This is a genomic window from Adlercreutzia rubneri, from assembly GCF_009755265.1.
In the GTDB taxonomy this organism is placed as follows: domain Bacteria; phylum Actinomycetota; class Coriobacteriia; order Coriobacteriales; family Eggerthellaceae; genus Adlercreutzia; species Adlercreutzia rubneri.
This window is the reverse complement of the sequence record NZ_WPOO01000013.1, coordinates 1-90,292: the sequence shown is the minus strand read 5'-3', so window position 1 is coordinate 90,292 and position 90,292 is coordinate 1. Positions and strand designations below refer to the sequence as shown.

At 59.7% G+C, this 90,292-nt stretch carries 73 protein-coding genes; 22 read left to right on the top strand and 51 right to left on the bottom strand.

Annotated features, from left to right (window positions below):
- Nucleotides 1-663: 663 nt before the first annotated feature.
- A complete protein-coding gene (locus GO707_RS08345) occupies nt 664-1,545 on the bottom strand; it encodes a hypothetical protein (protein WP_157012771.1) in 882 nt (293 codons plus the stop codon).
- 264 nt (nt 1,546-1,809) lie between these two features.
- Nucleotides 1,810-2,319 carry a hypothetical protein gene (locus GO707_RS08340; protein WP_157012770.1) on the bottom strand — a complete coding sequence of 170 codons (510 nt, stop codon included), beginning with the start codon at nt 2,317-2,319 and terminating at the stop codon, nt 1,810-1,812.
- Between the two features lie 23 nt (nt 2,320-2,342).
- Here GO707_RS08340 and GO707_RS08335 point away from each other — a divergent pair, with 23 nt between their 5' ends.
- The 6 genes from GO707_RS08335 to GO707_RS12895 all read left to right on the top strand — a co-directional run bounded on the left by GO707_RS08335 (nt 2,343) and on the right by GO707_RS12895 (nt 7,178).
- Entirely contained in the window at nt 2,343-2,630 is a 288-nt protein-coding gene (locus GO707_RS08335) for a hypothetical protein (RefSeq protein ID WP_157012769.1), read from the top strand.
- Nucleotides 2,631-3,107: 477 nt separating this feature from the next.
- Nucleotides 3,108-3,743, top strand: a complete 636-nt coding sequence (locus GO707_RS08330; protein WP_198161054.1) for an acetyltransferase — start codon at nt 3,108-3,110, stop codon at nt 3,741-3,743.
- Nucleotides 3,740-4,771, top strand: coding sequence for an N-acetylneuraminate synthase (neuB, locus tag GO707_RS08325; RefSeq protein ID WP_237975117.1), 1,032 nt, complete (start codon nt 3,740-3,742; stop codon nt 4,769-4,771). Before GO707_RS08330 ends, neuB begins: the two co-directional genes overlap by 4 nt.
- Before the next feature lie 11 nt (nt 4,772-4,782).
- Complete coding sequence (locus GO707_RS08320) at nt 4,783-5,460, top strand: acylneuraminate cytidylyltransferase family protein (protein ID WP_157012767.1); 678 nt, start codon at nt 4,783-4,785, stop codon at nt 5,458-5,460.
- The gene (gene neuC / locus GO707_RS08315) at nt 5,450-6,643 is read left to right on the top strand and encodes a UDP-N-acetylglucosamine 2-epimerase (protein WP_157012766.1); all 1,194 of its coding nucleotides are present in this window, start codon (nt 5,450-5,452) and stop codon (nt 6,641-6,643) included. Before GO707_RS08320 ends, neuC begins: the two co-directional genes overlap by 11 nt.
- A gap of 31 nt (nt 6,644-6,674) precedes the next feature.
- Nucleotides 6,675-7,178: an LbetaH domain-containing protein gene (locus GO707_RS12895; protein ID WP_418655109.1), complete on the top strand. Its 504-nt coding sequence runs from the start codon at nt 6,675-6,677 to the stop codon at nt 7,176-7,178.
- A gap of 12 nt (nt 7,179-7,190) precedes the next feature.
- Here the strand turns inward: GO707_RS12895 and GO707_RS08305 are convergent, their stop codons facing one another.
- The 14 genes from GO707_RS08305 to GO707_RS08240 all read right to left on the bottom strand — a co-directional run bounded on the left by GO707_RS08305 (nt 7,191) and on the right by GO707_RS08240 (nt 23,928).
- Nucleotides 7,191-8,567, bottom strand: coding sequence for a lipopolysaccharide biosynthesis protein (locus tag GO707_RS08305; RefSeq protein WP_198161053.1), 1,377 nt, complete (start codon nt 8,565-8,567; stop codon nt 7,191-7,193).
- 127 nt (nt 8,568-8,694) lie between these two features.
- The gene (locus GO707_RS08300; protein WP_157012763.1) at nt 8,695-9,876 is read right to left on the bottom strand and encodes a hypothetical protein; all 1,182 of its coding nucleotides are present in this window, start codon (nt 9,874-9,876) and stop codon (nt 8,695-8,697) included.
- A complete protein-coding gene (locus GO707_RS08295; RefSeq protein WP_157012762.1) occupies nt 9,876-10,844 on the bottom strand; it encodes an ATP-grasp fold amidoligase family protein in 969 nt (322 codons plus the stop codon). Before GO707_RS08295 ends, GO707_RS08300 begins: the two co-directional genes overlap by 1 nt.
- Nucleotides 10,845-11,017: 173 nt before the next feature.
- Nucleotides 11,018-12,100, bottom strand: a complete 1,083-nt coding sequence (locus GO707_RS08290) for a hypothetical protein (protein ID WP_157012761.1) — start codon at nt 12,098-12,100, stop codon at nt 11,018-11,020.
- Between the two features lie 100 nt (nt 12,101-12,200).
- Entirely contained in the window at nt 12,201-13,349 is a 1,149-nt protein-coding gene (locus GO707_RS08285) for a DegT/DnrJ/EryC1/StrS family aminotransferase (RefSeq protein ID WP_157012760.1), read from the bottom strand.
- Nucleotides 13,349-13,918, bottom strand: coding sequence for an acyltransferase (locus tag GO707_RS12760; protein WP_302403766.1), 570 nt, complete (start codon nt 13,916-13,918; stop codon nt 13,349-13,351). The genes GO707_RS08285 and GO707_RS12760 overlap by 1 nt, the downstream gene beginning before the upstream one ends.
- Nucleotides 13,918-14,994 (bottom strand): Gfo/Idh/MocA family protein, encoded by a 1,077-nt coding sequence (locus tag GO707_RS08275; protein WP_157012759.1) that lies wholly within the window; start codon nt 14,992-14,994, stop codon nt 13,918-13,920. Before GO707_RS08275 ends, GO707_RS12760 begins: the two co-directional genes overlap by 1 nt.
- 44 nt (nt 14,995-15,038) lie before the next feature.
- The gene (locus tag GO707_RS08270) at nt 15,039-16,355 is read right to left on the bottom strand and encodes a nucleotide sugar dehydrogenase (protein WP_302403767.1); all 1,317 of its coding nucleotides are present in this window, start codon (nt 16,353-16,355) and stop codon (nt 15,039-15,041) included.
- Nucleotides 16,352-17,620 (bottom strand): glycosyltransferase family 4 protein, encoded by a 1,269-nt coding sequence (locus GO707_RS08265; protein ID WP_157012758.1) that lies wholly within the window; start codon nt 17,618-17,620, stop codon nt 16,352-16,354. The genes GO707_RS08270 and GO707_RS08265 overlap by 4 nt, the downstream gene beginning before the upstream one ends.
- Nucleotides 17,621-18,316, bottom strand: a complete 696-nt coding sequence (locus GO707_RS08260) for a sugar transferase (protein WP_198161052.1) — start codon at nt 18,314-18,316, stop codon at nt 17,621-17,623.
- Complete coding sequence (locus tag GO707_RS08255; RefSeq protein WP_198161051.1) at nt 18,313-19,527, bottom strand: DegT/DnrJ/EryC1/StrS family aminotransferase; 1,215 nt, start codon at nt 19,525-19,527, stop codon at nt 18,313-18,315. Before GO707_RS08255 ends, GO707_RS08260 begins: the two co-directional genes overlap by 4 nt.
- A gap of 15 nt (nt 19,528-19,542) precedes the next feature.
- Entirely contained in the window at nt 19,543-21,423 is a 1,881-nt protein-coding gene (locus GO707_RS08250; RefSeq protein ID WP_335878772.1) for a polysaccharide biosynthesis protein, read from the bottom strand.
- The gene (locus GO707_RS08245; protein WP_157012757.1) at nt 21,420-22,499 is read right to left on the bottom strand and encodes a hypothetical protein; all 1,080 of its coding nucleotides are present in this window, start codon (nt 22,497-22,499) and stop codon (nt 21,420-21,422) included. Before GO707_RS08245 ends, GO707_RS08250 begins: the two co-directional genes overlap by 4 nt.
- 190 nt (nt 22,500-22,689) lie before the next feature.
- Complete coding sequence (locus tag GO707_RS08240) at nt 22,690-23,928, bottom strand: O-antigen ligase family protein (protein ID WP_198161050.1); 1,239 nt, start codon at nt 23,926-23,928, stop codon at nt 22,690-22,692.
- Nucleotides 23,929-24,074: 146 nt separating this feature from the next.
- Between GO707_RS08240 and GO707_RS08235 the strand changes: the two genes are divergently transcribed.
- The 4 genes from GO707_RS08235 (at nt 24,075) to GO707_RS08220 (ending at nt 31,636) form a co-directional block, all read left to right on the top strand.
- Nucleotides 24,075-25,601 (top strand): MBOAT family O-acyltransferase, encoded by a 1,527-nt coding sequence (locus GO707_RS08235; RefSeq protein ID WP_157012755.1) that lies wholly within the window; start codon nt 24,075-24,077, stop codon nt 25,599-25,601.
- A 57-nt stretch (nt 25,602-25,658) separates the two neighbouring features.
- Nucleotides 25,659-26,864 (top strand): glycosyltransferase family 2 protein, encoded by a 1,206-nt coding sequence (locus GO707_RS08230; RefSeq protein ID WP_157012754.1) that lies wholly within the window; start codon nt 25,659-25,661, stop codon nt 26,862-26,864.
- A gap of 197 nt (nt 26,865-27,061) precedes the next feature.
- Nucleotides 27,062-28,210, top strand: coding sequence for a hypothetical protein (locus GO707_RS08225; protein WP_157012753.1), 1,149 nt, complete (start codon nt 27,062-27,064; stop codon nt 28,208-28,210).
- A gap of 105 nt (nt 28,211-28,315) precedes the next feature.
- A complete protein-coding gene (locus tag GO707_RS08220; RefSeq protein WP_157012752.1) occupies nt 28,316-31,636 on the top strand; it encodes a glycosyltransferase in 3,321 nt (1,106 codons plus the stop codon).
- Nucleotides 31,637-31,679: 43 nt separating this feature from the next.
- On the opposite strand, the gene GO707_RS08215 is transcribed toward GO707_RS08220, so the two are convergent.
- The 4 genes from GO707_RS08215 to GO707_RS08200 are packed head-to-tail and all read right to left on the bottom strand — an operon-like array spanning nt 31,680 to nt 36,510.
- Nucleotides 31,680-32,909 carry a glycosyltransferase family 2 protein gene (locus tag GO707_RS08215; RefSeq protein WP_157012751.1) on the bottom strand — a complete coding sequence of 410 codons (1,230 nt, stop codon included), beginning with the start codon at nt 32,907-32,909 and terminating at the stop codon, nt 31,680-31,682.
- A gap of 2 nt (nt 32,910-32,911) precedes the next feature.
- Nucleotides 32,912-33,961, bottom strand: coding sequence for an NAD-dependent epimerase/dehydratase family protein (locus GO707_RS08210; RefSeq protein WP_157012750.1), 1,050 nt, complete (start codon nt 33,959-33,961; stop codon nt 32,912-32,914).
- Between the two features lie 9 nt (nt 33,962-33,970).
- Nucleotides 33,971-34,687 (bottom strand): 2-C-methyl-D-erythritol 4-phosphate cytidylyltransferase, encoded by a 717-nt coding sequence (ispD, locus tag GO707_RS08205; RefSeq protein ID WP_157012749.1) that lies wholly within the window; start codon nt 34,685-34,687, stop codon nt 33,971-33,973.
- A 41-nt stretch (nt 34,688-34,728) separates the two neighbouring features.
- Nucleotides 34,729-36,510: a CDP-glycerol glycerophosphotransferase family protein gene (locus GO707_RS08200; RefSeq protein ID WP_157012748.1), complete on the bottom strand. Its 1,782-nt coding sequence runs from the start codon at nt 36,508-36,510 to the stop codon at nt 34,729-34,731.
- Nucleotides 36,511-36,611: 101 nt separating this feature from the next.
- On the opposite strand from GO707_RS08200, the gene GO707_RS08195 reads away from it, so the two are divergent.
- The 3 genes from GO707_RS08195 to GO707_RS08185 all read left to right on the top strand — a co-directional run bounded on the left by GO707_RS08195 (nt 36,612) and on the right by GO707_RS08185 (nt 41,910).
- On the top strand, nt 36,612-37,739 hold the full coding sequence (locus tag GO707_RS08195; RefSeq protein ID WP_198161048.1) for a CDP-glycerol glycerophosphotransferase family protein: 1,128 nt from the start codon (nt 36,612-36,614) through the stop codon (nt 37,737-37,739).
- A 68-nt stretch (nt 37,740-37,807) separates the two neighbouring features.
- Nucleotides 37,808-39,844 (top strand): DUF6541 family protein, encoded by a 2,037-nt coding sequence (locus tag GO707_RS08190; RefSeq protein WP_157012747.1) that lies wholly within the window; start codon nt 37,808-37,810, stop codon nt 39,842-39,844.
- Nucleotides 39,845-39,849: 5 nt separating this feature from the next.
- Nucleotides 39,850-41,910 carry a DUF6541 family protein gene (locus GO707_RS08185; protein WP_335878771.1) on the top strand — a complete coding sequence of 687 codons (2,061 nt, stop codon included), beginning with the start codon at nt 39,850-39,852 and terminating at the stop codon, nt 41,908-41,910.
- On the opposite strand, the gene GO707_RS08180 is transcribed toward GO707_RS08185, so the two are convergent.
- The 3 genes from GO707_RS08180 to GO707_RS08170 all read right to left on the bottom strand — a co-directional run bounded on the left by GO707_RS08180 (nt 41,904) and on the right by GO707_RS08170 (nt 44,462).
- On the bottom strand, nt 41,904-42,650 hold the full coding sequence (locus tag GO707_RS08180) for an ABC transporter ATP-binding protein (protein WP_157012745.1): 747 nt from the start codon (nt 42,648-42,650) through the stop codon (nt 41,904-41,906). The two genes, GO707_RS08185 and GO707_RS08180, sit on opposite strands and share 7 nt — an antisense overlap.
- The gene (locus GO707_RS08175; protein ID WP_157012744.1) at nt 42,640-43,458 is read right to left on the bottom strand and encodes an ABC transporter permease; all 819 of its coding nucleotides are present in this window, start codon (nt 43,456-43,458) and stop codon (nt 42,640-42,642) included. Before GO707_RS08175 ends, GO707_RS08180 begins: the two co-directional genes overlap by 11 nt.
- A gap of 272 nt (nt 43,459-43,730) precedes the next feature.
- Entirely contained in the window at nt 43,731-44,462 is a 732-nt protein-coding gene (locus GO707_RS08170; RefSeq protein WP_198161047.1) for an N-acetylmuramoyl-L-alanine amidase family protein, read from the bottom strand.
- 142 nt (nt 44,463-44,604) lie between these two features.
- Between GO707_RS08170 and GO707_RS08165 the strand changes: the two genes are divergently transcribed.
- Complete coding sequence (locus tag GO707_RS08165) at nt 44,605-44,754, top strand: SEC-C metal-binding domain-containing protein (protein WP_157012742.1); 150 nt, start codon at nt 44,605-44,607, stop codon at nt 44,752-44,754.
- Between the two features lie 15 nt (nt 44,755-44,769).
- Here the strand turns inward: GO707_RS08165 and GO707_RS08160 are convergent, their stop codons facing one another.
- The 5 genes from GO707_RS08160 to GO707_RS08140 all read right to left on the bottom strand — a co-directional run bounded on the left by GO707_RS08160 (nt 44,770) and on the right by GO707_RS08140 (nt 52,226).
- On the bottom strand, nt 44,770-45,915 hold the full coding sequence (locus tag GO707_RS08160; RefSeq protein ID WP_335878770.1) for a glycosyltransferase family 4 protein: 1,146 nt from the start codon (nt 45,913-45,915) through the stop codon (nt 44,770-44,772).
- Between the two features lie 16 nt (nt 45,916-45,931).
- Nucleotides 45,932-48,226, bottom strand: a complete 2,295-nt coding sequence (locus GO707_RS12600; RefSeq protein WP_157012740.1) for a glucosaminidase domain-containing protein — start codon at nt 48,224-48,226, stop codon at nt 45,932-45,934.
- Between the two features lie 301 nt (nt 48,227-48,527).
- Entirely contained in the window at nt 48,528-49,103 is a 576-nt protein-coding gene (locus tag GO707_RS08150; RefSeq protein WP_157012739.1) for a C40 family peptidase, read from the bottom strand.
- Between the two features lie 317 nt (nt 49,104-49,420).
- A complete protein-coding gene (gene ligA, locus GO707_RS08145) occupies nt 49,421-51,532 on the bottom strand; it encodes an NAD-dependent DNA ligase LigA (protein ID WP_157012738.1) in 2,112 nt (703 codons plus the stop codon).
- 157 nt (nt 51,533-51,689) lie between these two features.
- Nucleotides 51,690-52,226, bottom strand: coding sequence for an HdeD family acid-resistance protein (locus GO707_RS08140; RefSeq protein ID WP_157012737.1), 537 nt, complete (start codon nt 52,224-52,226; stop codon nt 51,690-51,692).
- 184 nt (nt 52,227-52,410) lie between these two features.
- On the opposite strand from GO707_RS08140, the gene GO707_RS08135 reads away from it, so the two are divergent.
- A complete protein-coding gene (locus GO707_RS08135; protein WP_157012736.1) occupies nt 52,411-53,406 on the top strand; it encodes an ADP-dependent NAD(P)H-hydrate dehydratase in 996 nt (331 codons plus the stop codon).
- A gap of 113 nt (nt 53,407-53,519) precedes the next feature.
- The gene (locus GO707_RS12755) at nt 53,520-56,093 is read left to right on the top strand and encodes a hybrid sensor histidine kinase/response regulator (RefSeq protein WP_114539872.1); all 2,574 of its coding nucleotides are present in this window, start codon (nt 53,520-53,522) and stop codon (nt 56,091-56,093) included.
- Between the two features lie 306 nt (nt 56,094-56,399).
- Here GO707_RS12755 and acpS read toward each other — a convergent pair whose 3' ends face one another.
- From acpS to GO707_RS08105, 5 genes are all read right to left on the bottom strand, one after another.
- Nucleotides 56,400-56,951 carry a holo-ACP synthase gene (gene acpS / locus GO707_RS08125; RefSeq protein ID WP_225885588.1) on the bottom strand — a complete coding sequence of 184 codons (552 nt, stop codon included), beginning with the start codon at nt 56,949-56,951 and terminating at the stop codon, nt 56,400-56,402.
- Between the two features lie 79 nt (nt 56,952-57,030).
- Nucleotides 57,031-58,878, bottom strand: a complete 1,848-nt coding sequence (gene glmS, locus GO707_RS08120) for a glutamine--fructose-6-phosphate transaminase (isomerizing) (protein ID WP_022739495.1) — start codon at nt 58,876-58,878, stop codon at nt 57,031-57,033.
- Nucleotides 58,879-59,137: 259 nt separating this feature from the next.
- Nucleotides 59,138-61,588: a phenylalanine--tRNA ligase subunit beta gene (gene pheT, locus GO707_RS08115; RefSeq protein WP_114539873.1), complete on the bottom strand. Its 2,451-nt coding sequence runs from the start codon at nt 61,586-61,588 to the stop codon at nt 59,138-59,140.
- 8 nt (nt 61,589-61,596) lie between these two features.
- Nucleotides 61,597-62,658 (bottom strand): phenylalanine--tRNA ligase subunit alpha, encoded by a 1,062-nt coding sequence (gene pheS / locus GO707_RS08110; RefSeq protein WP_114539874.1) that lies wholly within the window; start codon nt 62,656-62,658, stop codon nt 61,597-61,599.
- A 505-nt stretch (nt 62,659-63,163) separates the two neighbouring features.
- Complete coding sequence (locus tag GO707_RS08105) at nt 63,164-64,369, bottom strand: coiled-coil domain-containing protein (RefSeq protein WP_232325724.1); 1,206 nt, start codon at nt 64,367-64,369, stop codon at nt 63,164-63,166.
- Nucleotides 64,370-64,622: 253 nt separating this feature from the next.
- On the opposite strand from GO707_RS08105, the gene GO707_RS08100 reads away from it, so the two are divergent.
- Genes GO707_RS08100 through GO707_RS08090 form a run of 3 tightly spaced genes read left to right on the top strand, consistent with a single transcriptional unit; the run spans nt 64,623 to nt 66,988 of the window.
- Nucleotides 64,623-64,913 (top strand): hypothetical protein, encoded by a 291-nt coding sequence (locus tag GO707_RS08100; RefSeq protein WP_022739489.1) that lies wholly within the window; start codon nt 64,623-64,625, stop codon nt 64,911-64,913.
- Nucleotides 64,914-64,915: 2 nt separating this feature from the next.
- Nucleotides 64,916-65,362 carry a PIN domain-containing protein gene (locus GO707_RS08095; RefSeq protein ID WP_022739488.1) on the top strand — a complete coding sequence of 149 codons (447 nt, stop codon included), beginning with the start codon at nt 64,916-64,918 and terminating at the stop codon, nt 65,360-65,362.
- 9 nt (nt 65,363-65,371) lie between these two features.
- Nucleotides 65,372-66,988 carry a DNA repair protein RecN gene (locus tag GO707_RS08090; RefSeq protein ID WP_114539875.1) on the top strand — a complete coding sequence of 539 codons (1,617 nt, stop codon included), beginning with the start codon at nt 65,372-65,374 and terminating at the stop codon, nt 66,986-66,988.
- Nucleotides 66,989-67,164: 176 nt separating this feature from the next.
- On the opposite strand, the gene GO707_RS08085 is transcribed toward GO707_RS08090, so the two are convergent.
- Both GO707_RS08085 and uvrB read right to left on the bottom strand, forming a co-directional pair.
- A complete protein-coding gene (locus GO707_RS08085) occupies nt 67,165-68,808 on the bottom strand; it encodes a polysaccharide deacetylase family protein (RefSeq protein WP_114539876.1) in 1,644 nt (547 codons plus the stop codon).
- 215 nt (nt 68,809-69,023) lie between these two features.
- On the bottom strand, nt 69,024-71,141 hold the full coding sequence (gene uvrB, locus GO707_RS08080) for an excinuclease ABC subunit UvrB (protein WP_181869712.1): 2,118 nt from the start codon (nt 71,139-71,141) through the stop codon (nt 69,024-69,026).
- Nucleotides 71,142-71,334: 193 nt separating this feature from the next.
- On the opposite strand from uvrB, the gene GO707_RS08075 reads away from it, so the two are divergent.
- Nucleotides 71,335-72,360, top strand: coding sequence for a YeiH family protein (locus GO707_RS08075; RefSeq protein ID WP_114539878.1), 1,026 nt, complete (start codon nt 71,335-71,337; stop codon nt 72,358-72,360).
- A gap of 243 nt (nt 72,361-72,603) precedes the next feature.
- Here the strand turns inward: GO707_RS08075 and coaE are convergent, their stop codons facing one another.
- The 3 genes from coaE to GO707_RS08060 all read right to left on the bottom strand — a co-directional run bounded on the left by coaE (nt 72,604) and on the right by GO707_RS08060 (nt 76,229).
- Nucleotides 72,604-73,203: a dephospho-CoA kinase gene (coaE, locus tag GO707_RS08070; RefSeq protein WP_114539879.1), complete on the bottom strand. Its 600-nt coding sequence runs from the start codon at nt 73,201-73,203 to the stop codon at nt 72,604-72,606.
- A 141-nt stretch (nt 73,204-73,344) separates the two neighbouring features.
- Nucleotides 73,345-74,565 carry a 30S ribosomal protein S1 gene (gene rpsA / locus GO707_RS08065; RefSeq protein ID WP_157012735.1) on the bottom strand — a complete coding sequence of 407 codons (1,221 nt, stop codon included), beginning with the start codon at nt 74,563-74,565 and terminating at the stop codon, nt 73,345-73,347.
- 263 nt (nt 74,566-74,828) lie between these two features.
- A complete protein-coding gene (locus tag GO707_RS08060) occupies nt 74,829-76,229 on the bottom strand; it encodes an ATP-binding protein (protein WP_198161046.1) in 1,401 nt (466 codons plus the stop codon).
- A gap of 210 nt (nt 76,230-76,439) precedes the next feature.
- On the opposite strand from GO707_RS08060, the gene GO707_RS08055 reads away from it, so the two are divergent.
- Nucleotides 76,440-77,486, top strand: a complete 1,047-nt coding sequence (locus GO707_RS08055; protein WP_114539882.1) for an inorganic phosphate transporter — start codon at nt 76,440-76,442, stop codon at nt 77,484-77,486.
- A gap of 54 nt (nt 77,487-77,540) precedes the next feature.
- Here GO707_RS08055 and GO707_RS08050 read toward each other — a convergent pair whose 3' ends face one another.
- The 3 genes from GO707_RS08050 to GO707_RS08040 are packed head-to-tail and all read right to left on the bottom strand — an operon-like array spanning nt 77,541 to nt 79,550.
- Nucleotides 77,541-77,801 carry a TIGR03905 family TSCPD domain-containing protein gene (locus GO707_RS08050; protein WP_114539883.1) on the bottom strand — a complete coding sequence of 87 codons (261 nt, stop codon included), beginning with the start codon at nt 77,799-77,801 and terminating at the stop codon, nt 77,541-77,543.
- Between the two features lie 51 nt (nt 77,802-77,852).
- Entirely contained in the window at nt 77,853-78,191 is a 339-nt protein-coding gene (locus tag GO707_RS08045; RefSeq protein WP_114539884.1) for a P-II family nitrogen regulator, read from the bottom strand.
- 33 nt (nt 78,192-78,224) lie between these two features.
- Entirely contained in the window at nt 78,225-79,550 is a 1,326-nt protein-coding gene (locus GO707_RS08040) for an ammonium transporter (RefSeq protein WP_114539885.1), read from the bottom strand.
- 499 nt (nt 79,551-80,049) lie between these two features.
- On the opposite strand from GO707_RS08040, the gene GO707_RS08035 reads away from it, so the two are divergent.
- A complete protein-coding gene (locus tag GO707_RS08035; RefSeq protein ID WP_227070055.1) occupies nt 80,050-80,715 on the top strand; it encodes a GNAT family N-acetyltransferase in 666 nt (221 codons plus the stop codon).
- A 93-nt stretch (nt 80,716-80,808) separates the two neighbouring features.
- Here GO707_RS08035 and GO707_RS08030 read toward each other — a convergent pair whose 3' ends face one another.
- From GO707_RS08030 to GO707_RS12375, 10 genes are all read right to left on the bottom strand, one after another.
- Nucleotides 80,809-81,234 (bottom strand): PIN domain-containing protein, encoded by a 426-nt coding sequence (locus tag GO707_RS08030; RefSeq protein WP_114539886.1) that lies wholly within the window; start codon nt 81,232-81,234, stop codon nt 80,809-80,811.
- Nucleotides 81,227-81,508: a hypothetical protein gene (locus tag GO707_RS08025; protein WP_114549065.1), complete on the bottom strand. Its 282-nt coding sequence runs from the start codon at nt 81,506-81,508 to the stop codon at nt 81,227-81,229. The genes GO707_RS08030 and GO707_RS08025 overlap by 8 nt, the downstream gene beginning before the upstream one ends.
- Before the next feature lie 371 nt (nt 81,509-81,879).
- Nucleotides 81,880-83,757, bottom strand: a complete 1,878-nt coding sequence (gene dxs / locus GO707_RS08020) for a 1-deoxy-D-xylulose-5-phosphate synthase (protein WP_114539888.1) — start codon at nt 83,755-83,757, stop codon at nt 81,880-81,882.
- Nucleotides 83,758-83,769: 12 nt separating this feature from the next.
- The gene (xseB, locus tag GO707_RS08015; RefSeq protein WP_114539889.1) at nt 83,770-84,030 is read right to left on the bottom strand and encodes an exodeoxyribonuclease VII small subunit; all 261 of its coding nucleotides are present in this window, start codon (nt 84,028-84,030) and stop codon (nt 83,770-83,772) included.
- 5 nt (nt 84,031-84,035) lie between these two features.
- Nucleotides 84,036-84,623: a transcription antitermination factor NusB gene (nusB, locus tag GO707_RS08010; protein ID WP_114539903.1), complete on the bottom strand. Its 588-nt coding sequence runs from the start codon at nt 84,621-84,623 to the stop codon at nt 84,036-84,038.
- A gap of 12 nt (nt 84,624-84,635) precedes the next feature.
- Nucleotides 84,636-84,986, bottom strand: coding sequence for an Asp23/Gls24 family envelope stress response protein (locus GO707_RS08005; RefSeq protein WP_114539890.1), 351 nt, complete (start codon nt 84,984-84,986; stop codon nt 84,636-84,638).
- Entirely contained in the window at nt 84,983-86,335 is a 1,353-nt protein-coding gene (gene accC / locus GO707_RS08000) for an acetyl-CoA carboxylase biotin carboxylase subunit (RefSeq protein ID WP_114539891.1), read from the bottom strand. Before accC ends, GO707_RS08005 begins: the two co-directional genes overlap by 4 nt.
- Nucleotides 86,336-86,344: 9 nt before the next feature.
- The gene (gene accB, locus GO707_RS07995) at nt 86,345-88,216 is read right to left on the bottom strand and encodes an acetyl-CoA carboxylase biotin carboxyl carrier protein (protein WP_114539892.1); all 1,872 of its coding nucleotides are present in this window, start codon (nt 88,214-88,216) and stop codon (nt 86,345-86,347) included.
- Nucleotides 88,217-88,789: 573 nt separating this feature from the next.
- Complete coding sequence (locus GO707_RS07990; protein ID WP_157012733.1) at nt 88,790-90,088, bottom strand: hypothetical protein; 1,299 nt, start codon at nt 90,086-90,088, stop codon at nt 88,790-88,792.
- A partial coding sequence (locus GO707_RS12375) for a hypothetical protein (RefSeq protein WP_232325722.1) occupies nt 90,082-90,292 on the bottom strand: 211 nt, incomplete at its 5' end. The genes GO707_RS07990 and GO707_RS12375, both read right to left, overlap by 7 nt.

Below are 90,292 nucleotides of genomic sequence, written 5' to 3'. Positions count from 1 at the left end.
GGCTCGCGACATGGAATTCTAGGCTCGATGGGCGGCGGTACCAATTTATCTTACCCAGGGTACCAAGCCCGCTGACTGGCGGTACCAGATTCTGCTGATTGTTGGTACCGGAGAGGGTTACTACTCAGTTCTAGTCACAGCAAAAGCAAACGGAACATATCCGCAAACGGCGGGGGCACAGAACACGAATAGCTTTCGGAACGGTATCTCACAGAGGCCATCGGCCATCCCCGACGTGCACTAGAAAGCATCCGTCGTGTTTAGTGGCGTGCGCCTTCTCAACCAAAAACTCGCGTCCGCACTCAGCAATGCTCATTCCGCTCCGGAGGACCGGGCGTTCAAGTGCCGCGACATTCGAACGCCCGAGCACCAGCGCTCCCCTCCTCAATCACCCCATCTTCACGATAGAGCCGCGCGCTTGAGCGCGGGGGCCAATTTACGAAAGTTAACCGCAGACACGAGATTCGCAGCTTAAAAGACATAAGACGATATGCCGAAATCGCCGAAGCTGGGGTTTTTGGGGGCACGAACAAGGCCAACGGGCGCGTCAGCACTTGTTTTCCGCAGAAGACAATCGAATAGTACGCTGGCGAAGAAACCTTTGAAATCATTACTCCAAGTTTCGCGTTATTGCGCCATTTCGCAAATTGATCCGCCCAGCCCTTAACAAGATCTACGCTGTCTCTGCGCCCTCCTTTCCTTAACATACGTCATGATATTCTTCAGTACACTCCCCTTCTCATAACAGCCGCGCTCATCCTTCCTCAAGAAAAAGCGGGCTTCTACAGGTTCGTACATTTCAGGGTGCCTGATGCTTGGAACAACAAAGACTCTCGACTCGTTGATATCATTGCCAAAGAAATATGTCTTTTTCCACTGATCCTTCAATGATGCCACCACAAACATAGCGACTGGAGGGGCAAGAAGAAAACTGGCGATGAGGTAGCCCGGATACAGCGTCCCGTTCTCTGAGGACAGCCATGGAGATAGACAGAGGGACAGCACAATGCTCACAAGAGAAAAGATCTCCCCCACTGCTCGCACCTTGTCCGAGTTGCTCACCAAAGCAAAAGGCCCAATAAAGACAATCGCCAATCCCCATGTTATAACGAAGGGAATCCAAAACCAATTCTCTATAGCCAACAGAGAGGGAGGAAGCCGGGAGACGAAATCAAGCACAGGGCCATTTGAGTAACAAACTATCACCAACGTAATGCAGATTAAGGCTATTAATAGCAACACCAGTGAGAGTATCTCCAAAAGAATAAGCGAGATAAACTTCTGCACGATGCCCCACAATGTAGTGTATCTCCTAAGATCATTTATGAATAACAGCACAACCCCAACGCCGGAAAGGCTGAGAACCGCAAAAACCATAGACATGCGCACGAGCACGTAGAATGTCATCGAATCAGCCACCACAGGAATAGCATCAAAGAGGCCCTCCATCACCCCTAGGCACGGAACCGCCCCTCCCAATGCAAGGAAAATACAGATAGCACCCAAACGCCCAAGCGGCATCCGACGATGCTCGAGAAAAGTCATCTTATACGCCTGCTTCTCAGCGCAAGCCATGTAAATTGCTTCGGACAAACTCGAAAAGTTCGCCCTCTTTATGTACGAGCAGGGTGTACGCAGTCCCATAAAACTCCGATGGATATCAATCTGACAACAACTCCATAGAACTATAGCCGTCTTTGTTCATTAAGCCAGCAGCTGCCCTGTTTCTACCCCGCATTAACGCACCTCAGCGTAGCGGCGGATCACGTCTGACTAAAATCAAGACAATCCTCCTTCGCAGAATGTGGGCTACAAGGCTGCAGCGCCATCTCCCGAACTGGGCTTTTTCTCGTAGACGTCCCTGTACCGCAGCTCTTTCGGGTTGCGCATCGCCCGATCCAGCACGAACGCCGCTTTCTCCATCTTGTCGGCCGGCGGGTTCACCATCGCCCAGAACAGGTCCAGGTAGCCGTCAAGCATCGCGCGGTCGAAGCCCGAGTGCGAGTCGAGGAACAGCCGCAGCAGGCAGCACAGGCGATTGACCGCCGCCAGCGGGTTCTCCGAGTCGGGCAGGCGCTTGATGAGCTTGGAGTTGCTCCTCTCGCTGCGCAGCCCCAGCTCGCGGACCAGGCGGTTGTGGCCGTTCTCCGTGTCGTGGACGAGCGTCGAGCCGGGCGCCACGCAGCCCCCGAAGGCGGCCACGGTGCGCGCGCCGCTGGTCTTGCCGAGCCCCTCGTTGGCGAACACGGAGGCCCCGTGCCCGTCTGTCTGGCGTAGAGTAAAATACGGGATGGGGATGCTGACGAAAACCTGTTCCAAATCGAATTGGTTTGGAGGTAGGAATGTATTCAAGGGAAGAGAAGATCCGGGCAGTCGAGCTATTCATCAGATACGACCTCACCCCTGCATCGGTCATCCGCGAACTCGAATACCAAGCCACTTTTTCCTTTATGACGCGCCTAGTGGAGCGCATGGACACCATCGATGGCTATGTTCCCGGGGAGACGTCCGTTGCTTTCGCTGGAGTTCCATCCAATAATGAACTATTCAAAAAAATCGCACCGGGCTTCCCCCAGCGCTTTCCCAGCCGACATTTGACGATAGCGGTCAATTTACCGGCTACGCTGTAGGCCTTGCGACTGATATACCAATTTCCTCAGTTGAAACTGTTGAGTTGTATTTTCGCAATATTCTCAGTCTTCCTCTTAAGATTGCAAACATGAGCTCAATGTCTCAAACAGAGCGCGAAGCGGGGGCCGACTCCGTTCCCGAAGCTTTCCCTTCCCAAAAAAGCATATGTCTTGTCGACGGCACGCTCTTCGTCCGCATCGCGTAATCAACGGTATGCGCCCATCCCGCACAGCCCGGATAGACGCATACCGCCCAAAACCCATTCCGGAATCCCAGCAACTTCTCACACCAACAGGGCGATAGTCCCCATGTGCCACGACAGCAATCATATAATCTGATAGCGCGTCATTCTCCCATGCCACGATGGCAATTCTGGCGGTAGTAAGTCTTTTCGGATCGCCGATTGCCTGAAGAAAAAAGGCAACATATACTAACAATCATCAAAAAGAGGCTAGCGGTATTGGAGCGATACACGAGTGAAAAAGGAACTGATCATAATAGGGGCTGGCGGCTATGCGAAATCGGTGCTCGATTCGTTTGACCCACAGCAGTATGACTTTAAGGGCTTTCTGGATGAGCGCCCCGACAAAGAGGAACATTTTGGCTACCCGATCCTTGCCCATAGCCTGGAAGACATCCCCCATCCAGAGAACTTCAGCTTCTTCATCGCCATCGGAAGCGATCCAAAGCGAAAGATCTGGTTCGATAGGCTCAATGAGATCGGAGCGGATTTCGCCTCTGTCTGGGATTCCTCAGCTATTGTCTCCCCTTTGGCGAAAGTTGGCAAAGGCTGTTTTATCGGAAAAATGGCTATCGTGAATGCGGGCGTTGAAATCGGCGATAATGTCGTTATCAACACTATGGCGCTTGTGGAGCACGGCAGCAGCGTGGAGAGCCATGCGAACATTTCCACGAAAGCTGTCCTTAATGGAGATGTCCTCATCGGTGAGGGCACCTTTGTCGGTTCTGGCTCTGTAGTTATTGGGCAGCTCAGCATGGGAAGCTGGTCAATAGTCGGTGCCGGAGCGGTCGTCACCAAAGACGTCGAATCCGGGGTAACGGTTGCTGGCGTACCCGCACGAGTTGTTCGTCGAGAAGCGAGGTTCTGGTGAGTTCAACATACATCATTGCCGAGATAGGATGCAACCACAACGGCGACCCTAAGCTGGCGCGAAAAATGGTCTCAACTGCGCAGGAATGCGGAGTTGACGCGGTGAAGTTCCAGACCTTTTCCGCTGACGCTCTTATATCACGTTACGCCCCTAAAGCGGAATACCAAATTGTCACAACGGGCGATTCGGATTCGCAGCTTGAAATGACAAAGGCCCTTGAATTGGGGCACAAGGATTTGCTCGAGCTTGTTTCATTTGCGCGTTCCCTGGGCCTCGACGCATTTTCTACTGCCTTCGATTTAGGTTCTATGGATTTTTTGGCGCAACAGGAACAAAAGACCTGGAAGATACCCTCAGGAGAGATCACCAACCTACCGTATTTGCAACAATTGACTCAGATTCCAGTTGAACGCGTGCTGCTATCCACGGGAATGGCTACGCTGGACGAAATCAGCACTGCCCTAGAGGTGCTGACATCGGGAGGGATCGAGCAAGGCAGGATCGCGCTTCTTCATTGCAATACCGAATACCCAACGCCAGACTGCGATGTAAACCTCCTTGCAATCAGAGCCCTGCAAGACAAATATCCTGGACTTGAGATTGGGTTTTCCGATCATTCGGTAGGAGCCCTGGCTGCCGCCGCGGCCGTTGCACTTGGCGCCTCGGTAATCGAGAAGCATTTCACACTTGACAAGAACCTGCCCGGCCCAGATCACAAAGCATCCGCTACGCCTGAAGAGCTTACCGAGTTATGCCAAAACATCAGACGAATGGAGCTCATGAGGGGAAGCGCAGAGAAGAAGGTGACTCCTTCAGAAGCGAAAAATAAGATCGTCGCCAGAAAATCCATCGTTGCGTCCAAGCCGATTGCTCGAGGAGAGGCGTTCAGCGAAGACAACGTCACCTGCAAGCGTCCGGGCAACGGCATCAGCCCTATGTGCTGGAATGAACTTATGGGGATAACCGCAATGCGCGACTTTGAAGAAGACGAGCTGATTGTCGCGGAGGGATTTTCGTGGCAAGAATAGATTGCGAGTGTATGGCCGTAATTCCCGCTCGCTCAGGATCCAAGGGGCTGCCGGGAAAAAACATCAAGGAACTGTGCGGAAAGCCTCTACTGGCATGGACGATCGAAGCGGCGCTTGAGAGCAGCTGCTTCGACAAGGTGCTTGTCTCGACGGACTCCCTTGAGTACGGAGCCATTGCAAAAGCATGGGGGGCAGAAGTCGTCTACCGCGATCAGCGACTGGCAACCTCCTCTGCAACCACTTTCATGGTATTGGAAGACTTGCTGCGAAACAAAGTCTGCCCGTCGAAATTATTAACCCTTCTTCAACCCACATCACCTTTACGGACGTCTTCTCAGATTGCTGACGCAATGCGATTAATCACATTGAACTTCGCGCAATACGACTTTGTGGCCAGCGTATCCTTAGCCGAACATGCATCTCACCTGGTTCATCCCCTTGCCGCTGACGGAAGCCTGGCCTTTTTCGACATCGACTACTCGAACTATCGAAGACAAGACAGTGCGGAATACTCTCCAAATGGTGCCATATTCATTGCGAAGCCCGATAAATATCTTGCCCAGGGCCATTTTTTTGGCGAGAAATCTCTAGCATACATCATGGACAAAGAGTCATCAGTCGACGTTGACGACGATATCGATTTCGCCCTTGCCGAACTCTGCATGACTCGACGATTGATTGGACGATAAGGTGGATACGAGCACAAAAAGCAAGGTCGCATTTGCAACTGGCTCGAGGGCCGATTATGGAATTGTCCGGAGATACCTCAAGCTTCTCGACGACGACCCGGCGATAGATTTATCCATATTGGTTACCGGCGCCCTTCTTGAACAGGCCTACGGGCATCAGGTTGATATAGTGAAAGAAGACGGGTTTTCCATTGGCGTTGAAGTTCCCCTCGGAATTGATTCGCTTTCCGAGATCGGCGTCGCGCACTCTATGGCTAGGGCCCTTGAGGGTTTCTCGGCTCACTTTGCTGACAATAAGTACGATCTGCTCATTATCTTAGGCGATCGGTACGAGATGCTATCAGTTGCGACCGCAGCAGCCATGCAGCGCATTCCCATACTGCATATCCACGGAGGCGAAGCGACGTTCGCAAATTACGACGAGTTCATCCGTCACGCCATTACCAAAATGAGCCTCTATCACTTCACCGCCACGGAAGAATATCGCCGCAGAGTGATTCAGCTGGGGGAAGAGCCTGATCGCGTCTTTAACCTTGGAGCACTTGGTGCCGAAAATTGTCTTGCGGCAGATTTCGATAAGTCTCCCTCCCGCCCTCTTCCGCAGCGCGACTATTTTGTGGTTCTCTTTCATCCCGAAACCATGTCGACGGCAGACCCTCTTGCTCAGACTCAAGAACTACTCGGCGCTATCTCTGAACTCGAGGGCTATGACTACGTGTTTATTGGATCCAATGCGGACACACACTCAGACGTAGTTCGCGCGGCCGTACAGGACTTCGTTGCTTCGAACGACAACGCTCACTACTATGAGAATCTGAGAACCCGTGACTACCATCACTTGGTGCAGCATGCTCAAGCGCTTGTAGGAAATTCCTCCTCGGGTTTGATCGAGGCCCCCTCACTGGGCGTATGTACTATCAACATTGGGCACAGACAAGACGGCCGTGTGCGAGGAAAAAGCGTGCTGGACGTAAAGTGCCTCAAAGACGAGATCTCGATCGCTCTGAGGCAAGCAGGGTCGATGCCGGCGCCTGACCCCCTAGACAACCCCTACTATCAACCGCAGACAGCCGAAAAGTACCACGAGAAAACCTGCGAAATCCTGAACCGAGTAGCAAACGATGCGTCGATGACAAAAGTGTTCTGGGATATGCCAATGGAGGTCTTCATTGATCACAAGTAAAGAAGACTACAAGCGGTATGTTGCACAGGACATGAAGGCCCTTGGAGCAAAAACGCGTCACCCCCTCATCCAGACCGATAATTCCATGATTTGGCTCGTGGATCCAGTGGCTCGATACCAACGGTTGCTTCGTCGCCTTGAATATTGGGAGAACTGCAGGACATCCCCAGGATGGCTTCCTCTGAAAGTCCTACTTCGTTGGCGCTTTCAGAGGAAAAGCGCGCAATTAGGGTTTTCCATTCCCCTGAATGTGTGCGGGCCAGGCTTGTGCATTCTTCACTATGGCAGCATCGTGGTATCTCGCCATGCACGCATCGGCGAGAACTGTACATTAAATAGCGCTGTCAATATTGGCGTAAGCCCAACTTCGCCCGGCGCACCCCATATCAGCAATGGTGTCTACATCGGACCCGGAGCTAAACTTCGGAACGATATCACCATAGCTGACGGAGTAACGATTGGCGCAAATGCCTGCGTTAGCAAAAGCGTCACCGAAGAGGGCGCGGTTGTTGTTGGGACAAATAGAGTGCTCTAGATATATACCCTTCTATCTCCTCCCCTTAAGCGCAAGGATGCTCAAAGACAGGCAGCCTATTGCAAATGCAAGCGCCGACACAAGCGCATGAAACCCAAACGATTGCGCTACAAGAGCCAGGGCAAGTCCCGAAAAGCTCGATGCCATTCCAGGCAAGATATCGAAGCATTGCACTGAAATCTTATACCCGAAGGACTTACGCGCCGAAACCATCGTGGCGCCTTGCTCTATTACGCAAGCGCAAACCCAGACGGCGGTAATCAATATCAGGCTGCCACCCATGAGCACGACAATACCGAAAAGCGCAAGAGATGACACAAGCTTGAGCATCGCAATAAGCAGAGGGTCTCTAGCATTGCCCGTTGCCATAATCCCCTGCCTCGCAATAAGCGTAAGGGAACGAGACAGGCTAGCAACACAATAGAGTTGAAATATGGGAACGCATGGAAGCCATTTATCGGTCAAAAGAAGCGAAACGATATCCGAAGCAAATAGAATGCAGAAGGCCGTTGCCGGCGCAAGAAGAATCGAAGTGAATCGGGCCGCTTGACGCGTTGACGTCATAAATTCATCCCGGGCCCGATGCCGCTTCTCAGCGAAGCCAGCAAGGAGCACCGGTGTAAGCGCACCAGTTAACACCTCTGAAATAGCGAGTGGATATTTCTGACCCTGCGAGTAAAAACCCAACTGCGCTGGGCTAAATACTTTACCAATTGCCATGGTGTAAAGACTGCTGGCACTATTATTGAGAAGATCAGTGAGCATTACCTTGTAGCCAAAACTCAACAACTCGCGTGCTGAATCCCAGCTAAACTCAAAATACGGCCGCCATCTCACTAATGTTGCCGTAAATAGACACGTTGCCACAGCACTTAAGAGCTGTTGAACAACCAGACTCCAAAGCCCCAAACCACAATACGCAAGAACAAGCGCGACAACTCCCGCGAGCAGTTCGGCAGAGATGACCCCAATAAAAATTGGTTTCGTGTTAAGATCACGAGTTGTCTTTGCAACCTGTACGCTATTGAATGAAAGTGGAAAAAACTGCAGTGCAAGTACTATAAGAGGTAGTAACAAATCAGGCTGTGCGTAAAACGAGGCGATCGATGGGGAGAGCAAGGATAGGGCGATGAACGCTACCAGAGAAAAAGCCCCGCTTAGCCAAAAAGCCGTCGAGTAGTCAACCCTTTGGACATTCGGCATCCGCAAAAGCGAGGCGCCGAGCCCTCCTAGAATCAAAATATCGCTTAGCGAAACAAATACAAGCAAGATGGCGAGAAGGCCAAATTCCTCAGGCGCCAAAATGCGAGCCAGAACAATCTGGATCAAAAGGCGCAGCCCCTTAGCGCCACCTCTTTCAAGAAGCTTCCAGAAGAGGGCTGTTTTCATAGAACCCATCTTGTCTTTAAGCCTCCAATCTTTACCTGACTTGATTCAAAGCCCAGACACGAGAAGATCGAGCTTCCACATGCCCGTACACACTTGCCCCACCCCTCTGACGAATACCCTACGGTGCTCAGTCGACACGCGCGATGATCTCGCTCAGGAGGTCGCATTCGCACTTGTTGGCCATGATATAACCGCTCTCTCTCGCTTGAGAAAACGAGCATGGATCGCTCAAGTCGTCTATTACGACCTTCTTTTTATTGATATATCCCTGAAAAAGGACGGTCGAGCTCTTCGCAATGAGCATCTCGCTCCCCATGATGGACTGCTCAATGGGAACATCATCAAAGTCCTCGATCGTTTCCCCGCCAAACACCAGATTGAGATTATCCATATTGGTGTAGATGGGATGAGGACGAACACGATATGAAACCCCTAGATGATCAAGCGCCTTCTTTATCTCAATCATCTGCTCTCGCGTCTGATTCTGAAAGTAATACGTTGCGCCAACCATGTTAGAGCTATCGCCGCGATACAACAATCCCTCAGGAATGTCGACTTTGAACTGTGCAGATTCCGCCCTCATTCTCAAGCACAAGCCTTTATAGTACTCATCCCAAACGATGCACTCATCAAAGCTAAAGAAGGTGCGCGCCAAACCGTAAAGTATTTCTCCGTGCATGATATTGATATGCCGCACCGATCGCATACGACAATAGTGCGTAAGAATCGAAGATGTATAGGAATCTTCGCTTGTAGCAATAATCGCTTTCGCGCCTGATTTATCGATAATGTCGCAATATGCCATGATCTTCATTGCGCATTTTAAAACAAACAAGAAACTCAACGGATATCTAGCCCAGATGTCTCTTATTAGTTGTCGCTCACGCTTTGTCATCAACATGCCGTACTGCAAATCAGCATCAATTTCATCGTACCTGTCTCTCAGCGAGTTCGGCAGTCTATCAAGTATATGAGGCTGTCCGAGAAACACCGCAGAAGCACTCTCCGAAGAGCCACTCACCTCCGAATCATCGTCCCTGTGTTTGAACGCGACAAAATACACCAGAGGAACAAGGGCTGCCAAATTTGCCACCGAGCACAATGCCCGATACGTCAAAGAAGCGTATCTCTTTTTCTGGCATACATACTGAAAGTATGAGCGTTCGACCGCGTCTCTCGGCTCTGGAAAACTCTCGATAATCTTTCTCTGGGCCTCGGGCGAGTGAGCTTCCCGCCTATCCTCACCAAGCAACAAACGCATAGACAGACTCTTCAAACGAAGAAGGCTGACAAAAAGAGGGTTGGCCATTAGTCCCCCAGCTCTTCGCGCTTTCCTGTTTCCCCGAAATAACCCGGGAGCTCGAGCCACGATCCAAGCTCAACATCAAATGAGGCAGGATCAACGATGCAGTTCCCCCCCATGGGAATCCAAGTCAACTCACCGAACACGATCTTGCCCGACAGGTCATACAAGTCAACCCTTACGAACGGAAAATCCGCTGATAGCTTCCGAGCGATATCTACCATTTCCTCAAAAACAGCCGGCTTCGCCATCTTAATAGACGCGTCGCGAGGACGACCGAAATCAACCTCCAGAAGGTTCCAATCCATGTCGTACACGTTTCGCTTGATATCTGTGCCATGGGTTCCATCGATCTTGGTGGTTTCGAAATCGCACACGAATAGCTTCGGTTCACCATTGAAGCAGTAAATTCTCATATCGGGCGGAATGGAGCCATCTTCAAGAGATAAGAATTTCTCACAACAGATTTTGGGATTTCCGTTGTACACATATCCCTCTTCGAATGAGTTGACAGCATTAGCGGAAACCCGTTGCCATTGGGCGAGACGCCTAACGGCATCTTCCCTATCGAGCTTTGCTTTGTCAGGGCAGATAATATTAAAGCCGCTGCTTTGCGTAACTTTAAGCACAAACGCATCGGGAAGCTCATCGAAATCGATATCCTCAGGACTATCGTAAACGCCATAAAGCTCATTCAATATTTCTTCGCCGCGTGCTTCGCCCAACTTTTCAAGAATATATCCGCGCACGTCAACTTTATCGTAGCAGCGTTGCATCAAGGAAGTAAACAGTTTCCCATTGATCGACTTCAAGCAATATATCTTCTCAGAGAATGCTTGAGGATTCCTAAGATCGAGCCGTCGCCCAAATCGTATCCGATACAAAAGCTTTAAATACGCACCTTCGGGCAACACTTTGAAAGCACACCGTTTCCCAAATCTCAAAAATTCTTTCAAAGCGCCATCTGAACTCATCTCTTGTTCCTCCGATTCAATTTGTCCGCTCAAGTTTTAACAAGAACATACGCAAGAAACCCATCCAATGATACTGCTACCACGCGAAAAACAAGGCAAGCCTATCACCATTATCGCAATCGCGACACGCCCCGCGCCGTGAACCAGCTTTAATCAGCCAGTCGACAATACTTTCATGCTCTACTCCGACCAAGCACTCTCAATCTATTGCTTTTATCCCAAATATTCCAATCGCGGGAAAGCGCACCGCGATATCGCCCTCCACACAAAACTGGTATCACCATGCACATAAACAGCAGGTCGTAGGGGCCGAAAAAGGCAATTCCGTCGAATAGCATTCTGGCTATCGCGACTCCGATAATTCCAACAACAAACAATTCACCTCGCTTCACGAGCTGCCGTAGAAAAATGACGGAGCAGACCGTAATAACAACGAAGCCGATTGCGCCAAAATGAGCATGAAGCATCAAGAATGAATTATGGAGATTTCCTTGTTGGAATGCGATCCGCAGACTCATATCAGCCATCGTCGGTGCCCCTAGCAGCAAATTTCCAAAGGACGTCGACACGAGTCCGAAATACTCACTCCACATCTTTGCCCTTCCGCTTTCTAGCCCTTCCCGCTGAAACCGCTCCAAAAGAGAATCAATGAGACCAGAAAACAACTCTACCGCAAAAATAGCTATCAGAGCACAGGCTAGAGCAACAATGAGGAACTTCAAGAATGCCGGGCGATCCTCCAAGACAAGGTATGCAACAAACACGAAAGCCAATAGCAAAATGCTAATAGCAACCCCCGCACGGCCCACGCTATACAAACATGCAGGCACAGCAAGCAGGGCAGGAAGGAGATTAATTTTACGGAGCTGCCTCCAACGGTAATAATAAGCGAGCACGGCCAGAAGAATCACATTGCTGGAAATACCGTTTCGAGAACCACTTTTGAACACCTCCGTACTGTCGACCCCAATTGCGATCTGGACAAGAAGAAAGGCAACGACTGCATAGAATGCGATGGTAAAAGCCCTGTGATCCACTGACTGAAACAGCATTATGGCCACAGGTCCAGAGTAAGCCCAAACCCACAAAAAGTCCTCAAGAGAAGTATTTTGGTTGTACAGCATCGACACGAGCATTAGAAGCGAAACACATGATGCAAATCCGAAAATAACCCCAAAAAGAGGACTCGATCCCTCTTTCTCGCAGACATACAAAAGGCAAATTACGCCTATTGCCGCCACGAACGCATTTCCCATTAGATCGTTTACAAAAAGAACTTTAACGAAGAATTGCGCCAAAACGAAAAGACAGACGAGAGCAGATCCGCAACCGCCAACTATCGCCGCACTCTCCCTGTTAAACATCGAAACCCAGACTGTCGTAAGCGAGAAGCGCCGAGCATGCAAAGCCAACACCCTCCGCGCCCACGTACGGCCCCATGGGCAGACTCAGCACGGTGGCACACAAGCGCTCAGTGACTGAGCAGCCGCCGGGGGCGACGACGCAGGTACCCTCGAAGGCCCCCTGCTCGTGCATGGGCTTGGGGTAGTACACCATGGTGGGCACACCCCGCTCCTTGAGAGCATCTTGCAAAGCAGTGCGATCAACGCCTTTGGGCAGTTGCGCGGTGTACTGGGCCCATGAACTCGTATAGTCCTCGGGCACGCGCGGGAGCACGAGGCCGGAGCCTGCGAGCGCCTCGTCGTAGCGGCGAGCGACCTCGTTGACAGCAGCGATCTCCTCGCCGATAAACGCATCCATCTTGGCCAGCAGCACGGCGGCCTGAATGGTGTCAAGGCGGCTGTTCATGCCGATGCGCACGTTGTCGTACTTAAAGGTTCCCTTTCCGTGGACGGCATAGCTGCGGATAAGGGCTGCCCAATCATCGTCATCGGTGAACACCGCACCCCCATCGCCATAGCAACCGAGCGGCTTTGCGGGAAAAAAGCTCGTCGTGGAGATATCGCCAAATGAACACGCAAGCTCATCGCCAATAGCGCCACCGAAACCTTGCGCGCCGTCCTCCAGAAGTTTCAAACCATACTTCTCGCAAATCGGCTTGATGGCAGGATAATCCGCCGGCAGCCCGAACAGATCCACCGCCACCACGGCCACAGGCTTCAATGAACCGGCGTCGCGCACTGCAACAACCGCTTCCTCCAATTTGGCAGGATCAAGGTTGAAAGTGCGCTCATCGACATCAACGAACACCGGCGTCGCTCCAACGGCGGCCACTGCCTCGCCACTTGAGAAGAACGTGAAGTCCGGCACGAATACCGCATCCCCTGGCCCAACGCCCCAGGCCATGAGGGCAAGCTGCAGGGCATCGGTACCATTGGCACACGTAACGCAATGCTTCACGCCCACATACGCTGCCAAGCGCTCTTCCAATTCCCGAACCTGAGGACCGGAAATATAGCGCCCCTCTTCCACTACCGCAAGAATCGCCTCGTCAATTTGAGGCTTGAGCGCCCTATATTGCGCTCCCAAATCTCGAAACTGCATCAGGCATTCACTTCTTTCAAACCGCTATCGGTCTCGCAGTACATGCGACCGCATTCCCCGCACACCAGATCCTGGCCAAGGAGCTGTCCGCATTCGCAAACCCAGCCCTTACGCTTGGCGGGAACCCCCAGCATGAGCGCATGCGCAGGCACGTCGGTAACCACTACGGCCCCGGCGCCGATAAGCGCCCAGGATCCTATCTCGTGACCGCATACAATAGTGGCATTGGCGCCGATGGAAGCTCCTTCGCCAACTGGAGTGCGCCGATAGGCAGCACTCCCCTTCGGATATTTCGCTCGAGGAGTAAGATCGTTCGTGAAAACACAAGAAGGACCGCAAAACACGTAGTCGGCCAACTCGACACCCTCGTACACCGAAACGTTGTTCTGGATCTTCACGCCATCGCCAATCTTGACGTTGGAGGCAACATTCACGTTCTGGCCCAAACTGCAGTTGCAACCAATCTCCGCGCCACTCTGCACGTGACAGAAGTACCAGATCTTAGTCCCCTCGCCAATTTTGGCGCCCTCATCGACATAAGAGCTTTCGTGCACGAACACGCCGTCCACTAGAATTCACCCGCCATATCGGTGCTTGCGAAATCACTGAGGGGCAGCGCCACCGGCTCTCCGGTCTTCTGGCTCTTGTAAATGGCGAGAACCATCTCGAGCGCGTTGCGGCCGGCAACAGCGTCCACGTAGGGGGCGCGGTCATTCTGGATGGCGTCTACCATATCGGCATAGAGCAGCGTGTGCCCGTTGCCGTACACGTTGGAAGTCTGCTCCTCGAGTCCCTTGTTGGCAGCGTCCGCTTCGGTCTCGTCGGCGAAGTCCCACACGTCGATATTGTTGGTCGAAGTGCCGCCGATCTTTACTGTGCCGTTCTCGCCGAACACATAGAGCGTCTCTTCGAGGTTCTTCGGGTACACATTGCTCGTACCTTCGATGGTGCCCACTGCGCCATTAGCGAACTTGACCACGGCAACACCCACATCTTCGGCCTCAAGGTAGTCATGGAAGCGCTGGCGGGTTGCGCCGTACACCTCCACTACGTCCTCCCCCATCATCCAGCGGAGAAGGTCGATGCCGTGTATGCACTGATTCATCAGCGTGCCACCGTCCTGCTCCCACGTACCGCGCCAGGGAGCCTGATCGTAGTAGCCCTTACCGCGGTTCCAGCGCACATGGATGCTTCCGTGGGAAAGCTTCCCGAACCGATCGGCCTCGATAGCGTCGCGAAGCTGCTGGATAGCCACATTGAAGCGATTCTGATGGCAGGCGGAAACCTTCACGCCTTTTTCATCAGCACAGCGAATGATCTCGTCGGCATCGGCGATGGACATGGCCATAGGCTTCTCGATGATCAGATTCTTCCCCGCATCGATGCAGTCAAGCGCGATCGCGGCATGCTTGCCGCTCTCGGTGGCGATGGCGACCAGCTCGATCTCCGGATGCTCTTCGAGCATCTGATGGTAGTCGGCGTAGCGCTCGGCCTCAGGAAAATCCCCGCAGCCAGCTTTCTCCAGCATGATGTCGAACTTCGAGTCATCAATATCGCACAGCGCAACCAGATCGAGATCGTTATTCGCAACAGCTTTCACATGGTTGACCGCAATACGGCCGCACCCGATAATGGCACATTTCATTTTGCAATCTCCTGCCTTTGCCCAAACCAGACACATTTGCCTAGCTACAGCACCTCGATGTTGTCGCGAGCCTCGACGGCCTTCATGGCATTCTTCGTATCGAAAATGGCCTGGGCGTGCTTCTGCACGAAATCGTAATCTACATTGGTGTGGGCACAGGTCACCATGACCAGATCGGCGTTCTCGATCACATCATCGGTAAGCTCGGGGATAGACTGCTTCACCGCACCCTTGTAGCGGTACTCGGCCACCCACGGATCGTAGTAGATCACGTTCGCACCGCGGTTCTCCAGGCACTCGATGACGCGCAGGGCCGGGCTCTCACGATAATCGTCGATATCCTGCTTGTAGGCCACACCGAGCACCAGCACCTCAGCGCCCTTGAGGGATTTCTCGCTCTCATTCAGCACTCGAGCGGCACGGTCGACGCAGTACTCGGGCATCTGATCATTCACCATCATGGAGGACTCGATCATCGAAGTATGGAACCCGTACTCGCGCGCCTTCCAGGAAAGGTAGTAGGGGTCGAGCGGAATGCAGTGTCCGCCCAGGCCGGGACCCGGATAAAATGCGGTAAACCCATAGGGCTTCGTCTTGGCAGCATCGATAACTTCCCACACATCGATGCCCATGCGATCGCACAGCATGGCCATCTCGTTCACCAGACCGATATTCACATTGCGGTAGGTATTCTCCAGGATCTTCTCCATCTCGGCCACGGCCGGGCTCGACACCTTGGTCACGCCACCTTCGAGCACCGACTCATATAAAGCAGCGATGCAATCCAACGCATCCTCACCAATGGCGCCGACCACCTTGGGGGTGTTCTTAGTCTTGTAGATGAGGTTGCCCGGATCCACACGCTCGGGACTGAAGCCCAGGTAGAAGTCCTCACCGCAAGTCATACCCGAGCCCTCTTCCAAGATGGGGCGGATAAGTTCCTCGGTAGTACCCGGATAGGTGGTAGACTCCAGCACCACCATCACACCCTTTTTGAGGTAGGGCGCAATAGCCTTGGCGGAAGACTCCATATATGAGGTGTCGGGCTGCTGGTGCACGTCAAGCGGAGTGGGTACGCAGATAGCCACGAAGTCGCATTCACCGATACGGGAGAAATCAGTGGTAGCCTCGATCATATTATCGTTCACGAGCTGCTGCAGATCCTCGTTCACCACATCACCGATGTAGTTCTCGCCGCGATTGACCATGTCAACCTTCTCGGCCTGCACGTCGATGCCCACCGTCTTGAAGCCGGCCTTGGCCTTCTCCACGGCAAGGGGCAGGCCCACGTAGCCGAGACCCACGGTGCCGCACACCAAATCGCGAGAGGCGATCTTGTCCAACAACTCCTGCTTGTTCACTGTTCCTCCTTGGTAATGTCCTCAATGATCTCAATGAGGTGGTTCGTATGGCTGACAAAAGAGTATAACTCGGCAGTGCTGCGAGAATTCTCTCCCCACCGTTTCAACGAATCCTCGTCAGACAGCATCTGCGCAATTCGTCGAGCGAAATCCTCGGGCCCCGAAAACGACTCCTCGATGCCGCAATCGTATCTGTTGATCACCGAAAAATCGGAGGGCAGATTGGAGAGCACCGGACGGCCGCTAGCAAGATAGTCGAACAACTTGTTTTGGCTCATCCCGTACTTCGCAATCTCGTCCTCAGGCAACGAATACATCAGAAGCAAGGTCGCTCCATGCAGAGCCGCGGGAATATCGCGTTTGTCGATCGCCCCCGGGAGAGAAACGTTTGTCAGCCCCTCTTCCGATACCTTTTTACGCAAAAACTCCGCATCCTCGCCGTCTCCGTAGAAAATGAACCGGATCGGCTCTTCGCGAAGACATGCAGCCACGTCAACGAGGTACGCAACGTTGTTGATCTTCTGCATCGAGCCAGCGTATACAACGGTAGCCCCATCTGAAGCTATCTCAGACGGATCAACACCCCTTCTTGCAAGATTAGCATCGAAAGCCTCCAAGTCGACACCGTTGTTGATGTGGTGAACTTTGGCTAGATCAATCTTCCCGCCGTGATCTATATCCCAGCCGCGGTCTACAATATAACGTGAACCACCTTCCATAGAGAAAACAATGGCATCGGCATGCTCGTAATTCTTGCGTTCGAGCATGTACATGGCTTTTGCAATGGCCCCGCCACGCCCGATAATGCCGTACACCTCCAGCGACAACGGCCACAGATCGCACACCTCACAAATGCTGACCGCATGATATTTCCTTGCCAGACGGTTGGCCAGCCACGGAGACAGCGGATACCCGTTCGAACCGAGAATGACATCGGGCTTCCCAAACATCTCCGCAAAGGTGTCGGCATACTTGTTGAGACGCTTGTGAAATTCAAAGATAGCGAGAACGCGCTTCTTCATGCTCTCGCCGTAATCCTTGATACGGATGTAGACAAAAGGGAAGCCGTAAGAGTCGTCCACTTTAAACGGAGCATCGTCCTCTATCATCTGGAGAGCATTTCCCCGTTCCCGACTCGCCACAAAAACAACGGGATTATAACCACGCTCTTTCAGGTGTTTCGCAAACCAAAAATGGCGGTTATGCGGACCATGCTCGGGCAAGCAGATGTCCATCATGATCAGCCAGATCGTTTTCGCGGGCAATTATTCTCCTCGATTCGTTACGGCGCCTACCGTCGTGAGCATAATGCGCAGATCTCGCGGCAGACTGAATTTCTTTACATCCTGCAAATTGTATTCCATTTTCAGGGGCAAAATCTCTTCCACATAAACTTTATCCACGTCATCGGCCCCATTCAGCAGATCAGCTTCATCCTTGAACTGGATGCTCGCCGTGGAAGTAACACCCGCAGGTAGCAGCAGTGTCGCCATCATTTCGGGCGTGTAGCCCTCCACGTAGCGGGGCACTTCCGGGCGCGTGCCCACAAACGTCATAGTCCCCCGCAGAATGTCGATCAGCTGGCTGATCTCGTCAAGACGATAATCGCGGATTTTAGCGCCGACACGCGTCACCCGGGCGTCACCGCCTGTGGTCACCGCGCTCCCCATCTGGTCGGCTCGGTCGCACATAGTGCGAAACTTGAAGATACGGAATCGCTTCCCATACTGCGTGACACGTTCCTGCCGGTAGAAAACCGGTCCGGGCGAATCCAGCTTAACGGCAATGGCCAGAACCAGAAACGCAGGGCTAAGCAGAACCAGCAGAATGGTCGACAGAGCAACGTCGAAGCAGCGCTTGCCAACCAGCTGCACCCTCTTTTTGGCAAGCGCCTCGTAATAGGGCCGCACCCATTCGTTTCTCATTTCTTCGGGCAGCGCATCCCAAGCGACAAGCCTCACCGCACGCCCTCGACAATCTCCGCAAAAGACGAGGCAACATAGCGAGCCTCTTCGTCAGTGAGACACGTATGCAGGGGCAGCGTAATCTCATTGGCAAATCGGGCATAGGCATTCGGGTAGTCGGCAATATCGAACCCAAGATCTTTATAGGCCGTCATCATCGGCAGAGGCTTGTAATGGACGTTGGTAGCTACCCCGCATTCAGCCATCGCCTCGATGATCTCATTGCGCTGCTCGGGCGATATATGCGGCACGCGGCAAATATACAAGTGGCCCGAGGAGGTGTAATCGTCGCCATAGTGCGGAAGAGGCGCTACGCCGAGAGGGGTGAGGTAACTATCGTATAGGGAGATCAGCTCTTTGCGACGATCCAGCATTCCCTGATAGCGCTTCAATTGCACCAGTCCTAGCGCCGCTTGGATATCAGTCATATTGCACTTATACCAAGGACCGAGCACATCGTATTCCCAGGCTCCCAACTTCGTTTTAGCGAGTGCATCCTTTGATTGCCCATGCAGCGAGAGCAACTGCACCTTCCGATATATCCCCTCATCGGAGATCTCGCTCGGCAGGTTCCAGGTAAGGCAACCACCTTCCGCCGTCGTAAAGTTCTTGACCGCATGGAAGGAAAAGGACGTGAAATCGGCAATGGAGCCGATCATGCGCCCATGGTAGGTGGAACCCAACGCATGGGCGGCGTCCTCGCACACCGCCACCCGACCAAGAGTCTCTTGAATATCGGAGGCCGGATGAAACAAGTCGCGCTTAGCCTCAAGCGCCGCGAAAATGGTATCGTAATCGCACGGCACACCGCCCAAGTCAACGGGAATAACTGCCTTGGTTCGCTCGGTTATGGCATGAGCCATAGCATCATAGTCCATCTCGAGCGAATCGGAGGCACAGTCGACCATAACCGGCGTGGCACCAACGTGGCAGATAACCGAAGCGCTTGCCGTATATGTATATGCCGGCACGATCACTTCGTCTCCCGGCCCCACGCCAAGAACACGCAGCGCCATTTCCGCACAGGCTGTTTGGGAGTTAAGGCACACGCACCGCTTTACTCCCAAATACTCAGCCAGCTGTCGCTCGAGCTCCTTTACCCGGGGACCCGTTGTAATCCAACCCGAGCGAAGCGCCTCTGCCACCTCATCGATTTCTTCTTGCGTGATATCGGGAGGCGAAAACGGTATATTCATTTTGCTAGCCATAATGCCACTCCTGTACTATTGAAACTCGGGCGTGTAAGTGGGTACCGCTTTTTGGAGCACACGCTTTATTTCATCGCGCTCAAGCGGCAACGCAGCCCCGAGCTCATCCAACCGAACCCGTACGTCGGCTACTTCCGGACGCACGCCCTTGATAACCGTAATAGCTCCGTTGGCCGTAGGGACAGTCGGCTCGTCATCCATATTCAGCTCTTCGTACAATTTCTCGCCTGGACGCAACCCCGTTACCTTGATCTCGATATCCTCGCCCACCGTAAGGCCCGAAAGGCGAATCAGATTCTCTGCCAAATCGTAGATACGGACCGGCTCACCCATATCGAGAACGAAAATCTCACCACCCTCGGCGAGAGCTCCAGCCGTGATAACAAGCCGCGCGGCCTCCGGGATGGTCATGAAGTAGCGAGTGATATCTTGATGAGTCAGCGTAATGGGGCCGCCCGCCTTCAATTGGCGTTTGAACAAGGGGATGACCGAACCGTGCGAGCCCAACACATTGCCGAATCGCACCGAGGCAAGCACAGTCTTGGAAACCTGGGCATAGTGCTGCACGATCATTTCGCACATGCGCTTGGTGGCACCCATGACATTTGCCGGATTAACCGCTTTGTCGGTCGAGATGAGAATGAAGTGGGAACAACCGCGCTCATGAGCCATGCGCACTACATTCAGCGTGCCGAACACATTGTTCTCGATGGCCTCACGCGGATTCGACTCCATAAGGGGCACATGCTTGTGTGCTGCAGCGTGAAAAACAACATGCGGATTGTGGCGATCGAAAACCTCTTCTAAGGCTGGCATATGAGTAATGGAGCCTATTTCCGTAACGATCTCGATCCCGGCCTCTCGGGCCTTCCCTGCTATTTCATGATAGAGCTCGTAGACCGTGTTTTCGTAGATGTCGAAGAGTATGATCTTGGCCGGCTTAGCCGGAAGCAACTGACGCACAAGCTCGCTGCCAATAGAGCCTCCACCACCCGTAACGAGCACGGTAGCGCCCTTGAGATAGGTGCCGACAAGACCCTCGTCAAGGGCCACCTCTTCGCGTGCGAGAAGGTCGGACACCTCCACATCGCGAATGGGAACCTTACTGAGCTGCTCCTCGGGAATATCCTTTACTTTTTCCGGAAGAGTGAGTACCTTGCAGCCCGTCTCCATGCACAAATCGTACACGCGGCGCTTCTGCTTTTGCGTTCCTGAGGGAATGGCCACCACAATCTGCTCGATGGACTGTTGCTTGCAAATGCGCGGAATATCCCCACAGTCTCCGAGAACTTTCACACCATGAATGCGCCGACCGATTTTCCTTTTGCTGTCATCCACATAGCCAACGGGACAACCAACAATTTCATCGCTACCAGCAAGCATACGGCTGACAACAAGCGACCCGCTCTCGCCCGCACCCACAATAAGCGTGCGGGCCTGCCCCGGAGACTCGGCACCCAGGAAGGACCAGCTCCGTCCTTTAGAATTCACACGTATGGCAAAACGCGCCATGCCGCAAATCACCAGCAAAATCGCCCAAGCGCAAATGTACACGCGAAACGGCATGCGCGCATCGAATACAAGAGCACCGAGCACGTCGCCGATTACCGAGCCCACTGCAGTCGCAAGCACAATGCGCGCCGCGTCGTCCACGCTCGCATACTCCCAAAGGCTGTTGTACATGCGAAAGACACCGAATACAGCCACATTAACAAGAGAGAGCAGCGCCATCTGCCCCATAAAGAAAGGCGACGCCAGATCGATCTCTCCCGCTTTCGTGCCCCATGCAGCAATCAGAAATGCTACAACCGTCGCAGCGACATCGAGCACCACGAGTGGAAGCGACCTGACGAGGACACGCCTTATCCCTCGTCCCCTTATCAGCTTAGCTGTCACATCGCTTCCTCTCCCGAAAGAAGAACGATACCTACCACATTCGCTGACGCCAATTGCAGCTCTTCAAGGACACCACAGAGAGCGGGTTCCGAGTCTTTCCAGCAGACAGCCGTCACAATGGTTACGCTTGCTTCTTTCGCGACACGCGCTCCAACGATGCTCTTCTCTATCGAATCGCATGCCTCAATACGAATGCTAGAATCACCCATGTCGCCAGACGGCTCTTCACTCATGGCTTCCGAGATAGCCTCTTTGATTCCCATTTGCTTACCACCCGACACAGGTAGCAAGCAAATTGACTCAATGTGGCTTTTCGCAGCAAACTGAATATTCATCCACAGCCGCTTGCCCGCTTGTCGGTTATCCGATACCGCCCAAACCGGGAGATCGGTCACAGTCTCAATGTCTTTGCTGCTTTTCATTGGGCGTTTCACAGAGTCAACCAAAATCAAGGAGCAAACAACTAGAAACAGACCGCCAAGAACGCCAATGGTTAAGTACTTGACAAAAAGCGATACCATACCGCCCGCTTCAACTTTTGTCGCCGAAGATACCGAGAAGAAACATGAGCGCAAAGCAGCAGCCCTCTCATCGGCTGTTGCGCCCGCGTTTATGTAAGTACCCTCTTCGGTGAGAGGTTGGCTGCCCATCTCGTCTACAGCCTCCATGTATGCGGTGCCCTGTTCGACCAGGGCACTCTGCGCCGCATCCGCTGTCCTCTCTGCGAGACGATTTGCGACATCCAAAGACGCTTGCTCGCTAGGTGCCGCCACCTCAAACTTAATCGATTGAGTTGAAGAGTCGACTTCGGTTTTAACGGTAACTCCGCTATCGCCACCGCTCTCTAGCTCTGCTTGATCTTGCGCGAACACGTTTACAAGATTTGCAAGACTTGTCGAGCTCACCAAACCCGTAGGATCGATGACTGTGAGCGTGGAAGCGGCGGTGTGTACAGATCCATTGACCATGCCCAAAAGAGCGCCGGCGCCACCCGCCAGAACGCCACATATGATAGGAACCAGAACAACCCATCTAGAATAATGCTTGATCATGAGCCACAAATCTTGCAATGTCAAAACAGCCTCATTTCAGTATACGAAAAACATTCCAAGTATAAACGACTTCCCCATCAGCGCAAAGAGCCAGCCAAGCTCAAACAGGGAAACAATAATTTGTTCAACGAAAGGGTGACCCTGCAAAAGATTATGCGGCCAACAGGAAACGCGCGCACCTCGCATGACGCTCGCTTGCTTCGCAATTCAGCCTTTATGCATTTCTATACCTCACCGAGATTCCGTTAGCATGGGTCAATCTGCTTCTCTTCGACCAGTAATAGGCCAAAGAAATGAATAGAAAGAAGGATACATTCGTCATTGGCTCCATGGTGCCCACCATTAAGTAGGCACCAAAAAAGGAAGATAGAACTGCAACCGAAATATTATGCCGACACTTATAAAGCCTTATTGCCGTCAAACCAAGAAGACATAGCATTAGTATTAGGCCAATAAGACCCGATGTAAACAAGACATCTAAATAGATATTGTGCGTATGATAATAGTGAGCTTGATTGATAATCAGATACTCATTGCCCGAAACGCCATAGCCAAAAACAACATGCTGCCCATCGAGCAGAGTAAACGCAAGATCCCAGATTGGCGTGCGACCGGAAAAGGTAATGCTTTTTCCGAAAACGCCCGCTATAAAAGGGCCCATATGATTTTCGATCCTCACCACAACAACAAGCAAGAACAGTATGCCCGATCCCACTAGCATCGTTAGGCCATTGAAGAAACCCCGCATTCTCTTTTTTTGAATAACGAGAAGGGAGGCTACAAGAAAAAGCATGGCTAGCGAGGTTGTTGCGGATCCGGAGAGAAGGGTCTGCGCAATCACAACAACAAACACCATGAGGGAGCGCAAAGAAAACCTTTTGCGGAACGCGTAATCTAAAAGCAAAGAGCACGCTAGAGAAAGAAAACTGATCTGATAAGCAGCATTCCTGTTGTCATAAAAATAAAACTCAGCCGCATAAACGCCCCCCGGAAACAACACCATGGAGACAACGTTGCATACAGACAGACCGCAGGCGGCAAGAAGGACACCAGCCAATAATTCCTTTGGGCGTCGGTGAACTAGCATCGATACAAGCATCACCACCGCCACATACGCTAACCAATTATGAGCCCACAATTCTTTGCTACCCTCGTATAGTAGCGTGGGTAAAAGAGCAGCCAGAACAAGGGCGAGAGTAATTAGGACAAAGGCGTCTCTAGACCCATCGCGCGAAAAGAAATAGAAGGAGCCAATAAACAAGATAATAATCCATCGCACCACCTCAAATCCCTCCAGGAACAATCCACCTTGCCAGTAATAGAGGAAGGTCGAATTCGAAGGAATGAGGAAAAGAGCGGCCAACGCGACAAGAGTTGTCAGTAGAATACCGTTTGCACGGAGGATCGCATCGATCACAAAAGCGCGTGCTTCGCATAACTCCAATCTGCCCACCCTTATGCCTTTCATAGACTATTGGCCTGTATCAGCGGCTATTGTAGCATCCCCTCTTCATGTTCATCCAACGACTTATATTGCCCGAGAACGGCCAGTGACAGATGGCATGGCAAAGGCATAAGACTTTCTGCTAAGATCGCATCATGGTCTTTTCCAGCACGATATTCCTGTTCGCATTTCTGCCGCTGTTCTTGGCGGTTTACTTCGCCATGCCGTGGCGGCCGGCGAAGAACGTGGTCCTGCTGCTGTTCTCGCTTTTGTTCTACGCTTGGGGCGAGCCGGTGTACGTGTGGCTCATGGTGGCCTCCATCTGCTTCAACTGGCTGTTCGCCTTCATTATCGGCAAGTGCGGCGAGGGCAAGACGGCACCGAAGCGGTTCTGGCTCGTGGCGGCGCTCGCGGCCAACCTGCTCGTGCTCGGGTTCTACAAGTACCAGGGCTTTCTGGCCGAGAACATCAACCGCGCCATCGGCGAGGAGTTCATCGCCGAGTTGAACCTGGCGCTGCCTATCGGCATCTCGTTCTTCACCCTGCAGGCCATCACCTACGTGGTGGATGTCTATCGCGGCGAGGTGAAGGTGCAAAAGAACCCGCTGTACCTCGGCATGTACATCGCCATGTTCCCGCAGCTGGTGGCTGGCCCCATCGTGCGCTACGCCGACATCGAGCACGAGATCGATAACCGCCGCGCCACGCTGGAGGGCTTCGCTCAGGGCCTGCGGCTGTTCTGCGTGGGCTTGGGCAAGAAGGTGCTGCTCGCCAACACCGCCGGCGTGCTGGCCGACTCGCTGCTGCCCCGCGAGGCGGCCGAGATCGGCTTTATCGGCTGCTTCTCGGGCGTGGCCGCCTACACCTTCCAGATTTACTTCGACTTCTCCGGCTACTCGGACATGGCTATCGGCCTTGGCAAGATGATGGGCTTCGAGTACCCGCGCAACTTCAACTACCCCTACACGTCGAAGTCGGCCACGGAGTTTTGGCGCCGCTGGCACATGTCGCTCGGCGGCTTCTTCCGCGACTACGTGTACATCCCGCTCGGCGGCAACCGCGTGAGCACGCCGCGCTTCGTGCTGAACACCATGATCGTGTGGGGCCTGACGGGCATCTGGCACGGCGCCGCGTGGAACTTCCTTCTGTGGGGCCTGTACTGGGGCGTGCTCATCCTGCTGGAGAAGTTCTTCGTCATGAGGGCGCTCGATAGGCTGCCGCGGTTCGTGAGCCATATCTGGTGCGTCGTGCTGTTCTTCTTCGGGTGGCTCCTGTTCGCCGTGACGGGGCTTTCGAACGTGGGGGAGTGGTTCTGCGCCATGTTCGGCGCCTACGGGTGGCTGGGCACCTCCACGCTCTGGGAGCTGCAGTCTTGGAGTTACGTGAGCCTCGTGCCCATCTTTATCGTGGGTTCGCTGCCATGGGCGCCGTGGCTGCGCAAGAAGATCCAGGCCTGGGCCGAGGGCGACCCGCATCGCGCCATCGTCGCCGCCCCGCAGAAGGGCAACACCGCCGTGCCGCCCTGCCAGGTGGTCTGCGAGGGCCCCGTGCCCGCTGGCCGCGCCCGCGCCGTGACCGCCGTGAACGTGCTCGCCGACGTGGCCCTTCTGGCCGTCTTCGTCCTGAGCTGCATGTCGGTGGTCTCCAGCTCGTACAACCCGTTGATTTACTTCCAGTTTTAGATCTTTTGAATCCCCCACAACGCAGAAAAGATGCACTCATGAACGATCCGCTGGCGGATGTTATTCGATGGAATGATAGGTCGTGGCAAGGTGTCGAGAAACGCAGACAATAAAGAACGCGGAGCATTAACCCATAGCGAAAGGCCGACCGTGTCACACATACCCTATATTTCGATAATTGTTCCCGTATACAACAGCGAGGCGTACTTGCCCGATCTTTTCTCCTCGCTCGAAAATCAAACTTTTGAAGATTATGAAGTGATATTCGTCGATGACGGTTCCACCGATAGAAGCCTCTCGCTTTTAGAGTCCTTTTTCCAGAGGGATCCGAGGGTCTCGATCATTCACCAGGAGAACGCAGGGGGAGCATCCGCAAGAAACAGAGGAATCGACCACGCGAAAGGCGAGTTGATGATATGCATCGATTCTGATGACACTCTTTCGCCAGTACTGTTAGAACATATGGCCCTTCCCTTCGAGAATTCAGATGTTGGCATGGTGATTTCCTATATCGACACTTACTACGAAGACACAGGCGAGTACAGATCAATGCCTTGGGCGGTAAATGTCGATCTGGCAACCAACACCCCCTTCCCCCCTGCGAGCGCAATCGATCTATTCCGAGACGTCATTGGCTACATCGGGAACAAAATGATACGGAGATCAATCATCGAGAAGCATAATCTTCGTTTTCAGACGATCCGTTCCCATGATGATCTGTCTTTTGTATACGCTACTATGGCTGCCTCGCCGAAAATAGTAATCCTCGACGAAGAGCTGTATCACTACCGTCGTAGAAGCAACGGCAGCTCTATAACCGATACAACAATGATTGATTTGTATGAATGCGCTTTCGTCGCCCTCTACGATCTGAAAAGCAAGCTCATCGCCATGAACATCTGGGCTGACTTTTCGCAGATGTTCACAAATTACGCTCTATATATGTGCAAATGGAAAGTCGACATCGCGCCTGGGAACAAAGCCGATGAGATACGCAGGCACCTGAGAGACGAGTGGTTCAGGAAACTAGATCTGCTAGGGTTTCCACGCAGTTACTACCTACACAGTGAAGAGTTTTCATTCATCGGCGAAACCCTAGATTACGAGAATCAAAATGCCCGCAAGGAGGAAATACTCCGGCTCAACAACGAAGTGAAGAAGCTCAAGACGCAGAACAACCGCATCCGCTCCTCTCATTCATTTAGAGTCGGGCATATGCTGACAGCTATCCCTCGCGCACTCAGAAGGATAGCAAACAAGTGAGTCGGTTTCGTAGTAGTTCGCTCTCCCATGCTATGTTATCCTGCCGATAATCTTTCCTTTCATGAATTGGAGTTTCGCGAATCATGCAACACCTGAGAAATGTATGCTTTTCGCTTGTGCTATTTATTATGCTCTGCGGACCTTTTGGGTTATGGTTCGCAGAGCATACCGGAATAACGCTTCCCTCTTGGTTCACCATGGATGAAGCTGCTTATTTATCGGGGGGGACGGCCAAAGCTGACGTCCGCGGCAATCTTTCGCTGTCCGGCTTCGGATCCAAAGCTCTTCAAGAAGCCGTCGAAACGGCGGCGGGCAACCATATTCCGATGAAAGGCAGCGCGCTCATTGCCAACGCAACACTCCAACGTTCAGCTATTAGCTTATCGAACGAGCTCTTCGGTTGGGACTGCTACCCAACCTATTATGGAAGTTCTTATATCTATTGTCCCGCCCTTAAAGCGCTGGGGCAAATTCCTTCTCTTTCCACGGCAAGCCTACAGGACTATAACCACTTCTGCGACAGTATTGAGTCATATTCCCAAAACAATCCGAATCAGTCTATTACCATCTTCCTCGTCGACATGTCATCGACGTCCGCCTCAAACCCCGCAATGCAATACGTCCAAGCAAAGGCAACTACCAGCGATGTCTCCAGTTATATGAAATCAAGATTATCCGGATGCCAGAACGTCCGGATAATCGACAATAGCTACGTAGATCCGATCGTCTACTATGATGACTTTTTCAAGAGCGACCATCATTGGAATGCTCGCGGCGCGTTCAAAGCGTCCAAGCTTTTATTGAGTCGACCTATGCCAAGCAGCACTTTTGAGGAGATATCCTACCGCACGATTGATGGTCCTCCATATTCGGGCGCCTTCGCCAGAAGCTCACTCTGCTTGATTGAGGATACCCCTTTCGACTTTGCGGATCCGTTCGAGTCGATAGTGTTCGACTCGAACGGGGAAACACTCTCCGGAGAAGAGCATCCTGCCTATTACGAAGCAAATTGGCTTAACCGTCATTTCCAATTCTATGACTTATATTACAATTTCGCGTCTTCCATTAGTAACACGGCAAAACCGGGCGATGGCAATGCAGTAATCATTTGCGACTCCTTTGGTGGCGCACTTCTGCGGCCAGTAGCGACAAGCTACGACAGGGTTTCCGTCACGACGGCACTCCACGCTTCCACAACAACTGAAGACAGGCTCACCGAATTATGCGGCGGATCATCTTCCGATCCTGATGTGTATTTCATTGCGCATCCAGCCAATTATATTTCGTTCAACTCTAGAAATCCATATTTTTTCGAAACGGAAAATGAAGGAGAGGATGCAAGTTAGACTTCCACATCGCCCTTGATTCTTGATACTTCATTTGCACCTTAGAAGCATTAGTGCACTAAGGGCCAATGCCTGCGCACAGAAAAACAACTTGAGGAGTTCCACATGAGTCCAAAACTGTCAATTATTATGCCTGTCTGCAATGTCGAGAACTATCTCGCCGACTGCCTCGACAGCGCTTTGCGCCAGTCATTTCAAGACGTAGAAATAATCTGTATCAACGACGGCTCAACCGATGGATCGCTCGAGATTCTGCACAAGTACGAAAAGCAGGACAGCAGGGTTAAGGTAATAGACAAGCCCAATGCCGGCTATGGGGCCGCAATGAACGATGGGCTTGATGCGGCAACTGGCACATACGTTGGCATCCTCGAATCCGACGATTATGTCTGCGAGCATGCTTGGGAAAAGCTATATGCACTGGCCACCAAGAGCAATTTGGACATTGTCAAAGGTTGCTACCTTCAGTTTTCCGAGACTAAAGAGTCGTTCTTCAACGCAATCACCAAGGTTGATCGACATTGCCCCACATGGCTTCCTCAAGTTCCCTTCGACACCGTTTTCACACCAAAGGACTATCCTCGCTGTTTCTGGATGAACCCTAGCATCTGGACGGGAATCTATAAGCGAGACTTCCTGCTAAAGAACAACATACGGTTCAACGAGACGCCTGGAGCCTCATACCAGGACACCTCTTTTGCCTTCAAAGTTTGGGTCTCGGCTGAGCGCGCCATGGCTACGGAGACCCCGGTAATACACTATCGCCTGGACAGCGCCTTCTCGTCTTCGAATTCTCGGGCAAAGGTCTTCGCTGTTTGCGACGAGATGGACGAGTGCGAAGAGTTCCTGGACAGTCGAAATTCGGATGGCCTGTTTTACCATATCCTCTGCGCTCTCAGATACAAGACGTATCTCTGGAATATCGGACGCGTAAGCGCCGCCTTGAAGCTATCTTTCCTAGATAGGATGCGCGGAGATTTCCTTCGAGACATCGAATTGAACCGTTTCGACGCACATCTCTTCGACGACGCCTCTCGTGAGGAGTATCTCGCTATCGCAGGAGTAGATAGCAGCTCTTCAGATTCCGGTCCTTCCCAGGATCAGCAAACCCCTATCGTGCTTATCCCGCAGAAAGATAGCGGGCTTGAAGAAAGCAATCTCTTCACTATCATCGTTCCCTTCGCCAATAACGAACGGCATCTTCCCGAGTGCCTCGAAAGCATAGAGAGCCAGACCTGTAAAGAATACGAAGTCGTCCTCGTCGACACCGGTTCATCCGACGGCTCTTTTCCGCTTGCTTCAGAATACGCGTCGAGAAACAATACAACTTTGCTCAGATTGCACGGAGCGACAGCTTACGATGCCATCATTGCGGCTTCTCGCCAAGCAAGCGGAAACTTCATCCAGCTTCTCATGCCGTCAGATCGCTTGGAGAGCGACGCCCTTGCCTCAATTTCCGACCAGCTGAACGACTATGACCTCGATCTTGTCGTTCATGGAGTACGTGCATATTACGAAACTCCTTTTGTGGAAAAGAAATATCAAAAAAAGGGAAACCCCTTTGCCTCACATCGCCTCTATCCCTCGATCTCCACCGGCGAATTGCTTTTCGCCGAAATGGAAGAAGCGGATGACTTTCACGATGAAATCTGGTCCATGGTGTTCTCGAAGGAGCTCTTGAAGAAAGCTGCGATTCCGTCACGTTACACCGAGCTTAACGATCATCTTCTCGCCTTGCAACTTATTCTTCTCGCGAATCGTGCCGGCTGCTCCAACAGAGGAACCTACATTCGCAGAATCACCGATTACCCTATCGACAAACCTGTTGAACCTGCCAAGAAGATTCTAAGCAGGTTAGAGGGCTTGGGAACACTGCAGAACCTGCTTGAATCCCGCGATGACGACTACCTCGTATGGCATGCGCTTGATGCATTTTGCAATGAGTGGGCGAGGCTTTGCCGAGTAGATTATCGCAATGCAAACACTGCTCAGAGAAACGAGGTGCTCCGCTGCTGCAGCAAGGAGGCGGAGCGCTTTCTCACGGCAATTCGATGGGGCGTTCGTCCCGACGAGCTGCGCATATCTTACGAGAGACGGGGAAATCGCCTGCAAAGAGAGCTCAACGAGGCGACCAAGGCAGGGCGTGCGGTAAAAACAGCACGCAACTTGTCCGCACGTTTGCGTCAACTTCGCTCTTCTGCCAAAAGACTCACCCAACTCGGAGGAAAAAGGACGCAGGAGACGCCTCACCTCGTGTCTAAAACGAGTCCCAAAACACTTATCGTACTCGACAGCGCAGAATGCTCCTCCGAGATGCAGTCGTGCGTGATACTGGCGAGAATCTTAACCGAGCTCGGTGAGAAGAGCACCGTCGTCATACCGGAAAAGGGAGCTTTAGAAGTCGTACTGAACACCGAACGCGTTCCCTACCGCATCTTCCCCATCTTCAAAGAGGCCCCTCGCACCACCGATGGCAACACGGCACCGATCAAGAAGGAACCCACATTCGCCTTCGATCGCAAGGTTCTAGCCAAGCTTGCAAAATACATCGAGGAAGAGCATTTCGATATAGTGCACTGCATCAACTACGATGGCCTTTACGGGGCATTAGCAGCAGCCGCTGCGAACGTTCCCAGCATTTTCCATCTTCGCTCGTCAATAAGAACAGGAGCAATGAGCGACGAAATCATAACCGATGCGCTTAGCCGGGTTGGCGCAATATATGCTGCATCTGACACTGCCGCACGTACGCTCTCAAATAGATGCCCCCGTGTTTCCGCGCAAGTCATCTACGACGGCGCCGAGCCCCATAAATTCTATTCCCTCCACGGACGCACGAACCTCGATCATCTCAGAGCGGTATTCTGCGTCGAGGCACTGACGAAAAGCGCCGCAGAAATCTTATCCTCCGCCCTTGCCGCTGTTAGTGAGCTAACGCAGAAGCGATCTGGCACAACCTGTAGCATCGCTATCATTGCGGAAAGACTCGACGATAATGCTATGGTAATTCTTCAGAGCACTATCGCGGAAAAGGAGCTTTCGGGCTCAGTTGGAGTGTTCGGTAGCCGCAGCGACATGCCAGAGCTCTGGCACTGCAGCGATATCGCCCTCATGATCTCGGACGAAGACCTCTCCGTAAGCACCGGCGTTGGCGCCATGATGGCCGGAGTGCCTCTTCTCTGCGCAGCAAACAATCCCTGTAGCGAGATTATCGAGAATGGTGCGACGGGCTGCATCTTGGCGGAAACCAATCTCGCAACAATCGAGAGCGCCATCGAGGACGTGATAGACAACTCCGCTCCTACCCACAAAATGTCAGTAGATGCCCAACAAGTCGCACGTTTTTGCTACACGCTCGAGGAAACCGCCCGAATAATCCATCAACTGCATAAAGACTTCTTCGCAAATCAAATAGCTACCGCTTAATGCTCGGCTCGAGAAGAGCAAGCGTGAATACTCGCTTGCTCTTCTATTTATCCGCTGCTTCCCCGCCTCGAGTCAGTTCTTTTCTAATCCTTCGAGGAAGCCGCAAAGCTGCCCTGCCGCAGCTATAGAGCCATTTTACTTTCGAGAATTTGCGTTCGATCTCGGCACGTTCTTTCTCGGCATTTTTAAACGCACGCTCAACTTGGGCTCTCTGTTTCTCCGATTCTCTCAAGCGACGTCGGAAATCGAGTCTCTTCGCCTCTTCCGTATCTAAATCCCGATTTGTCGCAAAGAGCATATAAACTTTAAAGCCCTCGCAGCTTTCATCGCGAAGATGAGAAACGAACTCGTTATACCAGGGCGTATAGTAGTAGCCGTCTTTACGAACGCGCAGATCCATGACATCGATTGCTTCACTTTTCAGGTAATCGAAGCACTGATCGAACGCGTTGGAATTCGTCACATTCCTCAGAGTGTGACGTGCAACTCCGAGGAACTTGCAATCGAAGCTTCGCTTCGCATCACCTAGCTTCGAACCGATCGCCCGCCATACCCGCATCCAGGCATAAAGAGGATCAAGGGCAGCCTGACTAAGCGTTCCCACGAGACTATCTGGCCTGTCGATACGGTAGACCACAAGCGGAGTCTTCACCACCGTTATTCGATCGGCATACCAAAGAGCAAGGGCACATATCTCAACATCTTCACCGTTCCGCGTCGTTGCATATTGCAGATGACGCTCTCGCAGGAAATCGAGGCGGAACATCTTATTGAACATCATAATAGTGGTGAAGCTGAACAGATGCTCCGCATTGTCGGAGCGGTTGAATGGCAGTTTCTCAGGCACCCGCTTTACTTCCAAATAACCGGGCGCATCTACCGTGAGCCCAAGTTGCTCATAGTAGCGCTTCCCCGCGCAAACGCAGATATCCGCTTCGTCTTTCTTGCTCTTCTCGTACATGAGCTCCAGAGCATTTTCCGCCATGAAGTCATCGGAATCGCAGAACATGATGTATTCGCCGCGAGCTGCGGCCATCCCATTGTTGCGAGCGGTACCAGCGAATTGGTTTTGCTGATGAATTACTTTTAGTCGTAGGTCTTTAGCAGCATAGCTCTCAAGAATTGCCGGTGATTCATCGGTGGATCCATCGTCCACGCAAATGATCTCGATGTCAGCCAGAGATTGCCCGACAATGCTATCGAGACATTGCTCGAGATATGGGGCGGTATTATAGACAGGAACGACCACCGAGACCTTCACCGGATTCGCCATGGCTAATCCTCCAGATAGGCCATGAGGTTGCGGTACATGCCGGGCAGATCCTGCGTCGCCGCCCAGCCGAGGGCCTGAAGGCGCGATACGTCCAACGGCAGATGATGTTCGGGGGGGTAAGGGGCATCGGGGTCTATCGCGCAGCGCACCTGCACGCTGCCGTCCGGTGCCAAGGACGCCACCATCTCGGCCATCTCCCGCACCGAGCAGTAGGTGGACGGGTTGGCGGCGTTGTAGGCGCATCCCGGCTCGCCCTTCAGCATCACCGTGAGCAATGCGGACACCGCGTCGGCCGTGTACAGGTACATGCGCGTGCTGGCGCCCGTCGTCTTAAGGACGATGTCCTCCCCCGCCAAAGCGTTGCGCGCGCACATGGCAAACAGGCGGCCGTCGCTCTTCGGGATGCCGGGGCCGAAGGTCTGGGCCAGGCGCACCACCATGGCGGGGACGCCATACTCGGCGGCATAGGCGCAGCAGTACTGCTCGGCCATGCGTTTGCCCTCCGGGTAGCAGCTGCGCACGCGCAGGGGGTCCACATAGCCCACTTGGCTCTCATTCAGCAAGTTATCAAGTCCCGGCTCGGCGTTGCCATCGCCGTAAGCTTCCATGCTGGAAGCGTACACCATGCCAGACACGCCCTTCGCCCGGGCCAGCTCCAGCACGCGCCTCGTGCCGAGCACCAGGGCGTCCGCCGTCTCGACGGGATGCTCCGCGAAAAACTTCGATGCCGTGGGGCAGGCAGTGTGAACGATGTAGTCGATGGAGCCCTCGGGCTGAGGGAAGTCCTCAACAGAGCCCACGACCATTTCTAGGCCATCGTCCTCACCGTAGGCGGAAAATATCTCGCGAGCACGCTCCTCGTTCCTTACTAGGCAGAGAACGCGGATCTGCGGGCCTAGGCCGAGACGGTTGCGCTCCAGCAGCAGGCGAGCGCAGGCGAAGCCGATGAGGCCCGTGGCTCCGGTGATGAGCACGCACTTCCCTTCTAGCTCGCCCCAGGGAATGGCCTCCGAGCGCGCCTGCTCGCGCGATTCGGCAAAGATATCGAACATGGCAGCCTCCTAGAAACCGAATATCTCCGAGCTCTCGCGCGCATCCACGAAGGCCCGGAAGATGTAGAAGTCCGACGGCGTGGTGATCTTGATGTTCTCCGGTCCCGTCTCCACCGCGTGCAGCACGTGCCCGTAATGGCGCATGAGGCTTGCCGAATCGATGAATCCCTCCTCGCCATCGGTCATGGCCCGTTCGTGGGCGTCGATGAGCTCGCCGATGTTGAAGCACTGGGGGGCTTTGGCCATGCGGCAGGCGGCCCGGTCGATGATGTTGGTTACCACGCCGTCCTCTTCCTGCACGATGGTCTCGATGGCCGGCGTGACGGAAATGGCGTTGCCATGGGCGGCCACCGATTCGGCGCACCTTGTAATGGTCTCGTCGCTCACCAGAGGGCGCACCCCGTCGTGGACGAACACGGCATGGTCGCGCCCCACGGCCGCCTCCAATGCCGCCAGGCCGTTGCGGATGGATTCCTGCCCCGTGGCACCACCAGGAATCACATCGACGACCTTGGTGATGTCGTAATGGGCGATCTTCTTCTTCAGGAAGGAAATCCAATCCTTCAGGCACACTACCACGATGCCGTCGATAGCCGGGTGGTTCTCGAAGGCCTCGATGGTATACAGGATGATGGGCTTTCCGTACAGCTCAAGGAACTGCTTGGGCCGCGTTTTGGTGTTCATCCGCTGGCCCGTTCCACCAGCGAAAATAAGGGCGTAGTTCATGGGCAGCTGCTTCTTTCCGCTTCTCTTGCCGTTTTCGCCTATTATGACGCATTGCGCGCCAAGCGCACGCCCGGCACTTCTTTTTCCAGGAGCACCGCATCAATGACGCGGTCGGCCGCATAGCCCGCCTGCTCCGAGCAGCGATCGATCATCGATGCGTCCGGCGCCGTCGAACGGTAGGCGGCCTTCTCTAGCACGTCCACGAACTCTTCGGACGTGTCGCACACCACCCCCGGCGCCATATCGTCCACCGAGCGCTGCACGCCACGCGTAGCCGAGTACTCCACCTTGTCGGGCACGTAGAAGACCACCGGCTTTTGCAGAAGGAGGCAGTCGTAGAAGCAGGACGAGTAGTCCGTTACCAGAACATCGGCCACATAGAGCAGGTCACCCAAACTCTCGTCCGAGAGATCCTTCAAGCGATTCGCGAAAGCGGACGGTATCTCCGGGCGCTCCTCGATGAAGTGGTGCATCTCGAAGACGAAGTATGAGTTGGTGCGCTCGCACATCTCCCAAAGCGCCCGGTAGTCGATGTAGGAGTCGTAAGGGTAATAGGCCGTGGCCTGCCCGGCCCCGCGAAAGGTGGGGGCGAACACGATCACGCGCCCGTCGCCCATCCACGGGTACTTCGCCATAAGGCGTTGCTCCGCCGCCGCCTGGCGCTCCTCGTCGAGGAAGTGGTCGAGCCGGGGCATGCCGGTGGCTAGCAGTGCCTCCTGTTCGATGCCGAACACCTCGGAGTAGATATCGCGTAGCTCCCCATTGCCCACCAGGGCGTAGTCGTAGCGCCGATGGGCCGACTGGTAGGGGTCGGGGGAACCTGAGATGCCGAAGCGGGCATAGCCTACCGACTTGAACCCGACACCGGCATGCCATACCTGGGTGAGCACCGTATCGTCGTCGGGATCGATGAAGTTGAAGACGGGACAGTAGTCGTCGATGAAGATGTAGCGACTCCTGGCAATGGCGTTGATGTCCTTAATCCAGAAAAATAGATTCTGGTGCCCCACGAATGTGTTGCGGTACCGCTCTATGACGGGGAATTCCTTGTCGATCCCCCTCTCTATTAGGCGATCCCGAACGGCGGCCAGGTTCTCCGTCGGCTCATCTCCGTTCTCCTTAAAGAACAGCACGACGTTATCCTTCGGCCGCAAGACCTTCCTCGCTAGCTTGTAATAAAGCGAGAAGAGGTTCTTCTCCATCTGCCGGAGACTGAACCGGCGCGTCTGGGGCTTCCGGTTCTTCACGAAGTAGTCGATGGCCAGCTTCACGATGAGGTAGTCGCTGGCGTCCATGGAGGGAATGAGCGAGGCGGCCAGCGCGTACTTGCCGTCCACATAGCGGAAGACCCGGGACAGGTCGCCCAGCCACTCCGTCAGCTGCGGCGAATAGGCGATGTTATGGGTCGTGAAGGGACGGTTGCGGATGTCCTCGTCGATCTGTTCGTCGGTGAAGGGGTATGCGGCATAGTCGACCCCATCTCTTTTCGCCCTTCGCACTTGCGAGGGCTTTAGTTCTCCCCACAGGCGCTTTTTCGCGAGAGTCACAAGATAGGGGGCGTTGGCACGCGCCCACGGGAGGCGGGCTTGCTCATCGGACAGCTGCTGGCAGATGATCCACTCGCCGTCGGACAGGGGCTCCCGACCGCCGCCTTGGGTAATGTTGACGACAGCCGTCACAAGGTCGCCTTCCAGGGTTTCCCGGAATTCCACGAACTGCCGGGATCTCACGCGGAACAGCTTCAGATGCGCGGGCTTATCGGCGCGATAGGTCACGCGCAAAAAAACCCGTTCCCAGGAAATATCCTCTATTGTTACGATCACGCCGTCCTCCGTCTCTCATATAGCGAAAACCATGATACCATGGGCTGCAATCGTAGCGAAAAAGCCCACAGGCCCAGCACCGCAAAGACAGGAGGAGCATCGTGAAGCGTCTCGCCGTGGCGGCGGCTACCGCCCTGCTCGCCCTGTTCTACCGCATCTGCCGCCTTTTTCCCGTCAAGCGCCAGGTGGTGTGCATCAGCCGTCAGAGCAACGATGCCCCTATCGATTTCCTCCTTCTGAAAGAAGGGCTCGCACGCAAGGAGCCGCCATACCGCACGGTCATACTGGCCGACAAGCTGGAAAGCCCGCTCCGCTATTTACCCGTCATGGCCAAGCAGGTCTTCTTCATCGCGACGAGCCGGGCCGTCGTGGTGGATTCCTACTGCATCGTGGTGAGCCTGCTCGGTAGCCGCATTAAGGCCCCCGTCGTGCAGATCTGGCACGCCCTGGGCAACATGAAGAAGTTCGGTTATGCCACACTGGATACGCCCGAGGGCCACAGCTCCGAGACGGCCCGTCTCATGCATATGCACGAGGGGTACGACGCCGTCGCCGTCTCATCGCTCAACTTCCGCGACGATTTGGCCGCCGGTTTCAACGTGGATCCCTCCATCGTTTTCGAAGCCCCCCTTCCCCGGGTCGATCTCCTGCGCGACCCTGCGTTTCGCTCGAGGCAGCGCGAGGCCTTCCTGAGGGAGCATCCCGAAATGGCCGGCAAGAAGACCATCGTCTATTGCCCGACCTTCCGCAAGACGCCACCGCCCAACGAGGAGAAGGCGATGCAGAACTTGCTCTCGGCCGTCGATTTCGATGAGTTCAACTTCGTATTCCTCCCTCATCCCGTCAGCCGGCAGACTATCGACGACCCGCGCGTCATCACCGCCGACCGCAGCGGCATCGATCCTCTGTTTGCCGCCGACTACGTGATCACCGACTACTCCACCGTCATGTACGAGGCGGGGCTTCTGGGCGTGCCGGTTTTTCTGTACGCCTACGATTGGGGCACTTACCACGAGAAGCGCTCGTTCAACATCGACCTCGCCCGCGACGTGCCCACCTTGTTCACCGACGATCCTAGCGTACTCGTGAAAGCCATCGAGCGCGACGCCTTCGAACCCGAGAGATATCAATGTTTCGTCAGGAACAACATTACCCTTCCCACGCATGGAACCTGCACGAATCATCTTTGTCGGTATATTCTGAAGCTGGTTCAACAGACAGATTGCTAGCTTCTCAGCACATCGCCAATTGGTATACTTAAACGCTGTCTGTAAGCTTCCGAAGGATTTGTTGCCCCATGTGGATTTCTTTTCTCGCCTGCATCATACTATGCGCTATCGTTCTATATGTACCGGGCTATCTTCTGTTTAGGAATTTGGCCTTCAGCACCCCGCGAAGCATAGCGTTCGCTCCTATAGCTTCGACAGCTATCATTTCAATCGTAGCCATCGTAAACGAAAAGATCGGCATCTTCTCTGCAGGATCAACTGTCTTTGGACCTACGCTCGTCCTGTGCTTCATCCCTTACCTCATTGCCAAGCTCATTGGACACGCCAAGACCACGGATCGGGCAACTTCTTGGGATTGGAAGTTCCTCGCCTGCTATGCTGCTTTCGGTATCTTGATATGCGTCTACATGTTTATCAAGCCACTCGACGGTGCCGATTCCTTCTATTGCCGCGCAGACAACGCAACCCATCTGAATATGGTCCGATACTTCGTCGAGTCCGGGCAGTGGTCATCCATTGGCGCTACAACTGGAACGATCGCTTTCATTCCAGGAAGTGCCGGTTTCTACCCATCCGCTTGGCACGACCTCGCAGCTCTCGTCTGCACCCTCGCCTCGTCCGATCCCATCGTCGCCATCAACGCGACTAACGCTGTGATATGCGGCCTCGTCTATCCGACTTCCATGTGGGCATTTCTCACTTGCCTGTTCCCTAAATCCAAGTTGCACATCGCAGTTGGAGCCGTGGCTAGTATGTCGGTTGCCTGCTTCCCATGGACTTTCCTCATAAAAGGCCCCTTGGTATCAAACCTCCTTAGCTTTGCTCTTCTTCCTGCGGTGCTCGCTCTTTTCATGCACTACATCAAAGCCGGCATAGGCGTCCATTGGAAGGGTACTCTTTTCTCCGGCATCCTCGCCGTTGCGGCTCTTGCGCTATCTCAACCGAACGGTCTGTTCTGCGCCTACATTTTTGCCGCAGCCTATATCACGCATCGCTCCATGAAACGATTCTCCAGAAACAAGGTGTTGGCTTTTGCTCTATCGGCAGTGGTCTTCATCATCCTCTGGTTCGTTCTTTTGCAGCTTCCATTCTTCGCTGAAGTTGTCAACTTCCCCAACACCGGCGGCCTAACACTAACTCCCGTTGAGAGCTTTATCGCCTCCGTCACGTTCGAGTTCTATGTCGGACAGCCGCCGCAAACCATCTTGGCCATCGTGGCTTTTGTTGGATGCGTCGTAGCCATCAAGAAGCATCGGGTATGGCTCATCTTCCCAGCAGTTTATATGGTCATCGCCTACGGGGTATCTCGCTGCACCGACGAATACTTGCGAAACGTTCTCTGCGGTTTCTGGTACAACGACCCGTGGCGCTTGGCAGATGCCGCCGCTATATTTCTCGTGCCGCTCATCACGATGGGGCTGAGCGCCATCATCGTCGCCATCGCCAAGTCCTACGACGAGCGCAAAGCGTCTAAGCGCCCCAACGCAACGCACAAGCAAAGCAGCTTGCGCGTTGTAACCGCCGTCTTGCTTGTTGTTTTTACGTGCTACAACTTCTTTCCTAGCTACCACAATCTCGTAACGCACAAGAGAGAATGGTCTCCGTTCGGGTTCATGCGGGATCGCATTGCCCGCGAGTACAGCACGACGAGAGACCATGTCTATAGCACGAAGGAGAAAGACTTCGTCAATAGGGCCATGGAGATGATTCCCGACGGGTCGCTCGTCATCAACTCTCCTGAAGATGGCAGCCTCTTCGCCTATGGCGTCAACGGCATTAATACCTACTTCCGGCATCCCACCACAGGATCTCTAACGGATGACGCCAATATGATAAGAGAGGGCTTGGACACCATCGCCGAAAGCGAGGAAGTGCGGCGCGCTGTTAAAGACGTGTCGGCTGAATATGTGCTCCTGCTCGATCAGGGCGTACCTTACGACGAGGGCAAATGGCTTTTGCAAACAACTGAAGATAGTTTGAAGCGGTGGGACGGCATCAATCGCATCACCGACGAGACGCCCGGATTCGAAACAGTTCTTTCCGACGGCGATATGCGACTCTACAAGATCACCGGCACCGACGATGGCGGTGCCTCCGGGGAGTAGCGCACATGTGGCCGTTGTTCGCGGGAGCTTGCCTCGCATGCCTTGTGGCGCTATACGGACCAGGGTGCCTTCTCTTCCGAGGTCTTCGGTTCAGTTGGCCCCTGGCGCTCGCTTGCGCCCCATTAGCAAGCGTCTTCGGCTATGCCGCCATAAGCGTCCTGTGGGGCATACTCGGCATAGACTGCTCATGGGCAACCGTGGCTCTGCCCGTCGCGCTCGCCTGTGGAGCGCTCCTCGCAGCCTCGCGGCTCTTCGGAACGCGGGACAGGCCACCCCGTAGTTCCAGCTTCGCTTGGCGGATGCTCGCACTGTACCTCCTTGCGGGCATTGCCGTCTGCCTGTACGTCTATGTGCTCAGCCTCGACGGCCCGGAGTCGTACTACTGCCGCTACGACAACCAGACCCACTACAACCTGGCGCGCCACTTCCTCGATACGAGCGATTGGTCGGCATTGCACACCGGCTCCGGAGCTGTGGCCGACGAGGCGCAAACTGGCTACTATCCAGCTGCGTGGCATCTGCTGGTTGCCCTTGTCGCCTCGGCCACGGGTATCGACATGCCTATCGTCATGAACGCCCTGAACGCCATGCTGAGCGGCGTCACCTACCCCCTGAGCTCGTTCGTCCTCATGCACGCGCTTTTCCCCGCGAGGCGGGATGCGCTGTTCTTCGGCGCCTTCACGAGCGTAGGCTTCGCCTGCCTTCCCTGGGTGCTCCTTCTGAAAGGGCAGCTGCTCGCCAACTTGCTGAGCTTCTCGCTGACACCGGCCGCCATCGCTCTTGTCATCGCCTACGTTCACGCAGGAGCGCGGCGCCATTGGAAGGGGCTGGCGCTCTGCTCGGCCCTATCGGTGGGTTTCTTCGGCGTTGCCCACCCCAACGGCCTTTTCACCGTATTGGTGTTCCTGGCCCCCTTCGTCATCCATCGAATCGCCGACGCGATAACGCAATCCACTTGGATTGGATCTCGCAATCCGCTGCGGAAACCATGGGTCGTCTGGATCCTCGGCCTTGCTTTCGCCTATCTTGTCTGGCAGGCTATGCTGTATGCCCCTCCCCTTCAGCAGGTAGTCCTCTTCAACAACACGGGGAACCTGAATCTTTCCTGGGCTGAAAGTGCCTATGCCGCCGCAATCATCTCGCTTTATCCCGAGCAACCGCCCCAATGGGCTCTTACCCTAGCTTGCGCTGCAGGGTTCGTTGCGCTCGTGCGGCAGCGGCGGTTCTGGCTGGGCCTTCCCGCTCTGTACATGCTCGTCGTGTACGGCCTATGCCGATGCAGCGACGCGCCCTACACCCTGCGGACGTTCCTCGCCGGATTCTGGTACAGCGACCCCTACCGCGTCCTCTGTTGCGCCGAGTTGTTCCTCATCCCCATAGCCGCCCTCGGCCTGGCGACCATTGCCGCCTATGCCCATCGCAAGATCGATCGTCTTTCCTGGAAGGGGTCGCTGGCTCTCGTCGCCGGGGTCTTCGCGCTCGTCAACTTCTTCCCCTTCTACCAAGAGCCGCCTGAAGACCAAAGCTCCGAAGTATCCGGCAGCCATTTCGTGCCCACGGTGGGAACAGCCGTCGGCTATATGCACTACCTCATGGAGTCCGGCTACGACGAGGGCGAAGAGCAGGTGTACAGCGCCGAGGAGCAGCGCTTCGTGCGCAAGGTGCTCGAGATGATTCCAGGCGGAGCCCTGGTCATCAACCAACCCCACGACGGAAGCGCCTTCGCCTACGGGCTCGATGGGCTTAACACTTACTTCCGCCATATCGACACCGAGGGCACCACCGAGCAGAGCCGGACGATACGCGACCACTTAAGCGACATCGCCACAGATTCCACCGTTCGAGAGGCAGTGCGCAACTCAGGGGCGCAGTATGTGCTCCTTCTCGATCAAGGGCTGCCCTACGACGAGGGCAGATGGCTCATCCAAACTGGAGAAGACTACGAGATGGGATGGGAGGGCTTAGCAAACCTCACAGATGACACGCCGGGATTCGAGACGATTCTCGCCGATGGCGACATGCGGCTTTACAAGATCACCGCCGAGGAGTCCGCCGAAGATCAGTAGTTTCCCTCGTAGTAGGCGATGGCGTCCTCTATCGAGCCATCAAACTTCTTCGAACCATGGTCGAGCACGATGCCGCGCGTGCAAAACTCCTCGGCCGCAGAAGACGTATGCGTAACGAAGAGCACCGTCACGTCCTCTTTCTCCATGATCTCGCGCACACGGGCGAAGCACTTTTTCTGGAACTGCTTGTCCCCCACCGAAAGCGCCTCGTCCACTACGAGGATTTCCGGATCGCTTGAAACGGCGAACGCGAAGCCGAGACGCGACTTCATGCCCGACGAATAGGTGCGCACCGGCTGATCGATATAGACCCCGAGATCGGCGAACTCGACCACCTTCGGCTCAAGCTCTGCGATTTCCTCACGCTCGAGACCCAGGGCATGACCGCGAAGATAGATGTTCTCACGCCCTGTGAGTTTCATATCGAAACCAGCTGTCAGCTCAAGCAAGGCGCTCACGGTTCCGTTGACCGTGACCTCTCCTTTAGTGGGATAGGTCACTCCCGTGATCATCTTCAACGTCGTGGACTTTCCGGCGCCGTTGGTGCCCAGGAAAGCCACCGCCTCGCCCCGCTTCACTTCGAATGAGAGATCGTCGCAAGCGTTCACCGTGGCAACGAGCTTGCGCTTGTCGTTGCTGCGGAACACGCTGAGGAAGCGCTGCTTGTCGTTCTCGTACAGCTTGTACGTCTTCGTGACGTGATCGAACTTGATGGCGATGGGAGCCTCACTAGAGGACATCGGCCACCTCCTCGTGAGTACGCTTGTAGATGATCGTCGTGGCTATGAGCTGCAAGATGAACACCACGACGAAGCCGATGATAGCCTCTGGTTTCTCCCAGATCCACATCTTGTCGTACACCGCGCAGCGGTACATAGTGACGAAGAAGGTGACGGGATTGAACATGAGGATGGCCTCGATGGCGGGAATGCCCATGGAGTACACATCGAAAATGACGCCCGACAGCCAGAACAACGGCGTCGAGAGCGTCTGCAGAAGATTCTTGAAGTCCTTGCTTATGGCGGAAAGGCAACTCGTCATAAGCGAGAACAAGTCGAAGAACACGAACATGAGCACCATGGCGACGGGGATCTGAAGGAGGTACCAGTCCGCCGTCTGGCCGCAGAGGAAAAATACGATGAGCAGGGCGGCCACGAGACCAGCTTGAATGATCATCGTAGAGATGGAATAGATGGTGGGAATGCCCGGCAACGGAAACTTGATCTTCGTGACCAGGTAGGAGTAACGCTTGAACACATCGATACCGGCACCCAGGATATCTTGCATATAAAACCACGGGATGAGGCCACCCATCAGCCAGAGGATATAGGGCACATCCGATCCGGTTTGGTTACCGCTTTTCAAGCCGACCTCAAGGGCGAACCAGAAGCAGAAGATGTAAACGGCTGGCTTGGCGAAAAACCAGAAGGAGCCGAGCACCGCGCCAGCGGATGTTTTCTTCAGATCGAACAGGCCGAGGCTCAGGATCTGCTTGCGCCACTCCCATTGTTCTTTGATTATCTCAGAAAGCGTGCCCACAATCCCCATTTCTCGCAATGGACAACCAGACGAGCCTTTATTCTACCATTGCTTGGCTGGCATCGCCGCATCCTTGCGCGATTCTTCGATAGAGAAACCCCATCGGCACCATATTGTCGCACGATCGCCCCTAGTTTCCGGATTATCGCAAAAGATAGCATGCCCTGATGAGATCAGCCCCATACGCAAGAGAGCCGCCCTTTTGACGACTCCCTTTTACTCAGCTGATCTTATTACTCAATCGAATGAGTTGTCGGCAAATGCCGAATTTCACTTGCCGATTAGCCGCAGTTGCTGCAGACGCGAGACTTGCCCGATTGAGCAACGGTTCCCGAGTGGATACCGGTGGAGCGCTTGAGAGATACGCAGTCTTTGGTGAGGTGGTATACCTCACCGTTGTCAACCCAATAAACTGTTTTCGTATCAGCGAGGTTCGTGCCGCTCTTGGAACGATCCCACTTGCCGTTCGCGTCAACGTAGTACTTCCCTATCCAGCAATTCGTCGCCATGACGCCCGACCCGTCAACGTAGTAATCGCCGATCCAGGTATTTGCGGCCATTGCACCCGAGCCCTTGAGATAGTACCAGCTTCCGCCAACTTTCTGCCAGCCGGTCTTCATGGCGCCCGACTTGGCGAGATAGTACCAGGAACCACCGACTTTCTGCCAACCCGTGGCCATGGCGCCGCTCTGGTTCAGGTAGTACCAGGTCTTGCCATCTTTCAACCAACCGGTCTGCATAGCGCCCGAACCGGAAAGGTGATACCATTTGCCGCCGACCTGCTGCCAGCCGGTCTTCATCCAGCCAGCGCCGTCGAACAGATACCACTTGCCATCAATCTGCGCCCAGCCAGACTTCGCATAGCCGCCGCCGTTATAGGCATACCACCATTTGCCCGAGGACTTCTTCCATGTCCCCTGCTGGGCGGCATAGGCCGTCTGGCCCTCAGCCGTCTCCTGCGCTAGCGCCGTAAGCGCCCCGCAGCCGAACGCCACCAGAACAGCAAGCGCCACCGAAGCAATCCTTCGCCTCATAGAAGTTTGCATAGCAGATCCTTTCGTTTCAGTAATCTGATCTAAACAGTCATCTTATCACAATCGTTAGTTTTTATGGTGCGCTAATCAGAAAGACTAGCTTTTAAGTACAGGTAAATCAATGCAATCAAGCATTAAGGCCGAGCAGATCGAGATGGCCACGGGCCGGAAGCTGTTCGTCGACGATTTCGGCCGAGCCCTGAAGATCGGCTGCAATGACCCGCGCCCCTGCGGAAGCGACAAGAAGTTCAAGAAATGTTGTGGAAGGTAAGCGCTCGCCGCTTCCCTACCGCCCGTGCCTTCCGTACCAGCGGGGCTTGTCTTCTTGGCGGGTGTGGCGGCCGTGGTAGTGGTGGCGCAGAACCTGATCGAAGATGCCGAGGCGCCACAGTATCAAGAACGACCCCAGCAGCATGATGGCGATCATAGCCCACACCGCAACACCGTGGGTACTGCTCATAACCCAGGCGCCCACGCCCAGAAGCGCCGTCCAGGCGTACACGATGACGACGCTCTTGCGCACGCCGTAGCCCTTGCGCAAAAGCATGTGGTGCAAGTGTTTCCGATCGGCCTGCTGGATGGGCTGATGGTGGTACACGCGCCGAATGATGGCCGCCGCCGTGTCGGCGATGGGGATGGCGGCGATCACGAGCGGCACCGCCAGCACGATGACCGTGGGCGAGCGCATGACGCCCATGAGCGAGATGACGCCGATCATGGCGCCCAGAAGCAGCGAGCCCGAGTCTCCCATGAAGATACTCGCCGGCGCGAAGTTGTAGCGCAGAAACGCCAGCGTCGCGCCCAGCAAGATGATGGACAGCATAGCCGTCTCTTCCAGCCCGCGCCCGAAGGCGATGAGAAACAGGAAGAACGACGCGATGGCCGCGATGCCCGCCGCCAGGCCGTCCAGGCCGTCGATGAGGTTGATGACGTTCATGAAGCACGCGAGGTACAGCACCGTGAGCGGATAGGACCACCAGCCGAACTGGATGAACCCGGCGCCGAGCGGGTTCGCGATGCTCGACAGCAGAAGCCCCGAGGCCGCGATGATGGTCGCCCCCAGAATCTGCCCGGCGAACTTCACGCTGGGCTTCAGCGAGTACACGTCGTCCATGGCGCCCACGCACACGATAGTGAGCAGCCCGCACATCACACCGGCGTGGTTGATGGCCCGATCGGTGCCGTGGATGTAGAACCCGGCCCAGCCGAAAAAGTACTCTCCGGCCACCTCCACGATGAGCGCCGCCGCAATGCCCGCTGCCATGGCGACGCCGCCCATGCGCGGCGTGGGCTTCTTGTTGACGCGCCGGGCGCTCGGGTAATCGACGGCATCCAAACGCAGGGCGAGCCTCCGTGCCAGCGGGACGCACAAATACGTCACGACGAAGGCAAGGAGGCCCAGCACCAGGAAATGTCGCAGAGTTACTCCCACGCGGCGCGCATGCAGCCTAGAACTCGAGGCCGCGGAGCCACTCGGTGAGCTCGGCCAAGGTCTCGTCGGTCACGCCCAGGCGCTGCTCGCGCTCCTGCAGGTACTTCTCGCGCTCCACGAACTGCGCCAGCTGCTCGTCGGAGAACTCGCTCATATCGATGCCCCGCACGTCCACGACGCGCTTCGCGAAATCGGGCAGCTTGTCGTTCATGGCCGTGATCTTCACCACGTCGCCCGTGTGCGGCGCCTCCACATAGTAGCCGTCGCCCAGATACATCGCCACGTGGTGCACGTCCCCGCCGTCGGCGAAGAACAGCAGGTCGCCCGGGAGCAACTCCTCGAAGGGCACCTCCACGCCCACCTCGCACTGATAGTAAGTCGTGCGCGGCAGCTCGATGTTGAACACCTCGCGGTAGCAGTACTGCACCAGACCCGAGCAGTCGAAACCGGCCGGCGTCGTGCCGCCCCACAGATACGGCACGCCGAGGAACGAGTTCGCGCAGGCGGTCAGATCGTTCAACGTGCGGGCCTCGCGCACCGGCAGGGGCTGGCCCGTGGCGATGAGCGTATCGAAGCCCTCGAAGCGCTCGGCGTCGATGGCATCCTGGTGCTGCTGCATCGGCGTGTCCGCCGCGGGCATGGAGAGCTTCTCCAGATACACCGGCACGTGGTAGAGCTCCTCGGCCGCCGCCATCTGGTCGCTCCACTCGGCGAGCGCCTGCTGGTACTCGCTCGTGCGGGCGACGTAGTCGCGGTACTCGGCCACGAGCGCCTCGTATTCCACCTTGTCGGTCACCGGATCGAGATACTTGTCCAGCCCCGTGACCTCGTCCTTCACCGGCAGCACGAAGGTGTCGGCCAGCTCGTAGGTCAGCGGCACGTCGAAACGGGTGAGATCGTAGGTCTCGATGAGATCCTGCAGCTTCTCTGAGTAGAAGATGTCCGTGGCATAGCGCCCCACGAGGAAGTCGCACGCGTCCACAAAGCTGTCGGAGTTCGACTTGCGCGCGCCCGCGTAGAAATCGCCCATGGAGTTGCTGAGCAGGTCGGCGTAGTCGGAGAGCGACTCGTCCACCGTCTCGTACTGGCGGAAGTCGCTCATGATGGTGTAGGTGGCGCCGGTGCCGTCGTCCTCGCGCGTGGGCAGCTGCACGGAGTTGCCGTGGTAGGTGCCCTTGATGCCGAACAAGTTGTTGTTCGGCGCCTGGGCCAGCGTGGAGTTGCCAGAGGCAGACTCCAGAATGGCCTGGGCGATCATGACCGACGCGTACAGATCGTTCTCGGCGGCGATGGTGCGGGCCGACTCGCCCACCAGCGAGATGAACTTCTCGGTGGTGAGGTCCTCGCTGTAGTGGCGCGCCACGTAGGCCGAGTTGTCGATGTGCGTGAAGGAGATGGAAGGCACCGTGACGGCCACCTGCTTGAGCGGCGTCTGGGCCTGCCCCTTGATGGCGGCGGCTGTGTGCGACTCGTCGGTCACCCCGCCGGCATTCCCGGGCTTCTGGACGCCGTCATCAACCGGGTTATCTGTATCGATGACCGGCTCGTCCGGCGTCGCGGGCTGATCGGGATCGGTGGGCTCGGCAGGGTCGGTCGGATCCGTGGGGTCGACGGGATCGACCGGATCGACCGGGTCGACGGGATCAACCGGTTCACCCGGATTATCGGGGTCGACGGGATCGGTCGGGTTGGTCGGATCCTCAGGGTCAACGGGGTTCGTCGGATCCGTCGGGTCAGTCGAAGCAGGAGGCGGGTTCGGGTCGGTCGGCGCATCTGGATCCGTCGGATCAACGGAATCGGTCGTATCTGTAGAATCCACCGGGTCAGTCGACCCGCCGGGTTCAACAGAATCCGTCGGCGTTTCGGGAGCCGTGGGCTCCTCCATGCCTGGATTATCCGTATCCGGCACCTCGGACTGAACCGGCGTCTCCGTCTTCTCGGGTACCGACGTGGTTTCCACGGGATCGGTCTCCGGCTCTGGCTCCGGCGTCTCGGTTTCTATCGTAACCGGCTCGTCATCGGTCGCCAGGTTCCACAACTCCGCACGTTGCTCTTCCGTCAGATTACCGAACTGCCCAGCATTGGCCGCCATGTAATCGACGCAGGACTTATAAAGGGTCTTACCCTCGCTGACCCACGCGATGGCCTCTTCGTAGCTGGCCGGAATATCGTGACCGCGGTTGTCCTTAATGGTATGCCCATCGCCGTCCTCGGCGTAGCCGGTGGTGTACGTTGCGGCCACGCCGCCCACAGGGGCAACGACCAGCGCCGCAGCAGTGAGAATAGATACTGCCTCCCTCGGTGAAGTCATCGTGCCTCCTCTATCGTCGTCGTTTCGCGTTTGCGCATTTGGGTGCGCAAAACCAGGGCAATAAAATGCCTGGAAGCTTGCATTATAACGTGAAGAGAAGGGCTGTCCAACAGGTAATTTGCACTTATTGACAGATGTTGAGTGGGTAAATCAGCAGATCATTTGGCAAGTAAGACGCCTCCACCGTTTCTGAACTGGCATTTTATCGCAGAATTCGCACGGCATCCTCGCAAAGGCAACAAATATAGTTTTTGAATAACCCCTGCCCGATGGCCGTTTTCGCTGATAAGCGGAGTCATCTTTACTCGATGACGCGCTTGGCGAAGTCGGGGGCGAAGTAGTCGAAGGTGGCGCGCATGACGCGGCCGCCGCCCGTGGAGGCGTGGATGTACTCGCCGTCGCCGGCGTAGATGCCCACGTGGTAGACGCCCGAGCCCGACCCCCAGAACAGAAGGTCGCCGGGCACCAGCTCATCCAGCGAGACCCCGACGCCCAGCGCGCTCTGCTCGGCAGCCGTGCGCGGCAGCTCGCGACCGAGAGCGTGGGAGAATACCCAGCGGGTGAACCCGGAGCAATCGAAACCCGAAGGGGTCGTGCCGCCGTAGGAGTACGGCACCCCGAGCTGCGCATCAGCCTCGGCGACGACCGACTGCCGCCGGCCCTCGAGAGCCTCAGCCTCAGCTTGGGCGGCCGCCTCGTCGGCCACATCACCCACGTACTCTTTTATCTCGCGGGCGAAGTCCTGAGTCTTCGTAAAGGGACTTTCCACCTCGGACGCATAGGCCGCAGGATGGGAGAAGGCGGTGCACAACGCCGCCAGAAGAGCAGCCGCGACAATCATCCCCGCGGCCTTGGTGTGCGCTTTGAACATAACCATGGGGCCGAAGCCTAAAGGAGGAAGACGCGCCCGCCAACCCCCTCCACAACTTGCCCGCCTTCAGTTCACGCCCCGTGCGCGAGAACTAAACCGAACCCCCACGCCCCCTCCACGCCTTCCCCATTCATGACAAAGGAAGTTAGAAGAGAAGTTGGGTCCGGCGGAGACGCGGGGTGCTGCTCACAAAGCGAGTTCCGCAGATGGTATCGAAGGCGCAAAGGGCGTGGGACGAGGATCGCCCGACGCCTTCGATACCATCGAGGACTGTCTGAGCGACTGAGCAGTACCCCGCGGCTCCGCCCCCGGAAGCCCCGCACCTACACCTCGCGCGGAACCTCCCCGGTCTCCAGCAGGTTCAATAGCTGCGCCTCGTCCAGCACGGGCACGTCCAACGCCACCGCCTTGTCGTACTTCGAGCCCGCGTTCTCCCCCGCCACGACGAAGCTCGTCTTCTTCGACACCGACCCCGACACCTTGGCCCCCATGGCCTTCAGGCGCGCCCCGGCCTCGTCGCGGGTCATGCCCGAGTGCGCAAGCATCCCCGTCAGCACGAAGGTAAGGCCCGCCAGCACCTGGGGCACCTCCTCGCCGACAGCGACGGCCTCATCGGCCATGGTCACGCCGGCCGCGCGCAACCGCTCGATGACCGACACGTTGTCCGGCGTGCGGAAGAACAGCCACATCCCGTGGGCCACCTTCGGCCCCACGCCGTAGACGCCCGCCAGCTCGTCCTCCCCGGCCGCCGCGAGCGCGTCCATGGAGGGATAGGCCGCCGCAATGGCCTCGGCCGTGGTCTTACCCACGTGCCGGATGCCCAGCCCGAACAGCACGCGCGCAAACGAGCGGCCCTTCGACGCCTCGATGGCCGCCACGAGCTTCTTCGCCACCGTGTGCCCGAGGCGCACCGGCTCCCCGTCGGCCTTCACGCGGCCCATGTCCAAGCTCGCCAGCTCTTCTTCGGAAAGCGAGTAGTAGTCGGCCACGTCCGCCACGCGCCCGCTCTCCACGAGCCGCGAGACGATCTCCTCCCCCATGCCGTCGATGTCCAGCGCCCCGCGGCTCGCCCAATGCAGAAGCCGCTCCAGCGCCTGGGCCGGGCAGTCGATGGAGATGCAGCGGAACGCCACCTCGCCCGGGTCGCGCACCACGGAGCTGCCGCAGCTCGGGCATACGCTCGGCATCTCCCAGATGCGCGCCTCGGGGCTGCGCAGGGAAAGCACCGGCCCCAGCACCTCGGGGATCACGTCGCCCGCCTTCCGCACGATGACCGTGTCGCCCACGCGCACGTCCTTGCGGTGTACCTCATCCAGGTTGTGCAGCGTCGCCCGGGCCACCGTGGAACCAGCCACCACCACGGGCGTAAGCTCCGCCACCGGCGTGAGCGCGCCGGTGCGCCCCACCTGCACGGTGATGTCGCGCAGAAGCGTCGTCTTCTCCTCGGGCGGGAACTTGAACGCGATGGCCCAGCGCGGCGCCCGGGCGGTGAACCCCATAGCACGCTGGCGGGCGAAGTCGTTCACCTTCACCACCACGCCGTCGATCTCGTAGGGCAGCGACTCGCGCCGATCCAGGCACTCACGACAGAAGCCGCGCACTTCCTCGGCCGTGGTGCACAGCCGCACGTCCGGGTTCACGTGGAAGCCGGCCTTCCGCAGCCACTGCAGAAGCTCCCACTGGCCCTCCACCTCCAAGGCGGCGTCATCGGCGATGGCGTACATAAAGGTAGAGAGGTCGCGCATCTTCGTCACGGCCGGGTCCTTCTGGCGCAGCGAGCCGGCGGCGGCGTTGCGCGGGTTCGCGAAGGGGGCGCGGCCCTCCTCCTCGGCGGCGGCGTTCAAGGCCTCGAAGCTCTTCTTCGGCATGTACACCTCGCCGCGCAGCTCCAGCGTCTCCACCCCCGGCGCGATGGCACCGCGCGCCTCGTCGCGCAGGCGCAAGGGCACGTCGCGCACGGTGCGCATGTTCACGGTCACGTCCTCGCCGGTGGTGCCGTCGCCGCGGGTGGCCGCTCGCACGAGCACGCCGTCCTCGTAGGTGAGCGCGATGGAGCTGCCGTCGATCTTCAGCTCGCAGCACAAAGGCGGAAGCGCCCCTCCGCAGGCCTCGGCGGTGCGTTCCATCCACTCGTCAAGCTCGTCCAAGTCCATGGCGTTGTCGAGCGAGTACATGCGCCGCTCGTGCACGACGGGTGCGAACTGCTCGCCCACGTAGCCGCCGACCCGCTGGGTGGGCGAGGAGGCCGTCACCAGCTCCGGGTGCGCCGCCTCTATCTCGCGCAGTTCCCGCATGAGCGAGTCGAAGGCCGCGTCCGAAATGGTGGGCGCGTCCAGGGCGTAGTACTGGTAGCTGTGGTGCTCGATCTCGCGCCTGAGCGCCTCGGCCCGCGCCGCCGGATCCTGTCCTTCGAACAGATTGCCCTGCTCCGCCATGATTCCTCGCTTTCCGCATGAAGAGGCCCGGAAGCGTTTCCGGGCCTCGAATCTCTTCGCGCCTATGGTATCACTGGCGCGGCCGTAGTGCCGCCAACTCCTCGCCTAGCGGGCGTCGCTTCCTCAGAGCGCAACTCCTCCCGAGCGTGCGCACTTCCTAGTGGGTGTGGGCCACGATGGTCGCCTGGGGCAGCGACACGCCGTAGACGGCCATCTGCACGCCGCGGGCCATGAGGAAGAAGCCCAAGAACAGCGCGAAGGTGCCCGGCCACAGGAAGAAGGCGATGCCGCAGAACAGCGACACGATGCCGGCGAACAGCACCCAGCCCCAGCCGGGAAGCGCATCGTGGAAGCGGACGGCCGCCACAATCTCGAAGATGCCGTAGGCCACCACGAAGATGCCCATGACCCAGGGAATCACCACAGCCGACGCTATGGGATGCACGATGAACAGCACGCCCAAGATAATGTCGCAGACGGCGTAGGCGAGCGCCCAGCCGGACAGCCCCTCGGCCTCGCGGTACTTAAAGTAAGCGTAGGCATCCACGATGCCCGCGGCCAGAAACATGCAGCCGGCAATGACAGCGATGCTCACCAGCGTGAGCCCCGGCACCATGAGCAGCACGAATCCGATGATGACCAGGGCGATGCCCGCGGCGAACAGGCCCCAGTTGCGTCCTACCTTGATGTCCATGATAATCACAACTCCTTAACCCTTTGGCTATCCGCCATCGCAGTGTGCTACGGTGACGATATTCATTCTAGAAGCGGGAACATGAGAATTACGCCGCACGGCCGTCCCGTTTCCGACAGGATTGCGCTGCGTTGGCGCTGCGTTTCATGAGGGTTTCGCTCATTATTTGGAAGGTGTGGAAGAGATGGAAGACGCAGAGGATCTGAAAGTGGCCCCCGGCCGGGGCAATGCCGAGCTGGCCTGTCTGCTGCCGCATCCGGCCGCCGATGCCAACAAGTACACCCGCGGGCACTTGAGCCTCGTGGTCGGATCGGCCGCCTACCCCGGCGCGGCCTGCCTGGCGGCTGCGGCCGGCGAGCGTGGCGGGGCCGGCTACACCGAGGTGTTCTGCGCCGGGAAATCGATGATCACCGTGCGCGGCTGGCGGCCGTCTTTGGTGGTGCGCGACTGGAGAGCGTGGAAGCCGGCCAAGGCGCCGGCGCCCCGGCCGGGCCACCCGACGGCCTGCGTCATCGGCTGCGGCTTCGACGCGGCGGAAACCTCCCTCACCTCGCTTCTCATGGAGACGGTGCGGGGCTGGGAGGCCCCTCTGCTCATCGACGGGGGCGCCCTCGGGCTTCTCGCCAACGCCACCGGCCTGCGCCTGGCCCGCGAGCGGGCCGCCGCCGGGCGCTCGACACTGCTCACGCCCCACGGCGGCGAGGCGACGCGGCTGGCCCAAGGCGTCCGGGAGGCCCTGGAAGAGGCCGATGACGCGGCCGCCCGCGGAACGCGCAGCCCCCTCGCGGAGGCCGCGGGCGCCCTCTCCCCCGCAAGCCGCGCCACGCTAGCCGAAGCCGACCCCGCGCCTGCGGCCCTGGCCTGCGCGCTCGCCGAGGCCTACGGCGCCGTCGTGGCCCTCAAAGGCCCCGTGACCTTCATCGCCTCGCCCGACGGCACCGCGGAGGTCATGGACCGGGGCACGTCCGCGCTCGCCAAGGCCGGCACGGGCGACGTGCTCGCGGGCATCGTCGGCGCCCTGCTCGCCCAGGGACTTTCCCCCCGCGACGCCGCGGCCCTCGGCTGCGCCCTGCACGCCGAGGCGGGCCGGACCGCCGCGGCCGCCCTCACCGACATCTGCGTCGCCGCCGAGGACCTCATCACCTACCTTCCCGACGCCATCCGCGCCATCGAGTCCTAAGGCGGGGCGGCACGCTCGCCCCCCCTATTGACAGGGGTTAATAGCGAATCTCGCCACAATTGCGGCATTATAGCCTTATACTGAGGTGTCATTGAGAGCAGAAAGGGGAGGCCGTGCACGCCGTCAAAGTCGACAGCCGCAAGATCATGGCCGCAGGCCTGGTCATCGTGGCCGTCTTCGCCGCCGTCGCCATCACGGTGAACCTGTTCTACCTGGGGCAGATCCAGTCCCTCGTGCGCAACACCACGACCACCTCGGTCATGGAGCTGGCCACGGCCCGCGCCCACTACCTGGACGAATGCCTCGCCTCCGATCAGAACTCCGTGAAAAGCCTCGCTCACTTCATCGCCGACGTCACCCCGCAAGAGGCCCGCGACCAGGTGAAGGACTTCATCTCCACCCACGAGGCCGCCGCCGCCTGGATTCGTTCCAAGGACGGCAGCACCTGGTGCTCCTCGAGCGAGACCGACCTGTACGATCCGGCCTTGGAAGACGAGCTGTTCGGCCCGGCCATGGCCGGCGAGACCGGTTCCTCGGAAATGTATCTCGGCCACGGCGGCGAACGCCGCATCCTCTTCTACGCCCCCATCGTCGACGCCCCCGTCACCGCCGGCCCCGGGACGACCGCCACACCCGCGGATCCCGGCGACGTCCTCGGCGCCGTCTACGTCTCCTACCCCGCCGACGAGCTGCAGAACTCCTACGGCACCGCCTATTCCAGCGCCGGCGCCACCTTCGTCGTCGACTCCTCCGGCACCATCGTGCTCGACGCCAACCGCGGCGCCGACGAGGCGGTCCAGGGCAGCCTTTCGGCCCTCATCAACGACAACGCCGACTCGTCCCAGGTCTCCTCGTTGCTCGCCGGCATCGCCTCCGATACCTCCGGCAGCCTCGTCATGACCCTCGACGGCGCCGACCAGTTCGTCTTCTACACCCCCATTAGCGCCAAAAGCGGCTGGTCGCTCGTGACCATCCTGCCGCTTTCGGTGGTGGAATCCGACGGCACGCAGATCGTCGGCATCACCAACCAGATGGTGGCCGTGCTCGCCGTGGCCGTGGCCGTGGCGGCGGCGGCCATGGTGGCCCTCATGGTGTACCGGCGCCGCCGCGAGCACCGCTACGAGCAGTACATCCAGAGCGTGTACTCGGCCATCGGCGCCAACATCGACACCGCCATCTTCATCGTCGATCGCAAGGAGCGCCTCATCGAGGCCGTCTTCGAGAACACCCAGGACATCCTCGGCATTCCGGCCCGTGACTTCTTCGTCCCCAACGAGCTGTCGCCCAACGAGGCCTACGCCAACGTGGCCGCCATCGTGCACTCCGGCGCCGGCGATAAGGCGCGCACCTGGGAATTCGAGGCGGACAACCCGGCGCTGGGCCGCTCCCAGTGGCTGCGCATGACGGCGCGGCCCGTGATGCTCGCCGAGCGCGAGAAGACCATCTTCTCGCTCACCGACGTCACCGCCGACCACGAGATCCGCGCCCGCCTCGAGCGCGCCGCCACCGCCGCCGAGGACGCCAACCGCGCCAAAAGCTCGTTCCTCTCCTCCATGAGCCACGACATCCGCACGCCCATGAACGCCATCCTGGGCTTCTCCACGCTCATCGACCGCGAGGCCGACAACCCCGCCCATGTGCGCGACTACAACCGCAAGATCGCCACCTCCGGCCAGCATCTTTTGGGGCTCATCAACGACGTGCTGGACATGTCGAAGATCGAGGCCGGCAAGACCACCCTGGAAGCAAGCGCCTTCGCCCTCTCCGGCACCGTGGAGTCCGTCGAGGCCATGATGCGCCAGCAGACCGACGCCAAAAACCAAGTGTTCACCGTGGAAGTGGACAAGGTCGAGCACGACCGGCTCGTCGGCGACGAGGGGCGGCTGCGCCAGATCCTCATGAACCTGCTCTCCAACGCCATGAAGTACACGCCCGAGGGCGGCCACATCCTCTTCCGCGTCGACGGCTCCGCCAAGCGCCACGGCGAGCTGCAGCACCTGCGCATCATCGTCCGCGACGACGGCATCGGCATGTCGAAGGACTACCTCGCCACCATCTTCGATTCGTTCACCCGCGAGGAGTCGAGCCTCACCAACAAGGTTCAGGGAACGGGCCTCGGCATGGCCATCACGAAGAACCTCGTCGATCTTACGGGAGGCACCATCTCCGTGGAAAGCGAGCTGGGGACGGGCAGCACCTTCATCGTCGATCTGGACTTCCCGCCGGCCGGCGACGAGTCGGACGGCACCGAGGGCGACGGCGGAAAGCGAGCCGGCGACGCGAGCGGGGCCGACGGGAACGCCCTGGCGCACAAGCACGTCCTCGTGGCGGAGGACAACGCCCTGAACGCGGAGGTCATCACCGCCATCCTGAACATCCACGACGCCACCTGCGAGGTGGCCGCCAACGGCGAGGAGGCCGTGGCGAAGTTCGGGATGAGCGCCCCGGGCACCTTCGACATGATCTTCATGGACGTGCAGATGCCCGTCATGAACGGCCACGACGCCGCCCGGGCCATCCGCGCGATGGATCGCCCCGACGCCGGCACCATCCCCATCATCGCCATGACGGCCAACGCCTTCGCCGAGGACGAGCGCCAGGCCCTCGCCTGCGGCATGAACGCCCATGTCGCCAAGCCCATCGACGTCCACGCCCTGGAACGCGTCGTAGCCAAGCTGTCGCAATAGGGCAAAACCGACCTGTCGCGTTAGCCGCATTTGTCTGTTCGCTTCGCAAAACTCAGCAAACCTCGGGACAAAACATAAAATGCGTCGCAAATGTCGAGAAAATCACGATCGCGCGAGTTCTGAGAAGAGAAAAACTCGCACGATCGTGATTTTCTCCGCAAAATGAGTCAACGAAGGCGCTTCAGACTCGCACAATCGCACTTTTCTCTGCACGAAATGCTGAAAAGTTGTCCCGAGGGCTTGCTTTGGGATATCGATGGTTGCGCAGGAAGGTGGATCGACAGCGGGTTTCGAAGATCGCTCATTCTACCCGGCTGCAAGCGCTCCCGGGAGGTCGTCCAGCAGGGCGCGGGCGTCCTTGAACTGGCGGGTGAGCTCCTCCATGGGGTCGCGCCGCCGCTCGGTGGCCGCCACCGACTCCTCGGTGATGGCCATGGCGCAGGCCACGGCGTCGGTATGGGTGTAGGACAGTGAGAGGGGAATCTCCCGCACGCCCTGTTCCCGGGCCACTTCGCGGGCGCGTCCGGTGAGCACCACGTAGGGGCGCCCCTTGCTCGTGCGGCGCACTTCCACATCGAGCCAGCCGATGCCCTCGGAAAACCCCGTGCCGAGCGCCTTCAGCACCGCCTCCTTGGCGGCGAAGCGGGTGGCGTAGTGCACTTCGGGGTGAGCGTGGGAGTCGCAATAAGCCCGCTCGGCGGCGGAGTACACCTTCTCCACGAAGGCCGGCGAGCGATCGATGATCTTGCGCATGCGCGCGATTTCCACGATGTCCACGCCGAGGCCCACTTCCTCGTTGGGCACGTCCATGGCAAGCGCGCCATCGACGGCGGCTTGGGATTTCTTCGATCGGGCCACTCCATCTGCCTTTCAGATCATCGGGGATACGCAAAGGCGCCGCCTCGTGGTCGAGCGCGGCGCCGAAAGAGATTCGAAGCTATTCGACCGTCACCGATTTCGCGAGATTGCGGGGCTGGTCCACGTCGCAGCCGCGTTTGACGGCCACGGCGCGCGAGAGCAGCTGCAAGGGCACGCTGGCCGTGATGGGCGAGAAGGCGTCGCGCACCTTCGGTACGTAGATGACGTGGTTGGCGTGCTTGGCGATTTCCTCGTCGCCCTCGGTGGCCACGGCGATGATGCAGGCGCCGCGGGCCCGGGACTCCTGCAAATTCGACACCACCTTGTCGTAAACGGGGCTCTTTGTCGCGATGGCCACCACGGGGAATCCCTCGTCGATAAGGGCGATGGGACCGTGCTTCATCTCGCCGGCGGCGTAGGCCTCGGCGTGCAGGTAGCTGATCTCCTTCATCTTAAGGGCACCCTCGTAGCTGGTGGCGGCCCCCATGCCCCGGCCGATGAACAGGGCGCTTGTCGCGTCCACCATGGCGTCGGCCGCCGCTTCCACCGCCGGATCGCAGTCGGCGAGGATGCGCTCGACCTGCTCGGCGGTATCGGCCAGCTCGCTGAACAGCAGCTTGATCTGCCGGCCGGTCAGCCGGCCCACCGCCTGACCGAGCAGCATCGCCAAAAGCGTGAGGGAGACGACCTGCCCCAAAAAGCTCTTCGTGGAGGCCACGGCGATCTCCTTGTTGGCCTTGGTGTAGATGACGCCGTCGGATTCGCGGGCCACCGGGCTTCCCACCACGTTCGTGATGCCGAAGACCTTCGCCCCCTTCACGCGAGCGTCGCGGATGGCCGCCAGCGTATCGGCCGTCTCGCCCGATTGCGATACGGCCACGACCAGCGTCGTGGGCGTGATGATGGGATTGCGGTAGCGGAACTCGCTGGCGACCTCCACCTCGCAGGGGATGCGCGCCCAGCTCTCGATGAGGTTCTTGGCGATAAGGCCCGCATGGTAGGAGGTGCCGCACGCGATAATGTAGACGCGATCGACCAGGTTGAGCTCGGCCGGCGTCATGTCCAGCTCGTCGATGACCAGCGAGCCAGCGACCAGGCGGCCGGCCAGCGTATCGCGGATGACGCGGGGCTGCTCGTGAATCTCCTTCAGCATGAAGTCGGGATACCCGCCCTTTTCGGCGACGTCGAGATCCCAATCGACATGGGTGACGTCGGGCTTAATGGGGTTGCCGGCCTCGTCGTAGTACTCGATGCCATCGGGGCGCAGGCGCGCCATCTGCCCGTCGGCGAGCACCACCACATCACGCGTGGCGTCGATCATCGCAATGATGTCGGAGGCCACGTAGCTGCCGGTCTCGCCGCAGCCCACCACGATGGGGGAATCCTTGCGGCAGGCGATGATCGTGCCCGGCTCGGCATCGGCCATGACGGCCAGACCGTAGGCCCCGACGAGCCGCGCAGCCGCCTCGGCCACCGCCGCACGCAGGTCGCCGGTGCCTTCGGCGAGCATGCGGTGGTAGGACTCCTCCACGAGGTGCGCCACCACCTCGGTATCCGTCTCGCTCTTGAAGACGTGCCCGCGACCGACGAGCTCCTCGCGCAGCTCGGCGAAGTTCTCGATGATGCCGTTGTGCACCACGGCGATGTCGCCGGAGCACGAGGTGTGCGGGTGCGCGTTGGCCTCGCTCGGCTTGCCGTGGGTGGCCCAACGGGTGTGCCCGATGCCGCAGGTGCCCGTCATTTCGAAGTGGCCGAGGGTGTGCGCAAGCTCGGCCACCTTGCCCTTGCGGGTGATCACCTGAATGCCGCCGTCCTGCTCCACGGCCACACCCGCCGAGTCGTAGCCGCGGTATTCCATGCGGGTGAGCCCCTCCACCAGGATGGGCGTGGCGCTCGCCTCACCGGTATAGCCGACGATTCCGCACATAGATGCTCCTTTATCGAAAGCGGGCGACACGAGGCCGCCCTTACTCATTTGCCGGTTCGCTATTGTACCGAAGGGGCGCCGTCCCCGGCCGCCTTCCACGAAAAGCCCGTCTCGACCGCTGCCGGATCAAGCGGAAACACGGGGTGTTCTGACCGAGCGAGTTCCGCAGCGAACAGGACAGGACTGAATGTCCTGTCCTGCAGAGCGAGGACTGCCTGAGCGAATCAGAATACCGCGTGGTTCCGCCCTCGCCCGACGCCTACCCGCGAACCTCGGCGCCGGTGGCTTTTTCCACCTTCGACACGAGCTTGCCGTGGGCGCGCTCCACTTCCTCGCTGGTCAGCGTGCGGTCGGGCGCTCGGTAGACGAGACTGTAGGCCATGGACTTCTTGCCGGCGCCCACGCGCTCCGCATCGCGGTACACGTCGAACAGCGCCACGGATTCCAAGAGCTTCCCGCCGGCCGAGGTCATCACCTGAACCATCTTCTCATGGGGCACGTCCTCGGCCACCACGAAGGCCTGATCCACCGTGACGGCCGGGAAGGTGGGCACGTCCACGTAGTCGCGGGCCGGGCGGCACGCGCGCACGAGCGCCGCCACGTCCAGCTCGAAGGCCACCACGGGCGGCTCGGCCCCGAAGGCGTCGGCCACGAGCGGATGAACCTCCCCCACCCAGCCGACGACCGCGCCGTTCGCCATCATCTCGGCGGCGCGGCCCGGCTGCAGCTGCGGGGCCTCCTCGGCGGAAAGCGCCCGGAAGCGCACTTTGGGCAGCGCCAGCTCGCGGACCAAATTCTCCAGCACGCCCTTGGCGTCGAAGAAGTCGAAGGGCACCGCCGGAGCGTTCCACGCCCCGTCGCGCATGGAGCCGGCCAGAACGCCGGCGAGCTTCTTGCGCTCCTTGGCCTTCTTGCGGCCCTCGGCGGCCATAAACACCGTGCCGATCTCGTAGAGCTGGATGTTCTTCACACCGCGGGCCTGGTTATAGGCCACCGAGCGCAGAAGCCCGGGCACGATGGACTGGCGCATGACCGACATGTCCGCGTTCAGCGGGTTCAGAAGCTCCACGGCCAGCCCCAGCCCCTCGGCCGGCAGGCGCAGACGCTCGATGTCGCCGGGCTCGGCGAAGGAGTAGGTCATGGTCTCGTTCATGCCCGACGCGCGCAGGGTGTCGTTGATCACGCGCACTGTCTCCTGCTCCGGCGTGCGCGCGCCCACGCGCTCGCGGCCGCCGGGCAGCGTGGGCGGGATGCGGTCCATGCCCCACAGGCGCAGCACTTCCTCGTACAGGTCGATCTCGCGCTCCAGATCGGGGCGGAAGGTGGGCGGCAGCACCGAGAGCACGGAGGCGTCGTCGGTGGCCTCCACGGCGCAGCCGAGGCGCACGAGGATGTCCTCGATGAAGTCAGCGGGAATGTCGGCCCCCATCATGGCCACAAAGCGCGGGATGCGGAAGATGAGCTCCGGACGGGCGGTGGGAAGCTCGTACACGTCCACCACGCCGGGGCGCACGGTGCCCCCGGACACCTCGGCCAGAAGCGCCGCCGCGGCTTGCGACACCACTTCGCACAGATGGTCGTCCACGCCGCGCTCGTAGCGCATGGAGGCCTCGGAGATGAGCCCCAAATTGCGGCTCGTGCGGGAGGTGCGGCCGCGCTCGAAGGCGGCGGATTCCAGAAGCACGCAGGTGGTCTCTTCGGTGACCTCGCTGTTCTCGCCGCCCATGACGCCGGCGAGCGCCACGGCGCGCTCGGGGGTGGCGATGACCGTCATGTCCTCGGTGAGCGCGCGGTCCTCGCCGTCCAGGGTGACCAGATGCTCGCCGTCGGCGGCGGCGCGCACGATGATGTGGGCGCACCCGTCGGCGCTGGCCACTTTCGCAAAGTCGAAGGCATGCAACGGCTGGCCGTAGAGGTACAGGATGTAGTTCGTCACGTCCACGACGTTGTTGATGGAACGGCCCCCGGCGGCGGTCACGCGCTCGGCGAGCCATTCGGGCGAGGGCCCCACCTTCACGTTGTCGATGATGCGAGCGGTGTAGCGCGGGCAGCGCGCGGCATCGGGCACCTCAACGGTGACGGCGCCGGCCACGTCCTCGCCGGCAGTGACGGCGGGCAGCTTCTCCACATCGGCAGCCAGCGGCCAGGTCACCGGCTGCTGGTACATGGCGCCCACCTCGCGGGCCATGCCCACCATAGACAGGCAGTCCGGCCGGTTCGGCGTGATCTCCAGGTCGAGCACGGTATCTCCCGCGCCCATGAAGTCCGCCATGGGCTGGCCCACCGGCGCGTCAGCGGGCAGCACCCAGATGCCGGAGTGGTCCTGTCCCAGCCCCAGCTCGCGGCGCGAGCAGCACATGCCGCAGCTCACCACGCCGCGCAGCTTCGATTTCTTGATCTTGAAATCACCGGGGAGCACCGCGCCCACGAGCGCCACGGGCACCTTGATGTCCGCCGCGATGTTCGGCGCCCCGCAGACGATCTGCACGGGTTCCTCGGCGCCCACATCCACCGTCACCACGTGCATGTGGTCTGAATCCGGATGCGGCTCGCAGGTGAGCACGTGTCCCACCACAACGCCCTCGAAGGCCTCGCCGGTCTTCTCCACGCCTTCCACGCCCGTGCCCGTCAAATCGAGCCGGTCGCAGAACGCCTTCAAATCCTCCGGCACCGCCGTATACTCAGAAAGCCACTTCAAGGATACTTTCATGTTTCCTCCTAGAACTGCCGCAAGAATCGCATGTCGCCTTCAAGCAGCATGCGCAGATCGGGCACGTCGTACTTCAGGCAGGCGATGCGCTCCACCCCCATGCCGAAGGCGAACCCCGAGTACTCCTCCGGGTCGATGCCGCTCATGGAAAGCACGTTCGGGTCCACCATGCCGCAGCCCAAGATCTCGATCCAGCCGGTGCCCTTGCACATGCGGCAACCCTCGCCGTGGCAGATGCCGCAGCTCACGTCCGCCTCGGCCGAAGGCTCCGTGAACGGGAAGTAATGGGCGCGAAAACGCGTCTTGCGCTCGGGCCCGAAGATCTGCTTGCACACGTAGTCGAGGGTGCCCTTCAGGTCGCCGAAGGTGATGCCGCGATCCACCACGAGTCCCTCGATCTGATGGAACTGCGGCAGATGCGACGGATCGGCCACATCGCGGCGGTACACCTTGCCCGGGGCGATCATGTAGATGGGCAAGTCCCAATCCTCCATGACGTGCACCTGCACGCCGGAAGTCTGGGTGCGCAGCAGCACGTCGGACTCGCCGCGCACCCGCGAGGTGTCGCCGGACAGGTCGTGCACGTAGAAGGTGTCCTGCATGGAACGGCTCGGATGGTCAGCCGGAGCGTTCAGGGCCGTGAAGTTGTAGTAGTCGGTCTCGATCTCCTCGCCTTCCACCACTTTGTAGCCGAGGCCCAAGAAGATATCGGACACCTCGTCGATGATGCCGTTGATGAGGTGGCGGGTACCCACCTGCTGGGCGCGGCCGGGCAGCGTCACATCCACGGCCGCCGCCCCCATGGCCGCCTCAAGCTCGGCGGCATCGAGCGCCGCCTTGCGGGCGGCCAGCGCCTCTTCCACGTCCACGCGGGCCGCGTTCACGGCACGGCCCACGCTCGCGCGCTCTTCAGCGGGCACCTGGCCCATGGATCTCAAGTACCCGGTCAGCGTGCCGGACTTGCCCAGCACCGCCACGCGCACGGCCTCGAGCGCCGCCGACGTGTCCGCCGCGGCGATTTCGGCCAAGGTGCGCTCGCGCAGCGCCGCCAACTCCTCTGCGATTGCCATAAGGTTCGCCTTTCTTCTCGAGCCAACAAAAAAGAGCCTTCTTCCGTCCCGCCTGGGGCCGCTTGCGGCTTACCAGGAATCCAAGGACGGGAGAAGGCTCTCGCGGTACCACCTCGGTTGGCAACGCTTCAGCGACCCGAAGGGAATCGCAGTGCGGCGTCGCCCGCTTGTTCGCGCTCTGTGACGGGAGCACCCGGCACCCCTACTGGTCGCCTCGCCCGTGGGCGTTCGCGTTCGGGAATGCTGCTCGGAAGGGAATAAGACGCACTCAGAGGGTCGGGCTCTCTCAGCCGGTGAAGCCCTTCTCTGGCGACCGTGACGCGCGTCCGCTGTCTTCGTCATCGCATGTAACGCCACAGTATAGCGCACTTCGAGGCGGAGCGAGCGCAGAACTTTCCCGCTCCCGACAGACGGGAAGCGGGCCGCGGGCACGCGAAAGCAAACGGGAAGCGGGCTCCGACGAGCCGCGAAGAAGCGCAGCGTTCCAGTGGCGCGGCGAGGCGCCCTACAGGAAACGGTACTTGACGGTGCGCAGGCCCCAGGCGCGGCAGCTGGAGAAGCCGAAGGCCTTCCACACGCCCGGCTGCAGATCGAGGGCGCGGGAACCGCCGCCCATGGAGCCGCAGTCGTTCACCGTGGCATAGACGGTCTGGCCGCCGTAGACGATCTCCACGGTGCGCCCGAAGTAGCTGCGGTAGTTCGGCAGCGACTTGGGCACCGCCACGCCCATGGAGTTGTCGTCGCAGACGGCACCGGTGGACGTGGTGCCGGGGTTCGGCGTATTCGGATCGGTGCTGCCGCCGTAGGCCGAGGCCACGCCGGAAAGCCACCCTTCCTCCGAGGAGCCGCCGGATCCGCCCCCGTTGCCGGAGCCGCCGGAGCTTCCCGTGTTTCCGGAACTCCCGGATGAGCCCGAGTTGCCGGAATCGCCGAACGAGCCGCCGTTATCGGAGGGGCCCTCGTCGTCGGAGACCACCGGCTCGCGATCGCCCGTATTGGCGTCGGGGCTCTCCTGCACGGCCGCGGCCGCCGCAGCGGCGGCCTCCTCTTCCTGCTTGCGCAGGGCCTCGGCCTGGGCGGCGAGCTCGGCCAGACGGGCCGCGTGCTCCTCCTGAGCGCCCTCCAAGCGGGCCGTGGCATCCTCCACGACGCTTTGGGCCTCGGCGCGCTTGGCCTCCTGGGCCGCCAACGCCTCTTCCTGCTCGTTCTTCTGGGCGTTCAGCTCGTCGCTCACGTCGTCGAAGGCGCGCTTGCGCTCCTTCTGCTCGGCCACCTCGTCGGCCTGATAGGACATGATCTGAGTGACGTACTCCATGTTGCGGAGCAGCTCGTCGAAGTTTTTCGAATCAAGGATGAGGCCCAAAAGCCCCATGGAACTGCCGTCGCGGTACTCGCCCACGGCCACCTGGCCCAAAGCCGCGCGCCCCTCGAGCATGGCCTGCTGGGCCTCCATGGCCGCCGCCGCCGTCTCGTCGATCTTGGTCTGCAGCTCGGCCACCTCGGCGGTGAGCTGCTCGTACTCGCTATTGATCTGGGCCATGCGGGATTCGGCCTCGTCCAGCGTGGCCTGCGCCGCATCCACGGCAGCCTGAGTGTCGTCGGCAGGATCGGCCGCAGCCGGAACCGCGCCGATGCCGACGAGGGAGAAGGCGAGCAACAGGGCGAGAAAGACCCTCGTCGCTTTTCCTTTTCCGAACGCTCGCTGTGCCAAGGTTTCCCTTCCGTTCTGCCATTACGCCGCAGCTTTCCCCGGGCGAACATGCCGACCGGTGCGCTGCATCGCTCCATCTTCCCCAAATCGACCGACCGAGGCAAGCGTCTTACCGAAAAAGACACGAGCCGTCGACTCCTTGTCCATGGAGCATAACACTTTTTGACCATAATGCAAATACTTGTTCGTATTATTATTGCAATTTGTTCGGTGTTCCGTTATACTGCGCCAAAAGCAAGAGAAAGGAGCGGCCATGCACGCCATGGTAACGGCCCGAGTGCCCCTGGAAATCCGCGACCAGGTGAACGCGAAGCTGCGATCCATCGGCTCGTCCCCCACCGAGCTGGTGAACGCCGCCTACGATTACGTACTCGCCACCGGCGAGCTGCCCGATGCGCAACGGGGAGAATCTCCCCTTCGCATCACCCTCACCGACGCCCAGGCCAACGAGCTGCGCTTCCGCTTGCGCCAGGCCACGCGCCCCGTACCGGCGTCGTTCTGGGAGGCCCGCGACGGCGCGCCCGCAACCAGGGAAGGAGAATAGCCATGCGCCTGCTCATCGATAGCGACGTTCTGCTCGACTTCATCGGCGAACGCGAGAGCACCGCCGCCGCCTGGGTGAAGCTCCATGCCATGGAGCTGGCCGGGGCCGCGGAGCTGTGGGTCTCCGCCGAGGCCTTCGGAGAGGTGCGCGCCGCCCTCGCCGAGGCCCTATCCGACCACGACGCCCGCTCGGCTTTGCGTTCGGCCATGGCGTTTCTGTCCGTGTGCTCGATCGACGGCCCCGACGTGCGCTTCGCCCTGGAGCACGAGGGGCTGCCCTATCGCGCGGCCCTCACCGAATCCTGCGCCCGCAAGCTGCAGGCCGACTTCATCGTCACCCACGGCGGCGAGGTATCCGTCTCCCGGGCCGTGCGCCGCGTGGCCCCCGACGAGCTGTTCAGCGTGCTTGAGGCGGAGCAGGGCATCGTCTTCGACGTCATCGACTTCTAGCGGGGAACCATGATCGACGAAATCCAAGTGAAGGACGTGGCCCTCATCCGCGAGGCCTCCCTTTCGCCCTCCCCCGGTCTCACCGTCCTAACCGGCGAGACGGGCGCCGGAAAGACGGCGCTCGTCAGCGCCGTGAAGCTGCTCGTCGGCGAGCGCGCCGACAGCTCTTACGTGCGCGAGGGGGCGAAAAACGCCGAGGTGCGGGGGCGCCTGTTCCCTTCCGATCCCACCGCCGATGAGCTCGTCGCAGTGCGCAAGGTCAGCGCCGACGGGCGCAGTCGCGCCACCATCAACGGAACCATGGCCAGCGTGTCGGAGCTCGCGCGCACGGTGGGGCCTTTGGTGGAGCTCTGCGGACAGCACGAGTACCAATCGCTGCTGAAGCCGGCAGAGCACGGCCGCATCCTCGATGGTTGGGCCGATCTGGAAAGCACCGTAGGAGCAGCCTTTCGCGAGGCCCTCGCCGATGCCCGCGCCGCCGAGGCGGCCCTGGAAGAGATGAGGGCAACGGCGAGCGCCTCCAACGCGCAGCTGGAGGAGGCCCGCTTCACGCTGCAGCAGATAGAGGCGGTGAACCCCGAGGGCGGCGAGTACGAGGAAACGCGCGACTGGCTCGCCCGGGCCGAGCACGCCGAGGTGCTCGCCCGCAACTCCCACGGAGCCGCCGAGGCGCTCTCTGGCGACGGCGGGGCGCTGGACGCCCTGAACACGGCCATCTCGCTCATCGAGGAGGCCTCCCGGGCCGACGAGTCGCTGGCGCCCTTCGCCACAACGCTCCGGGAAACATGCTTCGTCGTGGAGGACGTCGCCCGGGATATGGCCGGCTACTGCGACTCCATCGATTTCGACGGCGAGTCTTTGGCGGCGGCCCAGGAGCGCATGGGGCAGCTCATGGGCCTCATGCGCTCCTTCGGCCCCACCATGGAAGCCGTCTTCGAGCGCTGGGACGCGGCGGCGGCCCTCGTCGGCCTCATCGACGACGCCGATGAGAACCTGGCCCGCGCCGAGGCGGCGCTGGAAGCGGCCGAGGCGGCGCTAGCCCAGGCGGCGGCCGCCTACGACGCCGCCCGCGCCGAGGCCGCCCCGCAGTTCGCGGCGGCGGTCAACGAGGTGCTCGGACGTCTGGAGATGGGAACGGCGGCGCTGGTGTGCACGGTGGAGCCGCTGCCCCGCGAAAACTGGAGCGCCGCGGGCAGCGCGAGCGTCGTCTTCGAGTTCAAGCCCGGCGCCTCCATGCAGCCGCGCCCCTTGGCCCGCATCGCCTCCGGCGGCGAGATCAGCCGCGTCATGCTGGCCATCAAGGTGGCCTTGGGCGCGAAGGACGGCACCGAGACGCTTGTCTTCGACGAAGTGGATGCCGGCGTGGGCGGCAGCACCGCCAATGCGCTCGCCACCGTGCTGGCCGAGCTCGCGGGCAGCCACCAGGTCATCGCCATCACGCATCTGGCTCAAGTGGCCGTGCTCGCCGACGCCCATTACACGGTGACGAAGACCGCCGGCGATGCGCCCGAGACCATCCTCGCCCCCGTCACGGGCGATGCGCGCGTGGCCGAAGTGGCGCGCCTGCTATCGGGCACCGCCACCGAGACCTCCCTCGCCCACGCCCGCGAACTCCTCAGGCAATAACCGGGCGCTTCCGCACAGATCGGCCGCTACCCCCGGCAACGGCCATGCTCGCAGCCATCCGTCCCCCGTAGGGGCAGACCTTGGTCTGCCCTCCCGACAATGGCCATGCTCGCGACAAGGGGCGACCAAGGTCGCCCCCTACAAAGGTTGTCTGAAAAGTTTTTCGGAGAATGCTGTTATTCCGCTGACTGCTGAGAGGCCAGCTCTTGGGCGAGCGCCTTGGCATCGTCGTAGGCCAGAAGCTGATCGATGGTCACGAACTTGTAGCCCTCGGCCCTAAGCTGCGGCAGGGCGACCTTGAGCGCCTCGATCGTCTGGCTGCGATCGCCGCCGCCGTCGTGCATGAGCACGACATCCCCCGGCTTCACCGACAGCAGGCGCTCCGCTATGGCATCGGCGCCCGGTCGCCGCCAGTCCTCCGTGTCCACGTTCCAGCCGATCTCGCTCGTGATATAGGGTTGCAGATTCCAGATGATCTCGTCGTGGAAGTTGCCGCCCGGCGAGCGGAACACCTTAGACGCCTCGCTGCCCGTCGCGTCCGCGATGGCCTGCTGGCCCATTTGCACCTCTTCGATCTGCTTTTCCGGGCTCTGGCGCGTCATGTCCACGCCATTGCCGCCGCCGGTGGCCGCATGGTCGTAGGAATGGGTGCCGATCTGGTGCCCCTCGGCCGCCATGCGCTGGATCGTCTCCACGTAATCGGTCTTATCGGATATCTGCTCACCAATGGTAAAGAACGTCGCCACGGCGTCGTTCTCCTTCAGCACGTCGAGCAGCTCGCTCGTCGTGGGCCACGGGCCGTCGTCGAAGGTCAGCGCGATGACCTTCTCGCCGTTCGTGTTCGCGTTGTACTTCAGATAGACGTTGTCGGAGCCCTCCTTCACCGTCTCCTGCACGGATTTGCCCGATACCTTGCCCGTGCGCGTCTCCACCTGGGCCGGCTCGCCGGGCACGTACACGTGGATGGCCCCCTCGCCCAGCTCCACCTGGCCCGGGGGCGTCTCCTCGGTGGTGACATCATAGTCCTCGGTCGCGTCGGCGCCGTCGTCCAGCTGAACGACATCGCCCTTGTGCAGCTCGGTCGCGCCGTCGGTCACCTCGTTGCCGTTGACCGTGCCGGCAAAGGCGGCACCGCCCCCCTCTTCCAAAACCTCCCCATCGACCGCGAGCAGGTTTCCCGGCTTCGGAGAGACCACGCCCTCGGCGATCATGTCGTTCAAGGTCATGCCCCGATCCACCGTGCGCGTCATGCCGTTGACCGTCACGTTGAACTGCAGGGGGTTCAAATACAGGTACACCCCCACGCCGATGGCGGCCAGAATGACCACGGAGACGATAACGGAGACGACGCTCGCCTTCTTCTTGCCCTTCTTCTTGTAGCGCCCCATGTCGGCATAGGGAGCCACCTGGCCATCGGCCTTGGTGGCCGGGACGACCCGCGGGGGCACCTGGGCCGCATAGCCCGCGTAGCCGTGCGGCGACGATGCCTGATGCGGCTGGGGCTGGGGCTGGGGCGGCTGATAGTCATGCGGCTGATAGGGTTGCGCCTCGCGAAGGCGCGGATCCTGCGGCTGGGCGGCAGCGGCCGGCTGCTCGCGGGGCGCAACCGACTCCTGCTGGAGAGTCGGCGCCTGCGGTGCCGGCTGGACCTGATACCCCGACGGGGCGGCCGTCGACTGCGGCTGCGGCGCCGCGGCCCCATGGGCATGGGGAACCGAAGTCGGCGCAGGAGCACCCGGATGGCGGCGCGTGGGCTTCTTGTGCTGTCGCGGATTGTTGCGGGGGTTGTTCGAACCGTGGGAGGCGGGCTGATCGGGCATCGCTTTATTCCTTTGGAAGTACTTCAGGTGGTGCAGGAGCTTTCTCGCGATTATACGACGAAGCGCCAGAACGTCCACAGCAGAGCAGCTTACATTTCCGTAAAGTTCGCAATCCTCAAGAGTTCCACGAAAATTGAACGCGTCTCGTCAACCCGTCGGGGCGCCCCGCGCCGAAAAGCGCCCGCGATAGCGGCGAGGCGCCCGGGCATCGGGCCCTAATTCGCGCGCGACGATCCATAGGCGGCGTGCTTGCGGTTGCCGTAGGCGCTCCCCTTGCGCGCGCCCTTCTTCAAATCCTTCAGCACGTCTTCCTCGGACTTGTCCTCCACGGTGCTCTTCAGCTTTACCACCTGGTCGCGCAGACGGGCCGCCTCCTCGAAGTCCATGTCGCGGGACGCGGCGGCCATGTCGTCCTCCATGGACGAGATGAGCCGCAGGACCTCTTCACGGGAAAGCTCTGCCAGCTCCTTGTTCACCTGCTCGGCAGTGGTGCCCTCCACGTCTTCGGTGATGAAGCCCATGATGTCGTTGATGGCCTTGCGGATGGTCTGCGGCTTGATACCGTGCTCCTCGTTGTAGGCCATCTGGATGTCGCGGCGCCGGCGCGTCTCGTCGATAGCCCGGCGCATGGAATCGGTGATGCGGTCGGCGTACATGATGACCTGGCCGGACACATTGCGGGCCGCGCGGCCTATGGTCTGGATGAGCGAGCGGTGGTTGCGCAGAAAGCCCTCCTTGTCGGCATCCAGGATGGCCACGAGCGACACCTCGGGCAAGTCGAGTCCCTCGCGCAGAAGGTTGATGCCCACGAGCACGTCGAACTCACCGCGGCGCAGATCGCGCAGGATCTCCGTACGCTCCAGGGTGGCGATGTCCGAGTGCATGTAGCGCGCCTTCACGCCCTGATCCAGCAAATGGTCGGTCAAATCCTCAGCCATCTTCTTCGTGAGCGTCGTGATGAGCACGCGCTCGTTTCGCGCGGCCCGCTCCTTCGCCTCGTCGATGATATCGTCGATCTGGCTGGCGCTCGTGCGCACGACGATCTCCGGATCCAAAAGGCCCGTCGGGCGGATGACCTGGTCCACCTTCGCCTGGCTCACGCGCTCCTCGTAATCGCCCGGCGTGGCCGATACGTAGATGAACTGCGGAATGCGCTCCTCGAACTCGTCGAAGCGCAAAGGGCGGTTGTCCAGGCAGCTAGGCAGGCGGAAGCCGTGCTCGGCCAGGGTGATCTTGCGGGAGCGGTCGCCCTCGTGCATGCCGCGGATCTGCGGCACCGTGACGTGGGACTCGTCGATGATGCAGAGGAAGTCCTTCGGGAAGTAGTCGATGAGGGTGTAGGGCGGCTCGCCCGGCGCGCGGCCGTCCAGATGCCGCGAGTAGTTCTCGATGCCGGAGCAAAATCCCATGGTCTCCAGCATCTCCAAGTCGTAGTTCACGCGCATCTCCAGGCGCTGGGCCTCCAGGAGCTTCCCCTCTTCCTTGAACTGCATGAGGCGCTCGCGCAGCTCGTCCTGAATCGTGCCGAGAGCCTTGTCCATCTTCGGCCGCGCCGTAACGTAGTGGGACGCGGGCCAGATGGGCAGCGCCTCGTAGCTATTCAGCACCTCGCCCGTGACCTGGTCAATCTCGTCGATGGACTCGATCTCGTCCCCCCAGAACTCGATGCGGATGGGATGGTCGGCGTAGGGCGGGAACACGTCCAGCGCGTCGCCCCGCACGCGGAAGGTGCCGCGCTTCTGCTCGTAGTCGTTGCGGTCGTACTGGATGTCGATGAGCTCATGGATGACCTCGTCGCGATCCATCTCCTTCTGCTTGTCGACGAACACCGCCATGCCGGCGTAGTCCATCGGCGAGCCGATGCCGTAGATGCAGCTCACCGACGCCACCACGATGACGTCCCGCCGCGAGAGCAGAGCCGAGGTGGCCGCATGGCGCAGCTTCTCCACCTCCTCGTTGATGGAGGCGTCCTTCTCGATGAAGGTGTCGGAGGAGGGCACGTAGGCCTCGGGCTGGTAGTAGTCGTAGTAGCTGACGAAGTACACCACGGCGTTGTCGGGGAAGAACTCCTTCAGCTCGGCCGCCAGCTGGGCCGCCAGCGTCTTGTTCGGCGCCATGACGAGCGTGGGCTTCTGCACCGCCTCGATGGTCTTTGCCATGGTGAAGGTCTTGCCCGAGCCGGTGACGCCCAGAAGCGTCTGGTAGCGCAGGCCCTCTTCCACCCCCTTCGCGAGCGTGGCGATGGCCTCGGGCTGGTCCCCCGAGGGCTCGAAGGGCGAGACCACCTTGAACGGGGTGTTCGCCAGCCGCACCTCCGGCAACTTCCCCGCCATTTCCATACCTTCTATATTGGAAAGATGAGTGGACACGCGCATCCCTCCTCTCACAGTAATTCGCTATAAGGAGAACAGTCTAGCACCTTCCCCAAGAAATGAACAGATGTTCGCTTAAAGTTCACGATCCGTCCAACCATGAGTGCTATACTCTGCAATCGCTGTTGACATCCCGCGACGTGAGGAGATCATCGTGGCGAACGTGAAGAACGTGGCCCCCGGCGTCGGCCTGTGCGCGGCCATCGCCCTTCCCTGCTGGTTTCTCGGCGAGGCGCTGCCCGTGGTGGGCGGCCCGGTGTTCGCCATCCTCATCGGCATGGTCATCGCCCTTTGGTGGAAGCAGCCCGCGCGCGGCACCGTGCAGGACGGCATCGCCTTCACGGCGAAGAAGGTGCTGCAGTACGCGGTCATCCTGCTGGGCTTCGGGCTGAACCTCGCCCAGATCGCGGCCGTAGGCGCCGAGAGCTTGCCTATCATCCTCACCACCATCGCCACGGCGCTCATCGTGGGCTATATCCTCTACCGCGTGCTGTCCGTGGATTCCGCCATCGCCACGCTCATCGCCGTGGGCTCGTCCATCTGCGGCGGGTCGGCCATCGCCGCCACGGCCCCGGTCATCCGCGCCAAAGACGAGCAGGTGGCCCAGGCCATCTCGGTCATCTTTCTGTTCAACGTGGTGGCGGCGCTCATCTTCCCAACTCTGGGAGGCATGCTCGGCATGTCCAACGAGGGCTTCGGCCTATTCGCCGGCACCGCCGTGAACGACACCTCGTCGGTCACCGCCGCCGCAGCTGCCTGGGACGGCATGCACCCCGGCTCGAACGCCCTGGACGACGCCACCATCGTGAAACTCACGCGAACGCTCGCCATCATCCCCATCACGCTCGTGCTCGGCATCGTCATGGCCCGCAAGGAGGGCGCCGACGGCCTCGGCAACTTCTCGCTGAAGCGCGCCTTCCCGATGTTCATCCTGTTCTTCCTCGTGGCCAGCATCATCACCACCATCGCCGTGGCCGCCGGCGCCGATGCGGCGGTGTTCGCGCCGCTGAAGACGCTTTCCAAGTTCTTCATCATCATGGCCATGGCCGCCATTGGCCTGAACACCGACCTCGTGAAGCTCGTGAAATCCGGCGGCAAGCCCATCCTCATGGGCCTCATCTGCTGGATCTGCATAGCAGGTGCCAGCCTGGGGATGCAACATCTGCTGGGACTGTGGTAATCGTGAGAGAAGAAGACGAACAGATAGCTCGAAAACTTGATAAACTCAAGGGAGCAGATCAGAGGATTGCCGAAAGAGCGGCTTTCTCCAAGCCATGGCCAGAAGGCTTAAGCGCAGAAGACCTAATTGCGCAAGCCAAGGATGAGCGCGCCAGAGAATTCATCGCTACCTTCATACAGCCAAAGCAAGGCCCCGAGAACTAGCGCTCTCAGGGCCTTCGCTAAAACCTGAGAATACATCCCACTAGATCGTCTTCTTGTACTCGTTCCACCAGGAGATGACCTCGTTGCGCAGCTCGTCGGGGGTGCCGTCGTTGTTGAAAACGACATCCGACGCCTCGATGCGATCGGCGTCGGTGATCTGGCGGGCGATGCGGGCACGCACGTCCTCCTCGGAAAAGCCCGACTTCACGGCGCGCTCGATGCGCACCTCCAGCGGCGCCAGCACGGCCATGACGACATCGGCCCCGTAAGCCAGCGACTGCTGGCGGTTGCGGAACACCGAGTACTCCACCACCACGGCAGGCTTGCCCTCGGCCTCGAAGCCGTCGATGAGGTCGGTGTAGCGCTCCTCGATGCGGGGCATCGTGATGGTGTTCAGCTTGCGCGTGGCGGCCGGCGTCGCGAAGGCCTTGGCGGCCAGGGCGCTGCGCACCACTTCCCCGTTCTCATCGAAGATGTCATCGCCGAACGCTCCGCGCAAATCGTCCTTCACCGTGTCCCACATGAGCACCTCGTGCCCCACCTGATCGAGATCGATCCAAGCCAGGCCCTCGTCGGTGAGCGCCTTGCGCGCCGTGGACTTGCCGGCGCCCATGCCGCCGATGAGAAACAGCTTCTTCATGCGAACCTCCTCCAAAACCGCGCACCTTCGCGCGATCATACCCAAGTAATTCAACGGAACCATCATACACGAGAAAGGCCGCTCCGAAGAGCGGCCTTTGAAAAGTCACTGGTCGTTCGCAGTCGCACGAACCCGCAGAGGCTACTCGGCGTCGACGGTCTCCACCTCGACGACCTCGGCCTCGGCCGGAGCCTCGTCCTTCTTGCGGCGGGCCGGCTTCTCCTCGGCCTGCACCGACTCGTCCACGTCGATCTCGAAGCCGAGCTCCTCGGCGGCGGCCTTCATGGACAGGGAGATGCGGCGGCGCTCCGGGTTGATCCCCGTGACCTTCACCTTCACATCGTCGCCCGCATGCACGACCTGCGCCGGGGTATCGATGTGGCGGCCGGCCATCTCGGAGATGTGCACCAGGCCCTCGATGGAGTCGCCCAGCTCGACGAAGGCGCCGAAGGGCACGATCTTGGTGACCTTGCCGTCGACGATGGTGCCCACCGGGTAGTTCTCCACCAGCTGGATCCACGGGTCGGGCGTGGTCTGCTTGAGACCGAGGGAGATGCGCTCGCGCTGCAGATCGACGTCGAGCACCTCGACCTCCACCTCGTCGCCCACCTTGACGACCTCGGAGGGATGGTTGACATGGTTCCAAGACAGCTCGGAGATGTGCACCAGGCCGTCGATGCCGCCCAGATCCACGAAGGCGCCGAAGTCCACGATGGAGGACACGTTGCCCTTGAGGCGCATGCCCTTGGAGAGCTTGGAGAGGATCTCGGCGCGCTCGTTCTTGCGGCCCTCCTCCAAGAGAACGCGGCGAGACAGCACGACGTTGTTGCGGTTGCGGTCCATCTCGATGACGCGGGCCTCGATCTCGGTGCCCAGGTAGGCGTCCAGATCCTTCACGCGGCGCAGGTCCACGAGAGAGGCCGGAAGGAAGCCGCGCAGGCCGATGTCCAGGATAAGACCGCCCTTGACCACCTCGATGACCTCGCCGGTGACCACTTCGCCGGCCTTGAACTTCTCCTCGACGGAAATCCAGGCACGCTCGTACTCGGCGCGCTTCTTGGAGAGGATGAGGCGGCCGTCCTTGTCCTCCTTCTGGAGAACCAGAGCCTCGATCTTGTCGCCCAGGCTCACGATGTCGGACGGATCGGCATCCTTGCGGATGGACAGCTCGCGGGCCGGGATGACGCCCTCGCTCTTGAAGCCGATGTCCACCAGCACCTCGTCGTGCTCCAGCTTGACGACGGTACCGTCGACGAGATCGCCCTCGTCGAACTCGGTCAGCGTGCCGTCGATCATCTCGTTCATCTGCTCATCGGAGATGTCGGAGAAGTCGATCACGGAGGTGTTCTTGATTTCGGTCAAAACGGACCCCTTTCAAAAACTAAATCAGGGACCCTTCGTCATGATGGTTGATACGTACCATGTTCGCTTGCAGAAGCAAGGATCGCGGTGCAACAAACATGTCTCGGGGGCCAACAGATACTTACACTTGCCGCCTATCGGCAAGCCCGCCCAGTATAGCACCGCTCGCGCGCGCTTCATTGTGAATTTTCCCCGAGTGCCGACATTTTTCGCAGCGCGCCCACAAGGCGGCCAAGAAGAGCCCTCAGCGCGTCGAAGGCGCCCTACGAAAGCAGCAGCACGTCCTTCCGGGCGCGCGCCTCGCTACGCACCTCATCGGTAAACCCGCCTATACTGAAGAGGACATAGACGGGCGGGCCGCCAAAGCGCCGAAAAGAGGGGTCGTCCAGGGCCTTTCGAGCCTGCTCTTCCAAGTGCCTCAGCACATTGGCGCCCACGGGCCTCGCCCAGAACTTGCACTCGCCGAACACCGCTCGGCCCTCTTCGGCGCCCAGCCCCACAACGTCCAGCTCCACATCGCGTGCGCCCCACCAAGCGCCCACCCGCTCGGGCATGAAGGGGAGCGCCCCTTCCGCGCCCGCATCCCACAGGCGGTCGCGGCACACGTCCTCGTACACGTAGGCGACCTGCCCGTCGACGAAGTTGTTCCTGATCGTCTTCAGCGCCTCCGCCCGCCGCCCCGTCTCCAACAGCCCCATCTGGGGAAAGACGAAGCGGAACCAGAAGCGCAGGTAGTTGTCCTTGATGCGGTAGAGGCCCTTCTTGCTCTTCTCGGGGTTCTCCTCCGTCACGGGCACCACGCGCTCCAGCACATCGAGCCGCTCGAGCACTTTCAGGTACTTCGACAGCCCCGTCTGCCTCACGTTCAGCGCCGCGGCGATCTCCCCGCTCTTGCGGTTGCCCGCCGCCACCGCCTTCAAAATGGAGAAATAGGTTCCCACCTCGCTCACCTCCTTCGACAGAAGGAAGTTCGGCTCGTCGTACAGATAGCTGCTGGAGTTCAAAACGCTCTTCTCGATGCCGCGGTACACATCGTCCACGCCCCTGAAGCTCTCGATGTACTTGGGGACGCCGCCCGTGACGCTGTAGAGCTCGACCAGTTCGCGGCGCCCGATCTCCTTCGAGAAGAAATCCCGGTAGAACCGAAAGGGAATCTGCTTCATGCGAACCTGCGCGGTGCGCCTCCCGTAGAGGGGGCTGCTATAGGAGAGCACCTGGCTTTCCATGAGCGAGATGAGCGAGCCGCACAGGATGACCATCACGTTGCGCTTGGAAAGCATCGTGTCCCAGATGCGCTGGAAGACGGAGGGGAACGCCGGGTTCGCCTTGCCGAGGTACTGGAACTCGTCCAGCGCGACGACGAGGCGCTCGCCGTCGCTCGTCAGACGGTCGAAGAGAACGTCCCAGTTGTCGACAGACACCTGGCCGAGCAGCTCGTCGCCCGTGAACGCGGCCACCTGTTTCTGGAAGGCCGCGCGGTTCTGTTCCTCCGACTCCTCCGTCGCCAGGAAGTACAGCGCGCGCTTGTCGCGGACGAACTCGGTGATGAGCGCCGTCTTCCCGATGCGGCGCCGGCCGTAGATGACCACCATGGCCGCCTGGTGGTCGGCGAACTGCTCCTCCAAGGCGGCGAGTTCTTCAGTGCGATCGACGAACGCGTCCACAATTGCCCCTTTCTCTCCCATGCTTCGTTGGAGGGATATTATACTTCAAAGTATTATACTTCAAAGTATAATCTGATGCACGTCCAGCTCACGCAGGGCCTCCTCGCCCTATTCTTTACTTTCCGCATCATCTTTCGTGAGCGCAGACGTTGCGCTAGAATGAGAGGATGCGTTTGCGTCCGGTCGGCTTCATCGGGATAAGGCTCAGCCATGGAATTGACTCTTTCGGTGTTCCTCTCGCAGGCAGGAAATCATCCGATCCTGCTCGGCATTCTGGCGCTGGTCATCGGCGTGACCATCATCTCGGGCGCCACCGACGCCCCCAACGCCATCGCCAGCGCGGTCTCCACCCGCTGCCTCACCCCCGGCGCCGCCCTCGCGCTCGCTGCCGTGTTCAACTTCGTGGGGCTGGTGGGCATGACCTACATCTCCACGGCCGTGGCCCACACCATGTTCAACATGGTCGATTTCTCCGGCAACACCCACCAGGCGCTACTCGCGCTCATAGCCGCCATGATAGGCTCCATCGGCTGGGGCGTCTTCTGTTGGTTCTGGGGCATTCCCGCCAGCAAGTCCCACTCGCTCATCGCCGGCGTCACCGGCGGGGCCATCGCGCTGAACGGGCTTGCCGGCGTCGTGCTCTCCGAGTGGATGCTCGTCATCTACGGCATGGTGTTCTCGCTGGTGGGCGGCTTCATCCTCGGTATGACCACCACCAAGATCATCGAGTTTCTCTTCTCCGGCGTCAACCGCCAGCGCGGCAACAAGGTGTGCATGGTGCTGCAGGACATCTGCGCCTGCGCGCTGTCGTTCCTCCACGGCGCCCAGGACGGGCAGAAGTTCATGTCCATCGGGCTTTTGGGCATCGCGCTCGCCTTCGGCATGGAGACGAGCGGCGCCACCGACTTCCCCCTGTGGCTCATGATCATCTGCTCAGCGGCCATGTCGCTGGGCACGCTTCTCGGCGGCAAGCGCATCATCAAGTCCGTGGCCATGGACATGGTGTCGCTGGAGAAGTACCAGGGCGTGGCGGCCTCCCTCTCCACGGTGATCACGCTGTTCGTGGCATCCATGACCGGCATGCCCGTCTCCACTTCCCACTGCTCCACCGCCTCCATCATGGGCGTAGGCGCCTCGAAGAGCTTCCGCCGCGTGAACTGGGGCGTCGCCCGCCGTATGGTGTGGGCCTGGGTGCTCACCTTCCCCTGCTGCGGATTTATCGGCTGGGCCTTGGCCAAGCTGTTCATGATGCTGTAGAAAAGGGCCCGGACATGAGTCCGGGCCCTTGGGTGAACCGCAGCTGGGATCGCCTTACGCTTCCTCAGCGGCTTTTGCTTGGGCCTCGCGGATGGCCTTGGTCATCTGATCCACGCAGGAGGTAGAGCGCCGCCCGCAGGTGTGGCCCTCCATCATGGCGACGATGTCGTCGACGTTCTGGCCAGCCACCAGCTTGGAGATGGCCTTCAAGTTGCCGTCGCAGCCGCCGGTGAACTGGACGCTCTTGATGGTGTCGCCGTCCAGTTCCACATCGATCTGACGGGAGCAGACGCCGCGGGGAATGTAGGTGTGCATGTCGGTTCCTTTCTCGCACCTTGTTTCGGCGAGATTGTACCGCATTGTGGCCTACACCGCCGTCGCGCCGCGCTCGCCGGTGCGGATGCGCACCACTTCCTCCACAGGCGCCACGAAGATCTTGCCGTCGCCCACCTCGCCGGTGCGGGCGGCGCCCACGATGGTGTCCACCAGCGCGTCCACCGCGTCGTCTTCCACCACTACCTCGAATTTCACCTTCGGCACCATGTTCAGCATCACTTCGGTGCCGCGCACGTACTCGCTCCAGCCGTGCTGGGCGCCGCAGCCGTGCACCTGCGAGATGGTCATGCCCTTCACATCGGCGGCGAACAGGGCATCCTTCAGCGGCTCCATCTTCTCGGGCCGCACAATAGCCGTTACTCGTTTCATAGCCGCAACTCCTTTCTCAATCGCTCCGCCGTGCTAGTCCAGACCCAGGTAGGCCGGATAGGCCGACTCGCCATGGACGGCCACATCGAGCCCAGCCGCCTCATCCTCGGCGCTCACCCGCAAGCTGCCCTTGAAGCAGGCCTTGATGATAAGCCCCAGCACTACGTCCGCGATGGCCACGAAGGCGATGGTCACCAGGATGCCCAGCACCTGCGAGCCCAGAAGCGACCAGTCGCCGGTGTACAGAAGGCCGCCGTGCTCGGTCCAGGAGAGCCCGGGCACGCAGAACAGACCCGTGAGGATGCCGCCCACGATGCCGCCGACGCAGTGGCAGCCGAAGGCGTCCAGCGCGTCATCGTAGCCGAGGCGCCGCTTGGCCTGGGAAATGGCCGCGTACACGATGGGGCTCACGATAAGTCCCATGACGATCGCCGCCCAGGGCTCCACGAACCCTGCCGCCGGGGTGATGGCCACAAGGCCGGCCACCAGGCCCGTCGCCGCGCCGACGAGCGTGCACTTCCCCACTGTGATGCGCTCGGTGATCATCCAGGAAAGCACGCCGGCGGCGCTCGCGGCCACGGTGTTCAGCAGCGCGAGACCCGCCACGCCATCGGCGGCGAACTCGCTGCCAGCGTTGAAACCGAACCAGCCGAACCACAGAAGCGCCGCGCCCAGGGCCACAAAGGGCACATTGTGCGGGCGGTAAGACAGCACCGCAAACCCTTTGCGCCGCCCCAGCATAAGGCAGAGGATGAGCCCGGTGAGGCCCGAGGAGATGTGCACCACATCGCCGCCGGCGAAGTCCAGGGCCCCGATCATGTCGCCAATGAGCGAGCCGTCACCGCCCCACACCATATGGGCGAGCGGCGCGTACACCACGACGACCCACACGGCCACGAACGCGCATACGGCGCCGAACTTCATGCGTCCAGCTACAGCACCGGTGATGATGGCGCAGGTGATCATGGCGAAGGCCATCTGGAAGACGATGTCGATAATGGCCGGATAGCCCGCCGCTAACTCGGGGTCGTTGGCCAGCGCTCCTTGGCCGGACAGCACCGCGAAGGCGTCAGGTGTGCCTTCGGCCTCGGCCACCATGTCGTTCACGGCGCTCAGGCACCCGATCTGGTCGAGGCCGCCGAAAAACGGCAACGAGCCGTCGCCGCCGTAGGCGAACGACCAACCGCAAACGACCCACATAACCCCAACGATGCCGAGCACGCCGAACACCATCACCATGGTGTTCACGACGTTCTTGCGACGGGAGAGACCTCCATAGAAGAAGGCGAGTCCGGGCGTCATGAGCAGCACCAGCATGGCGCAGACGAGCATGAACCCAGTGGAACCGGTGTCAATCATCGCGATCAACCCCTTTCACAGTTCGCGGGCCCTCGGCGAAAAGAGGTCGGGAGGCGCCGCGCGCCGCACCGCGCGGGCCTCCCCACCCCTTGTCGCCCAAGATGCCCAACGGCAAGGACACCCCGATTGTTCCACGGCACCTGGTGACCTGCGCGCTCAACGATGATTGTTAACCCCCTCAAAAATAAGTGTTAACACTGGCGACCATTCCTTGTTACTGGGCGGAAACAAATGCCCGCGCGTCCCGTCACAGATCGCCGAAGCATTACAATGGCAGCGTTGCCTTTACAAAGAATCGGCGCGATTTGGTCACAAAATCGAGTTCTGGGTTTTTGCAGACCTCAAGACGACATAAGAGCAAGAGGAATATATCGCTAAACGATATACTACACAAAGTCGCAACCGTTAATTGGGTCGTATCGCCCATAAAGAAAACCCAGAACTCGATTTTGTGACCACTTTTTCGAAAAGTTTTGTCACAACGCGGAAGGATGCACTCATGAGCGTTACATTTCGACAGGTCGAGCGCGACGAAGAGGTCGAGGCCCTGGCCCATATGGCCTACCATATTTGGAACGAGTACTGGCCGGCCATCATCGGCCAAGCGCAGACCGACTACATGGTGGAGAAGTTCCAGAGCCTGAATGCCTTCCGCACCGACATTGCCGACAATGGCTACGAGTACTTCTTCATCATGCAGCACGAGGACGAGACGCCCCACGAGCTGGGCGCGGCGACGCACGGCGCCGACATCCACGACCAGGGCGACACCGTAGCCGGCCGCGTCAACGACGACGTGGAATCCGACCGCGACGACGAGTTGGCCCACGACACCGAGGACTTCGCCCGCACGGCCGCCGTCCCCCGCATCGTCGGCTACACCGGAGGGCACGTGGAGACGGACACGAACCGCTTCTTCATCTCGAAGATCTACCTGCTGAAGGAGCACCGCGGCGAGGGCCTGTGCTCGGCCACCATCCGCTTCTACGAGCGCCTCGCCCGCGAGCGCGGTCTGGATGCCCTCTATCTCACAGTGAACAAGCGCAACGAGATGGCCATCCGCGCCTACAAGGCGAAGGGCTTCGAGGTCATCGACGCCGCGGAAACCGACATCGGCGACGGCTACATCATGGACGACTACATCATGGAGAAGAAGCTGCAGTAGCTGGCCCCGCGAGTCAGCCTCCATAGGGGCGACCTCGGTCGCCCCTCCCAATCAGAAAACAAAGTACTGCGGAATTCTCTTGATCCGCAATGCCTATTCGTCGACAAGAAACCGCGCCACATAATCTGCCGGAGCGATTGAGCGCACCTTTGATCGAGCAAACGCCGTAACGTCTCGCGTGACGATGAAATCAACGCGGGCGTTCTCGGCGCAGGCGCGCACTAAACCGTCTTCGAAATCAGGCTCGTCGGAATCTGCAGCCTGACGACAGAGGGCGTAATCGACTGAGCAGATAATGAAATCGTCCATCACAGCCTTGATGTAGGTTCGCGCGTCCTTCTCCCCCATGGCTTTGGAGAGGATGTAGTACAGATCTTTGAGCGACGTGGCGCAAACATATGCGACGACCTCTTCATAGGCCACGGCCTCGGCGATGGCGGCGGCTGCATCGAACCCCTCCGGCCGTGCCAAGGCGAGGTCGAGCATAACGTTGGTATCGAGAAGCACCTTACTACTCATAGCGGCTCGCAACGAGATCGCGAATCTCTTGGTCACTCAGGCGAGCGATGTCGCTACCCTGATGCTTCTTCGCAAGGCTCAGCATCATGGCCACACCGCCTTTTTTCTTCGAGTGCACACGCGTATCGGGGAGCGCCCCCGTCTCGCAAATGTAATCGACGAGGACACCGCTGCAGTATTGCCCAAAGGACAAGCCGTACTCTTGTCGTGCCAGGGCGTCGGCAAGAAGGATCTTCTCGGCATCGGCCCGTCCCGAAAACGTCTTCGTCGCCATAGCAACCTCCATTCGCTAGCCTCACTGTACCTCATCCTAAGGAATTTGTAAACAAGTACACAGAGCAGTGTATCGTATTTGGGACTCTATAGCACGAGGCGCCCGTCCTACCGCACGAAAAGAAGGACGCGCATCCGTGACGGGTGCGCGTCCTTTCTCGAACAGCTGGCATCGCCCCTGGGGAGGGAAGGAACGGGCGAGCCAGACGGATTCGGCTATCGGAGGAGGCCTACGCCCATCCTTCGAGTGCGCCGCCTCCACGGCTCGCGACGATTTGAATCGACTTGTCGACTTGCGCTATTGCTCGACTGCCTACCAGGGAAAGAAGCAGGTGTTTTGGCTGAACGAAGCGCGTTGGCTGTGAGGTTCGATTAACCTAGCGCCTCGCGCACCGTAGCGGCGATGCCTTCGGCATTCAGGCCGAGGTCGGCGAAGAGTTGGGGCACGGGACCCTGGCCGATGAAGCGGTCGGGGATGCCCAGCGTGACGGCAGGCGTCGTGGCACCCTGGCGGGCCAGCACCTCCAGCACGCCCTCGCCGGCGCCTCCCGCGATGACGCCCTCCTCCACCGTGACCACCAAACGGCAGGCCGCCGCCGCAGCGATGGCCTCCGCATCCAGCGGCTTCACCCAGCGCATGTCCACCACGCGGCACTCGATGCCCTCGGCGGACAGCAGCTCGGCGGCGGCGCGGACTTGGCCCACCATGCGACCGAAGGCGAGCAGGGCCACGTCGCCCCCCTCGCGCACCGTGCGGGACTTCCCCACTTCCAGAACTTCCGGCACATCCGGCAACGGCGCACCCTCGGCCTCGCCGCGCGGGTAGCGCAGCGACACGGGGCCCTCCAAAACCAGCGCCGTATGCAGCGCGTGCACGAGCTCCGCCTCGTCGGAGGGCGCGAGCACCCGCATGTTCGGCACCATGCGCGTGTACACCATGTCGAAGACGCCGTGGTGCGTAGGCCCGTCATCGCCCACCAGGCCCGCGCGATCGAAAGCGAACACCACATTCGCCTCCGGCAGGGCCACATCGATGATCATCTGATCCACAGCCCGCTGCATGAAGGTGGAGTACAGCGCCACCACGGGCTTCTTGCCACCCGACGAGAGGCCGGCCGCCATGCCCACCGCCTGCTCCTCGGCGATGCCCACGTCCACAAAGCGCGAGGGGAACTCCGCCGCGAAGGTCTTCAGCCCCGTGCCGCCGGTCATGGCCGCCGTGATGGCCACCACGTCCGCATCGTTGGCCGCCTCGTCGGCGAGCGCCGCACCGAAGACCTCGGTGTAGCTGGGGGCGCGCCCGGGCTTCTTCAACGCGCGGCCCGTGGCAATATCGTAGGGGCCGGTGCCGTGGAACGCCTCGGGATCGCGGCGGGCGGGCTCGTAGCCCTCCCCCTTCCGCGTGACCACGTGCACGAGCGCCGGGCCGTCCATTTCCAGCACGAGCGACAAAACGTCGCGCAGCTCGGCGATGTTGTGGCCGTCGATGGGAGCGGTGCACACGATGCCGAGCGATTCGTAGATCATGGTATGGGGAATCACCATCTGCTTGAGGGATTCCTTCATGTTCTTGCCGAAGCCAAGCAGACCGCGGGCCGCAGGGCCGCCCTGCTCCATGGCCGCCTGCAGGCCCTCGCGCGCCTCGCGGTAGTGGCTGTTGGCGCGGATGTTGCCCAGATGCTTCATGAGGGCGCCCACGTTGCGCGAGATGGACATTTCGTTGTCGTTCAAGATGACGACGAGCGGCAACTGCTCGTTGCCCATGTAGTTCAGCGCCTCGAAGGCCATGCCGCCGGCGAGCGACGCGTCCCCGATGAGGGCCACCACCTTCTCGTCGGTGCCCTTCAACTGCCGCGCCTTTGCGAGGCCCGTGGCGATGGAGAGCGAGTCGGACGCATGACCCGACGGGTGCACGTCGTAGGGGCTCTCCGATGGCTTGGTGAAGCCGGAAAGGCCGCCGTAGGTGCGCAGCGTTTTGAACGCCTCGCGTCGGCCGGTGAGCAGCTTGTGAGCGTAGGCCTGGTGCCCCACGTCGAACACCACGCGGTCGCGCGGCATGTCGAGCAGGCTCTCCAAGGCCACGATGATGTCCACGGCGCCCAAAGACGACGCCACATGTCCCCCGGTGACCGAGGTGGTGGCGACGATCTCCTGGCGGATCTCGCGGGCTAAAATGGCCAGCTCCTCGTTATCGAGCACCTTCAAATCGGCCGGCGAGCTGATAGCATCGAGTATGCGCGGGACATCCATGGGCGGTTTCCTTTAGGCCTCGCGGGGCATGTCGGTTGAACCCGTAGGGGTAGCGCTTGCGCCGCCCTCCTCGACCGTCGTTTCCTCTTCCGTCGCCAGAAACGCGTCCAAGTCCTGCTCGGACAAATCGCACGCGGAAAGGCCCAGCTTCACGGCCTCCTCGTACAGCTTCAAGGCGTCGTCCAGCGAGATGTCCTCGGCGGACACCTCGTCAACGATCTCGGAAAGGCGCTCGTGCACGTCCTCGAAGGTGCGACCCTGCTCGTCGGCCATGGCGCCTACACCCCCACCTGCACGCAAGCAGCGGCGCCCGAGGCGCCCACCAGGGCATCCACCGGGCCGGCGGCGGCAATGTCGGCTCCGACCGCATCAGCCGCGACCGCGCCATCGCCTTCCATAGAACGCGCGATGCGCCCCAGCACACCGTTCACGAAGCGCGGCGAGTCGTCCTCGCCGCCGAAGCCCTTGGCCAGCTCCACCGCCTCGTTGATGGAGACCGACACCGGCACGTCGTCGCAGTGGAACATCTCGAAGACGGCCAAGCGCAGGATGGAACGGTCCACGATGGGCATGCGGGAGAGCGCCCAGTTCTCGGACGCCGCTTCAATACGCTCATCTACCTGGGCCTGGTTCGCCTCCACGCCGTGGATGAGCGCCAGGGCGTAATCGGTCAGCGTCCCCTCCTCGATGCGGCCGAACGCGCCCGCCTCGGCAGCATCGGCCTCATCGGCGGGAGCCTCGCGTGCCACCAGGCACAGCCCGCAGTCGAGCAGCTCGCTGGGCGATTTCCCCGTCAGCTCGCTCGTGTACAGCACCTGCACCGCGCTGATGCGGTCGCGGGTGCGCTCGTGGATTCTCGGAGCCATACCGCGCGCCACCTACGCCTTGAACTGGAGGCCGTCGATGTACACGTCCACCGAGGACACCTCCACGCCGGCCTGGGTGGCCAGCGCCTCGGCGATGGCGCTGCGCAGCTGCGCCGCCAGCTCGGGCAGCACATAGCCGTAGTAGACTTCCACGTGCACCGCCACGGAAAGCTTGCTGTCGTCGCCCATCTTGGTCTCGATGCCGGAGGTGGAGGGCTTGCTCGCCAGCATAGAGCGGATGCCGCTCGTGGCGAAGGAGCCCAGCGAGGCCACACCGTCCACCTCGCTGGCGGCCACGGAGATGATGGTCTCCATGACCCCCGGGGCGATGGAAAGGCCCTCGACGTTCATCTGGTCTGTCATAGTACGTCTCCCATCTGGGTTTCGATAAAGTCGGTTGTCGCGTCACCGGCCAAGAATACCTCGTTATCGAGCACGCGTTTGTGGAATGGGATAGTTGTTGCAATTCCTTCAATAACGAACTCGTCCAAGGCGCGCTTGGCGCGGGCGACGGCCTCGGCGCGATCCTGGCCGTGCACGACCACCTTGGCCACGAGCGAGTCGTAGTAGGGCGAGATGCGGGAACCGGGGCGCAGGTAGGTCTCCACGCGCACGCCGGGGCCCGCCGGGGGCTCGAAGCGCGTGACGGTGCCGGGGCACGGGCGGAAGCCGTGCTCGGGATCCTCGGCGTTGATGCGCAGCTCGATGGCGTGGCCCGAAGGCGAGAACGGGGCGCGGCCCGCGCAGCTCATGGGCTCACCGGCGGCGATGCGCAGCTGCTCCTTGATGATGTCGGTGCCGGTGATCTCCTCGGTGACCGGGTGCTCCACCTGCACGCGGGTGTTCATCTCCATGAAGTAGAACTGGCCGCGCTCGTCCAGCAGAAACTCGATGGTGCCGGCGTTGCGATAGTCCACGGCGCGCACGGCCTTCAGGGCCGCCTTCATCATGTCGCGGCGCAGGTTCTCGGAAAGCGCTGGCGAGGGGGCCTCTTCCAGAAGCTTCTGGTGGCGGCGCTGGATGGAGCAGTCGCGCTCGCAGAGCGCCACGGCGTTGCCATGGTCGTCGGCGAGCACCTGCACCTCCACGTGGCGCGGACGCAGCACGAGCTTTTCCAGGTACACCCCGTCGTTGCCGAAGGCGGCGCCAGCCTCGGTGCGGGCAGCCTTGTACTGGGCCGCGAGGTCGGCCGGATCGTGCACCTCGCGCATGCCCTTGCCGCCGCCGCCGGCCGTGGCCTTGATGAGCACCGGGTAGCCCACCTTCTCGGCGAAGGCCGCAGCCTCTTCCACGGTATCCAGGCAGCCGTCGGAGCCGGGCACCGTGGGCACGCCGCACATCTTCATGGTCTCGCGGGCGGACGACTTGTCGCCCATGCGGTCGATGCACTCCGGGGCGGGGCCGATGAACACGAGGTCGTTGTCGGCGCAGGCGCGGGCGAACTCCGCGTTCTCGGCCAAAAAGCCGTAGCCGGGGTGAATCGCCTCGGCACCGGTGTTCTTCGCCGCGGCAATGATGGAGGCCATGACCAGATAGCTCTTGTTCGACTGGGCAGGACCGATGCAGACGGCCTCGTCGGCGTAGCGCACCGGATAGGTGTCGGCGTCCTCCGTGGAGTACACGGCCACCGTCTTCACGCCCAGCTCGCGGGCGGCGCGCATGATGCGCAGCGCCACCTCGCCGCGGTTGGCAACTAGAATTTTCTCGAACATGTTTGTCTCCTACGCGCCCGGCGTGGGGTCGTGGGGCTCCACGTAGAAGAGCACGGTGCCGTACTCCACCGGCGTGGCGTCGGACAGGCACACCTCGCGCACGGTGCCCATCTCCTCGGCGGTGATCTCGTTCATGAGCTTCATGGCCTCTACGATGCACAGCGTCTCGCCGGCGGCCACTTCGTCGCCCACCTTCACGAAGGGCGGCTCGCCCGGGGCCGGGGCCTCGTAGTAGGTGCCCACCATAGGAGCCACCACCGGCTTCCACGTGGCCGGACGATCGCTCGCCGGCCCCTCGGCGGCCGGCGCGGGCACGGCGGCAACGGGAGCCGCCTGGGCCTGCGGAGCGGCGGGCACGGCAGCGGCCGGCGCGCCCTGGCCCGGCATGCGGACAGCGATGCGCATGCCCTCTTCCTCTACGACGATCTCTCCGACGCCGCTCTCCTCGGCAACGCGAACCAGCTCGCGAATCTGATTGATGTCCACGTAATCGTCCTCCTTGGTGGCGCTGGACTCCTGCTCCAGCATGAAATCGACTTTCTCGGATACCCGGTGCTTGCTCAAATAGGTGCGGGCCTCGTTGGGGAACAGGGCGTACATGAGCACGTCCTCCTCGCTTTGGGCCAAATCCCCGATCTCGGCGGCGCACTCGTCGTAGGTGGTGGTCACCAGCGTGCCGGGAGCGATCTTCGGATCCAAGATCTCGGCGTCGCCGGCCACCTTCGCCACGATTTCCTTGTCCATGTTGCCCGGCGCCTTGCCGTAGTAGCCGCACACATAGTCCTTCATCTCCTTAGAGATGACGCTCCAGCGCTTGCCCGTCAGCACGTTGAACACCGCCTGGGTGCCCACGATCTGGGACATCGGCGTCACGAGCGGCGGGTAGCCCACCTCGGCGCGCACCTTCGGGATCTCGGCCATCACCTCGGGCAGACGGTGCGCGGCCTTCTGCACCTCCAGCTGGCTGATGAGGTTGCTCATCATGCCGCCGGGCACCTGATGCGAGTACACCTGCATATGGATGAGCGAGGACACGCCGCGCTTGTAGTGACCGCGCTTGCGCATCTCCTCCCAGTACTCGGAGATCTCGAACAGCAGATCGAGGTCGAGGTCGGTGTCGTAGCGGCTCTCCTTCAGGGCGGCCACGATCATCTCCACCGCCGGATGCGAGTTGCCGAACGCGAGCGGCGCATGGGCCGTGTCGGCCACGGCCACGCCGGCCTCGGCGGCCTTCAGGATGTTGGCCGGGGCCATGCCGCCGACGTAATGGCAGTGGATGTGCACCGGCAGGCCGATTTCCTCGTTGAACGCCTTCACCATGCGCTCGGCGCGATAGGGCGTGAGCATGCCGGCCATGTCCTTGATGGCGATGGTGTCGGCGCCCAGATCCTTCAGCTGCTGGCCGTATTCCAAGTAGGAATCCAGCGTGTGCACCGGCGAGATCGTGTAGGAGATGGCGCCCTCGAACAGACCGCCGCACTCCTTGATGGCCTCGGCGTTGTCCACGACGTTGCGGATGTCGTTCAGCGCGTCGAACACGCGGAAGACCTCGACGCCGTTGCGATGCGCCGCGTTGATGAAGCGGTGCACGATCTCCTTGGAGTAGTGCTTGTAGCCGACGAGGTTCTGCCCGCGCGAGAGCATGGCGAGCGGCGTGTTGGGCGTGTTCGCCTTGATGGCGCGCAGACGCTCCCAGGGGTTCTCATCCAAAAAGCGCAGGCAGGAGTCGAACGTCGCCCCGCCCCACGCCTCGATGGCCCAGTAGCCGACGCGGTCCATCTTCGGCAGGATCGGCAGCATGTCGCCGATCTGCATACGGGTGGCCCAGAGGCTCTGCTGACCGTCGCGGATGGTCGTGTCCATGATCTGAAGCCGTGGCATGAACTCACACCTCCTTATACACAGGTTAGTCAAAGATCAAGTTTCGGATTATAGGGGAAGCCTACCACGGCCCTGCGCCGCGCCGTCCGATTTGCCGACAAGAAACATCAACGAAGCGGCGGGAGGGGCGAACGCGGCCGAAGGGTTGCGCAAGGGGCGGCATCGGCAATCCTTAATCCAAGCGCTCCCTTCGCTCAATCACCGCAGCTCAACCACCGCAGTTCAACCACCGCAGTTCAACCACCGCAAGCCTCAAAAACCAGAGACGCCTTCTGCCCGCTTGGCATTTTTCGGAAATAGATGGGAGTTTCGATCACAATCGGGAAATAGATGGGAGTTTCGAGCGCCATCGGGAAATAGATGGGAGTCTCGAGCGCCAAAACCGCCTCTCTCGTAAGCAAAACGCTCCGAGAAGTACGCAAAACTCCCAACAACTTCCGATTCTCCCGTCCCGGCTGCGCAAAACTCCCAACAACTTCCGATTCTCGCGATCCTCTTCCGCAATATCCCGGAATCGCCCTCTCGACATCCCCGCCACCTTAAATCCAACCCCTTCGATAATCCGCATCCGAATCAACGATCAGAGCCTTTCCCATCACGAAACAAGAAGGAGTTGTGATAGCTCCTCAGCTGCTTGCGAAGCCGCATGTGCCGATCCAAATGGCCGGCCCCTCTTTTCTTCTTAGGTTTGCCCATTCTCGCTGACAGCTGATCAAGGAGCTCAGCGCATTGGAATACATTGCCGAGCTGAGAGCCCGTCATGGTGACCAGATCATAGCCCGCCAGCAGAAGCGCGTCCTTTCGCCGCGCATCGCGGCTGACCCTATCGTCTGTCCCGTGGAACCTCTTACCGTCATACTCCAAAATCAGACGCTCTTCGGGCCAGAGAATATCGCACACCGCACGCCGACACCCGCAGGCTCGCTGGATGCTCTCGGAGAAGTCAATGGGCTCGTTCAGGCGACCGCGCCGCAAACCCAAACCACCTTCGCGCGAAGAAATAAACGCCAAGGCTGCAAGCTCGGTTTCCATAGGGGATGCCGACTTCGCCATAACATGCCGCACGGCACGTCTGGCCAACTGAACGCCATCGTGGTTGCGGGCGCGCGCAACGAAGGCCGACAGGCGGCTCGGCGTCGTCAACGGCGAGCGCACCAAAGACGACGACAGCTCGTCGGAAAGCGGGTAGCAGCCGCACAGTTCGAACCCGAGCGCGACCAGCTCTCCAAACGCAAGCGCCTTGGCCATCTGAAGGAACAAGAGCTCGGGCGAGCTGACGAGAACGCTTGGCGCGACCTTGACGAACGACCCGCGAGGGAAGGCGACCGTTGTTCGATGCTTCTTAACTACCGGCGTGTCTCTGGCTCCCTGCGAACCCTCGACAAGCACGTGCACAGGCGCTGGACAAACGTCAATGCCCGCATCGCGTAAGCAGTCGATAACGTCCTCATCGCGGAAAGCGCATTGACGGAGAGACGGAACGAAAAGGACGGGAAACGAAGGCGTATGCCCAGTCTCGCCTGGCCGCATGTCGTGAAACACCCGCAGCGCGAGCGGGTGAGAAGAAGACCACCAGCGCCAGAACTGAAGAGCCGATATGTAACCGAGGTAAAGCTTCATGGCGCACCACAATAAACGGAATTGTCGCGGAATAAAGCTGGCGGGATCGCCTCGACAAAACCAACATTCATGAGCGTATAAGTCCTGGTCATAGGATAGAAATGCGACTCTATTACGGCTTGCGGAAGACACGCTCTCCATAAGCCCCCATGACAGCCCCGCCGCATAGGAGCGCCTCGCGTTTTCCACCGCATCCAACACGCCAAGTTTTCCACCGCGCTTGCTGAGCCGCGCTTCCATCGCATTCAACAACCGTTTTTCGCTGCGTCCCCTCCCCGCCCAACCTTTCGCTCTCCTTTCGCCTTCATCTCGTCGCCAACCGATCCGGCAGCATGATGCCCTTCCATATTTGCCGCCCCCCCTTTCTTTCGACTCTCACCCAAAAACTCCTCCTCCCGCCCCATTACCTTCCATCCCCCTCCTTTATCGCTTCCCTCCTCCCCGCTTTCCTGCCCC

Coding starts and splice junctions, on each gene's coding strand:
- GO707_RS08045 (WP_114539884.1), bottom strand. CDS start 78,191: ATGAAACGAGTAACGGCTATTGTGCGGCCCGAGAAGATGGAGCCGCTG.
- GO707_RS08230 (WP_157012754.1), top strand. CDS start 25,659: ATGTTATTCGATGGAATGATAGGTCGTGGCAAGGTGTCGAGAAACGCA.
- GO707_RS12895 (WP_418655109.1), top strand. CDS start 6,675: ATGAAGGCCCTTGGAGCAAAAACGCGTCACCCCCTCATCCAGACCGAT.
- GO707_RS12600 (WP_157012740.1), bottom strand. CDS start 48,226: ATGACTTCACCGAGGGAGGCAGTATCTATTCTCACTGCTGCGGCGCTG.
- pheS (WP_114539874.1), bottom strand. CDS start 62,658: ATGGCAATCGCAGAGGAGTTGGCGGCGCTGCGCGAGCGCACCTTGGCC.
- GO707_RS08085 (WP_114539876.1), bottom strand. CDS start 68,808: ATGCCCGATCAGCCCGCCTCCCACGGTTCGAACAACCCCCGCAACAAT.
- GO707_RS08190 (WP_157012747.1), top strand. CDS start 37,808: ATGTGGATTTCTTTTCTCGCCTGCATCATACTATGCGCTATCGTTCTA.
- GO707_RS08035 (WP_227070055.1), top strand. CDS start 80,050: ATGAGCGTTACATTTCGACAGGTCGAGCGCGACGAAGAGGTCGAGGCC.
- GO707_RS08040 (WP_114539885.1), bottom strand. CDS start 79,550: ATGATTGACACCGGTTCCACTGGGTTCATGCTCGTCTGCGCCATGCTG.
- dxs (WP_114539888.1), bottom strand. CDS start 83,757: ATGGATGTCCCGCGCATACTCGATGCTATCAGCTCGCCGGCCGATTTG.
- nusB (WP_114539903.1), bottom strand. CDS start 84,623: ATGGCTCCGAGAATCCACGAGCGCACCCGCGACCGCATCAGCGCGGTG.
- GO707_RS08215 (WP_157012751.1), bottom strand. CDS start 32,909: ATGGCGAATCCGGTGAAGGTCTCGGTGGTCGTTCCTGTCTATAATACC.
- GO707_RS08285 (WP_157012760.1), bottom strand. CDS start 13,349: ATGCAGTTTCGAGATTTGGGAGCGCAATATAGGGCGCTCAAGCCTCAA.
- GO707_RS08025 (WP_114549065.1), bottom strand. CDS start 81,508: ATGGCGACGAAGACGTTTTCGGGACGGGCCGATGCCGAGAAGATCCTT.
- GO707_RS08100 (WP_022739489.1), top strand. CDS start 64,623: ATGCACGCCATGGTAACGGCCCGAGTGCCCCTGGAAATCCGCGACCAG.
- accC (WP_114539891.1), bottom strand. CDS start 86,335: ATGTTCGAGAAAATTCTAGTTGCCAACCGCGGCGAGGTGGCGCTGCGC.
- GO707_RS08095 (WP_022739488.1), top strand. CDS start 64,916: ATGCGCCTGCTCATCGATAGCGACGTTCTGCTCGACTTCATCGGCGAA.
- accB (WP_114539892.1), bottom strand. CDS start 88,216: ATGCCACGGCTTCAGATCATGGACACGACCATCCGCGACGGTCAGCAG.
- GO707_RS08335 (WP_157012769.1), top strand. CDS start 2,343: ATGTATTCAAGGGAAGAGAAGATCCGGGCAGTCGAGCTATTCATCAGA.
- xseB (WP_114539889.1), bottom strand. CDS start 84,030: ATGGCCGACGAGCAGGGTCGCACCTTCGAGGACGTGCACGAGCGCCTT.
- glmS (WP_022739495.1), bottom strand. CDS start 58,878: ATGTGCGGAATCGTCGGCTATACCGGTGAGGCGAGCGCCACGCCCATC.
- GO707_RS08220 (WP_157012752.1), top strand. CDS start 28,316: ATGAGTCCAAAACTGTCAATTATTATGCCTGTCTGCAATGTCGAGAAC.
- GO707_RS08185 (WP_335878771.1), top strand. CDS start 39,850: ATGTGGCCGTTGTTCGCGGGAGCTTGCCTCGCATGCCTTGTGGCGCTA.
- GO707_RS08050 (WP_114539883.1), bottom strand. CDS start 77,801: ATGCACACCTACATTCCCCGCGGCGTCTGCTCCCGTCAGATCGATGTG.
- GO707_RS08235 (WP_157012755.1), top strand. CDS start 24,075: ATGGTCTTTTCCAGCACGATATTCCTGTTCGCATTTCTGCCGCTGTTC.
- coaE (WP_114539879.1), bottom strand. CDS start 73,203: ATGAAGAAGCTGTTTCTCATCGGCGGCATGGGCGCCGGCAAGTCCACG.
- GO707_RS08180 (WP_157012745.1), bottom strand. CDS start 42,650: ATGTCCTCTAGTGAGGCTCCCATCGCCATCAAGTTCGATCACGTCACG.
- GO707_RS08165 (WP_157012742.1), top strand. CDS start 44,605: ATGCAATCAAGCATTAAGGCCGAGCAGATCGAGATGGCCACGGGCCGG.
- GO707_RS08345 (WP_157012771.1), bottom strand. CDS start 1,545: ATGACTTTTCTCGAGCATCGTCGGATGCCGCTTGGGCGTTTGGGTGCT.
- GO707_RS08175 (WP_157012744.1), bottom strand. CDS start 43,458: ATGGGGATTGTGGGCACGCTTTCTGAGATAATCAAAGAACAATGGGAG.
- GO707_RS08225 (WP_157012753.1), top strand. CDS start 27,062: ATGGATGAAGCTGCTTATTTATCGGGGGGGACGGCCAAAGCTGACGTC.
- uvrB (WP_181869712.1), bottom strand. CDS start 71,141: ATGGCGGGGAAGTTGCCGGAGGTGCGGCTGGCGAACACCCCGTTCAAG.
- GO707_RS08295 (WP_157012762.1), bottom strand. CDS start 10,844: ATGAGTTCAGATGGCGCTTTGAAAGAATTTTTGAGATTTGGGAAACGG.
- ispD (WP_157012749.1), bottom strand. CDS start 34,687: ATGAACTACGCCCTTATTTTCGCTGGTGGAACGGGCCAGCGGATGAAC.
- GO707_RS08140 (WP_157012737.1), bottom strand. CDS start 52,226: ATGGACATCAAGGTAGGACGCAACTGGGGCCTGTTCGCCGCGGGCATC.
- GO707_RS08305 (WP_198161053.1), bottom strand. CDS start 8,567: ATGAAAACAGCCCTCTTCTGGAAGCTTCTTGAAAGAGGTGGCGCTAAG.
- GO707_RS08005 (WP_114539890.1), bottom strand. CDS start 84,986: ATGACAGACCAGATGAACGTCGAGGGCCTTTCCATCGCCCCGGGGGTC.
- GO707_RS08300 (WP_157012763.1), bottom strand. CDS start 9,876: ATGGCCAACCCTCTTTTTGTCAGCCTTCTTCGTTTGAAGAGTCTGTCT.
- GO707_RS08290 (WP_157012761.1), bottom strand. CDS start 12,100: ATGGGAAATGCGTTCGTGGCGGCAATAGGCGTAATTTGCCTTTTGTAT.
- GO707_RS08275 (WP_157012759.1), bottom strand. CDS start 14,994: ATGAAATGTGCCATTATCGGGTGCGGCCGTATTGCGGTCAACCATGTG.
- GO707_RS08210 (WP_157012750.1), bottom strand. CDS start 33,961: ATGTTCGATATCTTTGCCGAATCGCGCGAGCAGGCGCGCTCGGAGGCC.
- GO707_RS08055 (WP_114539882.1), top strand. CDS start 76,440: ATGGAATTGACTCTTTCGGTGTTCCTCTCGCAGGCAGGAAATCATCCG.
- pheT (WP_114539873.1), bottom strand. CDS start 61,588: ATGAAAGTATCCTTGAAGTGGCTTTCTGAGTATACGGCGGTGCCGGAG.
- GO707_RS08030 (WP_114539886.1), bottom strand. CDS start 81,234: ATGAGTAGTAAGGTGCTTCTCGATACCAACGTTATGCTCGACCTCGCC.
- ligA (WP_157012738.1), bottom strand. CDS start 51,532: ATGGCGGAGCAGGGCAATCTGTTCGAAGGACAGGATCCGGCGGCGCGG.
- GO707_RS08320 (WP_157012767.1), top strand. CDS start 4,783: ATGGCCGTAATTCCCGCTCGCTCAGGATCCAAGGGGCTGCCGGGAAAA.
- GO707_RS08090 (WP_114539875.1), top strand. CDS start 65,372: ATGATCGACGAAATCCAAGTGAAGGACGTGGCCCTCATCCGCGAGGCC.
- GO707_RS08150 (WP_157012739.1), bottom strand. CDS start 49,103: ATGGTTATGTTCAAAGCGCACACCAAGGCCGCGGGGATGATTGTCGCG.
- GO707_RS08135 (WP_157012736.1), top strand. CDS start 52,411: ATGGAAGACGCAGAGGATCTGAAAGTGGCCCCCGGCCGGGGCAATGCC.
- GO707_RS08255 (WP_198161051.1), bottom strand. CDS start 19,527: ATGGCTAGCAAAATGAATATACCGTTTTCGCCTCCCGATATCACGCAA.